Origin of the sequence: Nocardioides sp. cx-173, assembly GCF_021117365.1 — a bacterium.
Classification (GTDB): domain Bacteria; phylum Actinomycetota; class Actinomycetes; order Propionibacteriales; family Nocardioidaceae; genus Nocardioides.
Map to the genome: position 1 here is coordinate 1,798,096 of NZ_CP088262.1, position 111,931 is coordinate 1,910,026.

112 protein-coding genes and 2 pseudogenes (2 of these 114 running past the window's edge) are annotated in these 111,931 nt (G+C 72.3%); 74 read left to right on the forward strand and 40 right to left on the reverse strand.

The features are described 5' to 3' along the window. Positions 1-205: the 5' portion of a sigma-70 family RNA polymerase sigma factor gene (locus LQ940_RS08700; protein ID WP_231245019.1), read on the reverse strand. The gene continues 749 nt to the left of window position 1, outside the view; 205 of the gene's 954 nt are visible here — the first part of the coding sequence; the start codon lies at positions 203-205; its stop codon lies beyond the left edge, outside the window. A gap of 177 nt (positions 206-382) precedes the next feature. Continuing rightward, positions 383-2,521 (reverse strand): S9 family peptidase, encoded by a 2,139-nt coding sequence (locus LQ940_RS08705; protein WP_231245020.1) that lies wholly within the window; start codon positions 2,519-2,521, stop codon positions 383-385. A 41-nt stretch (positions 2,522-2,562) separates the two neighbouring features. Between LQ940_RS08705 and LQ940_RS08710 the strand changes: the two genes are divergently transcribed. The 3 genes from LQ940_RS08710 (at position 2,563) to LQ940_RS08720 (ending at position 5,091) form a co-directional block, all read left to right on the forward strand. Further along, entirely contained in the window at positions 2,563-3,258 is a 696-nt protein-coding gene (locus LQ940_RS08710; protein ID WP_231245021.1) for a 5-oxoprolinase subunit PxpA, read from the forward strand. Positions 3,259-3,664: 406 nt separating this feature from the next. Continuing rightward, a complete protein-coding gene (locus LQ940_RS08715) occupies positions 3,665-4,252 on the forward strand; it encodes a 5-oxoprolinase subunit B family protein (protein WP_231245022.1) in 588 nt (195 codons plus the stop codon). Continuing rightward, the gene (locus LQ940_RS08720) at positions 4,249-5,091 is read left to right on the forward strand and encodes a biotin-dependent carboxyltransferase family protein (RefSeq protein WP_231245023.1); all 843 of its coding nucleotides are present in this window, start codon (positions 4,249-4,251) and stop codon (positions 5,089-5,091) included. Before LQ940_RS08715 ends, LQ940_RS08720 begins: the two co-directional genes overlap by 4 nt. Here LQ940_RS08720 and LQ940_RS08725 read toward each other — a convergent pair. Both LQ940_RS08725 and LQ940_RS08730 read right to left on the reverse strand, forming a co-directional pair. Next, positions 5,078-6,079 carry a GNAT family N-acetyltransferase gene (locus tag LQ940_RS08725; protein WP_231245024.1) on the reverse strand — a complete coding sequence of 334 codons (1,002 nt, stop codon included), beginning with the start codon at positions 6,077-6,079 and terminating at the stop codon, positions 5,078-5,080. The two genes, LQ940_RS08720 and LQ940_RS08725, sit on opposite strands and share 14 nt — an antisense overlap. Positions 6,080-6,089: 10 nt before the next feature. Then, positions 6,090-7,433, reverse strand: a complete 1,344-nt coding sequence (locus LQ940_RS08730; RefSeq protein WP_231245025.1) for a DNA polymerase IV — start codon at positions 7,431-7,433, stop codon at positions 6,090-6,092. A gap of 150 nt (positions 7,434-7,583) precedes the next feature. Here LQ940_RS08730 and LQ940_RS08735 point away from each other — a divergent pair, with 150 nt between their 5' ends. Both LQ940_RS08735 and LQ940_RS08740 read left to right on the forward strand, forming a co-directional pair. Next, positions 7,584-8,576, forward strand: a complete 993-nt coding sequence (locus tag LQ940_RS08735; RefSeq protein WP_231245026.1) for a DUF4192 domain-containing protein — start codon at positions 7,584-7,586, stop codon at positions 8,574-8,576. 57 nt (positions 8,577-8,633) lie between these two features. Further along, complete coding sequence (locus LQ940_RS08740) at positions 8,634-10,094, forward strand: glutamate--cysteine ligase (RefSeq protein ID WP_231245027.1); 1,461 nt, start codon at positions 8,634-8,636, stop codon at positions 10,092-10,094. 1 nt (position 10,095) lies between these two features. Here LQ940_RS08740 and LQ940_RS08745 read toward each other — a convergent pair whose 3' ends face one another. Further along, positions 10,096-10,530 (reverse strand): hypothetical protein, encoded by a 435-nt coding sequence (locus LQ940_RS08745; RefSeq protein WP_231245028.1) that lies wholly within the window; start codon positions 10,528-10,530, stop codon positions 10,096-10,098. Between the two features lie 87 nt (positions 10,531-10,617). Between LQ940_RS08745 and LQ940_RS08750 the strand changes: the two genes are divergently transcribed. Next, complete coding sequence (locus tag LQ940_RS08750; protein ID WP_231245029.1) at positions 10,618-11,019, forward strand: universal stress protein; 402 nt, start codon at positions 10,618-10,620, stop codon at positions 11,017-11,019. 18 nt (positions 11,020-11,037) lie between these two features. On the opposite strand, the gene gdhA is transcribed toward LQ940_RS08750, so the two are convergent. The 3 genes from gdhA to LQ940_RS08765 form a co-directional block, all read right to left on the reverse strand. Continuing rightward, a complete protein-coding gene (gene gdhA, locus LQ940_RS08755) occupies positions 11,038-12,375 on the reverse strand; it encodes an NADP-specific glutamate dehydrogenase (protein WP_231245071.1) in 1,338 nt (445 codons plus the stop codon). A gap of 94 nt (positions 12,376-12,469) precedes the next feature. Beyond that, positions 12,470-13,774, reverse strand: coding sequence for an NAD(P)/FAD-dependent oxidoreductase (locus tag LQ940_RS08760; protein WP_231245030.1), 1,305 nt, complete (start codon positions 13,772-13,774; stop codon positions 12,470-12,472). 64 nt (positions 13,775-13,838) lie between these two features. After that, positions 13,839-14,000 (reverse strand): hypothetical protein, encoded by a 162-nt coding sequence (locus tag LQ940_RS08765; RefSeq protein ID WP_231245031.1) that lies wholly within the window; start codon positions 13,998-14,000, stop codon positions 13,839-13,841. A gap of 79 nt (positions 14,001-14,079) precedes the next feature. On the opposite strand from LQ940_RS08765, the gene LQ940_RS08770 reads away from it, so the two are divergent. The 3 genes from LQ940_RS08770 (at position 14,080) to LQ940_RS08780 (ending at position 16,648) form a co-directional block, all read left to right on the forward strand. Beyond that, on the forward strand, positions 14,080-14,451 hold the full coding sequence (locus LQ940_RS08770) for a DoxX family protein (RefSeq protein ID WP_374107419.1): 372 nt from the start codon (positions 14,080-14,082) through the stop codon (positions 14,449-14,451). A 15-nt stretch (positions 14,452-14,466) separates the two neighbouring features. Further along, positions 14,467-15,054, forward strand: coding sequence for an HhH-GPD-type base excision DNA repair protein (locus LQ940_RS08775; protein ID WP_231245033.1), 588 nt, complete (start codon positions 14,467-14,469; stop codon positions 15,052-15,054). Positions 15,055-15,166: 112 nt separating this feature from the next. Beyond that, positions 15,167-16,648: an RNA polymerase sigma factor gene (locus LQ940_RS08780; RefSeq protein ID WP_231245034.1), complete on the forward strand. Its 1,482-nt coding sequence runs from the start codon at positions 15,167-15,169 to the stop codon at positions 16,646-16,648. 82 nt (positions 16,649-16,730) lie between these two features. Here LQ940_RS08780 and LQ940_RS08785 read toward each other — a convergent pair whose 3' ends face one another. Further along, a complete protein-coding gene (locus LQ940_RS08785) occupies positions 16,731-17,105 on the reverse strand; it encodes a lipopolysaccharide assembly protein LapA domain-containing protein (RefSeq protein ID WP_231245035.1) in 375 nt (124 codons plus the stop codon). A 103-nt stretch (positions 17,106-17,208) separates the two neighbouring features. Between LQ940_RS08785 and LQ940_RS08790 the strand changes: the two genes are divergently transcribed. Then, the gene (locus tag LQ940_RS08790) at positions 17,209-17,379 is read left to right on the forward strand and encodes a hypothetical protein (protein ID WP_231245036.1); all 171 of its coding nucleotides are present in this window, start codon (positions 17,209-17,211) and stop codon (positions 17,377-17,379) included. A 5-nt stretch (positions 17,380-17,384) separates the two neighbouring features. Here the strand turns inward: LQ940_RS08790 and LQ940_RS08795 are convergent, their stop codons facing one another. From LQ940_RS08795 to LQ940_RS08805, 3 genes are all read right to left on the reverse strand, one after another. Continuing rightward, on the reverse strand, positions 17,385-18,215 hold the full coding sequence (locus LQ940_RS08795) for a DMT family transporter (protein WP_231245037.1): 831 nt from the start codon (positions 18,213-18,215) through the stop codon (positions 17,385-17,387). A gap of 1 nt (position 18,216) precedes the next feature. Then, a complete protein-coding gene (locus LQ940_RS08800) occupies positions 18,217-18,693 on the reverse strand; it encodes a DUF456 domain-containing protein (RefSeq protein ID WP_231245038.1) in 477 nt (158 codons plus the stop codon). A 91-nt stretch (positions 18,694-18,784) separates the two neighbouring features. Further along, entirely contained in the window at positions 18,785-19,012 is a 228-nt protein-coding gene (locus LQ940_RS08805; RefSeq protein ID WP_231245039.1) for a DUF7455 domain-containing protein, read from the reverse strand. Positions 19,013-19,409: 397 nt separating this feature from the next. Between LQ940_RS08805 and LQ940_RS08810 the strand changes: the two genes are divergently transcribed. From LQ940_RS08810 to LQ940_RS08825, 4 genes are all read left to right on the forward strand, one after another. Next, positions 19,410-21,473 (forward strand): DNA gyrase/topoisomerase IV subunit B, encoded by a 2,064-nt coding sequence (locus LQ940_RS08810; RefSeq protein WP_269217249.1) that lies wholly within the window; start codon positions 19,410-19,412, stop codon positions 21,471-21,473. 96 nt (positions 21,474-21,569) lie between these two features. Further along, positions 21,570-22,355 (forward strand): hypothetical protein, encoded by a 786-nt coding sequence (locus LQ940_RS08815; protein ID WP_231245040.1) that lies wholly within the window; start codon positions 21,570-21,572, stop codon positions 22,353-22,355. Further along, positions 22,352-22,786, forward strand: a complete 435-nt coding sequence (locus LQ940_RS08820; protein ID WP_231245041.1) for a phage holin family protein — start codon at positions 22,352-22,354, stop codon at positions 22,784-22,786. Before LQ940_RS08815 ends, LQ940_RS08820 begins: the two co-directional genes overlap by 4 nt. Beyond that, complete coding sequence (locus LQ940_RS08825; protein ID WP_231245042.1) at positions 22,762-23,364, forward strand: DUF3618 domain-containing protein; 603 nt, start codon at positions 22,762-22,764, stop codon at positions 23,362-23,364. The genes LQ940_RS08820 and LQ940_RS08825 overlap by 25 nt, the downstream gene beginning before the upstream one ends. A gap of 133 nt (positions 23,365-23,497) precedes the next feature. On the opposite strand, the gene LQ940_RS08830 is transcribed toward LQ940_RS08825, so the two are convergent. The 4 genes from LQ940_RS08830 to LQ940_RS08845 form a co-directional block, all read right to left on the reverse strand. Next, on the reverse strand, positions 23,498-23,992 hold the full coding sequence (locus LQ940_RS08830; RefSeq protein ID WP_231245043.1) for a beta-class carbonic anhydrase: 495 nt from the start codon (positions 23,990-23,992) through the stop codon (positions 23,498-23,500). 68 nt (positions 23,993-24,060) lie between these two features. Continuing rightward, positions 24,061-25,854: an MFS transporter gene (locus LQ940_RS08835; protein WP_231245044.1), complete on the reverse strand. Its 1,794-nt coding sequence runs from the start codon at positions 25,852-25,854 to the stop codon at positions 24,061-24,063. Further along, positions 25,851-26,552, reverse strand: a complete 702-nt coding sequence (locus LQ940_RS08840; protein ID WP_231245045.1) for an LppX_LprAFG lipoprotein — start codon at positions 26,550-26,552, stop codon at positions 25,851-25,853. The genes LQ940_RS08835 and LQ940_RS08840 overlap by 4 nt, the downstream gene beginning before the upstream one ends. A gap of 4 nt (positions 26,553-26,556) precedes the next feature. Further along, on the reverse strand, positions 26,557-29,040 hold the full coding sequence (locus LQ940_RS08845) for a DNA gyrase/topoisomerase IV subunit A (protein WP_231245046.1): 2,484 nt from the start codon (positions 29,038-29,040) through the stop codon (positions 26,557-26,559). A gap of 77 nt (positions 29,041-29,117) precedes the next feature. Here LQ940_RS08845 and LQ940_RS08850 point away from each other — a divergent pair, with 77 nt between their 5' ends. From LQ940_RS08850 to LQ940_RS08860, 3 genes are read left to right on the forward strand one after another with little or no spacing between them, the layout of a single operon-like run. Then, positions 29,118-31,829 (forward strand): bifunctional acetate--CoA ligase family protein/GNAT family N-acetyltransferase, encoded by a 2,712-nt coding sequence (locus LQ940_RS08850; protein WP_231245047.1) that lies wholly within the window; start codon positions 29,118-29,120, stop codon positions 31,827-31,829. A 22-nt stretch (positions 31,830-31,851) separates the two neighbouring features. After that, entirely contained in the window at positions 31,852-32,439 is a 588-nt protein-coding gene (locus LQ940_RS08855) for a DUF5998 family protein (protein ID WP_231245048.1), read from the forward strand. Further along, positions 32,436-33,554 carry an alkaline phosphatase family protein gene (locus tag LQ940_RS08860; RefSeq protein WP_231245049.1) on the forward strand — a complete coding sequence of 373 codons (1,119 nt, stop codon included), beginning with the start codon at positions 32,436-32,438 and terminating at the stop codon, positions 33,552-33,554. The genes LQ940_RS08855 and LQ940_RS08860 overlap by 4 nt, the downstream gene beginning before the upstream one ends. Before the next feature lie 13 nt (positions 33,555-33,567). On the opposite strand, the gene LQ940_RS08865 is transcribed toward LQ940_RS08860, so the two are convergent. Next, positions 33,568-34,458 carry an alpha/beta fold hydrolase gene (locus tag LQ940_RS08865; protein WP_231245050.1) on the reverse strand — a complete coding sequence of 297 codons (891 nt, stop codon included), beginning with the start codon at positions 34,456-34,458 and terminating at the stop codon, positions 33,568-33,570. Positions 34,459-34,547: 89 nt separating this feature from the next. Between LQ940_RS08865 and LQ940_RS08870 the strand changes: the two genes are divergently transcribed. Continuing rightward, a complete protein-coding gene (locus tag LQ940_RS08870) occupies positions 34,548-35,021 on the forward strand; it encodes a MarR family winged helix-turn-helix transcriptional regulator (protein ID WP_231245051.1) in 474 nt (157 codons plus the stop codon). 7 nt (positions 35,022-35,028) lie between these two features. Here the strand turns inward: LQ940_RS08870 and LQ940_RS08875 are convergent, their stop codons facing one another. Both LQ940_RS08875 and LQ940_RS08880 read right to left on the reverse strand, forming a co-directional pair. After that, positions 35,029-35,694: a thymidine kinase gene (locus LQ940_RS08875; protein WP_231245052.1), complete on the reverse strand. Its 666-nt coding sequence runs from the start codon at positions 35,692-35,694 to the stop codon at positions 35,029-35,031. 13 nt (positions 35,695-35,707) lie between these two features. Beyond that, complete coding sequence (locus LQ940_RS08880; protein WP_231245053.1) at positions 35,708-36,109, reverse strand: VOC family protein; 402 nt, start codon at positions 36,107-36,109, stop codon at positions 35,708-35,710. A gap of 54 nt (positions 36,110-36,163) precedes the next feature. Between LQ940_RS08880 and LQ940_RS08885 the strand changes: the two genes are divergently transcribed. Together LQ940_RS08885 and LQ940_RS08890 are read left to right on the forward strand one after the other, a co-directional pair. Then, a complete protein-coding gene (locus tag LQ940_RS08885) occupies positions 36,164-36,997 on the forward strand; it encodes a sulfurtransferase (protein ID WP_231245054.1) in 834 nt (277 codons plus the stop codon). 165 nt (positions 36,998-37,162) lie between these two features. Further along, on the forward strand, positions 37,163-37,447 hold the full coding sequence (locus LQ940_RS08890) for a hypothetical protein (protein WP_231245055.1): 285 nt from the start codon (positions 37,163-37,165) through the stop codon (positions 37,445-37,447). Between the two features lie 221 nt (positions 37,448-37,668). On the opposite strand, the gene sepH is transcribed toward LQ940_RS08890, so the two are convergent. Further along, positions 37,669-38,682 carry a septation protein SepH gene (gene sepH / locus LQ940_RS08895; protein ID WP_308217442.1) on the reverse strand — a complete coding sequence of 338 codons (1,014 nt, stop codon included), beginning with the start codon at positions 38,680-38,682 and terminating at the stop codon, positions 37,669-37,671. Positions 38,683-38,738: 56 nt separating this feature from the next. On the opposite strand from sepH, the gene LQ940_RS08900 reads away from it, so the two are divergent. Continuing rightward, positions 38,739-39,359, forward strand: coding sequence for a trimeric intracellular cation channel family protein (locus LQ940_RS08900; protein ID WP_231245057.1), 621 nt, complete (start codon positions 38,739-38,741; stop codon positions 39,357-39,359). A 22-nt stretch (positions 39,360-39,381) separates the two neighbouring features. Here LQ940_RS08900 and LQ940_RS08905 read toward each other — a convergent pair whose 3' ends face one another. After that, on the reverse strand, positions 39,382-40,686 hold the full coding sequence (locus LQ940_RS08905; RefSeq protein WP_231245058.1) for a D-arabinono-1,4-lactone oxidase: 1,305 nt from the start codon (positions 40,684-40,686) through the stop codon (positions 39,382-39,384). Then, positions 40,679-41,887, reverse strand: a complete 1,209-nt coding sequence (locus LQ940_RS08910; RefSeq protein ID WP_231245059.1) for an MFS transporter — start codon at positions 41,885-41,887, stop codon at positions 40,679-40,681. The genes LQ940_RS08905 and LQ940_RS08910 overlap by 8 nt, the downstream gene beginning before the upstream one ends. 33 nt (positions 41,888-41,920) lie before the next feature. On the opposite strand from LQ940_RS08910, the gene LQ940_RS08915 reads away from it, so the two are divergent. The 3 genes from LQ940_RS08915 to LQ940_RS08925 all read left to right on the forward strand — a co-directional run bounded on the left by LQ940_RS08915 (position 41,921) and on the right by LQ940_RS08925 (position 44,268). After that, the gene (locus LQ940_RS08915; RefSeq protein WP_231245060.1) at positions 41,921-43,018 is read left to right on the forward strand and encodes a ferrochelatase; all 1,098 of its coding nucleotides are present in this window, start codon (positions 41,921-41,923) and stop codon (positions 43,016-43,018) included. Continuing rightward, a complete protein-coding gene (locus LQ940_RS08920) occupies positions 43,015-43,866 on the forward strand; it encodes an inositol monophosphatase family protein (RefSeq protein ID WP_231245061.1) in 852 nt (283 codons plus the stop codon). Before LQ940_RS08915 ends, LQ940_RS08920 begins: the two co-directional genes overlap by 4 nt. A gap of 111 nt (positions 43,867-43,977) precedes the next feature. Then, complete coding sequence (locus LQ940_RS08925; RefSeq protein WP_231245062.1) at positions 43,978-44,268, forward strand: DUF4193 domain-containing protein; 291 nt, start codon at positions 43,978-43,980, stop codon at positions 44,266-44,268. A gap of 40 nt (positions 44,269-44,308) precedes the next feature. Here the strand turns inward: LQ940_RS08925 and LQ940_RS08930 are convergent, their stop codons facing one another. Further along, positions 44,309-44,626 (reverse strand): DUF4235 domain-containing protein, encoded by a 318-nt coding sequence (locus tag LQ940_RS08930; RefSeq protein WP_231245063.1) that lies wholly within the window; start codon positions 44,624-44,626, stop codon positions 44,309-44,311. Between the two features lie 2 nt (positions 44,627-44,628). Further along, on the reverse strand, positions 44,629-45,093 hold the full coding sequence (locus tag LQ940_RS08935) for a DUF3093 domain-containing protein (RefSeq protein WP_231245064.1): 465 nt from the start codon (positions 45,091-45,093) through the stop codon (positions 44,629-44,631). Between the two features lie 51 nt (positions 45,094-45,144). On the opposite strand from LQ940_RS08935, the gene dut reads away from it, so the two are divergent. The 4 genes from dut to LQ940_RS08955 are packed head-to-tail and all read left to right on the forward strand — an operon-like array spanning position 45,145 to position 47,368. Beyond that, the gene (gene dut / locus LQ940_RS08940) at positions 45,145-45,624 is read left to right on the forward strand and encodes a dUTP diphosphatase (protein ID WP_308217443.1); all 480 of its coding nucleotides are present in this window, start codon (positions 45,145-45,147) and stop codon (positions 45,622-45,624) included. 16 nt (positions 45,625-45,640) lie between these two features. Next, positions 45,641-46,279: a DUF3710 domain-containing protein gene (locus LQ940_RS08945; protein ID WP_231245065.1), complete on the forward strand. Its 639-nt coding sequence runs from the start codon at positions 45,641-45,643 to the stop codon at positions 46,277-46,279. Positions 46,280-46,289: 10 nt separating this feature from the next. Further along, a complete protein-coding gene (locus tag LQ940_RS08950; protein WP_231245066.1) occupies positions 46,290-46,643 on the forward strand; it encodes an OB-fold nucleic acid binding domain-containing protein in 354 nt (117 codons plus the stop codon). Then, positions 46,640-47,368 (forward strand): DUF3159 domain-containing protein, encoded by a 729-nt coding sequence (locus tag LQ940_RS08955; RefSeq protein WP_231245067.1) that lies wholly within the window; start codon positions 46,640-46,642, stop codon positions 47,366-47,368. Before LQ940_RS08950 ends, LQ940_RS08955 begins: the two co-directional genes overlap by 4 nt. 165 nt (positions 47,369-47,533) lie before the next feature. Here LQ940_RS08955 and LQ940_RS08960 read toward each other — a convergent pair whose 3' ends face one another. Next, entirely contained in the window at positions 47,534-48,421 is an 888-nt protein-coding gene (locus LQ940_RS08960) for an HNH endonuclease signature motif containing protein (protein ID WP_231245068.1), read from the reverse strand. 47 nt (positions 48,422-48,468) lie between these two features. On the opposite strand from LQ940_RS08960, the gene LQ940_RS08965 reads away from it, so the two are divergent. The 3 genes from LQ940_RS08965 to LQ940_RS08975 all read left to right on the forward strand — a co-directional run bounded on the left by LQ940_RS08965 (position 48,469) and on the right by LQ940_RS08975 (position 50,536). Then, positions 48,469-48,720, forward strand: coding sequence for a hypothetical protein (locus LQ940_RS08965; RefSeq protein WP_231245069.1), 252 nt, complete (start codon positions 48,469-48,471; stop codon positions 48,718-48,720). A gap of 9 nt (positions 48,721-48,729) precedes the next feature. Then, entirely contained in the window at positions 48,730-48,936 is a 207-nt protein-coding gene (locus tag LQ940_RS08970; protein ID WP_231245070.1) for a hypothetical protein, read from the forward strand. A 361-nt stretch (positions 48,937-49,297) separates the two neighbouring features. Further along, the gene (locus LQ940_RS08975) at positions 49,298-50,536 is read left to right on the forward strand and encodes an IS256 family transposase (RefSeq protein WP_231245225.1); all 1,239 of its coding nucleotides are present in this window, start codon (positions 49,298-49,300) and stop codon (positions 50,534-50,536) included. Positions 50,537-51,005: 469 nt separating this feature from the next. Here LQ940_RS08975 and LQ940_RS08980 read toward each other — a convergent pair whose 3' ends face one another. Beyond that, complete coding sequence (locus tag LQ940_RS08980) at positions 51,006-51,674, reverse strand: potassium channel family protein (protein ID WP_231243668.1); 669 nt, start codon at positions 51,672-51,674, stop codon at positions 51,006-51,008. Beyond that, entirely contained in the window at positions 51,674-52,321 is a 648-nt protein-coding gene (locus LQ940_RS08985; protein WP_269214830.1) for a potassium channel family protein, read from the reverse strand. Before LQ940_RS08985 ends, LQ940_RS08980 begins: the two co-directional genes overlap by 1 nt. 61 nt (positions 52,322-52,382) lie before the next feature. Between LQ940_RS08985 and LQ940_RS08990 the strand changes: the two genes are divergently transcribed. The 3 genes and pseudogenes from LQ940_RS08990 to LQ940_RS09000 form a co-directional block, all read left to right on the forward strand. Next, on the forward strand, positions 52,383-54,425 hold the full coding sequence (locus LQ940_RS08990; RefSeq protein WP_231243670.1) for an APC family permease: 2,043 nt from the start codon (positions 52,383-52,385) through the stop codon (positions 54,423-54,425). Continuing rightward, the gene (locus LQ940_RS08995; RefSeq protein ID WP_231243671.1) at positions 54,422-55,537 is read left to right on the forward strand and encodes a class I SAM-dependent RNA methyltransferase; all 1,116 of its coding nucleotides are present in this window, start codon (positions 54,422-54,424) and stop codon (positions 55,535-55,537) included. The genes LQ940_RS08990 and LQ940_RS08995 overlap by 4 nt, the downstream gene beginning before the upstream one ends. Positions 55,538-55,677: 140 nt before the next feature. Continuing rightward, positions 55,678-55,882 (forward strand): annotated as a pseudogene (locus LQ940_RS09000) (IS3 family transposase); the annotation flags it as partial. On the opposite strand, the pseudogene LQ940_RS09005 reads toward LQ940_RS09000, so the two are convergent. From LQ940_RS09005 to LQ940_RS09025, 5 genes and pseudogenes are all read right to left on the reverse strand, one after another. Further along, positions 55,852-56,233, reverse strand: a pseudogene (locus tag LQ940_RS09005) (IS3-like element ISTesp3 family transposase); the annotation flags it as partial. The pseudogenes LQ940_RS09000 and LQ940_RS09005 overlap by 31 nt on opposite strands. Before the next feature lie 89 nt (positions 56,234-56,322). Continuing rightward, positions 56,323-56,781, reverse strand: a complete 459-nt coding sequence (locus LQ940_RS09010) for a DedA family protein (protein WP_231243672.1) — start codon at positions 56,779-56,781, stop codon at positions 56,323-56,325. Beyond that, positions 56,732-56,872: a hypothetical protein gene (locus LQ940_RS09015; RefSeq protein ID WP_231243673.1), complete on the reverse strand. Its 141-nt coding sequence runs from the start codon at positions 56,870-56,872 to the stop codon at positions 56,732-56,734. Before LQ940_RS09015 ends, LQ940_RS09010 begins: the two co-directional genes overlap by 50 nt. Positions 56,873-56,916: 44 nt before the next feature. Continuing rightward, a complete protein-coding gene (locus LQ940_RS09020; RefSeq protein ID WP_231243674.1) occupies positions 56,917-59,532 on the reverse strand; it encodes an ATP-binding protein in 2,616 nt (871 codons plus the stop codon). Between the two features lie 68 nt (positions 59,533-59,600). Beyond that, complete coding sequence (locus LQ940_RS09025; RefSeq protein ID WP_231243675.1) at positions 59,601-60,353, reverse strand: alpha/beta fold hydrolase; 753 nt, start codon at positions 60,351-60,353, stop codon at positions 59,601-59,603. A 180-nt stretch (positions 60,354-60,533) separates the two neighbouring features. Between LQ940_RS09025 and LQ940_RS09030 the strand changes: the two genes are divergently transcribed. The 23 genes from LQ940_RS09030 to LQ940_RS09140 all read left to right on the forward strand — a co-directional run bounded on the left by LQ940_RS09030 (position 60,534) and on the right by LQ940_RS09140 (position 87,904). Continuing rightward, complete coding sequence (locus LQ940_RS09030) at positions 60,534-61,142, forward strand: GntR family transcriptional regulator (protein ID WP_231365088.1); 609 nt, start codon at positions 60,534-60,536, stop codon at positions 61,140-61,142. After that, complete coding sequence (locus tag LQ940_RS09035) at positions 61,126-61,431, forward strand: helicase-related protein (protein ID WP_231243677.1); 306 nt, start codon at positions 61,126-61,128, stop codon at positions 61,429-61,431. Before LQ940_RS09030 ends, LQ940_RS09035 begins: the two co-directional genes overlap by 17 nt. A 384-nt stretch (positions 61,432-61,815) precedes the next feature. Then, positions 61,816-62,472, forward strand: coding sequence for a response regulator transcription factor (locus LQ940_RS09040; RefSeq protein WP_231243678.1), 657 nt, complete (start codon positions 61,816-61,818; stop codon positions 62,470-62,472). Positions 62,473-62,683: 211 nt separating this feature from the next. Further along, a complete protein-coding gene (locus LQ940_RS09045) occupies positions 62,684-63,106 on the forward strand; it encodes a hypothetical protein (protein ID WP_231243679.1) in 423 nt (140 codons plus the stop codon). Then, positions 63,103-63,471 (forward strand): hypothetical protein, encoded by a 369-nt coding sequence (locus LQ940_RS09050; RefSeq protein ID WP_231243680.1) that lies wholly within the window; start codon positions 63,103-63,105, stop codon positions 63,469-63,471. The genes LQ940_RS09045 and LQ940_RS09050 overlap by 4 nt, the downstream gene beginning before the upstream one ends. Before the next feature lie 69 nt (positions 63,472-63,540). Beyond that, the gene (locus LQ940_RS09055; protein WP_231243681.1) at positions 63,541-65,085 is read left to right on the forward strand and encodes a phage tail sheath family protein; all 1,545 of its coding nucleotides are present in this window, start codon (positions 63,541-63,543) and stop codon (positions 65,083-65,085) included. A 28-nt stretch (positions 65,086-65,113) separates the two neighbouring features. Continuing rightward, positions 65,114-65,638, forward strand: a complete 525-nt coding sequence (locus LQ940_RS09060; protein ID WP_231243682.1) for a phage tail protein — start codon at positions 65,114-65,116, stop codon at positions 65,636-65,638. After that, positions 65,638-66,339 carry a hypothetical protein gene (locus LQ940_RS09065; RefSeq protein WP_231243683.1) on the forward strand — a complete coding sequence of 234 codons (702 nt, stop codon included), beginning with the start codon at positions 65,638-65,640 and terminating at the stop codon, positions 66,337-66,339. The genes LQ940_RS09060 and LQ940_RS09065 overlap by 1 nt, the downstream gene beginning before the upstream one ends. A 7-nt stretch (positions 66,340-66,346) precedes the next feature. Further along, a complete protein-coding gene (locus LQ940_RS09070) occupies positions 66,347-67,081 on the forward strand; it encodes a hypothetical protein (RefSeq protein WP_231243684.1) in 735 nt (244 codons plus the stop codon). After that, the gene (locus LQ940_RS09075) at positions 67,078-68,340 is read left to right on the forward strand and encodes a DUF4255 domain-containing protein (RefSeq protein WP_231243685.1); all 1,263 of its coding nucleotides are present in this window, start codon (positions 67,078-67,080) and stop codon (positions 68,338-68,340) included. The genes LQ940_RS09070 and LQ940_RS09075 overlap by 4 nt, the downstream gene beginning before the upstream one ends. Further along, on the forward strand, positions 68,337-70,223 hold the full coding sequence (locus tag LQ940_RS09080) for an ATP-binding protein (RefSeq protein WP_231243686.1): 1,887 nt from the start codon (positions 68,337-68,339) through the stop codon (positions 70,221-70,223). Before LQ940_RS09075 ends, LQ940_RS09080 begins: the two co-directional genes overlap by 4 nt. Then, positions 70,220-74,011 (forward strand): eCIS core domain-containing protein, encoded by a 3,792-nt coding sequence (locus tag LQ940_RS21740; protein ID WP_269214824.1) that lies wholly within the window; start codon positions 70,220-70,222, stop codon positions 74,009-74,011. Before LQ940_RS09080 ends, LQ940_RS21740 begins: the two co-directional genes overlap by 4 nt. Next, the gene (locus LQ940_RS09090; protein WP_231243687.1) at positions 74,008-74,295 is read left to right on the forward strand and encodes a hypothetical protein; all 288 of its coding nucleotides are present in this window, start codon (positions 74,008-74,010) and stop codon (positions 74,293-74,295) included. Before LQ940_RS21740 ends, LQ940_RS09090 begins: the two co-directional genes overlap by 4 nt. Continuing rightward, a complete protein-coding gene (locus LQ940_RS09095) occupies positions 74,292-74,936 on the forward strand; it encodes a hypothetical protein (RefSeq protein ID WP_231243688.1) in 645 nt (214 codons plus the stop codon). The genes LQ940_RS09090 and LQ940_RS09095 overlap by 4 nt, the downstream gene beginning before the upstream one ends. Continuing rightward, a complete protein-coding gene (locus tag LQ940_RS09100) occupies positions 74,933-75,307 on the forward strand; it encodes a hypothetical protein (RefSeq protein ID WP_231243689.1) in 375 nt (124 codons plus the stop codon). Before LQ940_RS09095 ends, LQ940_RS09100 begins: the two co-directional genes overlap by 4 nt. After that, positions 75,304-76,431 carry a hypothetical protein gene (locus tag LQ940_RS09105; RefSeq protein WP_231243690.1) on the forward strand — a complete coding sequence of 376 codons (1,128 nt, stop codon included), beginning with the start codon at positions 75,304-75,306 and terminating at the stop codon, positions 76,429-76,431. The genes LQ940_RS09100 and LQ940_RS09105 overlap by 4 nt, the downstream gene beginning before the upstream one ends. 12 nt (positions 76,432-76,443) lie before the next feature. Further along, a complete protein-coding gene (locus LQ940_RS09110) occupies positions 76,444-76,977 on the forward strand; it encodes a phage baseplate assembly protein V (RefSeq protein ID WP_231243691.1) in 534 nt (177 codons plus the stop codon). A gap of 1 nt (position 76,978) precedes the next feature. Further along, positions 76,979-77,299, forward strand: coding sequence for a hypothetical protein (locus LQ940_RS09115; protein ID WP_231243692.1), 321 nt, complete (start codon positions 76,979-76,981; stop codon positions 77,297-77,299). An 8-nt stretch (positions 77,300-77,307) separates the two neighbouring features. Continuing rightward, the gene (locus LQ940_RS09120) at positions 77,308-77,670 is read left to right on the forward strand and encodes a GPW/gp25 family protein (protein WP_231243693.1); all 363 of its coding nucleotides are present in this window, start codon (positions 77,308-77,310) and stop codon (positions 77,668-77,670) included. After that, positions 77,670-80,225, forward strand: coding sequence for a putative baseplate assembly protein (locus tag LQ940_RS09125; RefSeq protein ID WP_231243694.1), 2,556 nt, complete (start codon positions 77,670-77,672; stop codon positions 80,223-80,225). The genes LQ940_RS09120 and LQ940_RS09125 overlap by 1 nt, the downstream gene beginning before the upstream one ends. A 9-nt stretch (positions 80,226-80,234) precedes the next feature. Then, positions 80,235-82,736 carry a putative baseplate assembly protein gene (locus LQ940_RS09130; RefSeq protein ID WP_231243695.1) on the forward strand — a complete coding sequence of 834 codons (2,502 nt, stop codon included), beginning with the start codon at positions 80,235-80,237 and terminating at the stop codon, positions 82,734-82,736. Continuing rightward, positions 82,733-84,835 carry a hypothetical protein gene (locus LQ940_RS09135; RefSeq protein ID WP_231243696.1) on the forward strand — a complete coding sequence of 701 codons (2,103 nt, stop codon included), beginning with the start codon at positions 82,733-82,735 and terminating at the stop codon, positions 84,833-84,835. Before LQ940_RS09130 ends, LQ940_RS09135 begins: the two co-directional genes overlap by 4 nt. Before the next feature lie 21 nt (positions 84,836-84,856). Continuing rightward, the gene (locus tag LQ940_RS09140; protein WP_231243697.1) at positions 84,857-87,904 is read left to right on the forward strand and encodes a DUF6519 domain-containing protein; all 3,048 of its coding nucleotides are present in this window, start codon (positions 84,857-84,859) and stop codon (positions 87,902-87,904) included. A 48-nt stretch (positions 87,905-87,952) separates the two neighbouring features. On the opposite strand, the gene LQ940_RS09145 is transcribed toward LQ940_RS09140, so the two are convergent. After that, positions 87,953-88,993 (reverse strand): hypothetical protein, encoded by a 1,041-nt coding sequence (locus LQ940_RS09145; RefSeq protein WP_231243698.1) that lies wholly within the window; start codon positions 88,991-88,993, stop codon positions 87,953-87,955. A gap of 83 nt (positions 88,994-89,076) precedes the next feature. On the opposite strand from LQ940_RS09145, the gene LQ940_RS09150 reads away from it, so the two are divergent. After that, positions 89,077-89,700: a TetR/AcrR family transcriptional regulator gene (locus LQ940_RS09150; protein ID WP_231243699.1), complete on the forward strand. Its 624-nt coding sequence runs from the start codon at positions 89,077-89,079 to the stop codon at positions 89,698-89,700. Here the strand turns inward: LQ940_RS09150 and LQ940_RS09155 are convergent. Together LQ940_RS09155 and LQ940_RS09160 are read right to left on the reverse strand one after the other, a co-directional pair. Then, positions 89,669-90,667, reverse strand: a complete 999-nt coding sequence (locus LQ940_RS09155) for a permease prefix domain 1-containing protein (protein ID WP_231243700.1) — start codon at positions 90,665-90,667, stop codon at positions 89,669-89,671. The genes LQ940_RS09150 and LQ940_RS09155 overlap by 32 nt on opposite strands. 5 nt (positions 90,668-90,672) lie before the next feature. Beyond that, positions 90,673-90,996, reverse strand: a complete 324-nt coding sequence (locus LQ940_RS09160) for a PadR family transcriptional regulator (RefSeq protein ID WP_231243701.1) — start codon at positions 90,994-90,996, stop codon at positions 90,673-90,675. A gap of 223 nt (positions 90,997-91,219) precedes the next feature. Here LQ940_RS09160 and LQ940_RS09165 point away from each other — a divergent pair, with 223 nt between their 5' ends. The 3 genes from LQ940_RS09165 to LQ940_RS09175 all read left to right on the forward strand — a co-directional run bounded on the left by LQ940_RS09165 (position 91,220) and on the right by LQ940_RS09175 (position 96,182). Beyond that, entirely contained in the window at positions 91,220-94,099 is a 2,880-nt protein-coding gene (locus LQ940_RS09165; protein WP_231243702.1) for an aconitate hydratase, read from the forward strand. Positions 94,100-94,363: 264 nt separating this feature from the next. Beyond that, a complete protein-coding gene (locus LQ940_RS09170; RefSeq protein ID WP_231243703.1) occupies positions 94,364-95,689 on the forward strand; it encodes a hypothetical protein in 1,326 nt (441 codons plus the stop codon). Beyond that, the gene (locus tag LQ940_RS09175) at positions 95,676-96,182 is read left to right on the forward strand and encodes a SigE family RNA polymerase sigma factor (RefSeq protein WP_231243704.1); all 507 of its coding nucleotides are present in this window, start codon (positions 95,676-95,678) and stop codon (positions 96,180-96,182) included. The genes LQ940_RS09170 and LQ940_RS09175 overlap by 14 nt, the downstream gene beginning before the upstream one ends. Before the next feature lies 1 nt (position 96,183). Here LQ940_RS09175 and LQ940_RS09180 read toward each other — a convergent pair whose 3' ends face one another. After that, a complete protein-coding gene (locus LQ940_RS09180) occupies positions 96,184-97,074 on the reverse strand; it encodes a LysR family transcriptional regulator (protein WP_231243705.1) in 891 nt (296 codons plus the stop codon). Between the two features lie 91 nt (positions 97,075-97,165). Here LQ940_RS09180 and LQ940_RS09185 point away from each other — a divergent pair, with 91 nt between their 5' ends. The 4 genes from LQ940_RS09185 (at position 97,166) to LQ940_RS09200 (ending at position 99,413) form a co-directional block, all read left to right on the forward strand. Next, positions 97,166-97,894 carry an SDR family oxidoreductase gene (locus LQ940_RS09185; protein WP_231243706.1) on the forward strand — a complete coding sequence of 243 codons (729 nt, stop codon included), beginning with the start codon at positions 97,166-97,168 and terminating at the stop codon, positions 97,892-97,894. Positions 97,895-97,939: 45 nt separating this feature from the next. Beyond that, complete coding sequence (locus LQ940_RS09190) at positions 97,940-98,239, forward strand: thiamine-binding protein (protein WP_231243707.1); 300 nt, start codon at positions 97,940-97,942, stop codon at positions 98,237-98,239. A 212-nt stretch (positions 98,240-98,451) separates the two neighbouring features. After that, positions 98,452-99,012, forward strand: coding sequence for a DUF3105 domain-containing protein (locus LQ940_RS09195; RefSeq protein WP_231243708.1), 561 nt, complete (start codon positions 98,452-98,454; stop codon positions 99,010-99,012). After that, positions 99,012-99,413 (forward strand): YjbQ family protein, encoded by a 402-nt coding sequence (locus LQ940_RS09200; RefSeq protein WP_231243709.1) that lies wholly within the window; start codon positions 99,012-99,014, stop codon positions 99,411-99,413. The genes LQ940_RS09195 and LQ940_RS09200 overlap by 1 nt, the downstream gene beginning before the upstream one ends. A gap of 28 nt (positions 99,414-99,441) precedes the next feature. On the opposite strand, the gene LQ940_RS09205 is transcribed toward LQ940_RS09200, so the two are convergent. Beyond that, positions 99,442-100,095: an HAD family hydrolase gene (locus LQ940_RS09205; protein ID WP_231243710.1), complete on the reverse strand. Its 654-nt coding sequence runs from the start codon at positions 100,093-100,095 to the stop codon at positions 99,442-99,444. Positions 100,096-100,190: 95 nt separating this feature from the next. Between LQ940_RS09205 and LQ940_RS09210 the strand changes: the two genes are divergently transcribed. After that, positions 100,191-100,559 carry a hypothetical protein gene (locus tag LQ940_RS09210; RefSeq protein ID WP_231243711.1) on the forward strand — a complete coding sequence of 123 codons (369 nt, stop codon included), beginning with the start codon at positions 100,191-100,193 and terminating at the stop codon, positions 100,557-100,559. Between the two features lie 2 nt (positions 100,560-100,561). On the opposite strand, the gene LQ940_RS09215 is transcribed toward LQ940_RS09210, so the two are convergent. Then, the gene (locus LQ940_RS09215; RefSeq protein WP_231243712.1) at positions 100,562-101,557 is read right to left on the reverse strand and encodes a glycosyl hydrolase family 18 protein; all 996 of its coding nucleotides are present in this window, start codon (positions 101,555-101,557) and stop codon (positions 100,562-100,564) included. Between the two features lie 53 nt (positions 101,558-101,610). On the opposite strand from LQ940_RS09215, the gene LQ940_RS09220 reads away from it, so the two are divergent. The 7 genes from LQ940_RS09220 to LQ940_RS09250 all read left to right on the forward strand — a co-directional run bounded on the left by LQ940_RS09220 (position 101,611) and on the right by LQ940_RS09250 (position 109,060). Beyond that, positions 101,611-102,033, forward strand: a complete 423-nt coding sequence (locus LQ940_RS09220; RefSeq protein WP_231243713.1) for an NUDIX domain-containing protein — start codon at positions 101,611-101,613, stop codon at positions 102,031-102,033. Beyond that, positions 102,030-102,971: an SMP-30/gluconolactonase/LRE family protein gene (locus tag LQ940_RS09225; protein ID WP_231243714.1), complete on the forward strand. Its 942-nt coding sequence runs from the start codon at positions 102,030-102,032 to the stop codon at positions 102,969-102,971. Before LQ940_RS09220 ends, LQ940_RS09225 begins: the two co-directional genes overlap by 4 nt. 30 nt (positions 102,972-103,001) lie before the next feature. Then, complete coding sequence (gene dxs / locus LQ940_RS09230; RefSeq protein WP_231243715.1) at positions 103,002-104,906, forward strand: 1-deoxy-D-xylulose-5-phosphate synthase; 1,905 nt, start codon at positions 103,002-103,004, stop codon at positions 104,904-104,906. After that, on the forward strand, positions 104,887-106,281 hold the full coding sequence (locus LQ940_RS09235; RefSeq protein WP_231243716.1) for a hypothetical protein: 1,395 nt from the start codon (positions 104,887-104,889) through the stop codon (positions 106,279-106,281). The genes dxs and LQ940_RS09235 overlap by 20 nt, the downstream gene beginning before the upstream one ends. 78 nt (positions 106,282-106,359) lie before the next feature. Then, on the forward strand, positions 106,360-107,310 hold the full coding sequence (locus tag LQ940_RS09240; protein WP_231243717.1) for a PAC2 family protein: 951 nt from the start codon (positions 106,360-106,362) through the stop codon (positions 107,308-107,310). Continuing rightward, positions 107,310-108,185, forward strand: a complete 876-nt coding sequence (locus tag LQ940_RS09245) for an acyl-CoA thioesterase (RefSeq protein WP_231243718.1) — start codon at positions 107,310-107,312, stop codon at positions 108,183-108,185. Before LQ940_RS09240 ends, LQ940_RS09245 begins: the two co-directional genes overlap by 1 nt. Beyond that, complete coding sequence (locus tag LQ940_RS09250) at positions 108,182-109,060, forward strand: acyl-CoA thioesterase (protein WP_231243719.1); 879 nt, start codon at positions 108,182-108,184, stop codon at positions 109,058-109,060. Before LQ940_RS09245 ends, LQ940_RS09250 begins: the two co-directional genes overlap by 4 nt. Here the strand turns inward: LQ940_RS09250 and LQ940_RS09255 are convergent, their stop codons facing one another. After that, positions 109,061-109,909, reverse strand: coding sequence for a MaoC family dehydratase (locus tag LQ940_RS09255; RefSeq protein ID WP_231243720.1), 849 nt, complete (start codon positions 109,907-109,909; stop codon positions 109,061-109,063). It lies immediately after the preceding gene. Between the two features lies 1 nt (position 109,910). After that, a complete protein-coding gene (locus LQ940_RS09260) occupies positions 109,911-111,287 on the reverse strand; it encodes a 3-oxoacyl-ACP reductase (protein WP_308217436.1) in 1,377 nt (458 codons plus the stop codon). An 88-nt stretch (positions 111,288-111,375) separates the two neighbouring features. On the opposite strand from LQ940_RS09260, the gene LQ940_RS09265 reads away from it, so the two are divergent. Continuing rightward, positions 111,376-111,931: the beginning of an acetyl-CoA C-acetyltransferase gene (locus tag LQ940_RS09265; protein WP_231243721.1), read on the forward strand. Its footprint extends 728 nt past the window's final position; 556 of the gene's 1,284 nt are visible here — the first part of the coding sequence; it begins with the start codon at positions 111,376-111,378; its stop codon lies beyond the right edge, outside the window.

Below are 111,931 nucleotides of genomic sequence, written 5' to 3' on the forward strand. Positions count from 1 at the left end.
CGTGGCCCGGGGCGCCGCCCTTGCGCCGACCGACCCGGCCCTCCGCGAGGAGGGCCTCGGCCATGAGGCCGGCCTCGATCGTCTTGGAGAGCTCGACCTCGGTCGCCGCGTCGAGGAGGGGAGTGCGCGCGATCTCGTCGAGGTACAGACCAACGCTGTCGCGGCCCTCGATCTCGCGCGTGGCCGTTGCAGTCCGTGCCGCCATGGGGACCCTCCTCACTGCAAGGTGACCCTTCACCCTGCGACTATCCCAACGCTCCCGGTGGACCGAGGATTCCCGGTCCCCTGTAAGAGCCTTCGTCATGAATGACGAAGCGGATTGCCCCAGAGTTGCCATGGTGTCGAACTCTCAGGGACTTCTCAGGGGTACCCAGAGGGTGAGTCAGGCAAGCTTCATCCGGTCGAGGATCCAGGCGAGCGAGAACGCGCGGTCGTGCCAGGCCTTGTAGCGACCCGACACGCCGCCGTGCCCGGCGGCCATCTCGATGCGCAGGAGCACGTCCGGCTCGACCGCCGTGGCCCGCAGTCGGGCCACCCACTTGGCCGGCTCCACGTACAGCACCCGGGTGTCGTTGAACGACGTCTCGGCCAGGATCGGGGGGTAGCGCACCGCCGCCACGTTGTCGTAAGGCGCGTAGCCGGCGATGTAGTCGTAGACCTCCGGGTCGGCCTCCGGGTTGCCCCACTCGTCGTACTCCGTGACGGTCAGCGGCAGCGTGGCGTCCAGCATGGTGGTGAGGTTGTCCACGAACGGGACGCCGGCCACGATGCCCCCGAAGAGCTCGGGCGCCTGGTTGGCCACGGCGCCCATCAGGAGCCCGCCCGCGCTCGCGCCCTCGGCGACGAGGGTCTCCGGCGTGGTCCAGCCGGTGTCGACCAGGTGACGCGCACAGGCGATGAAGTCGGAGAAGGTGTTCTGCTTGTGCATCATCTTGCCGTCGTCGTACCACCGACGGCCGAGCTCGCCGCCGCCGCGCACGTGCGCGATCGCGAAGGCGGCGCCACGATCGAGCAAGGAGAGACGGGCCACGGAGAAGTACGGGTCGATCGACGCCTCGTAGGCGCCGTAGCCGTAGAGCAGCACGGGCACCGGCCCGGTGCCGCCGCCGACGCCCTCGCGGGAGCCGCGGCGGGCCACGATCGAGATCGGGACCTGCTCGCCGTCCTCGGCGCTGGCCCAGAGCCGGTGCTCCTCGTAGTCGGCCGGGTCGTAGCCGCCGAGCACCGGGGTACGCCGCCGCAGCACCAGCTCGCGGGTGCGGACGTCGTAGTCGTAGATCGAGGCCGGGACCGCCATCGTGGTGTAGCCCAGGCGGACCGTCGGCTGGGTGAAGGACGGGTTGCCGCCCGACCCCACGGTGTAGACGGGTGCGTCGAACTCCACGAGGTAGTCGTCGGAGACACCCGCCTCGCCCAGCTCCAGGATCCGCAGCTGGGTCAGGCCCTGGCTGCGCTGGTGGACGACCAGATGGCCGGCGAACGCGTCGACGTCCTCGAGCCGGGTCGCTGGGTCGTGGGCGATGAGCGGCTGCCACTGCGCTGACGGGGTCGGCGCGATCGGGGCGGCGGCCAGCTCGAAGTCGGGGCCGGTGGCGTTGTGCAGGACCAGGAACCGGTCCTGCCCGGCGATCACGGCGTGCTCGAGGGAGTACTCGACCCCCTCCTGGCGCTCGCAGAAGAGACGGAAGCCCGCGTCCGGGTCGTCGGCGTCGAGGAAGCGGTACTCCGAGGTGGTCTTCGACCCCGAGGCGATGACCAGGAACCGGTCGCTGCGGGTGCGGCCGAGGCCGACGAAGAACCGCCCGTCCGTCTCGTGGTGCACCAGCTCGTCGTCGTCCTGGCCGGTGCCGAGCGCGTGGCGCCAGATCTTGTCCGCGCGCCAGCTCTCGTCCACGGTGGAGTAGTAGACGTTCTCGCCTGCCCGGTCCCAGGTGACCCCGCCCAGGACGCCCTCGATGACGTCGGGCAGCAGCTCACGGGTGCCCAGATCCAGGATGCGGACGGTGTAGCGCTCGTCGCCCTTCACATCGGTGGAGTAGGCCAGCAGCGTTTCGTCAGGGCTGATGCTGGAGCCGCCGAGCGAGAAGAAGTCGTGTCCCTCGGCCAGCTGGTTCAGGTCGAGCAGCAGCTCCTCGCCGGGCAGGGCCGGCTCGTCGACCGACGCGTCGTCGGCCGGGACCGGCGGGCTCCAGTCCGCGGGGTCGACCACGGGGACCCGGCAGCTCGCGCCGTACTCGCGGCCCTCGAAGGAGCGGGCGTAGTACCAGTGACCCCGGTTGCGCGTCGGCACCGACAGGTCGGTCTCGCGGGTACGGGCCTTGATCTCGTCGAAGATCGTCTGCCGCAGACCGGCCAGGTGCTCGGTGCGCGCCTCGGTGTAGGCGTTCTCCGCCTCGAGGTGCGCCACCACCTCGGGCGACTCCTTGTCGCGCAGCCACTCGTAGTCGTCGACGCGGGTGCGCCCGTGGTGCTCGGTGGTGACGGGGCGCGCGGGGGCGACGGGAGGGACGGGGTCGGTCATGCCATGAACGCTATCCAGCCGCTGGGTGAGAGGCTCGGCGGGTGGGTGAGCAGACGAGCATCGACCTCAACGCCGACCTGGGCGAGGAGGTGACCGACGACGCGGCGCTGCTGGCGGTGGTCACCAGCGCCAACGTCGCGTGCGGCTACCACGCGGGCTCGCCGGCGGTCATGCGCGCGGTGTGCGCCGAAGCGGCCCGGCGCGGCGTCGTGGTCGGCGCCCAGGTCTCCTACGCCGACCGCGAGGGCTTCGGCCGCCGGCGCACCGACGTCGCCGCCGACGTCCTGCGCGAGCAGGTGGCCGACCAGGTCGGTCTGCTGCGCTCGCTGGCACGCGAGGAGGGCACCGACGTGCGCTACCTCAAGCCGCACGGCGCGCTCTACCACCGGGTGATCGACGACGAGCAGCAGGCGGCCGCGGTGCTGGCCGGCTCCGGCGACCTGCCGGTGCTGGGGATGGCGGGCGCACTGCTGCGCCAGGCGCTCGCGGCCGGCCGCGCGGTGTGGCACGAGGGCTTCCCGGACCGCGCCTACGACGGCGCGGGCCGGCTGGTCTCGCGCGAGCGGCCCGGTGCGGTGCTCGGCGGGGCCGCGGAGATCACCGCGCAGGCGCTCGCCCTGGCGCCGCGGGTGGACTCGCTGTGCCTGCACGGCGACGAGCCCGAGGCAGTCGCGCACGCGAGCGCCGTACGGCGGGCGCTGGAGGCCGGCGGCTGGGCGCTGCGCCCCTTCGCCTGAAGCTCCACAGCCCCGGGCGAAATCTGTGGAAACACCCCGGGATCTGTGGATGGAGCGGGCGCTTCTGTGGAGGAGCCTGTGGGACCGGAAGTTTGTGGGAATTCTTTCCCGCCACCACTTGCGGGCGGTGCTCGCGGACCCGTAGAACTCTCCTACCAGCTCGACGCGGACCGCGAGGAAAGCAGAGACCTGGTGATCGGACAGGAGCGAAGACCCACACCGCGAGGCGACTCGAGGCGTCGGCCCGGTGACGGGGACGGCGGGGTCGGAGCACCAGTCATGATCGGCCGGGCGTCACCGTTTCCGGCCAAGCCGAGGGCCTCCTGATGCTCATACCATCAAGAGGCCCTCACCCATTTCCCCTCCGGCCTGACGCACCCGCGCAGGATCGGGGCAGACTGCCGCCATGCAGCTGCGCGCGTTCGGCCCCCGAGCGGTGCTGGCCGAGCTCGGTGATGCCCACGCCGCGCTCGCCCTGGCGGCCTGGGCGCGCGGCGCCCGGCTGCCGGTGGCCGAGGTGGTGCCGGCGGCCGAGACCGTGCTCTTCGACGGGGTCCGGGATCCGGAGTCGCTGCGGGCGTCCCTGGCCGCGTGGGACGGCTCCGCGCCGACCCTCGATCGGGCACCGGTGGAGGTGCCGGTGACCTACGACGGCGAGGACCTGGCCTTCGTGGCCGAGCTGTGGGGCACCGACGTCGCGGGCGTCGTCGAGAGGCACACGTCGACGGCGTTCGTCTCCGCGTTCTGCGGCTTCGCGCCCGGCTTCGCCTATCTGGCGGGCCTGGGCGGGTCCGTGCCGCGGCTCGACGCGCCCCGCTCGCGGGTGCCCGCCGGCGCGGTCGGCCTCGCCGGCGCGTGGTGCGGCGTGTACCCCACGGCCTCGCCGGGCGGCTGGCGCCTCCTGGGCCGTACCTCGCTCCCGCTGTGGGACCCGGCCCGCGAGGAGCCCGCGCTGCTGGCGCCGGGCACGCCGGTGCGGTTCGTTCGCGCATGAGCCTGCACGTGCTGCGGCCCGGGCCGCTGGCCACCCTCCAGGACCGCGGGCGGCCGGGGCTGGCGCACCTCGGCGTGCCCCGGGCCGGCCCGCTGGACGCTCCGGCGGCGGCGCTCGCCAACCGCCTGGTCGGCAACGACCCGGACGCCGCGCTCGTCGAGGCCACCTTCGGCGGGCTGGAGCTCCGCACCGACGCCGGGGCGTGGGTGGCGGTCACCGGCGCGCCGGTCCCGGTGGCGGTGGACGGCAGCCCGCGCGGCCACGCGTGCGCGCAGTGGCTGCCCGCGGGCGCGACCCTGCGCCTCGGCGTGCCTGCGACCGGCGTGCGCTCCTACGTGGCGGTCGCCGGTGGAGTCGACGTCGCTCCGGTGCTGGGCTCGCGCTCGACCGACACCCTGGCCTGGGTGGGCCCGCCGCGGCTCAAGGCCGGCACGGTGCTGCCGGTCGGCCTCGCGGCGCGGCGCCCGGCGCCGCACGACACGCCCCGCCCGCCCGAGCCGGGACCGCTGCGGGTGCACGCCGGACCGCGGGCCGACTGGTTCGCGGCGGGGGCCCTCGCAGCGCTGTGCCGTGCGCCGTACGTCGTGGGGGAGGCGTCGGACCGGGTGGGGCTGCGTCTGGAGGGGCCGGTGCTCGATCGCGTGCGCGCCGAGGAGCTGCCGAGCGAGGGCATGGTGCTCGGGGCGGTGCAAGTGCCGCCGAGCGGGCAGCCGGTGGTCCTCCTGGCCGACCACCCGCCCACCGGCGGCTACCCGGTCCTCGCCGTCGTGGAGGAGGCGGACCTGTGGCGGTGCGCGCAGCTGAGGCCCGGCGACGAGGTGCGCTTCAGACGCGCCTGACGAACTCCATCGAGGCCTCCACCGGCCGGAAGCCGAGGAGCTCGTTGATCCAGATCATGTGGGCGTTGGTCTCGGCGTTCTGGGTGGTGACGCGCTCGAGGTGGGGGTGGCGCTCCTGGACCGCCCGCAGGTTGGCGGTCTTGACCGCCAGGCCGAGGCGGTGGCCGCGGTGCTCCCGGTGCACGAAGGTTCCCCACTGGTAGGCGTAGCGCGAGCCCTCGACGGGCGCGACCAGCGTCGACTGCGCGGCGACCACCCCGTCGGAGGTGAGCGCGACGCTCTCGTAGAGCTCGCGGCCCATGGCCGTCACCATCTCGTAGCGCTCGGTGAGCCGCTCGGGCGTCATGACCTCCTCCTCGAAGTCGACGTCACCGGTCGGGGCGTCCACGGCGAGTTGGCCGAGCAGGACGCACAGCGACTCGGCGTACTCGTCGGGGAACGGGCCGACGAAGGTCTCGATGCGGTAGCCGTCGGCGCTCTCGCGCTCGAGCGCCGAGCACTGCGCCAGCCGCTCCTGGTCCACCGGGAGGTCGAGGTGGCGCACCACCTCGATGTTGGACTGGGTGTAGCCGCGGTGCTCGGCGAAGGTGCGGTAGGGATGGTCGTCGAGCCGGTCGAGGGGGATCTTGGCGTCGGCGAGGAGCTCGGTGCGGCCGTCGGCGAGCGCCACGTCGGTGATCCGGCCCAGCAGGGCGGTGCCGACGCCGTGGCCTCGGTGCGGGGGGTCCACGCATACGTTGAGCCAGGCCTTGTCGGTGTTGTCGAGCAGGAAGAGGAACCCGATCGCCGCGCCGACCATGGTGTCGCCGTCGTACGCCGCGACGTACTCGGCCCGCTCGCCGCTGTCGGGGGCCCGCACCGCCGCGACGTACTCCTCGCACGTGACGCGGGGCGCGTCGGGACGGTCGACATGGCGGGCGGCGTCGACCACGCGGTGCAGGTCGCGCATGACGGCGTCGTCGTGGATGTCGATCCGCCGCAGGTCCATGCCGTCGAGGCTAGGTCTCCTCGACACCCTCCGCGAGCGAGTTTTCGGCCTCAGCCGGGAGCCACGGCGCGAGGTCGGGGTCGTCGATCGGGAAGGAGCGGACCGGACCGGCGGGCGTCTCGGCGGTCTCGAAGCGCACCGTCACCACGCCCCGCCCGGAGCCCCACACCCACCCCCGGCCGAGGTCGGTGTGGACGACGTCCGCGCCGGGCGCCCAGATGGGGTGCCGGCTGGTCGGCGCCTGGACCGGCTCCGGCTCCTCCTCGACCACCTCGGGGTCGGACTCCCCGAACAGGTCGTCCTGGATCCAGTCGGCCAGGCCCGAGACGCCCACGCCGAGCAGCCGGACGCCGCCGGAGGTGTCGAGGTCGGCGAGCAGGGCGCGCGCCAGCCGGGCGATGGTGGCGGTCGCGTCCGTGGGGGAGGCCAGCGTGGAGGAGCGGCTCAGCGTCGTGAAGTCGTGCAGTCGCACCTTGATGGTGACCGTGCGCCCCGAGAGGCCGTGCTTGCGCAGGCGGGCGGCGACCTCACCGGCCTGGCGAGCCAGCAGGCCCTCCATCAGCTTGCGGTCGGTCAGGTCGGTCTCGTAGGTGCCCTCGACGCTGACCGACTTGGTCTCCCGCTCGGGCAGGACCGGGCGGTCGTCGTCGGCGCGCGCGAGGTGCCACAGGCCGGTGCCGTGGGCCTTGCCCACCAGCGCCACGAGCTCCTCGAGGCCCACGGACTCCAGGTCGGCCACCGTGTGGATGCCGGCGCGCCGCAGCCGCTCGGCCGTGGCCGGCCCGACGCCGGGGATCACGCTCACGTGCATGGGGCGCAGCAGCTCCACCTCGGTGCCCGGCGCGACGACGGTCAGGCCGTCGGGCTTGTCCAGCTCGCTGGCGACCTTGGCGATGAACTTCGACGACCCGAGCCCGACCGAGGCGGTCAGGCCGTCGGTGACCTCGGTGACCCGCGCGCGCAGGTCCTCGGCGAACGCGGTCACGGTGGGCAGCTCCAGGTCGGGCAGGTCGGCGCGCTCGAGGTCGACGAACGCCTCGTCCAGCGAGAGCGGCTCGACGAGGGGGGAGACCGAGCGCAGCAGCCCCATCACCGCGTTGCTGGAGGCGCGGTAGGCGTGGAAGCGGCCGCTGAGGAAGGCCGCGTGGGGGCACCGGGAGCGGGCCTCCCGGGTCGACATCGCCGACCGCACGCCGTACTTGCGGGCCTCGTAGGACGCCGTCGCCACCACGCCGCGCCCACCGACGCCGCCCACGACGACCGGCTTGCCCCGCAGCGACGGCTTGTCGCGCTGCTCGACCGCCGCGAAGAAGGCGTCGAGGTCCAGGTGGAGGACCGAGGCCTGGGCGCGCACGCCCGCAAACTACCCGCGGGCACCGTCGGTGGCCGAACCCCGGGGGAGGGCAGGCCGGTTGCCGTCCACAGGCGGACCCACCGACAACACCCGTCCCCAGCTCCGGCACCGGCCGGCGTGGCTGTCGGCGGGCGCGGGGACGTTGCCAGCATGACCCCCACCGAACCCATGACGATGGTCGCCCGCTGCCCCGAGGACGTCCTCGCGATGGTCTCCGTGACGCTCGGCTTCGACCCCGACGAGTCCGTGGCCATGCTGACCTTCGGCGGCCCGCGCGCCTTCCAGGCCCGGGTCGACCTGCCGCGGTGCCGAGAGGAGCTGCCGGAGACGGTCGAGTCCCTGCTCGGCCCCGCCGCCGCCCACCGTGTGCGCCAGGTCGTCTTCGTCGTCTACACCGACGACGAGGTGCTGGCCGGCCAGGTGTGGCGCGGCCTGCGCGAGCGCTGCCGGCAGGCCGCGATCCCGGTGGTGGAGGCGCTGCGCGCCGACGGCCGCCGGTGGTACCCCCTGCTGCGCGGGGATCGGCTCATCCGGGAGATCGGGGTGGCCTACGACGTCAGCGCGCACCCGTTCCTGGTCGACGCGGTGCTGCGGGGCCGGGTCACCCATGCCTCGCGCGACGCCCTCGACGCCACCCTGGACCCCCATCCGGGGCGGGTGGCCGCGGTGGCGGCCGCGCTGCCGGCCGGGGGGCCGCCGACCGGAGCCGCCGCGCTGCTCGCGGAGGGTGACTGGGTGCGCACGACGGTGCGGGGCCACGTGCGTGCGGAGTCGCGCCCCGGCGACCACGACGCCGCCCGGCTGCTGAGCGCGCTGCGGACCCCGCGCCTGCGCGATGCCGCGTGGGAGCTCGTCGCCGGGGACGCGGCGGTCGCCCACGTCGAGCTCTGGTCAGACCTGGTGCGGCGCTGCCCTCGCGAGCTGCTGGCGGCACCGGCGTTCCTGCTGGGCTGGTCGGCGTGGCGGGCCGGCCACGGCGCCCTCGCGTGGTGTGCGCTGGATCGGGTCGCCGATGCCGACCCGGGTTACCCGCCGGCCGCGGAGCTCGCGCTGCTGCTGACGCACGCGGTGCCGCCGGACGCCTGGGAGCCCGACCTCGACTGGGCCGACGGGCTGCGGCCGCCGCGTGGCAGGCCGGCATGAGGGCCACGCCTGTGCGGGTGAGGGTCTGGGCAGCGCTCGTCGCACTAGGGTGCGGCTATGGGCGAAGAGGTCGACGCACAGGAGTTCACCGGAGCCGACCGCACGCGGCACCGCGAGAAGGTCCGTCGCTGCCTCGACGTGTTCGCCCGGATGCTGCGCGAGGCGCGGTTCGACACCGACGACCCGATGACCGGCCTCGAGGTGGAGCTCAACCTCGTCGACCGGTTCGGCGACCCGGCGCTGAAGAACAGCGAGGCGCTCGAGGCGATCGCCGACCCGGACTTCCAGACCGAGCTCGGCCAGTTCAACATCGAGATCAACGTGCCGCCCGCCAGGCTGCGCGAGTCCGGGTTGACCGTCTTCGAGGACAGCCTGCGGCGCAGCCTCAACGACGCCGAGCGCAAGTCCTCCGAGGTCGGGGCCCACCTGGTCATGATCGGGATCCTGCCCACCCTCGCCGAGGGCCACATGTCGGTGGCCTCGCTGAGCGGCAACCCTCGCTACCGGCTGCTGAGCGAGCAGATCCTGAACGCCCGCGGGGAGGACATCACGATCGCGGTCACCGGATCGGAGCGGCTGCGCACCTCCGCCGACTCGATCGTGCCCGAGGCTGCGTGCACCAGCACCCAGTTCCATGTGCAGACCTCGCCCGACCAGTTCGCCCAGTACTGGAACGCCTCGCAGGCGATCTCGGCGGTCCAGCTCGCGATCGGGGCCAACTCGCCGTACCTCCTGGGCAAGGAGCTGTGGCGCGAGACCCGGATCCCCCTGTTCGAGCAGGCCACCGACACCCGCAGCGAGGAGCTGAAGGCGCAGGGCGTCCGCCCGCGGGTGTGGTTCGGCGAGCGGTGGGTCACCTCGGTGTTCGACCTGTTCGAGGAGAACGTCCGCTACTTCCCGGCGCTGCTGCCGATCACCGACGAGGAGGATCCGCTGGCGGTCCTGCAGGCCGGCGGGACCCCCGTCCTGTCCGAGCTGCGGCTGCACAACGGCACGATCTACCGCTGGAACCGTCCGGTCTACGACATCAACGACGGGGTGCCGCACCTGCGCGTGGAGAACCGGGTGCTCTCCGCCGGCCCCACGGTGGCCGACACCATCGCCAACGCGGCGTTCTACTTCGGCCTCGTGCGCGCGCTCGCCGAGAGCGAGCGGCCGCTGTGGTCCCAGATGTCGTTCAGCGCCGCCGAGGAGAACTTCCACGTCGCCGCCCAGCAGGGCATCGACGCGCAGCTCTACTGGCCGGGCGTCGGGCAGGTGCAGGCGACCGAGCTGGTCCTGCGGCGGCTGCTGCCGATGGCGCAGGAGGGGCTGGAGGCGTGGGGAGCGTCCGGCGCCGAGATCGACCGGCTCCTCGGCATCGTCGAGCAACGCTGCCTGACGGGGCGCAACGGCGCGGAGTGGTTCGTGCGGCAGATGCGCGAGCGCGCCGGTGACGACCGCGCCGACGCGCTGCGCGCGACCCTGCTCGACTACCGCGAGCGCATGCACACCAACGAGCCGGTGCACGCCTGGTAGGTCAGCCGACCGCCGGTGCCCGCAGCCGGTGCCAGGACCTGCTGAGCCCGCTGCGCGGGTCGCGCCAGCCGTGGCGGTTGACGACGACCATGAGCAGCGGCAGGCCGAGCTCGCCGTAGGCCGAGCGCGTCGAGGCCAGCCAGGCCAGGTCGACGTCCTGCGCCTCGAGCGGGTCGCGTCGGGTCAGCCAGACCATGGGCGCCGCACCGGGCTGCCGCACGCGGCGGACCATGGCCGACACGATGTCGGTGCGCAGCGCATGGTCGCTCGGCTCATCGGGGCGCACGGCGAAGACCGTCTCCCGACGGCCCGGGACCCCCACGTGGACCAGCGGCAGGAACGCCTTGCGGTGCTCCGCGGTGGCGTGGTCGAGCACGGCGCGGCGCAGCACCCGGTGCAGCGCGGGCGACAGCGGGTGGTGCAGTCCCTCGGCCATGGGGGCAGCGTGCCCGAAGCGACGCGCCGGCGCCGCCTTCCTCCACAGGGTCCCGCGCGAGCCTCGGGACCCGGTAGCCTGCCCGCCATGGGAAAAGTCGTGGTCGGTTACGTGCCCAAGCCCGAGGGTGAGGCTGCCCTCACGCAGGCGATCTCCGAGGCCAAGCTGAGGGGCGCGAGCCTCGTGGTGGTCAACTCCCATCGCGGTGGCGCGGCCTACGACGAGTCCGCCGCGGCCCAGCTCGACAGCGACATGGCCGCGGTCCGCGCCACGCTCGACGCGGCGGGCGTGACCTACGAGCTGCGCCAGCTGGTGCGCGGCTTCGAGCCGGCCGAGGACCTGATCAGCATCGCCGAGGCCAACTCCGCCGAGCTGATCGTCATCGGCCTGCGCCGGCGCACCCCGGTCGGCAAGCTGATCCTGGGCTCGAACGCCCAGCGGGTCCTGCTCGACGCCCACTGCCCGGTGCTGGCGGTCAAGGCCGACTGAGTCGGCCGACCCCGGTCCTCAGATGACGCCGAGGGCCACCATGGCGTCGGCGACCTGCGTGAAGCCGGCGATGTTGGCGCCGGCGACGTAGTTGCCGGGGCTGCCGTACTCGTCGGCGGTGCTCAGGCAGCGGTCGTGGATCCCGCGCATGATCCCGGCGAGCCGCTCCTCGGTGTGCTCGAAGGTCCAGGAGTCGCGCGAGGCGTTCTGCTGCATCTCCAGCGCGCTCGTCGCGACCCCGCCGGCGTTGGCGGCCTTGCCGGGCGCGAAGGTCACGCCCGCCTCGGCGAACGCCCGCACCGCCTCGGGGGTGCACGGCATGTTGGCGCCCTCGGCGACGACCGAGCAGCCGTGGGCGATCAGGGCGGCGGCGTCGGTGCCGTTGAGCTCGTTCTGCGTGGCGCAGGGCAAGGCGATGTCGCAGGGGACCTGCCACAGCGAGTGGTTCTCGACGTACTGGGCATGGGGGTGGTGCTCGAGGTAGGTCGAGATCCGGGCCCGTCGCTCCTCCTTGATCTCCTGCACGGTGGCCAGGTCGATGCCCCGCTCGTCGACGACGTACCCGCCGGAGTCGGAGCAGGCGACGACCGTGCCGCCGAGCTCCTGGACCTTGGCGATCGCGTACGTCGCCACGTTGCCCGAGCCGGACACGACCACGCGCTTGCCGTCCAGCGACTCCCCGCGGGTCTTGAGGATCTCCTGGACGAAGAAGACGGTGCCGTAGCCGGTCGCCTCCGTGCGCACCCGGGAGCCGCCCCACGCCAGGCCCTTGCCGGTCAGCACGCCGGACTCGTAGCGGTTGGTGATCCGCTTGTACTGGCCGAACAGGTAGCCGATCTCGCGGCCGCCGACCCCGATGTCGCCCGCCGGGACATCGGTGTACTCCCCGATGTGGCGGTACAGCTCGGTCATGAACGCTTGGCAGAAGCGCATGACCTCGCCCTCGCTGCGCCCCTTGGGGTCGAAGTCGGAGCCGCCCTTGCCACCGCCGATCGGCATGCCGCTCAGGGAGTTCTTGAAGATCTGCTCATAGCCCAGGAACTTCACGATGCCCAGGTTGACGCTGGGGTGGAAGCGCAGACCGCCCTTGTACGGACCCAGGGCCGAGTTGAACTCGACGCGGAAGCCGCGGTTGAGCTGGATCCGGCCGGCGTCGTCGACCCAGGGGACGCGGAAGATGATCTGGCGCTCCGGCTCGCACAGCCGCCGGATGACCGCCGCGTCGGCGTAGTGGGGGTGCTTGGCCACCACCGGGCCCAGACTGTCCAGCACCTCGTGCACGGCCTGGTGGAACTCCGTCTCGCCCGGGTTGCGTCGCAGCACCTCGTCGTAGACGTCCACCAGCTTCTCGTCCAGTCCCGGCACCGGTTCTGCTCCTCGTTCTCGTCGCGGCCCCGCAGGTCGAGGCGCCCAGTCATTGTCCCAGTCGTTGTCTCGCCCGGGCCGGCGGCTACCTCAACGGGTCGAAGGGTGCGAGCTGCGCCGGCACCGCCCCGGTCACCATCTGCTCGGCGAGCAGGCGGCCGGTGACCGGTCCCAGTGCGACGCCCCACATCCCGTGGCCGCCGGCGACGAAGACCCGCGGCGAGCGGGTGCCCCCGACCAGGGGAAGCCCGTCGGTGGTGCAGGGCCGGGAGCCGACCCACTCGTCGCGGCGGTCGGCGAGGTCGAGACCGCTGAGCAGGGGACGGGTGGCGTCGACGATCGCCTCCACACGGCGCCGGTCGAGCGGGGCGTCGGGGGAGCGGAACTCCATCATCCCGGCGACTCGCAGCCGGGGCCCGTCTGGCGAGTCCAGAGGCGTGCAGGCGACGCGCTGGGTGGGGAAGTACACCGGCCCCTGGGGCACGCGGGAGCCGGCGACGCTGAAGCTGTAGCCCCGGCCGGCCTGCACGAGCCGCCGTACGCCGAGGCGGTGAGCCAGGCCGCCGAGCCAGGCCCCGGTCGCGAGCACCGCCGCGTGGAAGCGCTCGTGGGTCCCGCCGGCGTAGGCGAGGTCGACCGTGCGGCCGTCGTCGCGCAGGCCCGAGACCTCCACGCCCTCGAGGAGCTTGCCGCCCCGGTCGACGAACGAGCGCGCGAGGTGCTCCAGGAAGACCGGGGGGTCGATGAAGCGCTGGCCCTCGATGCGGACCCCGGCCGTGATCTGCTCGGAGAGGGCAGGCTCGATCGCGCGTGCCTCGTCCCCGGTGAGCAGGCCGAAGTCGAGCGGCTGGCCCAGGCGCTGCAGGAGCTCGAGCTCGGCGAGCAGGTGCGCGCGGTCCTTCGCGGTCCGGAATCCGGCGAGGAACGGTCTCGCCGGGGAGGCGGCCGGCACCTGGCCCTCGGCCGCGAGCTCGTCGAAGGCGTCCAGCGCCAGGGCGTTCAGCGGTGCGTACGCCGCCAGGCCGGCCTCCCAGCGGCGATGCGTGCAGTGCCGGGCGAACCCGGTCAGGAAGCGGAGTAGCCGCAGGTCCGGCTGCAGGGGGACGTAGACCGGCGACGAGGGGCGCAGCGCCGTCCGCAGCCCGTAGCGCAGCACGCCGGGGTCGGGCAGCGGCGCGGTCAGGCCGGGGGTCAGCCAGCCGGCGTTGCCCCACGAGGAGCCGGCGGCGACGTGGTCGCGGTCGACGACCGTGACGTCGGCGCCGCGCTCCTGCAGGTGCCAGGCGGTGGAGAGGCCGACGATGCCGGCGCCGACGACGACCACGCGGTCGGACGGCTCGACGCGCGGCGACGCGGGGGTGGGCAGGGACGACGAGCGGGGGTGGGTCATGTTCCTGAGTCCTTCAGACGTGGGCCTGCCGGAGTGGGCGGCCCTACCAGCTGGTGGGGGAGGGTCAGGAACAGCGGGGCGGGGCGCGGTCGACGCTGCGCCGCAGGACGTCGAGCCCGCGGATCCCGCGGGCCTCCTCGCTCAGCCGGACGGCGAGCAGCTCGGCGCCCGACGGGACGTGCGCGGGCTCGGCGGCCACCGAGCACGTGCCGATCGTCGCGTCCATGGGGCCATGCTAGGCCTAGGGTCGAGGCATGAGCCTCTGGCAAGCGCCGCCCACGTCCCGCCCACGCACCGCTGCCCGGATGCTGCTGGGCGCGATCCTGGTCTTCGCGGGGGTCAGCCACCTGACCTTCGCCCGCGAGGAGTTCGTCGCGCAGGTGCCCGACTGGTTCCCCGTCTCCGACGACCCGGTGGTCCTGGTCTCCGGCGTCATGGAGATCAGCCTCGGCGCCGCCCTCGTCGCCTTCGGTCGCGGCCGGATCGGGGTCGGGCTGCTCGTGGCGGCGTTCTTCGTTGCGATCTTCCCGGGCAACATCGCGCAGTACCTCGAGCACACCGACGCCTTCGGGCTGGACACGGACCGCAAGCGCTTCGTGCGGCTGTTCTTCCAGCCGCTGCTCGTGGCCTGGGCACTGTGGGCCACCGGTGCCTGGCGGGACCGCCCCACCCGCTAGCGGGGCTGGGGCAGGATGGGGCGCATGCCCTCGATCCACATCACCGGCGACGACGCCGCCGACCAGGTCCTCACCGACGACCCGTTCGCCCTGCTGGTGGGGATGATGCTCGACCAGCAGTACCCGATGGAGCACGCCTTCCGCGGTCCGGCCAAGGTGCTGGAGCGCTTCGGCACTCTCGACCCGGAGGCGATCGCGGCGGCCGACCCCGAGGAGTTCGCGGCGCTATGCGCCACGCCCCCGGCGGTGCACCGCTTCCCGGGCTCGATGGCGGCGCGCCTGCAGGAGCTCGCGCGCCTGGTCTCGGAGCGGTACGACGGTCGCGCCGAGAGGCTGTGGACCGAGGCCGCCGACGGCAAGGACCTGCTCAAGCGGGTCATGGAGCTGCCCGGCTTCGGCAAGCAGAAGGCGCGGATCTTCACCGCGCTGCTGGCCAAGCAGCTCGACGTACGACCGGCGGGCTGGGAGGAGGCCGTGGGGGACTACGCCCTGGACGGCTACCGGTCGGTGGCCGACGTCGTCGACGCGGGCTCGCTGCAGAAGGTGCGCGAGCACAAGAAGCAGCAGAAGGCGGCGGCCAAGGCGGCCGTCGCGTCCGAGTGATCTCCACGGGTTCTCGGGTCCATGTGAGGACCTCACCCGGCCCGTGGCAGAATGAATCAGCGGCTCTTGACGACACCGGGTCTTGCCGCGCCCAATGCCAGCTTGACGAGAGGTGTTCGTGTCTTCGAGCGCGCGCAAGATCCCTGCCGACGTCCTGTCCCACCCCGCTGTCGAGGCGCTGATCCAGCAGGCAGCCCCGACCGCCAGCGTGACCCCGGAGCAGGTCAGGCAGGCGAGTGAGGCGGCCGCGGTCGAACCGCGCCACCTCAAGGCCCTGCTCGCGCACCTGAGCTCCGTGGGCATCTCGGTGGCCATGCCGGCCGGCGGCGCCCGCGTCGCGGCCGCCGGGAGCCCCCGCAAGACCACCACGGCGACGGCGCCGGCGAAGAAGGCCCCGGCCAAGAAGAAGGCCGCCGCCGCCGAGCAGCCGGCCGAGACGCCCGCCAAGAAGGCCCCGGCCAAGAAGGCCCCGGCCACCGACGCGGCTCCGGCGGCCCCGGCAGCAGAGCCGATCGTGGTGGTCGACGCCGACGGCAAGAAGATCCTGCCCGACATCCCGGACGAGGAGTTCGAGAAGGACGTCAAGGCCGACCCGAGCATCGTCGAGGACGAGAAGTCGGCCACCTTCGTCGTGTCCGCGGCCGACGACACCGACGAGCCGGAGCAGCAGGTCATGGTCGCGGGCGCAACCGCCGACCCGGTCAAGGACTACCTCAAGCAGATCGGCAAGGTCCCCCTCCTCAACGCCGAGATGGAGGTCGAGCTCGCCAAGCGCATCGAGGCCGGCCTCTTCTCCGAGGAGAAGCTCGCCAAGGGCGGCAAGATCTCGCCCAAGCTCCTCGAGGAGCTCGAATGGATCTCGGAGGACGGCCGCCGCGCCAAGAACCACCTGCTCGAGGCCAACCTGCGTCTCGTGGTCTCGCTGGCCAAGCGCTACACCGGCCGCGGGATGCTGTTCCTGGACCTGATCCAGGAGGGCAACCTCGGTCTGATCCGCGCGGTCGAGAAGTTCGACTACACCAAGGGCTACAAGTTCTCCACCTACGCGACCTGGTGGATCCGTCAGGCGATCACCCGCGCCATGGCCGACCAGGCCCGCACCATCCGCATCCCGGTGCACATGGTCGAGGTCATCAACAAGCTCGCGCGCGTCCAGCGTCAGATGCTCCAGGACCTGGGCCGCGAGCCGACCCCGGAGGAGCTGGCCAAGGAGCTGGACATGACCCCGGAGAAGGTCATCGAGGTTCAGAAGTACGGTCGCGAGCCGATCTCCCTGCACACGCCGCTGGGCGAGGACGGCGACTCCGAGTTCGGTGACCTGATCGAGGACTCCGAGGCCATTGTCCCGGCCGACGCGGTCAGTTTCACCCTCCTGCAGGAGCAGTTGCACGCGGTGCTCGACACGCTCTCGGAGCGCGAGGCCGGCGTCGTCTCGATGCGCTTCGGCCTCACCGACGGTCAGCCCAAGACCCTCGACGAGATCGGCAAGGTCTACGGCGTGACCCGCGAGCGGATCCGGCAGATCGAGTCGAAGACCATGTCCAAGCTGCGCCACCCGAGTCGCTCCCAGGTCCTGCGCGACTACCTGGACTGAGCTGGACTGGGGCGGCACCCGCACCGTCACGCACGAAGGCCCGGCCGCTCAGCGGCCGGGCCTTCGTCGTGCGCAGCGGCGCTCAGCCTCGGGTGCGCCGCACCCGACGGCGCAGCTGCAGGATCCGCATCGTCCCGGCGAGACCCGCCAGGAACAGTCCCGCCACGGCGGCGATGAGGATGGCGACGGCCACCGGGACCTGCCCGTCCCACGCCAGGAACGACACGGTCGTGCTCCGCGTGTTCTGGGCGATGAAGATGATCAGCAGCAGGAGCACCAGGCCGAGCCCGACGACGGCGACCCAGAAGCCGCTGGTCCGGGAGCCGCGCAGCGGGTCGTCGACGTCGCGGCGGGGCGGCTCCTTGCGCGCCGGTTGCTGGGGAGGGGGCACCGCGCGCGGTGGCTCCTCGGGCTGGCCGAGCAGCGGGTCACGTGCCTCGTCCGGGGTCTGGGTCACGCCGCGACGGTACCCAAAGTCCGGCTCCGTCAGTCGCCGGGCGCGCGGTTGGGAGCCGCGCCAGGAGGGTAGGGACCGCGAAGACCCGAGCCGAGGAGACCTCATGAGCCGATCGTCGCTGTCCGTCCTGTCCGTGGCCTTGCTGGTCGTCGCCGTCGGCCTGCTCATCGCGGCGCTGACCTACGACGGCAACGCCATGTGGATCGGCCTGGGGTCCGCCGCGGTGGCCCTCGTCGCCGTCTTCGTCTCGGCGAGCGGACGCAGGTTGCGCTGACCCGCTCACCCCAACGCCACCAGCACCACCGTCACCGCGCACAGGGACAGCCCCACGGCCTGGGCTCGATGCACGCGCTCGCGCAGCACCGACAGCGCGAGCAGCACGGTGAACGCGGGGTAGAGCGAGGTGATGACGGCCGCGACGGTGAGGCCGCCGTCGCGCGAGGACACGAGGAACAGCGCCGTGGCGGCGGCGCCGAGACAGCCGCTGACGGCCCCCAGCAGGGCGGCAGGGCGGCGGGGGACCCAGGGCGCCCGCAGCAGGGTGGCGACCAGGACGATCACGGCGGCGGCGACCAGCTGGTTGAGCGCCAGGGGGACCAGCCCGGCACTTTCGGGGATCTGCGCGAGGGCGGAGAACAGTGTGCCGAAGCCGACACCGGCCAGGACTCCGTCGGTGAGGCCGGTGCCCCCCGTGGCGGAGCCGGTGACGGGCTCCCGGGCGACCAGCCAGATCGCCGGGATCGCGGCCACGATGCCGAGCCAGACCAGCATGGAGGGCCGCTCCCCGGTGACCAGGCCCACGGCGATCGGGAGCAGCGCCGCCCCGACCCCCGACACGGGGGCCACGACGCCCATGCGCCCCGACGACAGCCCGCGATAGAGGAACGCCGTACCGAGGCCGTTGCCGAGGCCCGCGAGGACGCTCCAGCCCAGGACCGCGGGTCCGAACGAGCCGTCGCCGAGCAGCCCGGCCACGAGGAACGGCAGCGAGCCGGCGATCTGACCGACGAGCGCGATCGTCCAGGGCGTCACCCGCTGGGAGGCGACCCCGCCGATGAAGTCCGAGAGGCCGTACGACACCGCGGCGGCCAGCGAGAGCAGCAGCGCCATGTCAGGCCAGGACCGCCCCGACGACCCAGGTGCCGGCCGCCAGGACCCCGGCGGTCAGCTCGATCAGCACGCTCAGCCCGACGGCGCGCAGGGCGTGCGTCGTCGAGGGCCAGGCCCGGGCGGAGCCCACACGTCGGAGCTCGGCCAGGTAGATGCCGAGCACGAAGCCCAGGAAGATGCCGACGACCGGCACCACGAAGAAGCCCACGATGGCCAGCCCGGCTCCCGCCCACTGGGTCGAGGCCGGGACGCCCGCGGTCTTCAGCCGGCGGCCCGGCACGACGTACTTCACGATCCCACCGAGCACGAGCAGCACGGTGACGACCGCGAACACCGTCCACGCCAGGCCGCTGCCGACCTCGACCGCCCAGACGAGGACGGCGCCCAGGATCAGGATCGACCCGGGCAGGACCGGGACCAGGATGCCGGCCAGGCCGACTGCGATCGCCACGGCGACCAGGACATCGAGGAGGCTCACGCGGCACACCCTGTCATGACGGTGGGCCCCGAAATGGCCGATGGCCCCCGACTCGCGTCAGGGGCCATCGAGAAGTCGGCGGTGGGACGGTTCAGTGCTCGTCTCGCGGCGTCGTTGCCGGGGTGGTGAGCTTGTGGGTCTCGTCGATCAGGTTGATGGCGACCTCCTTGAGCTTGTCGCCGTGCTCACGCGCGTGGTGGGCACAGAAGAGGAGCTCGCCGCCGGTCTGGAGCTCGACACGCAGGTAGGCCTGCGCACCGCAACGGTCGCAGCGGTCCTCGGCAGTCAGAGGAGCACTAGGGGCAACAGCAGTTGTCACGTCGGCCTCATTTCTCGGGTGGTGTCTCTTTCAAACCTAGCGAGGGGGGACAACATTCCCTGCGCCGGTCCCTGCGCCAGGTGTCCTGGGACACCTCGATCCAATCACGGCTAGTCCTTCCCCGTTCTCCCGGTTCCCACGCCCTGGAACGGCGACCTGGGGAGAGAGCGGCGTCTGACCCTTCTTCCAAGTGTGACGCCCGAGCGGTGGGAGGTGCTGCCGAACGGTTCTTCCGAGCACCGATCGTGTCCACATCGTGACGTCGGCCCCACGTGCAGGCCGTCCGCCCACCGTAGGGCGGGGCGAGCAGGCGAGCCTTCACCGGGGCGCGGCGTGTCGCGGGTAGATTCGAGGACGAAGAAGACCCGTATGTGCCACGCCTGCCAGGAGCCCCACGATCGCCGACAACACCTACAACGCCGCGCACCTCCTCGTCCTCGAGGGACTGGAGGCGGTGCGCAAACGACCGGGGATGTACATCGGCTCGACCGACACCCGCGGCCTCATGCACTGCCTGTGGGAGATCATCGACAACGGCGTCGACGAGGCCTTGGCCGGCTCCGCGCACCGGGTCGAGGTCACGCTGCACGCCGACGACTCGGTGGAGGTCCACGACGACGGTCGTGGCATCCCCACCGACAAGGAGCCCAAGACCGGGCTCCCCGGCGTCGAGGTCGTGGCCACCAAGCTCCACGCCGGCGGCAAGTTCGGTGGCGGCTCCTACGTCGCCACCGGCGGCCTGCACGGCGTCGGTCTCTCGGTGGTCAACGCGCTGTCGGCCCGCATGGACATCGACGTCGACCGGGCGCCCGCCCAGCAGGGGCTGAGCTTCAGCCGCGGCAACCCCGGCGTCTTCGACGGGGAGGGCCCCACGGCGCCGTTCACGCCCCGCTCGGGGCTGACCCGCAAGGGCAAGAAGGTCGCCAAGGGCAAGAGCGGCACCCGGATCCGGTTCTGGCCGGACCGCCAGATCTTCACCAAGGACGCGACCTTCGAGTTCGAGGGGCTGCTGGGCCGGGCCCGACAGACCTCGTTCATCGTGCCCGGCCTCGAGCTGGTCATCCGCGACCTGCGCGGCGAGGTGCCGGTCGAGGAGAAGTTCCGCCACGACGGAGGCATCGCGGAGTTCGCCGAGTACCTCGCCAGCGACGAGCCGGTGACCGACATCCTGCGGCTGCAGGGCATGGACACCTTCACCGAGACGGTGCCGATGCTCGACGCCCAGGGGCACATGACGCCTCAGGAGGTCGAGCGCGAGCTGACCGTGGACATCGCGGCGCGCTGGGGGACCGGCTACGACACCGAGCTGCGCTCGTTCGTCAACGTCATCGCCACCCCGAAGGGCGGCACGCACGTCAGCGGCTTCGAGGCAGCGCTCACCAAGACCTTCAACGACGCGATGCGGGCCACCAAGGCGCTCAAGGTCAACGACGACGACGTGATCAAGGACGACGTCCTCGAGGGCCTCACCGCGGTGGTGACCGTGCGCCTGGCCGAGCCGCAGTTCGAGGGCCAGACCAAGGAGATCCTCGGCACGCCCGCAGTGCGCTCGGTCGTACGCCGGGTGGTGTCGGCGGAGCTGAAGAAGTTCCTCACCTCCTCCAAGCGGGCCGAGAAGGCGCAGGCCAAGCTCCTCATGGAGAAGGTGGTGGCCGCCTCCAAGACCCGCCTGGCCGCGCGTCAGCACAAGGAGACCCAGCGCCGCAAGAACGCCCTGGAGTCCTCGGCGCTGCCCTCCAAGCTCGCCGACTGCCGCGCCAACGACAACGACCGCACCGAGCTGTTCATCGTCGAGGGCGACTCCGCGCTCGGCACCGCGAAGCTCGCCCGCAACTCGGAGTTCCAGGCCCTGCTGCCGATCCGCGGCAAGATCCTCAACGTCCAGAAGGCGTCCGTGGGCGACATGCTCAAGAACGCCGAGTGCGCCTCGATCATCCAGGTCGTCGGAGCCGGCTCCGGGCGGACCTTCGAGCTCGAGGCGCGCCGCTACGGCCGGATCATCTTCATGGCCGACGCCGACTCCGACGGCGCACACATCCGCTGCCTGCTGGCGACGCTGTTCTTCAAGTACATGCCCGACCTGATCGCCGAGGGCCGCGTCTATTCCGCGGTGCCGCCGCTGCACCGCATTGAGATCTCGGCGCCGAAGAAGGGCCAGGACAAGTACGTCTACACCTACTCCGACGACGAGCTGCAGCGCAAGCTCGCCGAGCTGAAGAAGAAGAACGTGAAGTGGAAGGACCCGGTCCAGCGCTACAAGGGGCTCGGTGAGATGGACGCCGACCAGCTGGCCGAGACCACCATGGACCCCCGCCGCCGTACGCTGCGCCGGATCACCGTCGACGACGCCGACGCCGCCGCCCAGGTCTTCGAGCTGCTCATGGGCTCCGACGTGGCCCCGCGCAAGGAGTTCATCGTGCAGGGCGCCTACGAGGTGGACGTGGAGGCGCTCGACGCCTGACGTGGGGGTCACCCGAACGGGTGGAACCCCACCCCGATCCCGCTAGTTCGCGACCCAGTGGGTACTCGGCTGCTCCAGCAACGATGAGGAGCCGCCATGAGCACCACACCGAGCACGCCATCGACGACCGACGAGTCGTCGTCCTCGGGAGTCGCGGAGAAGGCGCACGACGCCAAGCACGCGGCCAGCCAGACCGCCTCCACCGCCGCCGACGAGGCGTCGCACGTCGCGAGCGTCGCCGGCGAGGAGGCCGCCAAGATCGCGAGCGAGGCCAAGGACCACGCCCGCGGTCTCCTCGACGAGGCACTCGCCCAGGTGGACGAGCAGTCGCGCACGCAGCGCGACCGCCTGGTCGACACCCTGAGCACCTTCAGCGACGACCTGCGCCAGATGGCCGAGCAGTCGACGAACTCCGGCCTCGCCTCCGACGTCGCGCGCCAGGTCGCCGACCGCGCCCGCAGCCTCGGCGATCACCTGGACGGCCGGGAGCCTGGGGACCTGCTCGACGACGTCCGCTCGTTCGCCCGCCGCCGCCCCGGGGTGTTCCTCCTGGGCGCGCTGACCGCGGGCGTCCTGGCCGGACGTCTGGCGCGGGGCGCCAAGGACGCAAAGGATGCTGACTCGGGTGCCAGCTCGAGCAGTTCGGGCACCGGCGTGATGCCGGTGACAACCGCGACGCCCGCCTCCACGACCGTCGTGCCGCCGACGTCGCCCGCGCCCCCGCCTCCCGTAGACGACCCCGTCGCGGGCACCGGCGAGCCCACGGTGGGGCAGCCGCAGTCGACGGCCCCCGTCTCCAGCGACCCGCTGGGCGGCACGCCGCTGTCGGAGCCGGCGGACTCCGGGCCGCTCTCCACGCCGCGGCAGGGGTACACGCCGTGACCTCCACGACCCCGCCGTACGACGGCGGGCCTGCCCCAGATGGAGGTGTCGAGGACCAGCGCAGCCTGGGGCAGATCGTCAGCGACGTCACCCAGGACCTCACGACCCTGATCCGGCAGGAGATGGACCTGGCCAAGACCGAGATGAAGCAGGAGGTGAGCAAGGCGGGCAAGGGTGCCGGCCTGCTCGGCGGCGCGGGGGTGGCCGGCTACTTCGTGCTGCTGTTCCTCTCCCTGGCCGCGTTGTTCGCCCTGGACGAGGCGATGGACGCCTGGCTGGCCGCGCTGATCGTGACCGTGGTCTGGGCCGTGGTGGCCGCCGTACTCGCCCTCGTCGGCAAGAAGTCACTCGACAAGAGCAACCCGCAACTGCCGCAGACGCAGCAGTCCCTCAAGGAGGATGTCCAATGGGCCAAAGCACAGAAGAGCTGAACACCGAGATCGCAGGGACTCGCGAGAGCCTCGCGAGCGACCTGGACGCGCTGCAGGACCGGGTCAGTCCGGCCGCCATCGTGGAGCGCCGCAAGACCGCCGCCCGCAACCGCGTGCTCGGGGTCAGGGACCGGATCATGGGCACCTCCCAGTCCGCTGCCGGATCGGCGCAGTCGTCGATGTCCGGCGCCGCCGACAGCGTCAAGGGCGCCGCCGGCAGCGCCAAGGAGGGCGCCAAGAGCGCCGTCAGCAGCGCGGGCGACTCCGTGGAGGGCAGCCCGCTCGCCGCCGGCCTCGTCGCCTTCGGGGCGGGGCTGGTCATCGCCGGCCTGATCCCCGCCAGCAGGGCCGAGGCGCGCGCCTCGCAGCAGGTGGTGGACGCCGCCAAGGAGCACGGTCAGCCCCTGGTCGAGCAGGCCAAGTCGGTGGGGCAGGAGGTCGGCGACCACCTCAAGGAGTCGGCCACCGACGCAGCCCAGCAGGTCACGCAGACCGCCCAGGAGTCCGCCGGCCGGGTCCAGGAGGAGGGGCGGTCCTCCGCCGAGAACGTGAAGTCCGCGGCGCCAGGCCAGACCTGACCCCGCTGCCGACCCTGCCCGCCGCGCCGGAAGGCGTGCGGCGGGTGGGGCGGGCTGCGGCGCGCGCGCCCCGCTGAACCTGACCAAGCCGACGGCAGCCGGACCTTCGCGGGCGCGTCGAGCGCTGCCCGCCTCAGAGGTGCCGCTCGAGCAGACCGGTGTCGACGTCGTAGACGAACCCGCCGACGACGGTCTCGGCCGGGATGAGCGGGTGGGTGCGGATCTTGGCGATGTCCTCGCGCAGGGCCTGCAGCTGGTCGGTGATGACACCGAAGCTCTGCCAGGAGGCGTCCTGGCCGGAGGAGGCCGAGACCCGCTCGCGGATCTCCTCCTCGGTGTGGCTGGCCATGGCGCAGCGGGTGTGCGGGACCACCAGGATCCGCTCCACCCCGAGGAGGTGGGTGCCCAGCACCAGCGCCTCCAGGGCCTGGGGCGTCACCCGTCCGCCCGGGTTGCGGAAGATCTTGGCGTCGCCGGGCGTGAGCCCGACCATGCCCAGCGGGTCGATGCGCGAGTCCATGCAGGTCACGATCGCGACGCCGGCATGGGCGACGCCGTCGAACCCGCTGAGGGCGAAGTCGGAGGCGAAGTCGCGGTTGGCGGCAAGGAGATCGTCGAAGTCGGCCACGAGCGCGAACCTAGCGGACGCCGCGAGGACAGGTCAGTGGCGGACGAGCATGTGGACGGTGGTGTTGCTCACCCGCCGGCGCGCAGCACGTCTGCGGGGCTGAAGGAGCGGGTCTGCGCGCCCCGGAAGACCACCAGGGCGCAGGCCGCCGCCAGCACGGCGCACACCGCTGCACCGGCGAAGACGGCGTGCTCCTGGGGGATGCCGGCGCCGGCGAGCAGGTCGCTGAACTCCTGGCAGCGGGTCTTGCCGTCGCACACCTCGCGCGCCGGCGGCATCGGATGGTCCTCCAGGTACGTGTAGTACCGGCGCAGCCCGATCGCGGTCAGCGCCGAGATCCCCACGAGCATGCCCACCATCCGGGCCACGACGACCATGGCGCTGGCCACGCCGTGCACGTCGTCGTCGGTGCTGGCCAGGATCGCGGCGTTGACCGGCGCGAGCGCGAGGCCGAACCCGAAGCCGCACAGGACCAGGGTCAGGTCGGAGTGGAACGATTCCAGGCTGGTGATGTCCCAGCGCGCCATCAGCACGAAGCCCACCGCCGCCATGACCATCCCCACCGCGGTGATGAGCCCGGCGCTGAAGCGACGCGTCAGGTAGCCGCCGACGACCGCTCCCACGGGCAGGGCGACGAGGAACCGCACGAGCTCCAGGGCCGCCATCAGCTGGGAGTCGCGATGCACGGTGGTGCGCGCGAAGAGCGGGATGTCGATCAGAGCCGCGATCAGCGCAGCCCCGATGAAGAAGCTGACCAAGATGGCGCCCCACGCCGGAGTACGGCGCAGGGCCCCGCGGGGGACGAGGGGGGACGGCGTACGGCGCAGGTGCACGACGAGGGCGAGCGTGGCGATCGCGGAGCCGGTGAGGTACCAGTAGCCCTGGTCGGCGAAGAGCTGGATCTTGGGATCGGCCGTCGCGAAGGCGAGGATCACCCCGCCGAGGGCCACCGCGAGGAACAGCGCACCACCGAGGTCGGCGTCCCGCATGCTGCGCACCCAGCTCGGTCCGTCGACGAGGGGGCGCCGGGCGGTGAAGCAGCGGACCACGAAGAGCAGGCCGGCCACCATCGCGGTCGCCCCGACCGGGGTCAGCCACCGCCCGTCGCCCGCGAACGGGATGAAGATCTGTCCCCAGGTCAGGTCGCGCTGAAGCTCCGACGGCTGCAGGAACACCAGCGCCCCGGCGGCGAGACAGATCAGGAGGAAGAGGGCGCCGAGGAGGTCGGGGGGTCTCGAGGCTCGCTTCGCTCGCACCTCGACCACCGAGGGATCTCGCTTCGCTCGCACCTCGACCACCGAGGGGTCCCGCAGGGCGTGGATGGCCGCGGCGAGGACCAGGCCGACGAGCAGGTTGATCACGAAGATCATCCGCCAGTCGGCGACGGCGAGGACGGCGGCACCGAACAGCGGCCCGATGACGCTGCCGATCTCCTGGACGGCGGAGACCACGCCGAGGGGTACGCCGCGGCGCTCGCGCGGGTACAGGTCGGCGACCAGCGCCAGGGTGGCGGGGACCAGGCCGCCGCCGCCGAGCCCTTGCAGGAACCGGCCGGCGACCATGCTCGGCATGTCGTAGGCGAGCGTCGTCACCAGCGAGCCCAGCGCGAAGACCACCAGGGCGGCGACCAGCACCGGCACCCGGCCGCGCAGGTCCGCGATCCGCCCGATCAGCGGCAGCATCGCGACGTAGCCCAGCAGGAACCCCGAGATGATCGGGGCGGCCCGCTGCAGCTCCTCGGTGGAGACGCCGACGGCGCCGACCATCTCGGGCAGCGCCAGCACGACGACGTAGGTGTCGGCGGCGGCGAACGCCACGGCTACCGCGGCCAGGCCGAGCAACCACCGCGGGGAGCGAGTCACGGCGCGGCGATGTCCTTCTCGGTGCCGTAGTCGTCGAACGTGAGGGTGTAGGTCATCGAGTCCGCGCCCTGGTAGAAGGCGCCGGTCAGCACGGCCGAGCGCAGCTCACCGGAGTCGGAGACCGTGTAGGTGACGTCGAAGTCGCCGGTGGAGCCCGGGATGATGTTCTTCACGACGGTCCCGGGGACCGTGCCGGAGTACTCGGTCAGGATCTCCTTGTTGCCCTCGCCCCCGCGGATGGACTCGCCCTTCTCGAGCCCCTCGGTCGCGGGCAGCAGCGAGGAGAAGCCCTTGTCGGGGCTCATCAGCTGCGCCGGGTCCGGCGCGCCGTACTCGCCGGGGTCGACCTCCTGCATGCCCGGGCTGAGCGGGATCTCGGCGTAGACCTTGCCGCCGACGGCGATCACCGGCACCTGGAACTGGCCGGCGGAGATCGAGACGTCGATGGTGCCGTCGAAGGCCGGCGCGTGCGTGCCGACGCCCTCGGCGGCGAGGATGCCGGTCACGCCGTCGGGCAGGTCGCTGGTCTCGAGGGTGATCATCACGCCGGCGGTGTCGTCCAGCTCCGCCTTGGCCGAGGCCAGGACCTCCTCCGGGGGACGGTCCTCGGAGCCGCCGCCCTCGTCGCTGTCACCGCCGCAGGCGGTGAGGGCGAGCAGGAGGGCAGGGACGGCCAACGCGGCCAGGCGGGAACGCATGCGGTCAGCCTTCCACATCGCTGTCGGCCGGTACGCCGATCCGCGCGGACAGCGGGCCCGCGCAGGCGGCGATCGGCTGGGAGCCGGGCAGACCGGACCCGTCGCGGCGACCGTTGGCCTCCGGCAGCTCGACCGGCGCACCGCTGGCTGCGGCGGCGCGAGCCGGGGCGACGCCGGCCCACGCGAAGACCAGGGTGTCCTCGCCCTTGAGGAACCGGTGGCAGCGCACCCCGCCGGTGGCGCGGCCCTTGGCGGGGTACTCGGTGAACGGCGTGACCTTCACCAGCCCCGGCTCGGTGCCGGGCAGCGCCGTGGAGGAGCCGGAGGCGGTGACCACGACCGAGTGCTCGGGGTCGTCGACGACGCCGAACCATGCGACCGCCTCGTCCCCGGCCAGCCGGACGCCGGCGATCCCGCCGCCGCCGCGCCCCTGGGGCCGGACGGCGTCGGCACCGAAGTGCAGGAGCTGGGCCGCGGTGGTGATGAAGCACAGCGTTTCGGCTCCGGTGCGCAGCTGCACCGCGCCGACGACCTCGTCGCCGTCCTCGAGGCGGATGACCTCCCACTCGTCCTTGCCCAGGACCTCGGGGTTGACCCGCTTGACGATGCCCTTGCGGGTGCCGAGCGCGAGACCGGGGCCGTCGGCGGTCAGGGTGCACAGCCCCAGCGCGCGCTCGCCCGGGCCGAGGGGCAGCACCTCGCTCAGCGGCAGCCCGCCCTGCAGGTTGGGGTCGTTGGCCGACGCGGGGATGGCGGGCAGGTCGAGCACGCCCAGGCGCAGCACGCGGCCGGCCGAGGTCAGCACGCCGATCTCCCCGCGGGCCGTCGTCGCCACCGCGGAGACCACCACGTCGTGGTTGGTGCGCGCGCCGCCGGAGCCGACCGGCTCGGCGCTCGAGGTGCGGGCGAGCAGGCCGCTGGCCGACATCAGCGCGAAGCACGGGTCGTCGGGCACCTCGAGGGAGACCGAGGCGGCGGTGACGGTCGTCCCGGCCGACTCGAGCAGGACGGTGCGGCGCGGGGTGCCGTAGGTCTTGGCGACCTCGGCCAGCTCGTCGCCGACGACCTTGCGCAGCAGCTTCTCGTCGCCCAGGATCGCGTCGAGCTCCTCGATCTCGCGGCGCAGCTCCTCCTGCTCCTTCTCCAGCTCGATCCGGCTGAAGCGCGTGAGCCGGCGCAGCTGCATCTCCAGGATGTAGTCGGTCTGCGCCACGGTCAGGTCGAAGACCGACATCAGCCGCTCCCGGGCGGTGGCGGTGTCGTCGCTGGTGCGGATGACCTGGATGACCTCGTCGATGTCGAGCAGCGCGACCAGCAGGCCGTCGACGAGGTGCAGGCGGTCGGCGCGCTTGTTGCGGCGGAACTGCGAGCGACGGCGTACGACGTCGTAGCGGTGCTGCAGGAAGACCTCGAGCATCTCCTTGAGCCCCAGCGTGCGGGGCTGTCCGTCGACGAGCGCGACGTTGTTGATGCCGAAGGAGTCCTCCATCGGGGTCTGGCGGTAGAGCTGCTCGAGCAGGGCCTCCGGCACGAAGCCGTTCTTGACCTCGATCACCAGGCGCAGCCCGTGCTCGCGGTCGGTGAGGTCCTTCATGTCGGAGATGCCCTGCAGCTTCTTGCCCTGCACCAGCGTCTTGATCCGCTCGATGACCTTCTCGGTGCCGACGCCGTAGGGCAGCTCGGTCACCACGATGCCCTTGCGGCGCCCGATGGTCTCGACGCGCGCGCTGGCGCGCATCTTGAACGTGCCCCGTCCGGTCTCGTAGGCGTCGCGGATGCCGTCGAGACCGACGATCTTGCCGCCGGTGGGCAGGTCGGGACCGGGGATGAACCGCATCAGGTCGTCGATGGTGGCCTTGGGGTGGGTGATCAGGTGACGCAGCGCCTGGACGACCTCGACCAGGTTGTGCGGGGCGCAGTTGGTGGCCATGCCGACGGCGATGCCGGTGGTGCCGTTGACGACCAGGTGCGGGATCGCGGCCGGCAGGACCGACGGCTCCATCTCGCGGGAGTCGTAGTTGGGCTTGAAGTCGACGGTGTCCTCGTCGATGGAGGCGGTCATCGCGACGGCGGCGGGCGCCATGCGGCACTCGGTGTAGCGCATGGCCGCGGGGGAGTCGTCCGGGGAGCCGAAGTTGCCGTGGCCGTCGACCGTGGGCAGGCGCAGCGAGAACGGCTGGGTCATGCGCACCAGGGCGTCGTAGATGGCGCCGTCGCCGTGGGGGTGCAGGCGACCCATCACCTCGCCGACCACACGGGCGCTCTTGACGTGCCCGCGGTCGGGGCGCAGGCCCATCTCGTTCATCGTGTACAGGATCCGGCGCTGGACCGGCTTGAGACCGTCGCGCGCGTCGGGCAGGGCCCGGGAGTAGATGACGGAGTAGGCGTACTCGAGGAACGAGGAGCGCATCTCGTCCCCGACGTCGATGTCGAGGATGTGCTCCTCGAAGTCGTCGGGGAGCGGGGGCTGGGGACTACGACGTGCCATGCGGGCATTGTCCCCCGCGTCTCGCGGCCACCTGGAGGTGGCACGCCGTACACCCGCGACGGGATAGATTGCGCAGCGTGAGCGCCGAGACGACCGAGGAGACGATCGTGGCGAGCGCGCCTCGTCACTGGGAGGCCGACGTCCTCCTGCGCGACGGGCGGACCGCGCACATCCGGCCCATCCAGCCGGAGGACGCCGACCTGCTGGTCGAGTTCTACGCGCGGGTCTCGGACCAGTCCAAGTACTACCGCTTCTTCAGCCCGATGCCGACGCTCTCGGAGCGCGACGTGAAGCGCTTCACCCGGGTCGACCACCAGAAGCGGGTGGCCCTGGTGCTCATGCTGCAGGGCCAGATGATCGCGGTGGGACGCTTCGACGTCGTCGCTCCCGGGGAGGCGGAGGTGGCCTTCCTGGTCGAGGACCGCCACCACGGCCGCGGGATCGCCCAGCTCCTCCTCGAGCACCTGGCGCAGGCCGGGCGCGAGCGCGGCGTCGAGCGGTTCACGGCCGAGGTGCTGCCCGACAACCACCGGATGATCCAGACCTTCCGCGACGCCGGCTACCGCATCGCCAGCGAGTACGAGGAGGGGGTCCTGATGCTGGAGTTCTCCATCGACCCCACCGAGACCGCCATCGGGGTCATGCGCGGGCGCGAGCACCGCGCGGAGGCCGCGTCGATCGAGCGGTTCTTCAACCCGCGCTCGGTCGCGGTCATCGGCGCCAGCCGCCGCCAGGACACGATCGGCCAGACGCTGGTGCGCAACCTCGTGACCGGCGACTTCACCGGCCGCGTGTACGTCGTCAACCAGAGCGCCTCGGCGGTCTCCGGGATGCCGGCGTACAAGTCGGTGGGGGAGATCCCCGACGACGTGGACGTCGCGATCGTCGCCGTGCCGGCCGACGCCGTCGAGGACGTCGTCCTGGACTGTGCCGCCAAGGGCGTGCACGGGCTGATCGTCGTGTCCTCGGGCTTCGCGGAGACCGGCGACGAGGGCCGCAAGCGCCAGCGCCGCCTCGTCGGTCTGTCCCGCTCCTACGGGCTGCGCCTGATCGGGCCCAACTGCCTGGGCGTCATCAACACCGACCCGGCGGTGTCGGTCAACGCGTCGCTGTCCTCGGTGATGCCGGCGCGCGGGCGCGCGGGGTTCTTCTGCCAGTCCGGTGCGCTCGGCTCGGCGATCCTGGAGAAGGTGAAGAACCGCGGCCTGGGGCTCTCCACGTTCGTCAGCGCCGGCAACCGCGCCGACGTGTCCGGCAACGACCTGCTGCAGTACTGGGAGGAGGACGACTCCACCGAGGTCGTCCTGCTCTACCTCGAGTCGATCGGAAACCCGCGCAAGTTCTCACGGATCGCCCGGCGGGTCTCGCTGCGCAAGCCGATCATCGCGGTGCGCTCCGGGCGCACCACCCAGGGCGTCCCGATGGGTCACTCGGTACGCCGGATCGCGGCGCCGCCCCAGGCGGTGGACGCGATGTTCCGCCAGGCCGGGGTGATCCAGGTGGACACGCTCGAGGAGATGTTCGACGTCGCCCAGCTGCTGGCCCACCAGCCGCTGCCGCGCGGTCGCCGGGTCGCGGTGGTGGGCAACTCCGACGCGCTCGGGCTGCTGGCCGTCGACGCCGCGGTCTCGGTGGGCCTGGTGGTCAACAAGTCGGTCGCCCTGGGCGCCGAGGCCACCGCCGACGACTTCGAGGACGCCCTCGACGCGGCCATCGACGACCCGGACATCGACTCGGTGATCGCGGTCTACATCCCGCCGCTCAACGTCTCCGGCGAGGACGTCGCCAACGTGCTGGCCGCCGTGGGCGAGCAGTCCGACAAGCCGCTGGTGTCCTCGTTCCTGGGCGCCGAGGGCGTGCCGGAGCTGCTGCGGGTGCCCGACGTGGCCGGCTCCACCGCCGGGCGCGGCTCGGTGCCGTCGTACCCAGCGGTCGAGGCGGCGGTGCGCGCCCTCGCCCGGGTCGTCGACTACGCCGTGTGGCTGCGCACCCCCGACGGGTCCGTGCCCGACCCCGCCGAGGTCGACCTGGCCGGCGCCCGTCGCCTGGTCACCGAGGCGCTCGCCGCGCACCCCGAGGGGGTGGCCCTCGAGACGGAGCAGACCGCCGAGCTGCTGGCGGCCTACGGCATCGACCTGTGGGAGTGCCGCCGGGTCGCCACCCTGAGCGAGGCGCAGGCCGCGGGGCACGAGCTCGGCTGGGACGTCGTGCTCAAGGCCACCTCGCACCCGCTGCGCGAGCGCCCCGACCTCGCGCACGTGTGGCGCAACATCGACAACCGTGACGAGATGCTGGATGCCTGGACCACGCTCACCGAGCTGGTCGGGGACCCGGCGTCGGCCGGCTTCGTGGTGCAGAGGAACGCCCCTCCCGGCGTCCCGGTGTCCATCCGCAGCATCGAGGACCCGCTCTTCGGTCCGGTCGTGTCGTTCGGCATCTCGGGCCCGATCATCGAGCTGCTGGCCGACAAGTCGTACCGGATCCCGCCCCTGGGCGTGCGCGATGCCGCCTCGATGGTGCGCGAGATCAAGAGCTCGCCGATGCTCTTCGGCTACCGCGGCGCCGACGTGGTCGATGTCGAGGAGATCGAGCGGCTGATCTCCCGCGTCGCCCAGCTGCAGAACGACCTGCCGCAGGTCAGCGCGTTGGAGCTGGCCCTGGTCCTGGTCGGCACGTCGGGGGCTAGCGTCCTCACCGCCACCGCGCGGGTGGACCCGGTGACCGACCCGCGCTCGGACCTCTTCGTCCGGCGGATGCCCGAGCTGCCCGGCGACACCGTGGCCAGCTGACCCCTCGTGACAGACTGACCGCATGCGCAGCACCCGCACCGAAGACCGCGACCACACCCTGGAGCTCCGCGAGGCCATCGACCGCACGGGCTACTACCCCGAGGTCGTGGCGGACGGCGTCGAGGCGGCGGTCGCGGGGGAGCACGTGGTGTCCTTCTACGTCCACCACGAGCCGACGTTCGAGCGCGACGAGGTACGCCGCCACCAGAGCGTCATCGTGCTGACGCCCTCGCGGCTGATCCTCGCTCACACCGACGAGCACGCCGGCGACGACCTGCTGCCCGAGCCCTACACGTCCACCTCCACCGAGGCGATCGCGCTCTCGGCGGTGAAGTCCGTCGTGGTCACCCGGATGACGGCCAACCCGACCTCGGGCCCGACGCCTCCGGCCGAGGCCGTCATGACCATCGGCTGGGGCGGCGTCAGCCGCATCGACCTGGAGCCGGCCGGCTGCGCGGACCCCGACTGCGACGCCGACCACGGCTACACCGGCGTCCTGGCCTCCGACGACTTCTCGCTGCGCGTCAGCGCCGCCGCCGACGGCGGCGAGGCGGTCGCCGGCCTGCTCTCCTTCGCCGAGTCCCTGTCCGCGCGCACCCACGCCGGGTGAGCGCGTTCCACGAGCCGGCCTACGGCCAGCGCTCGCTGGGCGACGTCGTCCCGGCCGTGGCGGCCGCGCTCGGCGTGCCGCACGCCGCGGAGCCGACCGGGCTGGTGCTGCCCGACGCCGCGTCGTACGTGGTGTTCCTGATCGACGGCCTCGGCGCCCGCCTGCTCGAGCGCTACGCGCACGCCGCGCCGTACCTCTCGAGCCTGCTGGCCGGCCAGGAGCCGGCGACCGCGGGCGTCCCCTCGACGACGGCCACGAGCCTCACCTCGCTCGGCACCGGCCTCGGTCCCGGGGCGCACGGCCTGGTGGGGTTCACCTCGCGCGTGCCGGGCACCGGTCGCCTGCTCAACGCGCTGGCGTGGGACCAGGACGTCGACCCGCGCGAGTGGCAGCCGCACCAGACGGCGTTCGGGCGGCTGCAGGCGGCCGGCGTGCCGGTCACGACCGTCAACAAGCGCGAGTTCCGCGACAGCGGGCTGACCGTCGCCGCCCACCGGGGCTCGGAGTACGTCGGCGCCGACAAGGTGGGGGAGCGGATCGCCGCGGCGGTCGCGGCCTGCGCGGTGCGGCCGTCGCTGACCTACCTCTACGACGGCGACCTCGACTGGACCGGTCACCGCTGGGGCGTGCGGTCGAGCCAGTGGCTGATGCAGCTGTCGATGATCGACGCCGAGGCCGAGCAGCTGCGGGAGGCGCTGCCCGGCCACACCCGGCTGCTGGTCCTCGCCGACCACGGCATGGTGGACTCGCCGACCGAGGACCGCACCGACGTCGACGAGCACCTCGAGCTGCGCGACGGGGTGGCGCTGCTCGGCGGCGAGGCGCGCTTCCGGCACCTGTACTGCCAGCGCGGCGCCGTGGACGACGTGGTCGGCACCTGGCGCGAGCACCTCGGCGACCGCGCGGAGGTGCTGACCCGCGACAGCGCCATCGCCCGCGGCTGGTTCGGGCCGGTCGCCCCGCTGGTGCTGCCCCGCCTCGGCGACGTCGTCGTCGCCAGCCGGGGCGAGCACGCCGTCATGTCGTCGGTCGACTTCGCCTACGAGACCACGCTGGTCGGCCTGCACGGCTCCCTGACCGAGGACGAGATGCTGATCCCGCTCGTCGTCGACTGAGCCGTCGCGCAGCTCAGTCCCGGCTCGCGTCCACCTGTGCGGTGAAGTCGAGCAGGGTGTCGGCGAGCGCCTGGGGTGCCTCCTGGGCGACCAGGTGCCCGACTCCCGGGAGGTGCGCCGTGGAGAGCCCGGCCGCGCGGACCTGCCGGAACGTGGCCTCGGTGAAGGGGCTGCTGACGGCGTCGACGGCCAGGACCGGCACGGTGAGCGGGGCGGCCTCGGCCAGCGCCCTGGTGCGACCGGCGTCGGCGAACAGCGACCGGTAGAGCCCGGCGGTCCCGCGCCAGGCGTTCGGGCGGGTGTAGGTCCGCTCGTACTCCGCGGCGTCGGCCTCGGTCACGACGCCGGGGACGGTCATGACCGACCAGGCCCAGTCGAGGACCTCACGCTCGTGGCCCGGGAGCAGCATCTCGGGGATGCCCGGCGCCCCGAGCATCCCGGCGTGCCAGGATCCCCCGTGGTTGACGTCGGCGAGCGACTCGAGCCCGAAGCCGGCCAGGGTGGTCTCGACCGCCACCAGGCTGGCTACGTCGTCCGGGTGGCGGGCCGCGAGCTGGAAGCCGACCCCACCGCTGATGTCCTGGACCAGGAGGTGGACCGGCCCGACCCCGAGGTGCCGCACGAGCTGGTGCAGGTCCTCGACGAACTCCGCCTCCTCGTAGCTCCCCTCGGCGTTGCCCGAGTCGCCGAACCCGCGCAGGTCGACGGCGCTCACGCGGTGTGCGGGGGCCAGCATCGGGATCAGCCGGTGGAACGTCCACCAGGTCTCCGGCCAGCCGTGCACCAGCAGGATCGGCGATCCGGCGGAGCCGGCGGAGACGTGGTGCAGGCGCGTCCCGTTGAGGTCGGTGAGGTGGTGGGTCACCTCGGGGATGGTCGCGCCGGGAGCGGCGGTGGGGGGCATGGGGACTCCAGCAGGACTAGACAACGTGGTTGTCCTTCACGATAGACAACACGGTTGTCTTATTCAAGGTGGATCGTATGCTCTGCCGCATGTCCCGATCCGGCGCCGACCTCGCGCTGCTCCTGCTGGGCGGCTTCCGGGCGCTGGCCGACCAGGCGACCGAGGAGCTGGCGGCCCGGGGCTATGAGGACGTCCGTCCGGTCCACGACTTCGCCCTCCAGGCGATCCTGTCCGGCGCCGACACCGCCTCCGAGCTCGGCCGGCGGATGTCGGTCACCAAGCAGGCGGCGGCCAAGACGCTCGCGGTCCTGGAGGAGCGGGGGTACGTCGTGCGGGAGCCCGACCCGGCCGACCGGCGGCGCCTGAGCCTGCACGTCACCGAGCGCGGCCTGGCCATGCTGCGCGAGGGCGAGGCGATCTTCGACGAGCTCCGCGCGCGGTGGGAGGCCCAGGTCGGCGCCGGCACGCTCGGCGAGGTCGAGCGCGCGCTGCGTCAGCTGCTGGGCACCCAGACCGTCCGCCTCGACTCGCCCGGCTGGGCCGCGCAGGGGCTCGAGTGGTAGCCGCCGCTCAGCCGAAAGGCAGCGGCTCCGCTGCCAGGCTCACGGCGTGCGCGCGGGCGGCCGTCAGCCGGCGCCGGTGGTGCTGGCGGCACAGGACCTCGTAGGACACCTCGGCCGGCTCCCCGGCGACGGCCTCCTCCGGCTGCTCGACGTCGCCGACGACGATGACGTCGCCCTCGACGACCATGACTCCGTCCTCGGTGCGGGCGTTGTGGGTGGCCCGCTTGCCGCACCAGCACAGGGTCTCGACCTGGAGCACGTTCATTCGGTCGGCCAGCTCGACGAGGCGGGCGCTGCCCTCGAACAACGCGGTGCGGAAGTCGGTGAGGATCCCGAACGCGAAGACGTCGATCTGCAGCTCGTCGACGATCTTGGCGAGCTGGTCGACCTGGGAGCGGGTGTAGAACTGGGCCTCGTCGCAGATCAGGTAGTCGATCCGGCCGCCCTGGGTGAGCGCGTCCACGACATAGCGCCAGAAGTCGAAGTCCCGCGCCACCTCGATGGCCTCGTGGGCCAGGCCCAGGCGGCTCGAGAGCGTGGCCGCGCCGGCGCGGTCCAGGGTGCTGAAGATCCGCCCCTGCCGACCGCGTACCGCGTGGTTGTGGTTGGTCTGGAGCGCCAACGTGCTCTTGCCCGAGTCCATGGTCCCGGTGAAGAAGTGCAGTTCCGCCACGCGGCGCATCCTGTCACGCGGGCGGGGCGGTGATCTCCCACAGGTGCCCATCGGGGTCCGCGAACGTCCCGGTGTAGCCCCAGGGCTGCTGCACGGCGGCGCTCACCACCTCGCCGCCGGCGGCCGCGACGTCCGCGAGGAGGGCGTCGACGGCGGCCTGCGAGTCCACGGCCAGGCTCACGAGGCACTCCACGGTGCCGCGCGGTGCCGTCGTACGGCCTGCCGTGACCCAGCCGAACCCCCCGGTCGGGATGAGCATGACGTGCAGCCCGTCGTTCACGGCCACCTGCAGCGGCTCAGGGACGCCGTCGTCGGCGGGCTCGCCCGGGGTGGCGAACCCGAGGGCGGTGAAGAAGGCGTGTGCCCGCGGACGGTCCTCGGTGGGCACGGACAGGGTGACTCGGTGGGTGCTCATGGAGACCGGACCGTCGGTGGCGCCCCGAATCATCGGACCCGGCACGATGGGCCCATGACCTCCCCGCTGATCTCGACCTTGGAGCTGCAGGCCCGGCTGGGCGACAGGCCGGGGGACCTGACCCTGCTCGACGTCCGCTACCGCCTGGGCGGGCCCTCCGGCCCCGAGGAGTACGCCGCCGGCCACCTGCCCGGCGCCGTCTACGTCGACCTCGACACCGTCCTCGCTTCGCCGGCGGGCAGCGGCGGGCGGCACCCGCTGCCGGACCCGGACGCCTTCGAGGCGGCGATGCGCGGCCTCGGCGTCCGCGACGACCGACCCGTCGTCGTCTACGACGACTGGTCGGCGCACGCCGCGGGACGGGCCTGGTGGCTGCTGAGGTTCCACGGGCACCCGGACGTGCGGGTGCTCGACGGCGGGCTGGCGGCCTGGGTCGCCGACGGGGGAGAGGTGGAGACCGGCCCGGTGTCGCCGGTCCCCGGCGACTTCACCCGCTCGGAGCAGCCCGCGATGGCGGCGGTGGCCGCCGACGCAGTGCTCGGCGTCGACGTCCTGGTCGACGCCCGGGCGGCCGAGCGCTACCGCGGCGAGGTGGAGCCGATCGACCCGGTCGCCGGGCACATCCCCGGGGCCGTCAACGTCCCGACGTCGCGCAACCTCACCCCGGACGGGCGCTTCCGCAGTCCCGAGGAGTTGCGTGCGATCTACGCCGCGGTCGGCGCAGTCCCGGGCGCCGACGTGGCGGCGTACTGCGGCTCCGGCGTCACCGCCACCCACGACCTGATCGCGATGGAGGTCGCCGGCATCCGCGCCGCCCTCTACCCCGGCAGCTGGAGCGGCTGGGTCACCGACCCCACGCGTCCGGTCGAGCGCTCGGCCTCCCGGTAGCCGGGGACGTGAGCGGGCTCACGGGGCGGCCACCTATTTGGGCGAGGTCCCGGCGAGGGTGGCGGGGCACCGGAGAAGCACCACGGCGAGCAGCGCATGGGGGGCCACCGACCCGTCGAAGACGGGCACTGTCAGGCGCTTCGCCGTTCCTTTGAAGGGGAACACATGTCGACCACCACCAGCAACCACGTGCACCAGGCAGAGCGCACCACGGGCACGCGCCGGGTCAGCACCGAGACCAAGGCATCGTTCAAGACGACCGAGCTGATCGCCTACGTCGCGGCCGTCCTCGGAGTCCTCATCGCCTCCGCCGTCGTCGACGTCACCGACTTCGGGGCGCAGGAGGCGTGGTTCTACGTCACCCTGCTCACCATCGGCTACATGGTGAGCCGCGGCCTGGCCAAGTCCGGCAGCCGCGACTTCTACGACGACAACCAGCGCGACCACTGACCGTCGCTGTGCGGCCCCGGCTCCTCGTCCTCGAGGGGCCGGGGCCGTTCGCTGCCTGACCCCCTAGGAGCCCACGATGTTCTTGTTCTTCAACAACCGCCTGGGCTGCGCCGGCTCGCTGCTGGTGTCGCTCGCCCTCAGCGCCGTGCTGTTCCTGGTTCTCGTGCTCATCAACCGCTGACCCGTCCCAAAGTATGTGACGGGTCAGCGGTGGGCCGGGGCTACTGGTCGCTGCCGCCGAACATGATCTCGTCCCAGCTCGGGACCGAGGCGCGGCCGCGCTTCTTGGGCTTGCGGCTAGGCGGCTCGTCGGCGGCGGGGCCCGCCTCCGGCTCGTGGGCGACGGCGGCCTCGGCGGCCTGCTCGCGCAACGCCGGGTCGTCGGATGCGGGGGAGTCGTCGAGGAACGCCTCGACCGGTGTCTCGGAGCCGAGCGCGGCCGGCTCGTCGTCCTTGAGCAGCTCCAGCACGTCGTCGCCGAGCGGCAGCTCGTCGGCGGGTACGGCGCTCAGGCGGCGCGAGCGGGCCTGCCGCAGGTCGTCGCGGGGCTCCGCGGCGGCGGGCGTCTCCGCGACCGCCTCGCCGACGAGCCAGCGCGCGTCCTCGTTGTCCAGGAGCACGTAGCTGCCGGGGACGTCGTAGGTGAGCTCTGCGGTGCCGCTGCGGCGCAGTGTCGTGAAGGTCGCCCGCAGGGCCCAGCGACCGTCCTCGCGGCGCCAGGCGTCCCACTCGACGGTCTCGGGGTCGACGTTGAGCGAGTGCAGGTGGGCCTCGACGGCGTCGCCGAGGATGCGGGCGCCGCCCTCGCCGGACCCGCGGCGCACCGAGGAGCGCTGGGCACGCTGCGCGACGTGCTCCCGCTCGGCGAGCACCGGGCCGGCGTAGACCATAATCCGCTCGACGCTCGTCTGGGCGGACTGCGCGACCGCCTCGGGTGACTCGCCGGCGCGGATCCGGGCCTGGATGTCGCGGGGGCGGAGGGATGAGTCCATCTGAATCTCCAACTGGCCGAGGCGAGAGGCGTCGCCGCGGAGTGCGGCCCGGAGGCTCTGGTCGATGTCGAGCGTGAACTCCGCACCCGCGTCGCTGACCAACAGGAGGCGCTTCCCGTCGTCGCTCACTCCAGCGAGCGTGAGGTGCGCCATGAGATCAGCTTCCTGGGGTCCTGCGGGTGGGTGGGGACGAGCCTTCGGTTGGGCCGAGCCTACGCCAGCGAAGGTGGTCGGCCCGGTCATCCCTCGGCGTGCCCGGACGCAAAAAATGTGAGGGATGCGACCACTAGGCTGCAGGAGTGCCCGGCACCCTCGTGAGCATCGACCTGGTGGGGATCTTCGTCTTCGCGATCTCCGGTGCCCTGGTCGGGGTCCGCAAGGAGCTCGACGTGTTCGGGGTCCTCGTGCTGGCCGGGACGACCGGCCTCGGCGGCGGGTTTCTGCGCGACGTCCTCATCAACGCCGCGCCGCCCGCCGCGCTGGCCGACTGGCGCTATCTGATGGTCCCGGTCGCCGCCGGCCTTCTCACCTTCGCCTACCACCCGCTGATCGGGCGGATGGAGAACATGATCAACGTCTTTGACGCCTTCGGCCTGGCGCTGTTCTGCGTCACCGGCGCGACGAAGGCCCTGGAGTACGGGCTCGGGCCGGTGCCCGCCGCGCTCATGGGGATGCTCACCGGCATCGGCGGCGGGATGATGCGCGATGTTCTCGCGGGTCGGGTGCCGGTCGTCTTCCGGGCGGAGCTCTACGCCACCCCCGCCCTCGCCGGCGCCGCGATCGCCGTGGGCGGCACCTCCGCCGACCTGCCGACGCCGGCCGTGGCCCTCGCCGGCGCCGGGGTGTGCCTGGTCTGGCGGCTGCTCGCCATGTGGCGAGGCTGGCACGCCCCGATGCCCTCGGGGCCTGCCAGCGTGTAGCCCGAGCGGGACGAGAGCCCGGTCAGGGCCCGAGCACGCGCCGCAGGTAGCCGTTGGCGAAAACCCGGTCCGGGTCCAGCCGGTCGCGCATCGCGAGGAACTCCTCGAAGCGCGGGTACAGCGGCGCCAGCCCGTCGGCCTGCCGGGTGTGGACCTTGCCCCAGTGGGGGCGACCGCCGTGGGCGCGCATGACCTGCTCCATCAGCGTGAAGTACGCCGTGTGGTCGGCGCGCCGGTGGGTGTGGAAGGCCAGGTAGAACGAGTCGCGCCCGCTCGCGGTCGACAGCGGGATGTCGTCGGCGGGGGCGACCCGGATCTCCACGGGGAAGCTCACGGTCAGGTCGGAGGCGTCCAGCGCGGCCCGCGCCTCGCGCAGCGCCGACAGGCCGGCCTCGCGCGGCACGGCGTACTCCATCTCCCGGAAGACCACGTCGCGCTGGGCGACGAAGACCCGGTGGGCGACGTCGGAGTAGGTGCGCGCGCCGAGGAGGCGGGCGTTGACGCGGTTCATCGGCGGGATCACCCGCGGGACCAGGTTGGCCGCGGCGGTGAGGGCGCCGAAGGCCTTGTTGGCGAGCAGCTCGTCGTCGAACCAGGCGCGCAAGCGCGGCAGCGGCTGGGCCTCGGAGAGGTCGGCGTCGAGGCGGTCGTTGCGCTTGGTGAGCATCCGGTCGCTGTGCGGGAACCAGTACATGTCCACGTGGTGGCTCTCGGCGGCCATCTGGTCGAAGCCGGCCAGCGCCTCGTCCCAGTGCATCGGCTGCTCGGTCGCCTCCAGCAGGAAGAGCGGCTCGACCCGGAAGGTCACCGTCGTGAGGATCCCGAGGGCGCCGAGCCCGACTCGCGCGACGGCGAGGACATCGGGGTTCTCGCTCTCGGTGGCGCGCAGCACCTCGCCGGTGCCGGTGACCAGCTCCAGGCCGACGACCTGCGAGGCCAGGCCGGCAACGACGCCGCCGGTGCCGTGGGTGCCCGTGGAGATGGCGCCGGCCAGGGTCTGCTCGGCGACGTCGCCCATGTTGTGCAGGCTCAGCCCCAGGGCCTCGAGGCCGGCGTTGAGGTGCTTGAGCTGGGTGCCCGCCAGGGCGGTCACGGTCATGGCGTCCCGGTCGACCGCGACGATCCCGGTGAGGCCCTGGGGGCGCAGCATGGTGTGCTCGGGGGCCGCGACCGCGGTGAAGCTGTGGCCGGTGCCGACCATCTTCACGGTGGTGCCCTCCGCGCGCGCCCGCTCGACGGCGGCGACGACGGACCCCACGTCGGCCGGGGTCGCCTCGCGCTCCGGGCGCGCGGTCACGAGGCCGGACCAGTTCTGCCACTCAGTCATGGGACATCACGGGGCTCACCGTAGTGGGCTCGCTCGTGCGGATGGCCTGGGCGGCGAGGACGGCCAGCGCGCCGCCGACGACGGGCACCAGGTAGGCCGCGGCGGCGCCACGGCTGTCGATGAGCACCCCCGCGAGGGCGGCTCCGGGAGCGACGCCGGCCACCAGGCCGGTCTGCAGCAGGGCCATGCCCTCGGTGATCCGCGCCGCCGGCACCACCTGCTCGCACAGCGACATCGTGGAGATGAGCGTGGGCGCGACGGCGAACCCCGCGACGAACAGCACCGCCCCCATGACGACCAGCGAGTCGATGAAGGTGAGGGGGGCCATCACCAGGGCCATCGCGAGGGTGCCCCACCGCAGCCGGTACGCCGGTCCGCGCCGCCAGGCGACGGCGCCGCTGAGGACGCCCGCGATCAGGCTGCCCGCGGCCCAGAGGGCGAGCAGCGCGCCGGCGTACGCCTTGGCGTCCTGCTCCTCGGCGAAGGCGACCGTGGCGACCTCGGCGGCGCCGAAGAGCACCCCGAGCATCGTGGAGACCACGCCCAGCGGCGCCAGCACCCGCCACGGCATCCGGGGCCGCTCGGATCGATCCGCGGTGGGCAGGTGCGGCGGCGGCTCCGTGCTGCGCTGAGCCGCGAACGCGTAGGTGCCCAGGACCCCGACCACGAGCGCCGTCGTGAGCCCGGCGACGGGGTGGATCGCGGTGGCCAGCACGGTGACCAGGATCGGCCCGACGATGAACACCGCCTCGTCGGCGACGGCCTCCAGCGCGAAGGCGGTCTGCAGCTCCTGGGGGTCGCGGGCGACGTAGGACCACCGGGCCCGCACGCAGCTGCCGACCGACGGCAGCGACGCTCCGGCGAGGACCGCCAAGGCGTAGGTCAGCACCGTCGGCCAGTCCGACTCCACCGACCACATCAGCAGCGCCAGCGCCACGCCCCAGACGCTGACGACCACGGGCAGCACGCGCGACTGCCCCAGGCGGTCCACCAGCTTGCCCTGGAGGACCGCGAAGAGCGCGTTGGCCAGCAGGTGCGCGGCCGAGACCGCCCCGGCGACCCCGTACGAGCCCGACGCGTCCTCGACGAGCAGGACGATGCCGAGCCCGACCATCGAGATCGGCAGCCGCGCGACCAGTCCGGTGGCGCTGAACAGGGCGCTCCCCGGCTTGGTGAGGATCTGGCGGTAGGTGTTGAGCATGGCCCGTGAACGATAGATCCATACGATGGGGGAGTGCCCAATCCAGATGCCTCCCCGTACGACGCCCTGCTCCTCGTCTCGTTCGGCGGCCCCGAGGCGCCGGACGAGGTCGTGCCGTTCCTGGAGAACGTGACCCGGGGACGCGGGATCCCGCGCCAGCGGCTGGAGGCCGTGGGGGAGCACTACTTCCTGCTGGGCGGCCGCTCGCCGATCAACGACCTCAACCGTGACTTGATGGCCGCCATCGAGGCCGACCTCCGGGCTGCCGGCATCGACCTGCCGGTCTACTGGGGCAACCGCAACTGGGACCCCTACCTGCGCGACACGCTGGCGCAGATGGCGGCCGACGGGGTGACCCGTGCCGCCTGCTTCGTGACCAGCACCTACTCGTCGTGGTCCAGCTGCCGGCAGTACCGCGAGAACCTCTACGACGCCGTCGACGGCCTCGAGGGCGCTCCGGCGCTGGACAAGCTGCGTCACTACTTCAATCACCCGGGGTTCCTGGAGCCCATGGTCGACGCCACGCTCGCGGCGCTCGCGGACCTGCCCGAGGACGTCCGTGCCGGCGCCCACCTCGCGTTCGTCACCCACTCGATCCCGGAGACCATGAGCGAGACCAGCGGCCCCGACGGGGGCGCGTACGTCGACCAGCACCTCAGCGCCGCGGAGGAGGTCGCGCGGCAGGTGGCCGAGACCACCGGCATCGCGCACCCGTGGCGGCTCGTCTACTGCTCGCGCTCCGGCTCGCCCGAGACGCCCTGGCTGGAGCCGGACGTCAACGACCACCTGCGCTCGCTGCACGAGGACGGCGCACCGGCGGTGGTGCTCGTGCCCAGCGGCTTCGTCTCCGACCACATGGAGGTCGTCTACGACCTCGACACCGAGGCGCTGGCGACGGCGCGCGACCTGGGCCTGCCGGCCCGCCGGGCCGCGACGGCGGGCACCGACCCGCGCTTCGTGGCCATGGTCCGCGACCTGCTCCTCGAGCGCGCCGCCGCCGAGCGGGGCGAGGCCGTGGTCCGCAACGCCGTGGGCCGCCTGGGCGCCAGCTGGGACCGCTGCCCGGTGGGCTGCTGCGCGAACCCCCGCGCGGATCGCCCGGCACTCTGTGGCGAGAGGGGCGACGCGTGACGACCCGTCCCGAGCCGGCCGCGCTGGCAGACCTGGCCGACCTGGCCGACCTGGCGCTGGAGACCGCCCGCCTCGCCGCCGAGCTGGTCCGGGGGCGCCAGGCGGCGGGCGTCAGCGTGGCCGCCACCAAGTCCAGCAACATCGACATCGTCACCGAGGCCGACCACGCCTCCGAGGCCCTGATCCGCGACACCATCCGTGCCCGGCGCCCGGCCGACGCGTTCCTGGGCGAGGAGGGCGAGGCCGAGGCCGGCACCACCGGGGTGCGGTGGATCATCGACCCGATCGACGGCACCGTGAACTTCCTCTACGGCCTGCCCCAGTACGCCGTGTCGATCGCGGCCGAGCTGGACGGCGAGGTGGTCGCCGGGGTGGTCCTCAACGCGGCCACCGGCCTCGAGTACGTCGCCCGCTGGGACGACGGACGCCTCGTCGCCACCCGCGACGGGCAACCGATCGCCGTACGCGGGGAGGCGCCGCTGTCGCACCGGCTGATCGGCACCGGCTTCTCCTACGACCGCGAGGTGCGCGTCGTCCAGGCGCAGGCCGTCACCCGTCTGCTGCCCCACATCCGCGACGTACGACGGCTCGGATCGGCGGCCCTCGACATGTGCGCCGTCGCCGACGGCCAGCTCGACGGCTACATCGAGGAGGGGGTCCACCTGTGGGACCACGCGGCCGCCGGGCTGATCGCGCGCGCGGCCGGCGCGCGCACCGAGCTGACCCGGGGCGCCGGCGGCCTGACCTTGATGCTGTGTGCTCCGGCTCACGGATTCGAGGAGTTCCGAGAGGCCACCCGTCAGGCCGGTTTCATGGCACCTGTCACCATCGCGGGCAACAGGGAATAGCCGAGCCCTGGGTCTGCGTTCACCGACCGGTCGCCGAGCCGGTGTTTGCCAGACCGAGGCGATAGTGCACAATCTGGCCCGCCACATACAGCCGAAGGGAGTGAGCGACGCATGGCTACTGACTACGACGCACCGCGTAAGAACGAGGAAGACCAGTCCGAGGAGAGCATCGAAGAGCTCAAGGCGCGTCGCCACGACAAGAACTCCGGCAAGGTCGACGAGGACGAGGCGGAGGCCGCAGAGGCGTTCGAGCTTCCCGGCGCCGATCTTTCCCACGAGGAGCTCGCCGTCGAGGTGAAGCCCAAGCAGGAGGACGAGTTCACCTGCATGAGCTGTTTCCTGGTCCACCACCGCAGCCAGCTGGCCGACAGCAAGAAGATGATCTGCCGCGACTGCGTCTGAGGACGTCCGTCACACCATCCGCCCCGGGGTCGGGACCTGCTCAGGTCACCGGCGTCGGGGCGGAGGCGTCCTGGTCGTCCTGGTGCAGCCCCGGGGGCAGGTGACCCGTGGACTTCGCGTAGTAGTCGGCCGCCTTGCGCGCCGCCAGCATCCGGGCCAGGGCGATGAACGTGCCGCTGACGGCCGCCCACGCCACCGCCTCCCAGACGTCCACGTCGGGGTCGGCCGGGTTGGCGGGCGGGTTCTTGCCGGTCGCCGCCTTCCACGAGGTGTTGAGCACCTTCTTGGTGATCGCGGCGGCGCCGATCGCAGCGCCGAGCGAGAAGACGGTCCAGATCTTGGAGCTGTCGGAGGCCATGGTCAGAGACTAGTCGCGGCGCGCAGCGCCTCGACCAGGCGCTCGGGATGGCGCGTGCTCACCAGCCAGTACGGCGTGGGGTCGGCCGGGTCGTTGACCGTGATCTTGACGGCGCGCTTGAGGTAGGGCCGCAGCACCAGGAACGCGCGCGCGTCCGCGTCCACGCCGGCGGCGCGGCGGGTCTGGTCGGCGTCGAGCGCGACGGCCGCCCCGAGATGGGCGACCTCGATGTGCGCCGGCCCGGCGCGCAGCTCGCCGCCGCGTACCTCGACGCGGGCCGAGCCGTAGGTGAGCAGCGCCGCGGCCAGCAGCCCCAGCGCGAGGGCCGTGGTCACCCAGGCGACCGGGCCCGGCACGGCCACGACGAGGGCCAGCCAGAGCGTCGCCACGAGCATGGTGCCCTGGACCCACCAGCGCAGGGGGACCGTCAGCCGCTCGGCGTACACGGTCTCGGCGGTGCTGGTCACGGGCTAAGCCTCGCATCCCTGCCGTCGTACTCGGTGCACTAGGGTCCGTCCGTGCCCACGCCCGACCCCGCCCCAGCCACGAGCGCGGTGACCATCGAGGTGGTCCGCCTGGACCCCGACCTGCCGCTGCCGTCGTACGCCCATCCCGGCGACGCGGGCGCCGACCTGGTGACGACCGTCGACGTGACGCTGGCGCCGGGGGAGCGGGCCCTGGTGCCCACCGGCGTCGCGATCGCACTGCCGGAGGGCTACGTCGCCCTCGTGCACCCGCGCTCGGGGCTGGCCGCGCGCCACGGCCTCTCCATCGTCAACACCCCGGGCACCATCGACGCGGGGTACCGCGGCGAGATCAAGGTGCTGCTCATCAACCACGACCGCACCGCACCGATCGAGCTGCGCCGCGGCGACCGGGTCGCACAGCTGGTCGTCCAGCGGTTCGAGCGGGCGCACTTCGCCGAGGTGGGGCAACTGCCCGACAGCGTCCGTGGCGTCGGGGGCTACGGTTCTACCGGGGGCTTCGGCCCATCCTGACCGCGAGGAGTAGTACGTGAAGTTCCGCCGCAAGTCCGACGTCGACGCCGCCCCCGAGGCGGTGGACGAGAGCGGCTCGCCGGACACCGAGAGCGGACCCACCGGCCCCTACGACGTGGACGACCTGCCCGACGACGGCGTCGAGCGCGTCGACCTGGGCTCGCTGGTGATCGCGCCCGAGGCCGACCGCGAGCTGCGGCTGCAGGTCGACGAGAAGTCCGGCAACGTCCAGGCCGTGGTGCTGGCCGGCCCCGACGGGGCCCTCGAGCTGCGCGCGTTCGCCGCGCCGCGGGGTGGCGACCTCTGGGCCGAGGTGCGGCCCCAGATCGCGGCCGACATGTCACGCCGCGGCGGCACGGCCACCGAGCGCGAGGGCGAGTTCGGTCCCGAGCTGGTCTGCCAGCTCACGGTGAAGCGTCCCGACGGCACCACCGGGACCCAGCCCTCGCGGATCATCGGCGTCAACGGGCCGCGCTGGCTGCTGCGCGCCACCCTGCTCGGGCGCCCGGCCCTGGAGCCCGAGGCAGCCGGGACCTGGATCGAGGCCCTTCGCCGGGTCGCCGTACGCCGCGGCGCGCACGCGCTGCCCGTCGGGGAGGCGCTCCCGCTCGTCATGCCGGAGAACGCCCGCCGCGTCGACCCGCCCACCCCGTGATGAGCCGGCCATGAGCAAGCTGCGACGCACGATCAGCCGGTGGGCCAACAGCTCCGACCAGCACGCCCGCGACCTGCGGCGCACCTACGCCGACTCCGGCGTCGCTACGATCGCCGACGCCCCCGACCGCGAGCTGGTCCGCCTGCGGGGGACGCTGCGTACCGTCACCCTGCGCCCGCGTGGCGGCGTACCCGCCCTCGAGGCCGAGCTGTTCGACGGCTCCGGGGTGCTCACCGTCGTGTGGCTCGGCCGCCGGCGGATCGCCGGCATCTCCCCGGGCCGCTCGATCGAGGTGCAGGGCCGCATCGGTGCCCACGACGGCATCCGAATCATCTACAACCCGCGCTACGAGCTGATGCCGTGAGCGAGTCCGCCTCCCACCACCCGCCCCCGCCGAGCGTCGCCACCGTCGAGGAGGTCGTGCGGGCGCAGCTGTCGAAGGCGCTGGGCGGCCGGCGCGGCATGCTCGAGGCCGCCGTGCCCACGGTGCTCTTCACGATCCTGTGGCTCACCACCCGCGAGCTGCCCATCGCGCTCGGCGTCAGCATCGGTGCCGCCGGGCTGACCCTGCTGGTCCGCCTGGTGCAGCGCTCGTCCCCGCAGTTCGCGCTCAACGCGATCTTCGGGATCGGCATCGGCTGGCTCTTCGTGCGCCTGGCCGCGAGCCGGGGTGGCAGCGAGGACGAGCAGGCGCTCGCGTACTTCCTGCCCGGCCTGATCTACAACAGCGGCTACTCCGTGGCGCTCGCCTTCTCCTGCCTGATCGGCTGGCCGCTCGTCGGCTTCATGGTCGGCAGCGTCACCGGCGACCCCACCGCCTGGCACGCCAGCCGCCAGATCGTGCGCCTGTCCACGCTGCTCACCTGGCTGCTCGCCGTCCCGTGCATCGTCCGGGTCGTCGCCCAGGCCCCCGTCTGGTTCGCCGGCAACTCCGGCGGCCTCGACGCCGACACCGCCGTCGCCGTCCTCGGCGTCCTCAAGATCGCCCTCGGCTGGCCCCTCCAGCTCGCCGCCCTCGGCTCCATGGTCTGGGTCCTCTCCCGCAACGCCACCCCCGTCGACCCCGCCGACCCCGTCGATCTCGCCTGACCCCGCGCCCTCGGTGGTCGAGGGGGCGAGGAGCGCCAGCGCTTGTCCTGAGGTGCGAGCGCAGCGAGCCTCGAAGGGACGAGCCTCGAGACCCCGCCACCAGTCGGTGTGGCAACAGCCTTCCGGACATGCCGGTCACCCCGCCGGTGGCGGGGTGTGGGGCGGTCAGGGTCTCCGGCGCTGGACCGGTTCGGTGCCGGTGTGGTCTCGCTTGTAGGCGTGGCCGTGGGGTGAGTGCCACAGGTAGGTGCCACGGTCCAGGACGTCGTAGGACCAGCGGCCGTGCGTTTTCAAGCGATGGTGCCCGCGACACAGCGGCGCTGAGTTGCACGAACAGGTCGGTCCACCCTTGTTGTACGAGATCACGTGGTCGTGGTCGCACCGTTCGGCGGGCCGGGTGCACCAGGGGAACACGCAGTGGTGGTCGACGAGGTCGTCCTGCTCGATGAGGCGGTCGGGGTGCTCGTAGGCCGCGACGTGAATGTGCTCGGCGAGGTCCCGCACGGGCTTGAGGTTGATGACGGTGTCGGGTGCGCCGCACCACTCGCGGATGGTCTCGACGAGCACGGGTCTGCGGCCGCATCTGCCGACGGTGACGTTCGGGTCCCCGAAGACGCCGGCCTGGTGGATGTGCAGGTCGATGAGCCGGGTGATCTTGATGCTCTTCTCGGTGGTTGAGGAAGGACGAAGTCCTGTCTCGAAACCACCGCCGCGGTCCTGGTCACCGAAGGGCAGCGTGTCCTGGCCGCGGGCGAGGTCGCCGGCGGCCTGGGCGCGTCGTACGTCCAGCGACTCGGTCGAGCCGGCGGCCTTGCGGTCGGCGGCGAGGCGGCTGATCGCGGTGTCGAGGTCGAGGGCGTCCTGGGCGTCCAGGGTGCCGTTGATCTCGATGGTGCCTTCGAGGGACATGGCCTCGGTGTGGATGTCGAGCGTGCGTCCGTCGGCGGCTTGGCGGCGGAGCTTCTCGGCCTGCTCGGGGTCGAACCTGGCGATCGCGGTGGTGATCTGGCGTTCGACCTCGGCGTAGGAGACCTTGTGCGCGCAGTAGCCCACACCCGGGCGTCGACGAACGCCGCGCCGGCCAGGGGTAGGCACATGGTGTGCTCGGCGATCCACCGGGCTTTCCAGAACCCGAGCTGACCGGCTTCGACGCGGGCCCAGATCCGTGGGAGGCGGTACTTGATCTCGAGGGCGGCGCCGATGTACCGCTTGGCGGAGTCGGTGGACATGCCCAGGGCGGCGCCGAGCTCCATGACCGCGAACTCGCTGACCATCGGTGCCCCGGGGCCGGCCAGGGGGATGCCGTGGTCGCCGAACGCGGCGTCGGCATCGTCGTGGGTCTCGTGCAGTGAGCACCAGTCGTGGACGAGATGGAGTCGGCCGAGCTCGACCTCGATCGCGGCCTGTGTGTGCGCGCGGACACCGTCGAGCAGCTGCCTGCTCTGGTCGGGTCCGGGGGTGCTCATGGGTCTACTCAAGCACCCGCCACCGACAGTCAAGAGGTCGAGAATGCCCTTTGTCCACAGGGTTCTGAGCACTTTCTGAACCTCTCGGTGGTCGAGGTGTGAAGGCGTGCAACGCGCCTCTTCGGTGGTCGAGGTGCGAAGGCGTGCAACGCCTGAGCCTCGAGACCCCCGCGGCCCGTCCGCCGTACCCCCGGGCTGCTTGTCGCCTCACTGGGTCTCGAGGCTCGTCGCTGACGCTCCTCGCACCTCGATCACCGAGATGGCGCGGGCCCCGGCGACCGTCCGCCGTACCCCCGGGCTGCTTGTCGGCTCACTGGGTCTCGAGGCTCGTCGCTGACGCTCCAGGAGAGTCCCGGGGAGTGGTGGGGTTTGAGGGCTGGCGGCGAGGCGTGAAGACGTAGACGGCCATCGGCGGGATCTTCGGTGTGTATCGACCAAGAGACACATTGAAGGAGAGCCACCGATGGCCTTGCCACAGTCTGCCCTGTCCGAACTCCTCGAGGCGTTCCGTGCCGGTGATGGCGCCGATCTGGTCCGCGACTCGGTCCGGGTCGCGCTTCAGGAGTTGATTGAGCTCGAAGCCGCCGAACGGATCGGTGCCGCACCGTATGAGCGCACCGATGGCCGCGTCACTGAGCGCAACGGCCACCGGCCGCGGATGCTGACCACCAAGGCCGGCGACGTCGAGCTGCGGATCCCGAAGCTGCGCAAGGGGTCGTTCTTCCCGATCATCCTCGAGCCCCGCCGCCGCATCGACCAAGCGTTGTACGCGGTGGTGATGGAGGCCTACGTCCACGGCATCAGCACCCGCAGCGTCGACGACCTGGTCGAAGCGATGGGCGGGGCCGGGATCAGCAAGTCCGAGGTCTCGCGGATCTGCGCCGGCCTGGACGAGACCGTCGGCGCGTTCCGCACCCGGACTCTGGATCACGTCGAGTTCCCCTACATCTACCTGGATGCGACCTACCTCCACGTCCGCAACGCCCCGGGCAAGGGCGGCCAGGTCGTGTCGATGGCCGTCATCGTCGCCACTGGCGTCACCGCGACCGGCGAGCGAGAGATCCTCGGCCTGGACGTCGGTGACAGCGAGGACGAGATCTTCTGGCGCAGCTTCCTGCTCAGCCTCAAGCAACGCGGCCTGGCCGGGGTGCGGCTGGTGATCAGCGACCAGCACTCCGGCCTGGTCAAGGCGTTGAAGCGGGCCTTCCAGGGTGTCGCGCACCAGAGGTGTCGGGTCCACTTCGCCCGCAACCTGCTCGCGCACGTGCCCAAGGGCCAGGCCGAGCTGGTGGCGACTGCGTTCCGGATGATCTTTGCCCAACCCACCGCCGAGGACGTCCACGCGGCGTGGGACAAGACCCGCGACGAGCTCGCCGCCCGGTTTCCCAAGCTCGGGCCCCTGATGGACGACGCGAAGGCCGAGGTGCTCGCGTTCACTGCGTTCCCGCGCGAGCACTGGCGCAAGATCTGGTCCACCAACCCCCTCGAGCGGGTCAACAAGGAGATCAAGCGCCGCTCCCGGGTCGTGGGCATCTTCCCCAACGCCGCCGCGGTCATCCGCCTTGTCGGGGCGGTGCTGATCGACATGCACGACGAGTGGATCGCCGGCGACCGCCGCTACCTGTCCGAGGGGTCTATGGCCAAGCTCTACGACACCAGCGATACTGACTCCGTCGCCGCCATCGAGAGCAGCGACGTGTAGGCACTGAGGATCACCTCAAAGCCCACCACCCCGCGGGGCTCTGTCGACGCTCCTCGCACCTCGACCACCGGAAGGCTTCGGTGGTCGAGGTGCGAAGGCGTGCAACGCCTGAGCCTCGAGACCCCCGCCACCCGACGCCGTATCCCAGGCTGCTTCCCGCCTCAGCGGGTCTCGAGGCTCGTCCCTTCGAGGCTCGCTGCGCTCGCACCTCAGGACAAGCGCTGGCGCTCCTCGCACCTCGACCACAGAGAGGACCGCGCCCCGTTCGGTGGTCGAGGTGTGAAGGCGCCCTGGCGCCTGAGCCTCGAGACCCCCGCACCCGATCGTCGTACCCCACGCTGCTTCCCGCCTCACCGGGTCTCGAGGCTCGTCCCTTCGAGGCTCGCTGCGCTCGCACCTCAGGACAAGCGCTGGCGCTCCTCGCACCTCGACCACCGAGGGGGCGCGGGACTGCGGCCGACCGGGCCGCTCAGCTGTGGGCGCGGGGGGCGAGGAGGTGCTCGAGCTCGTCCTCGCCGGTGTCCGGGATGACGAAGAGCAGTTCGTCGCCGGCCTCGACCGGCTGCTCGCCGTCGGGGACGTAGACCTGGCCGTCGCGCAGGATGGTGACGAGGGCGCAGTTCTCCGGGAGGGGGATCAGGCCGGAGGGCTTGCCGACGTACGGCGAGTCGGCGGGCAGCACCATCTCGACCAGGTTGGCGTTGCCCTTGCGGAAGGTGAACAGCCGCACCAGGTCGCCGACGGTGACGGCCTCCTCGACGAGGGCCGACATGATCCGCGGGGTGGAGACGTTGACGTCGACGCCCCAGGCCTCGGTGAACAGCCACTCGTTGTTGGGGTGGTTGACCCGCCCGACCGTGCGGGGCACCCCGAACTCGGTCTTGGCCAGCAGCGAGGTGACCAGGTTGGCCTTGTCGTCGCCGGTGGCGGCGATGACGACGTCGCACTTGTCCAGGCGCGCCTCCTCGAGGGAGGAGAGCTCGCAGGAGTCCGCGAGCAGCCACTCGGCGTCCGGCACCCGCTCGGGGTGGATGGAGCCGGGGTTCTTGTCGATGAGCAGGACCTCGTGGCCGTTCTGGATCAGCTCGCGGGCGATCGAGCGCCCGACGGCGCCGGCTCCGGCAATGGCGACTCGCATCAGCTCTCCTCGGGTCCGCGCTCGATCACCTGGTAGGCCTGTGCCGCGTTCTCCTCGCGCATCACCAGGTGGAGCAGGTCGCCCTCCTGGATCACGGAGTCACGGGCGGGCAGCATGCCCTCGCCCAGCCGGTCGATCCAGGCGATCCGGCTGCGCGACTGCTCCTGGAAGGCCACCGTGCGGTGACCGATCCAGGGCTCGCCGACGGGCACCTGGTCGAGGCGGATGGTGCCCGACGGGTCGCGGAAGTCCGGCTCGGCACCGGCCGGCAGGATCCGGCGCAGCACCTGGTCGGCGGTCCACTTCACCGTCGCCACCGTGGTGATGCCGAGGCGCTGGTAGACCTCGGCGCGGCCGGGGTCGTAGATGCGGGCGACGACCTGCTGGATCCCGAACGTCTCGCGGGCGACCCGCGCGGCGATGATGTTGGAGTTGTCGCCGCTGGAGACCGCGGCGAAGGCATCGGCACGGCGGATGCCGGCCTTCTCGAGGACCTGCTGGTCGAAGCCGTAGCCGGTCACCTTGTCGCCGTTGAAGCCGGGCCCGAGGCGCCGGAAGGCGTCAGGCTCGCTGTCGATGACGGCGACGGTGTGGTTGCGGTCCTCGAGGCTGCGCGCAAGGGTCGAGCCGACCCGGCCACAGCCCATGATCACTACGTGCACGCGGCCACCGTACTGCCCCGGCCGGGGTGCCGTACCCTTGCCGGCTGTGGGTGTCGGCGACGTCTCCAAACGAATCCTGCTGGGGCGCAAGCTGAGAAGCTCCCAGCTGGGGGAGACACTGCTCCCTAAACGCATCGCGCTGCCCGTCTTCGCCAGCGACGCTCTATCCTCCGTGGCCTACGCGCCCGACGAGGTGTTCATCATGCTGTCGCTGGCCGGTGCCAGCGCCTACGTCTGGTCCTGGAAGATCGCGATCGCGGTCGCCCTGGTCATGGCGGCGGTCATCGCATCGTACCGCCAGACCGTCCACGCCTACCCCAGCGGCGGCGGCGACTACGAGGTCGCCACGGTCAACCTCGGGCGCCGGGCGGGCGCGACCGTGGCGAGCGCGCTGATCGTCGACTACGTGCTCACCGTGGCGGTCTCGATCTCCTCGGGCTCGCAGTACGCCGCCGCGGCCATCCCCGCGCTCCAGCACCACGAGGCGACCGTCGGCGCCCTCATGGTGGTCCTGCTGACCGCGCTCAACCTGCGTGGGATCCGGGAGTCCGGCACGCTCTTCGCCATCCCGACGTACGCCTTCATGGTCGCCATCCTCGGGATGTGCGCCTACGGCTTCCTCCAGATGGCCACGGGCAACCTCCCGCAGGTGGAGTCCGCAGACCTCTCGATCACGCCGGAGCCGTCCTACGAGGGGGCGCTCACGACGATGGGGCTGCTGTTCCTGCTGGCGCGCGCGTTCTCCTCCGGCTGTGCGGCGCTGACCGGGGTGGAGGCGATCTCCAACGGGGTGCCCGCCTTCCGGCGGCCCAAGAGCCAGAACGCCGCCACGACGCTGCTGCTGCTCGGCCTGATCGCGGTGAGCATGATGGTCAGCGTCATCGTCCTGGCCAAGCAGATGGGGCTACGCTTCGTCGACCCGCATGACCTGGACCGGCTCACGCGTGACGGCGAGCCGCTGCCGGCCGACTACGACCAGCACGCGGTCATCGCCCAGATCGCGCGGGCGGTGTTCCACGACTTCGGACCCGGCTTCTACCTGGTCGTGACCGTCACCGGGGTGATCCTGGTGCTCGCCGCCAACACCGCCTTCAACGGTTTCCCGGTGCTCGGCTCGATCCTGGCCCGTGACGGCTACGCGCCCCGGGCCCTGGACTCCCGTGGCGACCGGCTGGCCTACAGCAACGGCATCCTCTTCCTCGCCGCGCTCGCCATCGTGCTGATCATCGCCTTCGACGCCGAGACCACTCGGCTGATCCAGCTCTACATCGTCGGCGTCTTCGTGTCCTTCAACCTCAGCCAGCTCGGGATGATCCGCCACTGGACCCGCCACCTGGCCACGGAGCGCGACCCGGCTGAGCGCCGCCGAATGATCCGCTCGCGCGCCATCAACACGATCGGCCTGGTCTTCACCGCGGTGGTCCTGGTCGTCGTGCTGATCACGAAGTTCCTCGAGGGCGCCTGGATCACGATCCTCGCGATGGTCTTCTTCTACGTGATCATGAACGCGATCAAGAGCCACTACGACAACGTCAACCTCGAGCTCGCGGCCGACGAGGAGGACAAGGTCCTGCCGACGCGGGTGCACGCGATCGTGCTGGTCTCCAAGCTGCACAAGCCGACGCTGCGCGCCCTGGCGTTCGCCAAGGCGTCTCGGCCCAACGTGCTCGAAGGCGTCTACGTCGCCACCGACGACGCCGCCACCAACAAGCTCCTGGAGGAGTGGGACGAGCGCCGGATGGACGTGCCGCTGAAGGTGCTGCACTCGCCCTATCGAGAGCTGGTGCGTCCGATCGTCCAGTACGCCTCCGAGATCCGGAAGGCCAACCCGCGGGGCGTCGTGGCCGTCTACATCCCCGAGTACGTCGTCGGGCGCTGGTGGGAGCAGCTGCTGCACAACCAGACCGCGCTGCGGCTCAAGGGCCGGCTGCTCTTCACCCCCGGCGTCATGGTCACCTCGGTGCCCTACCAGCTGCGCTCCTCCCAGATCGCCCGCGAGCGCGAGGAGCGTGACGACGCCCGGGTGCGCCCCGGCGACCTGCGCCGCGGCCGCGTCGCGGAGCGCGACGACCGGCAGATCCCGCGATGAAGCGCCATCCCCGCCAGAGGGCACCCCGCGGGAGGTCCCGGGTCGGCGAGCGGTTCGAGGCCGAGGTCGGCCGGGTCGCCCACGGCGGCCACTGCATCGTCCGCCTGCCCGAGCCCGAGTCCCGCGTGGTCTTCGTGCGACACACGCTGCCCGGCGAGCGGGTCGTCCTGGAGATCACCGAGGGCACGGAGGGCGACCGGTTCTGGCGCGGGGACGCGGTCGAGGTGCTCGAGCCCTCGGCGGACCGGGTCGTCCCGCCCTGTCGCTTCGCCGGTCCGGGCCTCTGCGGCGGCTGCGACTTCCAGCACGTCGCGCTCGAGCGGCAGCGCGCGCTCAAGGCCGACGTCGTCCGTGAGCAGCTGGCCCGTCTCGCCAAGCTCGACGTGGACGTGACCGTCGAGGCGGTGCCCGGCGACGACCACGGCCTGCACTGGCGCACCCGCCAGCGCTACGTCCCACTGCCGGGCGGCGCCCGCGGGATGCGCAAGCACCGCTCCCACGAGGTCGTCGAGATCGACGAGTGCCTGATCGAGGCACCGACCCGTCCGTCGTACGTCGTGGGGCCGCACGCCTTTGAGGTGGCCGACGACGGGTTCTGGCAGGTCCACCCGGGCGCCCCATCGGTGCTCGTCGACACGGTGCTGGATGCGTTGCGCCCACAGCCGGGGGAGCACGCCCTCGATCTCTACGCCGGCGTCGGTCTCTTCGCCCGCTTCCTGCTCGACGCGGTGGGGGACTCGGGCCGGGTCGTGGCGATCGAGGGCGACGAGCTGGCCTCGGAGCTGTCGATGACCAACTGCCCCGGCATCGAGGCCACCGCCGGCCGCGTCGACCACGTCCTGTCCGAGGCCTACCCCGAGCACTTCGACGTGGTCGTGCTCGACCCGCCGCGCGAGGGCGCCAAGCGGGCGGTCGTCGAAGCCGTGGTGGCCCGCTCGCCCCGGGCCGTCGCCTACGTCGCCTGCGACCCCGCCGCGCTCGCCCGCGACGTGGCCATCTTCGCCGAGCACGGCTACGAGCTCACCCGCCTGCGCGCGTTCGACCTATTCCCGATGACGCACCACGTCGAATGCGTTGCTTTGCTGACGAGAAGCGGCTCTGACCTGCGCTGATGCGATCTGGGCTCTCGGGGTTGCGTCCCGAGAAGAGGCCTTAAGGTCACTTTGGGCTCACTTTGAGTTCTCGGGCTCGGTTTCGGACGCCTCGCTCGCTCCCTTCGGAGAGTCCGTCGTGACGGCCTGAGGGCGCGCAGAACGGCCCATCCAAAGCCGAGTGCGTCCGCACCACGATCTTCCACTCGTCCCCTACCGAACCATCGCCGACGTCGAGTACGCCACCGCCGGCTGGGTCGACTGGTACAACAACCCAGGCTCCACGGCACCATGGGGATGATGAGCCCAGTGGAGTACGAGCAAGCCCACTATCCAGCCCTCAACCGAGAACTGCACCCCGTATAGGAACGGCAGAAATCCTGGGGCGCTTCAGCCTGCCAGGCGTAGAACGATAAGCGCGTCACCTCGACGAGCTCGCACAGCGACTCACCAGCGCGTCTTTCCGGCGAAGTACTTGGCCGCCCGCTGGAGGACCTGCCGCTCAGTAGTCAGCTTCGTCGTCTCGTCCCCGAGCGGCTCCGCCGAGGAGGTCGTCGTGGTCGTCTTGGACTGCAGGGGGCTGGAGGTCAGCGTCCCGTCGGCAGCGGCCTTCTTGCCCGTTCCGTACGCCTCGAGCCAGTGGCGCAGCGTGCCCCGCACGATGCCCAGGTCCTCAGTGATGCCGCGAACCGTGACCCCCAGCGTGGACTCGTACAAGTCGACGGCCTGACGACCGAACTCCTCGGAGTAGCTCTTCTGGCCACGGTTCTCGGACTATCTCGCTTCCCCAGCAGCAGATGGTGGAATCAGCGTGTCCAAGAACCGGGGTCACCCGTCCGCTCCTGACCCTGCTGGACGGTCTCAGCGTGGGCGTGAGCCGATCGCCGCCGGGTCGCAGCGATCGCCGCAAGCAGTCCGATCAGGACGAGTGCGGACAGAAGCGTGGTCGCCGGGTGGTGGTGCAGCGCTCCAGCCGCGAGCGTGCCGGCAAGCACCCAAAGCGGGTTCCACAAGGTGGAACCGATCGCCGATGCGACCAAGAACGTGCGGTACGGCAGCCCGACCGCGCCTGCCGCGGCAAGCATGAGGGTGCGAATCGTGGGGATGACCTGGCTGACCACCAGGGCCCCTCGGCCGTGCCGGCGCAGCAGTTCCTCACCTCGGTGCCACTGGCGAAGCCCGACTCGTCGGATCAGCCAGGACTCCTTCAGGCGGTCACGTACCTGCGTCCCAGGCGTAGTTGAGGTGGTCGCCGCACAGGGCACCCACGGTGGTGAGTCCGAGGAGCAGGACGAGGTCGCCGCGGGAGGTCACGGCCGCCAAGGACGTGATCGCGGCCTCGCCGGGGAGGATCATGCCGACCCACAACCCGAACCCACAGTCGTGGGTTCACGTGCTTGTCAGTTCGGGGTTCTTGGCTGCAGTAGGTCGCGGACAAGCTCGAGTGATTCCTCACGGCTCAGCTGGCTGCCAGTGTCGAGCAGATCATCGAAACACGCCGACCCTGCCGCATCCCGTACGGCGCCCGCGAGCTCCTCGTCGCCCCGCATCCACGCCCACACTCGCAGGCCCGCGCGACGGCGCAGGCCCTGGGTGGCACCTACCAGCAGTCCTGCCTTCTCCGTGTCGGCGAGGGCTAGGGCGAGCGCTGCCGAGCCTGCCAGGACTAGGCAGAAGCAGTGCGTGCTTGCCCCGGTGACGGCGAGGTCGAGTGCCCTCTCGAGCTGGTCGCGGGCCTCGTCAACGTCGTCACGAAGAGCCGCGAGACTGCCCAACACGACGTGCGAGACGGTGGCGAGCCAAGGGTAGTCGAACCGCTCGGCGAGTTGATGCGCCTCAGCCGCCAGACGCAGGCTGTCGCCGTGCTGCTCCAAGGCAGAGGCAACGGATGCGGACGTCAGCAGGGCCAGGGCTGTCCACATCGGCTCGTCCAGCCGGCGAAGCCGGTCGAGCGCGTCTCTCAATCCCGCTTGGGCGGCATTCAGATCGCGGGCGAGCATCGAAGTCCATGACATGAGTAGCCGCGACACGGCATCGAGGTAGGGATCGTCGACGGCTTCGAGAAGCACCGCCAAGCGCTCGCCTGTTGCTTGCGCAGCCACCGCGTCCCCCGCCTCGAGCGCTGTCACGAGCGTGGCACCCAGCAGGTCGGCACGATCGGCCGGCGGCAGCCCATCGGTGCGGAGCATCAGCTCGGCCACCCATGACCTGGAGTCGCCGATGATGGCGTCTCCCAAGCCGAGGAACGGCCACAGCACCCGGAACGCGGACAGCGATCGGAACAGGGGTGGGAGATGCGTGGAGTCATTGCTGAGGTGCCAGCGCACCGCCAGGGTGAGGTTCTCGTTCTCCCTGTGGAGGACGTCGGCGCATTCGCGCTGGCGGAAGCCACGCAACGACCTGTCGGCGCTCTCGGCCAGCGCCCGGTAATACTCCGCATGACGACGTCGCACCTCTTCGGTGTCAGGTCGAGCCGCCAGCCGCTCGGCGACGAACGCACGGACGGTGTGCAGCATCCGAGGCCGAGGGCCGGACCCGGTCCCCTCGAGATAGAGAAGGCTGTGCCGTGCCAGGCCCTCGGTCAGCTCCAGTGTTCGATCCTCGTCGAGGGCAGCGACATGGGCGGCCGCCCCGACGGTCCACCCGTCCGCGAACACCGTCAGCACCTCCAGCAGCGACCGCTCGGCCGGTCCGAGCATGCCGATGCTCCACTCCACCGTTGCCCGGAGGGTGCGTTGGCGTTCGGGGAGGTCCACCATGCCTGAGCCCAGCGTGTCGAACGACCGGGACAGTCTGCGCAGTATTGCCGGTGGGTTGAGGAGACGCACCCGGGCTGCGGCCAGCTCGATGGCCAGCGGGTGCCCTTCGAGCCGACGGCAGATCTCCGCCACAGCACGCGCGTCGTCCGTTGTCGGAGTGAAGCCGGGGCGTACCGCATGGGCCCGGTCCAGGAACAGGCTTACCGCTGGGTTCTCCGTGAGGCCCGCGAGCCCTGCCGGCTGCTGGGCGTCCGGGACAGGGAGGGGATCGACCGGGTAGGCGTGCTCGGCCCGCAGCCCCAGGACGGTCGTGCTGGTTGCGAGAACGGCGACGCCAGGGCTGCGAGCCACGAGCTCCGCCACGTGGCGGCCGGAGCTGACGAGCCGGTCGAGGTTGTCGAGGACCAACAGCCACCGGTCTTGACCGAGGAGAGCGGTCAGGGAGTCGAGCGGCGACGGCGCTGTAGCGACATCGCCTCCCAGCGCCCAGCCGATGCGGGGTATGACGGCCTCGGGGTCCTCCACGTCCGCGAGAGGGACGAACACGGTGCCAGCGCCGAACCGGTCGCGGAGACGATCGGCGACTGCTACCGCCAGCCGAGTCTTGCCGATGCCACTCGGCCCGGTCAGGGTGATCAGCCGGCGGTCGGAGCGAGAGATCAGCCCCGCCACCTCGTCGATCGCCGCGTCCCGGCCGAAGAGCGAAGTCGTGCTCGCCGACATCGCGGCAGGGACTGATACCGGTCGCGGGGGAGAGGGTTCCGGCTGGCTGGGACGACCCGGCTTCTCGCCGGTCGCGGCGAACCGCTCGCTCAGCAACTGTGCGAGGTCGTCGCGGACCAGGCGGCCCAGCTCGGTTGTGGTACGGAAGTGACGGTATGACGCTTCCTGCCGGATCCGCCGAATCATATCTGTCAACCTCGGCTCTCGGTCGGGCGCCGGAGTCTTCAGGTAGAACAACCGAGGCATTCCCTTGGACAGCTCGAGCTCCTCCTCCAGACCCGAGATGGCGAGCTCGGGGACGAGCTCGCCGTACCGCTGCCAGTACAGCCCGATGAAGACATCGCTCTGGGCCAGGTATGCCCGGTAGAGATCAGCGGGAAGATGCGGGCGAGCGCCCGCCTCGAACATCACCGGGGTCAGCCGCAGCGCCGAGACGGCGCGGGCGACCGCCCCACGCTCGGCCGCCAGCTCCCCCAACGTGGAGCTGACGAAGACCCGCAGACGCTGGTCAGGCGTCCGGATGCCCGACATCATGCGGGCCTCTCGCGCGCAGGTGTGTCCCTGTCATGGCGGTCTCCTCGTCCATTTCCGATGGGCGGGCCTCAGTCAAGAGTCGCGACGGCTGCCTCGTTGATCAGCTCGGCGACAACGTCGGGCTTCGATACTGTGACGGCGTGCGAGGCGTCGACCTCGACGACCGTGGATCCGGCCCGTTCGGACATAAATCGCTGGGCCTCAGCTGGAACAGCCAGATCCTGGGTGGTGATCAACGCCCACGACGGAATGGTCCTCCAGGCAACCTTGGTGGCGACGTCCTCCAGAGCGGTCGCCTCGATCGGCCGCTGGGCGGCGGCCATCAAGCGGGCGACATCCGCGGGCACGTCGGCGGCGAAGACCTCCTGGAACTTCTCCGGCTGGATGTACAGGTCCCTGCCCGTACCGGCGGCGTCAGGGGTGCCATAGACGACGGACTTGAGCGCGAGACCGAGCTCGCCTCCGGGGAACTTGGCTGCCAGCCCCCCGGTGCTCTCGCCGGCCTCGAGTTGGAAGCTGGCGACGTAGATGAGGGCCTTGACGTCAGGGTGACCGTCGGCTGCCTCGCTCATCACTGATCCGCCGTAGGAGTGGCCGGCCAGCACGATCGACCCGCCGATGCTGTCGAGCAAGGAGCGCAAGTACGCCGCATCCTCGTCCAGCCCGCGCAGGGGATTGGCGACGGCGATGGTCGGATAGCCCAAGCGGTCGAGATCGGCGATCACGCCGTTCCAGCTCGCCGATTCGGCGAACGCGCCGTGGACCAGAACGACGGTCGGCTTTCCGACGGCTATGGGCTGGGGCGCTTCGTCATTGCTCATTAGTAACTCCTTCAGAGGCGGTGAGGGTCCAATTCTGCATGCAATATATTGCGTATGGCCGGTGTGGGCAAGGCCGCAGAGAGGAGCGGACTTGCTTGGGCGGGCGGTGGGCAGGCAATATATTGCGTGCCCATTCCCCCAAGCGCGCCCAGCATCGATCGCCACCTCTTGCGTGACGAGGTGTTCCGACGGCTCAGGGACGCGATCGTCGATGGCACTTTCGCGCCCGGCGAGCAGCTGCGGGACGCCGAGGTGGCCGCCTGGCTCAGCGTCAGTCGGACGCCGGTCCGCGAAGCAATGCTGAGGCTCGCCGAAGCGGGACTTGTGGTGGCCCTGCCGGGTCGGTCCACCATGGTCAGCCCGCTTCACGTCCGTGATCTGCGAGACGCTCGCGACGTGGTAGCAGCGCTGCACGGCGTAGCGGTCAGAGAGGCGATGAGCAGGTTCACCAGGCCCGATATCGATGCGATGCGGGAGGCGAACGAACGATTCCGCGCTGCACTTGACGAAGGCGATGTCGACGCCGCTTTGCGCGCCGACGACGTCCTGCACGCCATCCCGGTGGCGGTGGCCGCGAACCGTGCACTGGCGGCCGTCCTGGACCAGTACACGCCGGTCCTGCGACGCGCCGAGCGGATGCGCTTCTCGACCACGGCAGGCCGAGCCTCCATTGCCCGGCACGAGCAGCTCATCGAATCCTGTCGCACGGGGGACAGCGAAGGGGCGGCAGCCGTGAACTACGACATCTTCCACAGCCTCTCCGGGACGGAGATTGACCAGAACCGGTGAGCGCCGAGGAACTTGCGTTCCTCTCCGCGAACGAGACGTCCAGACCTACGTCTCCCACTCTTCGCTGTCGGTAGACGAACGGCGACGCTCAGAACCGGCCTTCGCCGAAGCCCAGGACACCGTCATTGTCGCCACCTCAACGCTTGAGCTCGGCATCGATATCGGTGACCTCGACCGGATGATCCAGATCGATGCACCGCGGACCGTGTCGTCTTTTCTCCAGCGGCTCGGACGCACCGGCTCGTCGCGCCACCCGTCGACGGGAGAGCTCGGACTGGGCTCACGTTGATTCGCAAGCGACCGCAACAGCGTGCCGACGCGCGCGCGTGCGAAACGGCATCGCCGCAGGTCACGGGTTCGTTCTGCCTCATAGGTACAGGTGATCGCAAAGGATCGCGCTTACGCTCACGTTCATGTACGTCTTTCCGATGATCCACCACCACGTGGACTGCGTCGCGCTGCTGGAGAGGACGCCCGCCGCTACCGCGGGGGCCGACGGCCAGGCTCTGCGGTAAATGGCCCTTTGTAGTCATGCGAGGGCCGGGCGACTGGGTTAGGTTGCCGAATTGGACAACCAAGGAAAGCGGGGCTGGAGCACGGGACGGCCGCCTCCTTGCGCGGTGCAGGAGCCGGATCTCTGGGCCTGGTGGGATGGCGCCCAACGGGAGGCCGCATGAGGCTGCTGGTCGTGACCGATATCCGCCTCTACCGCGACGCCCTGGCCGCGGAGCTGCAGGCGCTGCCCGACGTCGAGCACCTCGAGGTGGCCGCGAGCGGGTCGGCGGCCGTCGTCGCAGCCCGGCGCGGCGAGTGTGACGTCGTGCTGCTCGACATGGCGCTGGAGGGAAGCACGCAGGCCGCGGTGGCGCTCGCCACCGCCCGGCCCGGCATCCGCCTGGCCGCCCTCGGCGTGAAGGAGGACGGGCCGGACGTGGTCGCCTGCGCGGAGGCCGGGGTCGCCGGGTACGTCGCGCGCGACGCCGGCCTCGACGACCTGGTGGACGCGCTCCGGGCGGTCCACCGCGGCGAGGTGCGCTGCTCGGGCACCGTGGCCGCCGGACTCGTCCGCCACCTCTCGCACCAGGCGCGGCTGCGACACGCCCTGCCCGTCCCGGCGCAGCTGACCAGGCGGGAGCGCGAGGTGCTGCGGCTGCTGGAGGCTGACATGTCCAACAAGGAGATCGCCCGCGCCCTGGAGCTCCAGCTGAGCACGGTGAAGAACCACGTCCACAACGTCCTGGCCAAGCTGGGCGCCTCCGGGAGGGCCCAGATCCCCGGGATCGTGGCGGGCCTGAACCTGGATCCGGTCTCCAGCCGGCCGTTCGGCTGACCGCGCCCGCGTCGTCGCGCCCCTGAGCGGCAGAGCGGCGCAGCGCCGCAGCACGTCAGGATCCAGGACCGCCTCGGCCTCGAGGCACAGACGACCCAGGACCCCTAGGCGGGGATCCGCTCCCAGGGACCGAAGAGCCACCCACGGACCGATTGCCCCCGATCGACTCGCGGCGCCTACTGGCAGGGCCGCATCGATCGAGGAGGCACGCGTGGAAGCTCGAGACGCCGACCCGCCGGCCCGACGCGTGCGCGTCGCCCTGATCGGGTGCACCGGGATCCTCGGCGAGCTCATCGGCAGGACGGTGCGCGACGACCCCGCTCTGGACGTCGCCGCCTCACTCCAGCGAGACGCCCTGAGCGTCCCGGAGGGCCAGTCACCCGAGCTGGACGCCGACATCGTCGTCTGGCACGAGGCCGACGAGCTCGAGGTCGCGCACTGGCTGAGCCGGGCCCACCCCGCCCCCCGGGTCCTGGCCACCCTGCACGACGGCCGGGACGCATCGCTGTGGCAGCTCGCTCCCCGGCGTACGCGGCTGGGAGAGGTCTCGCCGGCCGCCATCCTCGAGACCATCCGCGCGGGATCCGCGCGTCCCGAGCCGGACCCCGGCTCAGAGCCTGAGGAGACCAGATGACTGAGCGCCTGATCTGGGACGTCACCGTCCGCGCCGACGGCGGGCCGCAGGTCAGCGCCTCCGGCGAGATCGAGGTCGACGCCTACGACAAGCTGTCGGTCGTCGTGCCCGCCGGGGCCGACGTGGCCGTCGACCTCGGGCCGTCCGCGGCGGGCCGGATCACCGCCCTGGTCATCCTCCCGGCGATGCCCAGCAACGAGCTCTCCTACGACGTCGACGGCACCGACATCGGGCTCACCCACGCGCAGTTCCTCTTCGGCGGGGCGGTCGACCTGACCGGCAACCCCGCGGGGCTGACGCTCTCCAACGCCGGGAGCGAGGACGCGCCGGTGGAGATCTTCGTCGGGCGCGACGCGACGCCATGACCGACCTGGCTCGATCCGACGCCACCCGACCGACCGACCCGACCCGACCCGACCCGACGGGAGCCTGCGATGACCATCAACCTCACCCACCCCGGTGTCTACGTCCGTGAGATCCCGAGCGGCGTGCGCACCATCACCGGCGTCGCGACCTCGGTGACCGCCTTCGTCGGCCGGGCGCTGCGCGGTCCCACCGACCGGCCGGTCCTGGTCCAGAGCTTCGCCGAGTTCACCCGGGCGTACGGCGGCCTGTGGGCCGAGAGCCCGCTCAGCTACGCGGTCTCGCAGTACTTCCTCAACGGCGGCCGGGACGCCCTGGTCTGCCGGGTCCACAACGGCGGCGCGAAGGCGACCGCCACGCTGGCGACCGGCTTCGGCCTCGAGGCGGCCAGCGAGGGCGCCTGGGGGAGCCGGCTCCGGGTCCGGGTCGAGCACGTCGCCGACGAGCCGGGCGACGCAGCCAACACCCGGTTCAACCTGCTCGTCAAGGACACCGCCACCGGCCAGGTCGAGAGCTTCCTCAACCTCTCGACCACCCCCACGCACCGGCGGTTCGTGACCCAGGTGCTCGCCGGCTCCGAGCTGGTCCGCATCCGAGGGGCCGTGCCTGCGACCCGGCCGAGCGCCAGCGGGTCGGCACCGCCCGGAGCGGACGCGCTCGAGCACGCGTCGAGCTCGACCGCCTTCGGCAGCGACGGGTCCGACGGCAGCGCGATCACCGACAACCAGATCTCCGACGCCTCGCTGGAGGCGCCCAAGCGGGGGCTGTGGCTGCTCGAGCTCGCCGACATGGTGAACCTCATCTGCATCCCGCCGCTGACCCGCGCCGCCGACGTCGGCAAGGCGACCTGGGACGCGGCGCAGTCCTACGCCGGACGCCGCCGCGCGATCGTCATCGTGGACCCGCCGAGCGGCTGGACGAACCCGGATGCGGCCATCAGCGGCCTGTCGGCGCACGCCACCCGCACCAGCAACGGGGCGATCTACTACCCCCGGGTCAAGGGCCCCGACCCGCTGCGCGAGAACCGACCCGACACCTTCGCGCCGTGCGGCGCCGTCGCGGGGGTGATCGCCCGCACCGATGCGACCCGCGGCATCTGGAAGGCGCCCGCCGGGCTGGAGGCGGTTCTGGTCGGCGTCGACGAGCTCGACTACACCCTCACCGACGGGCAGAACGGCCGGCTCAACCCCCTCGGCATCAACTGCCTGCGTCAGTTCCCCGTCGCCGGTCGGGTCGTCTGGGGCGCCCGGACCCTCGTCGGCGCGGACCAGCTGGCGTCGGAGTGGAAGTACCTCCCCGTGCGCCGTACGGCGCTCTACATCGAGGAGAGCCTCTTCCGGGGCACCCAATGGGTCGTCTTCGAACCCAACGACGAGCCGCTGTGGGCCCAGATCCGGCTCAACGTCGGGTCCTTCATGAACGACCTGTTCCGGCAGGGCGCATTCCAGGGGACGACCCCCCGCCAGGCGTACTTCGTCAAGTGCGATCGCGAGACCACCACCCAGAGCGACATCGACCGCGGCGTGGTCAACGTCGCCGTCGGGTTCGCCCCGCTGAAGCCGGCCGAGTTCGTCGTCGTGTCCATCCAGCAGCTGGCCGGCCAGCTCGCGGTCTAGCAGCCACCAACCCAGAAGGGACAGCTCCATGGCGACGTTCGCGGTCAACACGCACCGGTTCGACCCCTACAAGAACTTCAAGTTCCGCGTGAGGTGGGACGGCCACTATGTCGCGGGCGTCTCCAAGGTGAGCTCCCTCAAGCGCACCACGGAGGTCGTCGAGCACCGCGAGGGCGGTGACCCCTCCTCGGCGCGCAAGTCCCCGGGGCGCACGAAGTTCGAGGCGATCACCCTCGAGCGCGGCGTGACCCACGACCCGGACTTCGAGCAGTGGGCCAACAAGGTCTGGAACTACGGCTCCGGTCTCGGTGCGGAGGTCTCGCTCAGGGACTTCCGCAAGGACCTCATCATCGAGATGTACAACGAGGCCGGCCAGGTCGCGATCGCCTACAAGGTCTATCGCTGCTGGGTCTCGGAGTTCCAGGCTCAGCCGGACCTCGACGCCAACGCCAACTCGGTGGCGATCCAGACGATCAAGCTGGAGAACGAGGGCTGGGAGCGCGACTACGACGTGGTCGAGCCGGCCGAGCCGACGTTCTCGGAGCCGGTCTGATGCCGCTGACCCCTCGAGACCGGATGAGGCTCTGGGACGCGGTGACGGGGATGCACCCGGTGGACGCCGCGGTCCGGTGCCTCGCGGTCGCCCGCCCCGAGCTCGACGACGCCGCCGCCCTGGCGCTCGGCGACCGCGACGCGGCGCTGCTGGCGCTGCGCCGCGAGGTCGTCGGCGACCGGCTGACGGCGCGCGCCGCCTGTCCGTCGTGCGGCGAGGAGGCGAGCCTCGAGCTCCGCGTCTCGGAGCTCCTGGAGGAGATGGCGGGGGAGCGGCAGTGGGTCCTCGAGCACGACGGCCGGACCCTGTCGGTGCGCGCGCTCACCAGTCGTGACCTGGCCGCAGCGCTCCGAGAGGGCTCTGCGGAGGCGGCCAGGCGAGAGCTGGTCCGGGCGGCGCTGGGGGTCGCGGCGGACGCGCCCGACCCCGACGACGGTACGTCGGCCCGCGTGGCCGCGAGTCTCGTGGAGCACGACCGGGGTGCCGAGGTGCTGCTGGGCTGCAGCTGCGCGGCATGCGGCACCCGGTGGCACGACGTCCTCGACGTCGCCCGGTTCGTCACCGCGGAGCTCGCCCATCAGGGCGTGCGGCTGATGAGCGAGGTGGTCGAGCTGGCGCGGGCGTTCGGCTGGCCCGAGGACGCGGTCCTGGACCTGCCCGATGCCCGGCGCCGGGCCTACCTCGCGCTGGCCGCGGGGTGAACGACCCGTGGACTTCCTGGACCGGCTCGTGGAGCGGCAGCGCAGCCCGCGCCTGGGGGTGCGCCCGGAGCTTCCGTCGCGCTACGAGCCGGTCTCGGAGGCCCTGCGGGAGGTCGAGGACCTCGCGATCGCGACGCGAGACCCCAGCGAGCCGGCGCAGGATCCGTCGCGGTCCGTGATCTCGCAGCGGGCGGTGGAGTCGCCGGTCGTGCGCGCGCCGCAGCCGGACCCGGTCCTTCCGCCGCGACCCGCGGCGGAGACGCCTCGCCCTCGGCCGCTCCCACCGGTCCGCGATCCCGGCGTGCGCGTCATGGGGGACCGCGAGCGGCGCCCGGACGCCGAGTCACCGCCGATCGAGCGGGCTCGAGCCCCGGTGGCCCGACGCGAGCCGCGCGCCGCGCCACCGCTGGTCGAGGTCCGGCCGACGGTCACCGACGAGGCACCGGGTCCGGCACCGAGTCAGGCGGCGCTGCCGACGCCGATGCTGCCCGCGCCGGCGCCGGCGCCGGCCCAGCCGGCTCCCGGGGAGGCGACGCACCGCAGCGAGGGCCCGGAGCCGAGGCCGAGCCGGTCGACGACGGTCTCGATCAGCATCGGGCGGATCGAGATCCGCCCGCCCGACCCGGCCCGGACCGAGACCCGCCCGCGGCCGGACGCACCGGTGGCGCCGCCGCGTCCGGCGTACCGGCCGCGGCTCAGCCTCGAGGGCTACCTCGAGCGGCCCAACCGGGGCCGGTCATGAGCACCGCGCTTGCTGTCGCGGCCGCCACCGAGGCCATCCGCCGCCTGCTCGAGGAGTGGCTCGCCGGCGCGGACATCGACGCCGCGGTCGGCGGGGGACACGCGACGGTCTCGGCGGTGCCTCCGGACCAGCTGACGCTCAGCGGCACCGGCGCCAAGCTCGGTCTCAACGTCTTCCTCCACCGTCTCTCCCTCAACCAGGGGTGGCGCAACGTCGAGCTTCCCTCGTACGACGCGAACGGCACCAAGACCGCCAACCCGCCGCTCGCGGTGGACCTGCACTTCATGCTCTCGGCCTACGGCGCCGGCCAGCTCCACCCCGAGAAGCTGCTGGGCCACGGCATGGAGGCACTCCACCAGCACCCGGTCCTCACCCGCGAGCAGCTCGCGGCCCTGCTCCCGACCGACCTCGCGGCCGCGGGTCTGGCGACCCAGGTCGAGCTGCTGCGGATCGCACCGGAGTCGATCACCGGCGAGGAGGCCTCCCGGCTGTGGTCGGCACTGCAGGCGAAGTACCGCCCCAGCTTCTACTACAGCGCCTCGGTCGTGCTGATCGAGACCCCGGCGCCCGTGCGATCGGCGCTGCCCGTCCTGGTGCGCGGGGGGAGGCTTCCGGGCGGCGCGGAGGCGGGCGTGGCCGTGGCCGCCGACCTGCGACCGCGCTTCCCCACGCTGGTGGCGCTCCAGCCGGCGGCCGGCCAGCAGGTGGTCGAGGCCGGAGGCACGGTCACCGTCACCGGAGAGCTGCTCGCGGGGACCAGTCGGATCGTCCACCTCGTCGACCAGCGCCGCGCCGTGGTCGTCGAGGTCGACGTCGGGGCCGGTGCGAACGCGCAGGTGCTCAGCTTCGGGGTGCCGGCGACCCTGCCGGTCGGGACCTACGACGTCACCGTCGAGGTCCGGCCCGACCCGACCTCCCCTGCCTCGACCACCAACCGGCTGCCGCTCGTCGTCGCGCCGCACATCGTCACTGCGTTCCCGATCGCCGTGACGCGGGACGCAGGCGGGGACGTCACGCTGAGCATCGCCTGCAGCCCCGGCGTCTTCCCCGACCAGCAGGTCTCCCTGATCCTCGGCACCCGGGAGGTCCCGGCGCGACCGCATCCCGCACCCGCCACCACCAGCCTGCAGTTCGTCGTGCGCGACGCGCCCGCGGGGTCACACCTGACCCGGCTCCGCGTCGACGGCATCGACTCGGCCGTCGTCGACCGCGCGGTGAGCCCCCCGGTCTTCCTGGACCGCAGGGTGGTGATCTCGTGAGCGTGACCGACTGGCCCGACGTCGCCGAGCTCGAGGCCAACCAGCGCGGCCTGCACGAGGAGTTCGAGCGCCTCGCCGCGAGCCTGGCGGGCGGCGCCCGGATGAGCGAGCGGGAGCGACCCTCGGCGCCGACCTCGCTGGACCGGGTGGGCGAGGCGTTCGGGCTGACCCCCTTCGAGCGCGGACTGTTGGGGCTCTGCGCCGGGGTGGAGCTGCACACCGGTCTCGCGCAGGCGGTGGCGGCGAGCACGGGCGAGGTGTCGTGGTCGCTGGCGCACGAGCTGCTGCCCGACCCGCACTGGTCGGCGATCACCCCGGCGGCGACCCTGCGCCGCTGGCAGCTCCTGCAGGTGGGACCCGGGCCGGTGGCCCACGCTCCGCTGCGGATCTGCGAGCGGGTCCTGCACTACCTCGTCGGGGTCGACGACGTGGACGTCCTGCTGGCGCCCGTCGTGACCAGGCTCCGAGCACCCGAGCTGCTGCCGGCACCGCACGCGGACCTGGCGGTCCAGATCGCGAGATCCTGGGCCGACCCCTCGTCGCCCTGGGGCGCCGCGGCGCTGCACGGAGACGACCGGGACGGGCGCCTGGACGTCTCCTGGGCAGCCTGTGCCGCCCTGGGCCTGGAGCCGTTCCTGGTGCGCGCGCACGACCTGCCGGTGCTGCCTGGCGAGCGCGACCTCCTCGCCACCGTCTGGACCCGCGACTCCCTGCTCTCGGGGCTGGCGCTGGTGATCGACGTCGAGGAGGGGGGCCCGGAGGCTCCGCTCGCGGGCTGGCTCGAGCGGGTCGACGGGCCGGTGGTCGTCTGCTCGCGGGCCCCGGTGGGACTGCCGGGCGTGGTCCGTCTCGAGGTCAGCCGACCGGACGCTCCGGAGCAGCGCCGGCTCTGGCGCACGGCCCTGGCCGAGCACCACGAGGGGCGTGAGTGGGAGGACGCCGCCGACCTGATGTCGTCCACCCACCGGCTCAGCGCTCGGGAGATCGTGGAGTGCTCCCGGCTGACCGCCGACGCGACGGACCCCGCGGACCTCGGGCGGGCCGTCCGCGGCCAGCTGCAGCACGCCGAGCTGGGCGGACTGGTGCGCCCGATCCGGCCACGCGCCCGGTGGTCGGACCTCGTCCTGCCCGGGGACCGGCTCGAGCTGCTGCACGCACTGGCCGACCAGGTGCTGGCCAAGCGGATCGTGCACGACGACTGGGGCTTCGCAGACACCAGCGCCCGCGGCCTCGCCGTCACCGCGCTCTTCGCCGGCGAGTCCGGCACCGGCAAGACCATGGCTGCCGAGGTGATCGCCCACGAGCTCGGTCTCGACCTGCTCCACGTGGACCTCTCCGCGGTGGTCAGCAAGTACATCGGCGAGACCGAGAAGAACCTGCGCCTGGTCTTCGACGGCGCGGACGCGACCGGCGCGATCCTGCTCTTCGACGAGGCGGACGCCCTCTTCGGCAAGCGCAGCGAGGTGCGCGACAGCCACGATCGCTACGCCAACATCGAGGTCAGCTATCTCCTCCAGCGCATGGAGACCTATCGCGGCCTGGCCGTCCTGACGACCAACGCCCGGGCCAACCTCGACCCGGCCTTCGTCCGGCGCCTCGGCTTCATCGTGCAGTTCCCCTTCCCCGACGCCGAGCACCGGGCCCGGATCTGGCAGGGCGCCTTCCCCGACAAGACCCCGACCCAGGGCCTCGACCCGCGGGCGCTGTCGCGGCTCGCGATCAGCGGCGGTGCCATCCGCAACATCGCCGTGGCCGCCGCGTTCCGCGCCGCGGCGGCGGACCGGCCGGTGGGCATGGCCGAGGTGGCCTGGGCCGCGCGGGCCGAGCTCGCCAAGGCCGAGCGCACGGTCTCGCCGAGCGACCTCGCGGGGTGGGACGCATGAGCACCGGGCGCGAGTGCAGCCACGACCGTGCGGACTCCGGTGGAGCGGTGGTGCGCCCCGCGGGCGACGCCTACGAGGCGCTCGCCGACCGGACCGCGGACACCGTCATGTCGGCGCAGCCGAGCTCGTCGTACGCCCCCGGCCGGACCGGGACGTACGCCGGGTCCGGCGGCGGCGCCGGCCGGCCGCTGACGCGCGAGGAGTCGTCGTTCTTCGGGCCGCGCTTCGGGTTCGACTTCTCCCAGGTGCGCATCCACGCCGACACCGCGGCCGCTGCTCACGCGGACGCGCTGGGGGCGCACGCCTACACCCGGGGGAGCTCGATCACGTTCTCGCGGCCGCCGGAGCTGGCCAGCACCGGTGGCCGGCGGCTGATGGCGCACGAGCTGGCTCACGTCGTCCAACAGTCCACGACGCCGTCCCTGGCCGGGACGGTGCAGCGCCAGGCCAAGACCGCGCCGGGCATCAAGCGCGTGGTGATCTACCGCAAGACCAAGCAGATCAACGTCACGCTCGCCGACGACACGACCATGCGCCTGACGATGAATCCCAAGACCAACCTGGACGCCGGGACCTACACGGGCAAGCACGTCAAGGACTCCACCGACAATGACAAGGTCGTGACCGGCAAGGGCGACCCCGTCGCGAAGACCGATGGCTGGTTCTTCGACTACCCGTCGACGCCGCCCTACAAGTGGCAGGAGCTCGCGACGTCGGACTACGAGCTGATCGTCTATGACAAGCGCCGTCCGGGAACCCGTGCGGAGGAGCTGCCCTCGCCCCAGAAGGGCGGCAAGGACGGCGAGGGCAGCGGGGCCACGGGCTCCTCCACCGACACCGGCTCGGGGGCCGGCGCCGGGGACAAGAAGGGGGCCGGCGACCAGGGCGGGGGCGACAAGGCCGGGGACAAGAAGGGGGCCGGCGACAAGGCCGGGGGCGACAAGGCCGGGGACAAGACCGGGGGCGAGGAGCGGCTACCGCCGGAGACCGACGCGGAGAAACAGGCGAAGGTCGACCGCCTGCTGAAGGACCTCAAGTCGCTGCCCGACGTCGGCGGCAAGCCGATGAGCAAGGAGCAGCTCGCCAAGCTCGCCGAGATGAGCGCCTCCGAGCTCGCCGACGTCCTGAAGTACCTCAAGGAGGCCGCCGCGACCTCCGAGGACCCGATCGACGCCTCGGACGAGCTCGACAAGTACCTCGCGATGAGCCCCTCGGACCGCGAGCTGCTCCGGATCAACCAACACCTGCTGACCGACGCCAAGTCGGGCCCGCTGCCCGACCAGGTCAAGATCGCGCTCGACACCTCCGCCAGCAGCACCCAGAAGCTGGGCGACGCCACCGGCGAGGTCAACCAGCAGCTGGCGAACCTGAAGAAGATCCACGCCAAGGTCACCCACGACACGCTGCTCGACGAGCAGAACGCCGACCTGGACCCGATCGAGCTGGAGAAGCTCCCGGTCTTCCGCGAGATGATGATGCTCGAGGGGCTCCTCGCGGGCGCCAGCACCAAGTCGGCGAAGATCGAGGAGTCCGCGAAGGACCTGACCAAGAGCATCGCCGGGATCCGGGACTACGTCCTGGAGGAGATCCTCTGGCTGGCCGCCGAGCTCGGTGCCAGCTACATCATCGGCGCGCTGACCGGGCCGATCGGCACCGGCCTCGCCGCCGCCCGCGGGGTGATGCTCATCCAGCGGCTCAACAAGCTGCGCAAGTTCCTCCAGAAGGTCGAGCAGGTCTACTCGACCTACCAGCGGATCACGAGCATCGTCGCCAAGGTCAGCGCGGCCTACGCGACCTACAAGTCCTTCGAGACGAACTTCGCCGAGGGTCTCGCTCAGCTGGGCACGCTGCGCGAGCAGGTCGAGGACCCCAACCTCGACGAGCAGGCGGTCGAGCTGGCCCAGCAGAAGCTCGAAGAGCTGGAGAACCAGCTCGTGGACAAGATGCTGCTGCAGCTGGAGAGCAACACCGGCGTCGGGACGCTGCTGGAGTACTTCGACATCCCCGAGGACGCCGTCCACGACGAGGAGCAGCTCCGGCAGATCCTGTTCAACATCCCCCAGGGGCTGCAGGAGCTCGACGCGCTGATGGCCAGGTACCGCGCCAGCGGCCGCGACCTGGAGTCGGTGAAGCTGCTCACCTACAAGGCGGTCCTCGTCGGCGTCCTGCTCTACCCCTTCGTCGGCTTCCTCGCCCGCGAGACCGGCTCCAAGATCCACGAGCTGACGGCCGAGAAGGACCTCAGCGACCGGCTGCTCAGCATCATCGACCGGGCGAGCTCGGGCAAGAAGGGCTACAAGGCGCCCGGAGCTGCCAAGACCCGCACCCAGCTCTCCGCGGCCAAGCGCAAGCCCAAGGCGAAGACCCCGGACCCGAAGAAGAAGGACCCGGGCAAGCCCGCCACGCCGCACGATGCCAAGAAGAAGAAGGGCGACGCCGACCCCGCGAAGGACCCGGCCAAGCCGCAGGAGCCGGGCAAGAAGCCGCCCTCCCACGAGGACACCGGCAAACCCAAGTCGCCGGCCAAGCCGGGGGACACCCAGGACCCGACGAAGAAGCCGGACACCGACGACTCACCGCAGGCCAAGAAGAAGCTCGGGGAGCCGGACCCGGACCCGGCCAAGAAGAAGCCAGGGGAGCCGGACTTGGACCCGGCCAAGAAGAAGCCAGGGGAGCCGGACGCGGCCAACAAGGACCCGAAGGACCCCAAGGACCCGAAGGACCCCAAGCAGACGCCGGGCGGGCCGGACGAGTCCGAGTGGCTGCAGGTCGTGGCGAAGGTGAAGGCACTGCCCGGGCGCAACCTCCCCGAGGGGGCGACCAAGAGCTCGCTGCGCACGCAGGGCAACAAGATCAAGAAGAAGCACACCAAGGTGTGCCGAAGCGTGCGCGTCGAGCGGGTCGCCGGCAAGGGGGAGTGGCGGCTGGTCATCACCCGCAAGGGCGCACCCGGCCAGACCGACGCGACGGTGATGATGGGCTACCGCGAGCGCTGGGAGGAGGGTCGCGAGGCCGTCACCGCCGCGGTCGCGAAGCTGGACGCGGCGAGCAGGACCAAGACGAACATCACCGCCACGATCGCGCCGTTCCAGACCGCCTACACCTACGCCGCCCTCGACGTGGTCGACCACACCACCGCCGACCGGTCGGGGTTCACCGTCGTCGGCCGGATGGGCAACGCGGCCCGGCGCGACATCGTGGACGTCGACGACCTGACCGGGCTGCACACCGGCGAGAAGAGCGACCCGATCCCGATCTACTGGTACAAGCACGAGTCCTGGTACCCGGGCTACGCCAAGCCGCTGAAGCTCACCATCGACGGCAACCCGGTGGACTTCAAGATGACCGACCCGCCGCAGGACGTGACGCTGAAGTCCGGCGAGAAGATCCCCATCGGCGTCGACAGCTCGAACATCGTCAAGAAGGACTCCGTGCTCCTGCGCAAGAGCACTGAGCGCGAGGCCAAGCCCGTCGACAACCTCCGGGCCGCGCTGAAGCGGGCCGGCTACAGCCAGTGGGAGGACAAGGACATCGACCACCTCACCGACCTGGCGTTCCAGGGGAGCAACAAGTACTCCAACCTGTGGCCGCTCAACCGGGAGAAGAACCGGCACGCGTTCAACGGCACGTGGTACCGCAACTACGGCATTCAGTACCTCGACAAGAAGAACCCGCTGACGCTCAAGACCGGGACGCTCTACACGCTCGTGGGCAAGTACTTCAAGATCGAGGGGATCGAGCCGCGGGTGCGCGGCTACGGCGGTCGCACCAAGGGAGCGAAGCCGTGACCGCGCGAGGCAGCCGCCCCACGGCGCGACTCCTCCACGTCGAGCTCACGGTCGACGACCTGGTGGTGCCCGCCGGCGTCGGCGACGAGGCGGCTCTGCGGGAGGCCGTGGAGACCGCGTTGCGCGAGGCCCTCGAGGGCCGGCTGTCCGACGGTGCCGCGGGCATGGCCGAGACGCAGATGCACCCCGACGTGCGGGTCCGGCTCGACGAGCCCCTCGGCACCGAGGCGGCGGGGCTGGGTCGGCAGGTGGCCGCCGAGGTGACGAGAGTGGTGCTTCCATGATCGGCCCGCGCCTGGTCAAGGGCGGCCTGGTGCAGGTCGACGCCGGGAGCGGTGCCGTACGCCGGGTGGTGAGCCTGCAGTACAACCCCGACAGCCTGGTTCGCAACCTCAAGCTCCAGCAGCCTGCGGAGGGCGCCGACGTCACCGAGGCGCTGCGGGTGACCGGACCTCCGGTTGAGACGCTCAAGATCGAGGCGGAGGTCGACGCCACCGATGCGATGGAGAAGCCCGACCGACACGCCGCGACCGTCAGGCTCGGCGTGCATCCGCAGCTGGCCGCGCTGGAGAGCCTGGTCCACCCGAGCGTCGCGGACCTGGTCCGCCGTGACGCGCGCGCCTCGTCGGGGGCGATCGAGATCCTCCCGGCGCAGGGGCCGCTGACCCTGTTCGTGTGGAGCGCGAAGCGGATCCTGCCGGTCCAGGTCACCGAGTTCGCGGTCACGGAGGAGGCCTTCGACGCGCTGCTGAACCCGATCCGCGCGAAGGTCTCCCTCGGGATGCGGGTGCTGACCGCGGGCGACCTCGGCTACGACCGCCGCGGGGGCGGCATCTACCTGTCCTATCTGCGGGCCAAGGAGTCCCTCTCCAGGACGGTGTCCACGGCGCCGCTCAGCACGCTCGGCATCGGAGGTGTCCCGTGAGCGACGACCTGGCCCGTCGGCAGCTTGCCGGCCTGCTGTCCCAGAGCGCGGCGAGCGTCTCGCCCTTCCCTCCGCACAGCCGCTACCACGCGACACCGGTGGCCACGCTGCTCGACGCCCAGGGCAACCCGCTGCGCTACCTGCGACGACGGCTCCTGCCCGACCCGGCCGCGCTCGTCCACGTCGGCGAGCACGTCGTGGCCCCGGAGGACCGCCTGGACCTCATCGCCGCCGTGGCGCTGCAGGATCCCGAGCTGTTCTGGCGGATCTGCGACGCCAACCCCTCGCTGCACCCCGACGAGCTCACCGCGCGGGTCGGCCGGCGACTGCGGATCACCCTGTCCGAGGGCATCCCGGGAGGAGCGCCATGATCGAGTCCGCGGACCTCACCCTCCTCATCGGCCCCGGTGTGCCGGTGCCCGCGCCGCGCAGCGTCATGGAGGCGGTCAGCTCGGTGCGGGTCACGACCGGCCCGCAGCAGTCGGGCTTCCAGGTCGTGTTCGAGGCCGGCCGGGCCTCCGACCTGCTGCGGACGCTGCTGCCGGTGGGGTACTTCGACCCGATCGTGTCCCGGGTGATCGTCATGGTCACGATCCGCGGCCTGCCGCACGTGCTCATCGACGGCGTGGTGACCCACCACGAGCTCACCCCGTCCAACACGCCCGGCGCGTCCACGCTGACGATCACCGGCGAGGACCTCAGCGTGCTGATGGACCTGGTGGAGATGCCGTTCATGCGCTACCCGGCGATGCCGGAGGTCACCCAGCTCTACGCGATCCTGGCCAAGTACGCCGTCTTCGGGATCGCCCCGATCGTCGTGCCGCCGATCGTCAGCGCGGTGCGCAACCCGCTGGAGGGGATCGACACCCACACCGGCACCGACCTGGACTACATCCAGCAGCACGCTGCGCGCTGCGGCTACGTCTTCCATCTCGACCCCGGGCCGCTGCCCGGCTCGAGCATCGCCTACTTCGGGCCGGACGTCCGGGTCCCGGTGCCGCAGCCGGCGCTCAGTGTCAACCTCGACGAGGCCACCAACGTCGACGCGCTGTCGTTCAGCCTCGACGGCAAGGCGAAGAAGATCACCGTCTACACGATCTTCGACCCGGTGACCCACAAGGTCCCGATCCCGATCCCGGTGCCGAACCTCAACCCGTTCAAGCCGCCGCTGGGGCTGCGGCCGACACCGCCGGCGCGGGTCGAGTTCGCCGAGGACGGTGGACCGCTGGAGCCGGCGGAGGCGGCCAAGCGGATCATCGGCGACCTGATGAAGGCCTCCGACGCCATCACGGGGGAGGGCAGCCTCGACGTGCTGGCCTACGGGCGCCCGCTCCGGGCTCGTCAGCTCGTCGGGGTGCGCGGCGCCGGGACGGCCTACGACGGCCTCTACTACGTCAACCGGGTCACCCACGACCTCAAGCCGCACTCCTACAAGCAGTCGTTCTCGCTCTCGCGTGACGGCCTGATCTCGCCGACCCCCGTGGTCCCCGTCTAGAGAGGCTCCCCGATGACCATGACCGCGACCGCGACCCGGCACTTCGGCAAGTACCGAGGCACCGTGATCAACAACATCGACCCGATGATGCGCGGGCGGCTGCTGGTCGAGGCGCCCGATGCCCTCGGCCTGACCCCGTCGAGCTGGGCCGAGGCGTGCGTGCCGCTCGCCGGCCCGACCGGCCCCCCGATGGGCACCTGGTTCGTGCCACCGATCGGCGCGGGGGTGTGGGTGGAGTTCGAGCGCGGCGACCCCTCGCGGCCGATCTGGTCGGGGTGCCGGTGGGGGACGCCCGCCGACCCGCCGACCCTCGCCCTCAACGGGCTGCCGGCCTCGCCGAGCATCGTGTTGCAGACCGCCGGACAGAACGCGATCGCGATCTCGGACCTGCCCGGCCCGACCGGCGGGATCATGCTCAAGAGCACCACCGGCGCGACCCTGATCGTCAACGACACCGGGATCTTCATCCAGAACGGCAAGGGTGCCTCGATCGTGATGACCGGCCCGACCGTGACCGTCAACGCCGGCGCCCTGACGGTGATCTGAGATGCCCGGGCCCATCCTGCACGCCGGAGCCGTGGTCACCTGCGCCCACGGCGGCATGGCGACCCCCTCGGCGCCGATGCCGCGGGTGCTGGTGAGCGCGATGCCGGTCGCGACCCTGCCGGCGCCCTACCTCGTCGCCGGCTGCGCCTTCGTGCCGCCCGCGGGCAACGGTCCCTGCGTCAGCGCCCAGTGGACGATCGGGTCGGTCCGCGTCCTGGTCTCCGGACAGCCCGTGGTCCTCGCGACCGGGCTGGCCACCTGTGTCCCGACCGCCACGCCACTCCTGCCCGTCTCGGGCCAGACCCGCGTCCTCGCGACCTAGGAACGGCCATGCACCTCGAGCACCCCTTCCACTTCGACGGCCGCGGCCGCACGGCCGACGCCACCCACTCGGGGTGGCTGCGCGGGCTGGTGGAGCAGGTGCTCATGACCCAGCCCGGTGAGCGGGTCAACCGGCCGACGTTCGGGTCGGGGCTGCGACAGCTGCCCTTCGAGGGACTCGGCGACGAGCTCGGGTCGGCGACGGAGTTCCTCGTCCAGGCCGCGCTCCAGCAGTGGCTGGGGGACCTGATCGCCGTCGACCGGGTCGACGTCCACGCCAGCGACTCGACGCTGCGGGTCACGGTCGCGTTCACCGAGGTGCGCACCGGCGAAGGCCACGTCGAGACCTACGAGCGGGAAGGGGTGGGCTGATGGACCCGCTCGTCTTCCGGTGCCTCGACGCCGAGGTACGCCGCGCGGCCATCGCCGCCACGCCCGCGCTCAACGCGATCGACTGGCTCGAGGTGGCCGACCTCGTGCCCACCGAGCTGCCGCCGGCCCAGCAGGCGGCGTACTCCTCGCTCCCGCCCGGACCTCAGCGCGAGCAGCTGCTGTGGCAGCGCAAGCTCACCGTGCGCTTCGTCAACGACCTGACCGCCACCCACCAGGCCGGTCTGAGCGCGAGCGGGATCCTCCTCCTCGGCGGGGAGCGGATCCCCGCGCCGTCGGTCGCGGTCCTGGCCACCGGCACGGACGGCGTCACCCTGCGGACCAGCGTCGCCGGCGACACCTCGCGCTACCGCCTCGAGATCGTGCGCTCCGCGATCGACCGGCGCCCGCCGGAGGGCTTCGACCCGCTGCTGAACGGGGTCGACTTCACCTTCAAGGTCGACTGCCCCAGCGACCTGGACTGCCGCCAGGGCCACGTCTGCCTGGGGGACAGCCCGACGCAGCCGCGGCTGGACTACCTGGCCAAGGACTACGCGTCGTTCCGGCGACTGATGCTCGACCGGATCTCCCTGCTGAGCCCGACCTGGTCCGACCGGTCGCCGGCCGACCTCGGCGTCGCGCTCGTCGAGCTGTTCGCCTATGTCGGCGATCGGCTCAGCTATGCCCAGGACGCAGTGGCGACCGAGGCCTACCTCGGCACCGCCCGCTTCCGCCGCTCCGTACGCCGGCACGCGCGGCTGGTCGACTACGCGATGCACGACGGCTGCAACGCCCGCACCTGGGTCCAGGTGCGGGTCAGCGCCGACGTCGACCTCGTGGCCGGGGACCTGAGGTTCCTCACCCGGCTGCCCGAACTGCCGGCGCGGGTCGCGCCGGGCTCCCGGGACGAGACGCGCGCGCTCGCGAGCCGGGCGCAGTGGTTCGAGCCGGTCGTGGCCGAGCTCGACCGGTCCGCGGCCCCGGTGCTGCACCTGCGGGCCGCGCACGACGCGATGGCGGTCTACGACTGGGCCTTCCCCGACTTCGCGCTGCCGCCGGGCACGACGGAGGCGACCCTCGCGGGCCACTTCCCGGACCTGGCGGAGGGTGACGTGCTGGTCCTGGCCCAGACCAAGAGCCCGGTGACCGGGCAGGCCGCCGACGCCGATCCGACGCAGCGGCACGCCGTACGGCTCACCTCGGCCACCGCCTTCGACGGGCCCGCCCCCCTGACCGACCCGCTGACCGCGGCCCGGATCACCCAGGTGACCTGGGCGCCCGCCGATGCGCTGCCCTTCGGGCTGTGCGTGACCGCGTCGGGGGACATCGCGGCAGGCCGGTCGCCGGTGACCCAGGGCGCGCAGGCGTGGGGCAACGTCGTCCTGGCCGACCACGGCCGTACCGTGACGGGGGAGGTCCTCGGGACCGCGAGCGGTGCCCGGTTCCGGCCCACGCTGGCCGAGGCGCCGCTGACCCAGGCCTCGACCGTCCGGGTCCGGGGCCCGCACGGCGCGTCGGTCCGGCGGCGGTTCGACCCGGCCGCGCCCGCGGCGTACGCACTGGTCGGCGACCCGGCTGCCGCGCGGCCCGCGCTGTGGCCCCGCAGCGTCCTCGACGGGGACGCCACCGACTGGACCGCGGTCCCCGACCTGCTCGACGCGGGCGCCGAGAGCCCCGAGGTCGTCGCCGAGCTCGAGGCCGACGGCGTCTGCCGGCTCCGCTTCGGCAGCCACGGCCACGGCCGGACGCCACGCAGCGCGGAGGCCTTCACCGCGGCCTACCGGCACGGCAACGGCGCCGCGGGCAACGTCGGCGCGGACTCGCTGGGCCACGTCGTCACCGCGGACGGGCGGGTCACCGGGGTGCGCAACCCGGTGCCGGCCGTCGGCGGCACCGAGCCCGAGACCATCGAGCAGGCACGGCGCCGCGCGCCCGAGGCGTTCCGGACCCAGCGCCGCGCGGTCACCCCGGCCGACTACGAGCGGGTGTCGATGCAGTCACCCACCGTGCAGCGCGCCGCCGCCACGCTGCGGTGGACCGGCAGCTGGCACACGGTGTTCCTCACCGTCGACCCCGCCGGGGAGACCGGCACCGACACCCTCGTCGACGCCGACTTCGAGCAGGCCCTCCTCGAGCATCTCGAGCCGTTCCGGCTGGCCGGGTACGACCTGGAGATCGACGGCCCGCGGTTCGTCGCACTCGAGCTCGAGCTGGAGGTCTGCGTGGCCGCCGACCACTTCCGCTCCGAGGTCCGTCAGCGCCTCGCTGCGGCGCTGTCGGCGCGCGACAACGGCGACGGGACCCGCGGCCACTTCCACCCCGACACCTTCACCTTCGGCCAGGCCGTCCACGTCTCGCCGATCCTGGCGCGCGCCCGAGCCGTGACGGGCGTGGACTCGGCCCGGGCCGTGGTCTTCCAACGGCTCGGCTCGGCGTCGCCGGTGCCGCTCGCGGAGGGCCGGCTCACGCTGGGCCGGCTCGAGGTCGCGCGACTGGAGAACGACCCCGACTTCCCCGAGCACGGCGTGCTCCGGATCGTCCTGCACGGCGGGAAGTGAGGTGAACCGATGAGCGAGCCCGGGACCTGCGCCGACGGCTGCGGCTGCGGCTGCGACCCGGTCGTCCCGCAGACCCCGGAGCCGGTCGACAACGCCCCGGGGCAGTCCTCGATCGGCTACCGGGTCGCGCGGCACAGCTCGGTGAAGGGCGCGATCCTGCGCGGGCTCTCCGAGCACGACCTGCCCGCCCTCGGCGGGCTCGGCGCCCGCGACGACGTGGACCCGACCATCGCGCTCGCCGACGGGTTCGCCGCGATGGCCGACGTGCTGACCTTCTACACCGAGCGCCTCGCGCACGAGTCGTTCCTGCGCACCGCCACCGAGCGCTTCTCGGTCGTCGAGCTGTCCCGGCTGATCGGCTACCGCCCCGACCCCGGCGTGGCGGCGGACGCCTGGCTGGCCTTCACCGTCGAGGAGGCGCGCACCCTCCCGCGCCGGCCGGCCGAGCCGGTCGCGGTGCACGTCGGCACCCAGGTCCAGAGCGTTCCTGGCCAGGACGAGGCCCCGGTGACCTTCGAGACTGTCGCCCCGATCGTGGCTCGGGCCGAGTGGAACGCCGTGCCGCCCGCCCGCGATGCGTGGCCGACCACGCTCCAGGGCCGCACCTCCCTCACCCTGGCCGGCACCGGGCACCGGCTGGCCCGCGGCGACCGGATGCTCCTGCTCGGCGCGACCCGCGCGGTCCAGCCCAGCGGCACCGACTGGGCGGTGCGGGTCCTGGTCGACGTCGCAGAGGACGCCAGGCGCGACACCACGGTGGTGACCTGGCAGGGCGCGATCGGTCCGGCGATCACCGTCGCGGGGGCGACGGTGCACGTCTTCCGGCTGCGGGCGCCGATGTTCGGCCACAACGCCCCCGACCCCCGCCTGATGTCGACCTCCGGCACCTCGCTGGCCGAGCTGGCCGATGTGGGCGCGGGGACCTGGAACGACTTCGACCTGCCCACCGACGAGGTCGACCTCGACCAGGCCTACTCCGAGGTGGTGACCGGCGGCTGGCTCTACGTGCAGCAGGCGGGCGCGAGCGCCCACCTGGCGAAGGCGACGGCGGTCTCCCACCCCTCACGCAGCGACTTCGGGCTGGCCGCCAAGGTCACCCGGGTCAGCCTCGATCTGGCCTTCGCGGACCCTCCCGCCTTCGCCCGGCGCGAGTGCACCGTCCGTGCGGCCAGCGAGGAGCTCTCGCTCGCTCCCGACGAGCTCACCGGCGCCGTCGAGGGGCGGGAGGTGGTGCTCGACGCCGAGGTGTCCCTCGCCGCCGGGCAGCCGCTCGCCGTCCACGGGCCTCCGTACGGCTCCGGAGCCGGGGCCCCGGTCGTCTCGGAGGTCGTCCTCGTCGCCGAGGGGGCCGACGCGGTCACGGTCGCCGACGGCCGTACGACGGTGCGGCTCGCGACCCCGCTCTCGCGGTCCTACGACCGGGCCACCTCGAGCTTCAACGCCAACGTCGCGTCGGCCACCGAGGGCGTGAGCGTCGGGGAGATCCTGGGCAGCGGCGACGCCACCGCGGCCGGCCAGGCCTTCGTCCTCAAGCAGCGGCCGCTCACCTGGACCGCGGACGCCACCGGCCGCGCGTCCGCACTCGACATCCGCGTCGACGGCGTCCTCTGGAGGCGGCGCCCGACCCTGTTCGAGGCCGGGCCGGACGAGCGCGTGTACGTCCTGGAGACCCGCGACGACAGCACCACGCTGGTCCGCTTCGGCGACGGCGTCGAGGGCGCCCGGCTGCCCACCGGCCAGGCGAACGTGCGCGCCGACTACCGCACCGGGCTCGGGGAGGACGGCAACGTGCGCGCCGGCCAGGTCACCACGCTGCTGTCGCGGCCGCTGGGGGTGACCGGCGTGACCAACCCGGCTGCGGCGACCGGCGGCGAGGACCCCGAGCCCCTCGACCTGGCGCGGCGCAACGCCCCGGTCACCGTCCGCACGCTGGACCGGGTGGTGTCGCTGCTCGACGTCGAGGACTTCGCCCGCGCCCACCCCGGCATCACCAAGGCCGGCGCCGTCTGGGTCCCGACCGGGCCCGCGCGCGGGGTCGTCGCCACGGTGACCGGACCCGGCGGCGCGGTGGTCGAGGCCTCGGCGCCCACCCTGCTGCGGCTGCGCTCCGCGCTGCGCGACGCGGGTGACCCCAGGCTCCCGTTGGCGCTGATGCGCCACCGTCCGGTGCCGCTCACCCTCGCGCTGCGCGTGCTGCCCGACCCCGACCACGTCGCCGAGACGGTCGTCGCGGGGGTGCGCGCGGGACTGCTGGCGGCGTACGGCTGGGAGAGCCGGGACCTCGGCCAGCGCACGAGCATCGACGAGGTCGTCACGATCGCGCACGGCGCCCCCGGCGTCGTCGCCGTCGACGTCGACCGGCTGCGCCGCCCGGACGCGCCGGCGGGGGTCGAGGTCCAGGAGCGGGTGCCGGTCCACCCCGGCGGTCTTGACGCCGCCACGGGCGAGCCGGTCGGTGCCGAGCTCCTCGAGCTCCGCGAGGAGAACCTGAGCGTGGAGGTGATGACGTGACCACCACGGGCGCCGACCTGCTGGCCCTGCTGCCGGCGATCTACCGGCTGCGCGACGAGGAGCTCGCCGGGCGGCTGCCGGCCCAGCTGAGCGCGGGTGCGCAGGCCGAGCTGCTCGCGCTGGAGGCGCTGGGAGGCGCGGCGGACGCCCAGGACTCCGCGCGCCGCGAGGAGCTGCGCGCCGCGCTGGCCCGCGGACCGCTCGGTGCCCTGCTCGAGCTGGTCGCGCGGCAGGTGGCGGTCCTGGAGGACAGCGTCGACCAGCTCTACGACGACCTGTTCGTGGAGACCGCCGCACCCTGGGTGCTGCCCTATCTCGGCGACCTGATCGGCTACCGGCTGCTCCACGGGAGCACGCCGGGTGTCGGGTCGGGCACCGGGTCGGCCCGGGGCCGGCGGGCCGAGATCGGCCACACGATCGCGCTGCGCCGGCGCAAGGGCACGGCCTCCATGCTCGAGCAGCTGGCGCGCGACGTGACCGGCTTCCCGGGGGCCGCGGTGGCCGAGCTCTTCACGCGCCTCGCGACCACCCAGTCGATGAACCATGTCCGCCGCCACCACCGGGTCGCGCCGTCGATGCGCGAGGGCGCCGCGACGGACCGGGTCGGCTCGGCGTTCGACGCGTTCGCCCGGGCCCTCGACGTGCGCGCGATCGAGCAGGGCGCCTCGCGGCCCAACGTGGGCAACATCGCCTGCTTCGTCTGGCGCCTCGACGCGCTGCGCCTGGAGGGCTCGCCGGGGGTCCGAGAGGACGCGAAGCGCTACCGCTTCCACCCGCTCGGCATCGACTGCCAGCTGGTCCAGCGCCCCGAGCGCGAGGAGGAGATCAGCCACCTCGCCGAGCCCTTCAACGTCCCGGGACCCATCACCAGGCGGCGCCTGCTCGACGACCTGCCGAGGCTGTACGGGCCCGAGTCGAGCCTGGCGATCTGGCTGGACGACGCGCTGGTGCCCGTCGCCGACGTGGTCGCGGCCAATCTTGCCGACGCCCCGGGCGGCTGGATGCGCACCCCCGCAGCCGGGAAGGTGCTGGTCGACCCGGTGCTCGGCCGGCTCGCCGTCTCGGGCACTCCCACCCGGGTCGAGGTCATGTTCCACCGGGCCGGGGTGAACGGCGCCTTCGGTGGGGAGTACCCGCGGGCGCACACCTTCGGCGGCCTCGCGGGCGCGGTGGTCCGGGTGCCTCAGGACCATCCCACCGTGCAGGCGGGCCTCGACGCGCTGGCCGGCTCGGGCACCGTCGAGATCACCGACTCGGGCACCTACGCCGAGAGCCTCACGATCACCGTGCTGCCCGGCGCGATGATCCAGCTCCGCGCTGCCGACGGGCGCCGACCGACCCTGGCACTGACGGGCGAGCTCACGGTGCAGGGCGGGTCCGGCTCGGAGGTGGAGCTCAACGGGCTGCAGCTGACCAACCGCCCGGTGGTGGTGCCGGCCGGCAGCCAGCTGGACCGGCTGGCCGTGCGGCACTGCACGCTGGTGCCCGGGGCGCGGCTGCAGCCGGACGGGAGCCCGGTGACCGCGGGCGCGCTGGGGGTCGACGTCCGACGCGACCGCACCGAGCTCACCGTCGAGCACAGCGTGGTGGGCGCGCTCAAGGGTGCGGCCCGGACCCGGATGACGGTCATCCACAGCATCGTCGATGCCACGGACGCCGGCCTCGAGGCGATCGGCGCCGGCGGGTCCGCCGTCGGCGCGCTCACCCTCGAGTCCGCCACGGTGATCGGCAGGATCCGCGCTCAGCAGCTGTCGATGTCGGACTCGATCGCGCTCGGGCTGGTCGAGGTCGTGAACCGGCAGGCCGGGTGCGCGCGGTTCAGCTACCTGCCCCTGGGGTCGCTCGCCCCCCGGCGCCATCGCTGCGCGCCGCAGCAGCCCGTCGACGTACCTCACTTCGCCTCGCTGCGGTTCTCCGCGCCGGCCTACGCGCGCCTGGCGACCCGCACGCCGGAGGCGATCCGGCGCGGCGCGGAGGACGAGTCGGAGATGGGGGCCCACCACCGGCTCCAGGAGCCGCAGCGGATCGCAGACCTGATCACCCGCCTCGACGAGTACCTCCGGCTGGGGCTCCGTGCGGGAGTCGTCCATGAGTCCTGAACAACCACCGAGGAGCATCCGATGAACGGTGACTACAGCCGCTCGACCCATGACCCGCGCGACGGGGAGTCCGCGGTGCTGCTGCAGCAGGGGCGGATCCTCACCGACGCCGACTGGAACGAGCAGGCCGCCCACATCCGGCGGCGCGTCCAGGCCGAGGCGCTCGACACCATCGGCCGCGCCGGAGTCCCCTCCGAGACGCTCGACGGGTTCAAGATCTCGCTCAGCGGGGGAGCCGCCTTGATCGGCATCGGCCGGATGTACGTCGACGGCGTGCTCGCCGAGAACCACGGCCGCCCCGCCGACGCCTGGCGCGCGACCCTGGCCGAGCTCGTCGGCACCACCACCGTGTCCTACAACGCGCAGCCGCACCTGCCGACGCCGCCCCCGCTGCCGAGCACCGGCAAGGTGCTGGTCTACCTCAAGGTGTGGCGCCGCGAGGTCACCGCGGTCGACGACCCCGACCTGGTGGAGCCCGCGCTGGGAGTGGACACCACGACGCGGATGCGGACGATCTGGCAGGTCAAGGCGGTGCCGGTGCCGGCAGGTTTCGTGCCCGGCGCGGCGCTCGCGACGGTCCCCGGGTTCCTCGGCGCCGAGCCGCCTGCGACCGCGCGGCTCAGCGTCGGCACGGCTACCGTCGACATCGACCCGAGCCCGTGCCAGATCTCGCCGACCGGCGGCTACACCGGTGTGGAGAACCAGCTCTACAGGGTCGAGGTCCACACCCCCGGCCCGGCCGGGGCGGCGACCTTCAAGTGGTCGCGCGACAACGCGACCGTCGCCGCGCGGGTCACCTCCATCCCGGCCACTCGGGACCGGCTGGTCGTGGACAGGCTCGGGCCCGACGACGTGCTCTCGCTGCACGACGGGGAGTGGATCGAGCTGCTCGACGAGGCCCGCGAGCTCGCCGGACAGCCCGGCGTCCTACGCCGGATCCGGTCGGGCGGCGGGATCGACGAGGCGACCCGCACGGTGCTGCTCACCCAACCGCTGGGCGCCACCGACTTCGTCCTCGACGCCCAGGGCCGACCGGTGGCCGGCAGCAACCTGCGGATCCGGCGCTGGGACCAGGGCGGCACGCTCTTCGACGAGGGCGGCACCGCCGTCACGGACGCGGCCCTGGCTGGTGGGACGATCACGATCCCGGCTCCCGGCGTACGTCTCCTGCTCGAGCACAACCTGACCGTCGGCTTCTCCTCCGCGCCCGCGGGCGGCCGGTTCCGCACCGGCGACCACTGGCTGGTGCCGGCGCGGACGGCCGCCCCGACCGGCCACGAGGGGGCCGATCTTCCGGCCGCGGGCATCCACGCCCACTACGCCGCGCTCGCGCTGATCGAGGGCGCCACCGTGACCGACCTGCGGCCGGTCTTCCCGCCGCTGAGTGGCCTGGACTCGCTGTTCTACGTCGCCGGCGACGGTCAGGAGGTCACGCCCAGCACACTCTCGCCGGCGCCGGTCCAGCTGCCGATCCGACCGACCGTCGGCGTCTCCCGCGGCCCGATCCCGGTGGCGGATCGCTCGGTGCGGTTCACCCTCACCGCCGGGGGCGGCTCGATCAACGGCGGCGCCGGACCGGTGACGGTCCCGACCGCCGCCGACGGCACCGCGAGCGTGGGCTGGTCGGTGGCGCCCGGCTCGGACCAGTCGACGCTGGAGGCCCGGCTGCTCGACGGCGCGGGCCAGCCGGTGGGGCTTCCGGTGCGGTTCAGTGCCCGGACGCGCCGGGCGGCGACGGTGTCCTACCAGCCCGGGGCCTGCGCCGACCTCGCCGGTGTCGCCACGGTGCAGGAGGCCCTGGACAAGCTCTGCGCGCGTCCGGCGGGGGAGGGCGGCGCGGCCAGCTGCTGCGCGAGCGTGGGGGAGGGCGGCGACTACGGGCGGATCGAGGAGGCGATCCGCGACCTCGCCGACAAGCACCAGGGCCTGGTCTGCCTCTGCCTGCTCCCCGGGGACCACGAGTTCGAGCACGAGGCCATCGACTTCGTCCGGCGGCTCGACATCCACGGCTGCGGCGCCCGGTTGCGGCTGCTCTCGCCGTTCGAGGTCGTGAAGGCCGAGTCCGTGTCGCTGGCGGGGATCGACATCGTGGGCCAGGGAGGGCTGGAGGACCACCTGCTGCTGTGTGTCTCGGTCGACGAGGTGCGGCTGCGCGACCTGGCAGTGCGCACCGAGGGCCGGAGCCTGGGCACTCTGATCTACCTCAGCGACTGCGGCACCACCCGCGTGGACGACTGCCGCCTGGCGGCCGTCCCTCAGGAGCGCGACGGCGGGCGGGACCGGTTCAGCGGCGTCGCGCTCAACCTGCTCACCGCCGCCCGCGACGAGGACCTCCCGGCGCTCGCGATCGTCGCGGAGAACAACCGCAGCACCAGCTTCGCCCGCCGCCGGGTCCCCGCGGCCCAGCTCGAGGGCTTCGCCACCTCACCGCTCGGCATCGCGGACCCCCGACTGGCCCGGGCGGCGGTGACCGCGGCCGAACTGATCCGCAGCGGCGCAGCGTTCGAGCGGTTCGAGCACCTGCAGCCGGAGCTGGCGAGGCTCGGCGAGCACCTCGAGGATCGCTGGGGTGGCTACCCACGAGCGGCGCTGTCGGTCGAGGACCCGCGCGGCCACGTCTTCGTCCGAGGCAACCTCGTCGCGGGCGGGCTGAGCCTCTACGGTGTGGTGACCCCGGACCGGATCGACGAGCTGGAGTCCCGCCTCGAGGAGATCGTGGCCCAGGCGAGCGAGCCGTTCGAGCTCAACGCGGGCGTGAACCGCCTGGTCGTCCAGGGCAACACCCTCGCGTGGACCCTCCTGGCACAGGACCCCGGGAAGGTCCTCGCCTTCGGCAGCGCCGCCTTCAGCGACAACCACCTCATCGGGGGCCCTGTCGAGCTCGCCGCCGGCGCCACCACCTTCCACGGCAACGACCTCGAACGCGGCGATGGCCGGCTCGCGGGACTGCTCTATGCCAACCGGGTCACCGCGACCACGAACGTCGGGCGCGGCAAGGAGTCGTTCCTCATCCTCTCCTCCGCGGTCCGCACGGAGGCCGCCAACGCCGATCTCAGCCTGGCGCCCTAGGCGGATCCACCGCGCGGGCGGGTTCGCGAGGTGGTGGGCAACGCCCGGTCATCGCAGGCGAAAGACGTCGACGATGTGGGGGGTATCGACGAGCGTGTGCGGCGCGAAGGCGTGGTAGGCCCAGACGTGCACCCAGGCATTGCCGGTGCGCAGCGTCAGGAAGCTCTTGATCATGCCGGGGCCGAGGTAGGTGAAGGCCAGGAAGGCGATCGACAGAGCAGCGGGTCCGGGTGAGGTGAACACGGTCCAGGCGTCCCAGAGGTGCAAGCCTGCGTAGGTCAGGCCGCCGCAGAGGACGGTCGCCGTGGGGGATCCGGTGAGTCTCAGGAAGCGGGGGATCAGGATGGCGTACACGAAGGCCATCGCCGGCAGCACGGTGCCGAACAGGTAGAGGACGAACGTCAGGGCGGCACCTCGGACGAGCAGCCCCGCGGGCAGGTCCAGGCTCGTGGGTTGCAGCGCGAAGATCTGGAACCAGGTCTCCAGCGCGAGCACGACGCCGATCACCAGCAGGTCGTTCTTCCGCGCCGTGGATCTCAGGCCCAGCGCGGTGGGGGAGTACTTCCGTCGGAAGTAGAGCAGCGGGACCACGGCATAGATCACGAAGTTGTATGCCGCCCAGGTCACCACCTCGGCCCGATCCACCTGAGCGTGCGTCCCGAACAGGGTGCCGGCCAGATGCAGGCCGAACGGGTGCCAACCGAAGGCGCGCGCCAGGAAGAACCCACCCAGCAGGCCGAGAACGCCGTAGGCGAGCAGTCCGACGGTCTCGCGCAGTGCCAGGCTGCGTCCCGGTGCACGCTCCACGATCCGCAGGTCCGAGCGGCGACGGGTGAGCCAAGAGACCACCCCCATCAGGAGCAGGACCTCGAGCATGGCGAGGTTGGTCTCGGCGAGAACCTCCCACGTCGCCAGCTCGGTGCGCGCCGGCCAGTCGAAGGGCAGGGCGGTCGGTGACGTGAGCGCAACGGCGATGTTGGCCGCTGCCCACGCCGCGGCTGCCGCCCAGAGGCTCCAGTGCCCAGGAAGGCGGGAACGTCGAGCGGGCGCTCCGGAGGGGGGTGCGGTGCTGCTGTCGACGAAGCTCATCGGTTCCACCCTCGAGGCGAGAATTAGCACACGTGTGCTAGATCGATTGCCCCGACAGTAACACGAGTGTGCTAAAAAGAGTGATGCCCAAGATGGTGGACAGAGATCAGCGGCGCCAGGAGCTGGCGCACGCGGTGTGGAGGGTGATCCGCCGCGACGGGGTGGAGCACGCCTCGGTGCGGGCCGTCGCCCGGGAAGCCGGGTTGTCCCCGGGGTCGCTGCGGCACTACTTCGGCAGCCAGTCCGACCTGCTGGTGTTCGCCATGCGCATGGTGATGGAGCGGGTCGAGAGTCGGGTCGCGGCACTGCCGCGTCCCGAGGATCCGCTGCCGGCGGCGAAGCTGGTGCTCGCCGAGCTGCTGCCCCTGGACGACGAGCGCCGCGCCGAGAACGAGGTCTGGGTGGCGTTCACGGCGCGGGCCCTGGTGGACTCAGAGCTCCGTGTCCTGCGCGACGAGGCCTACGACCGGCTGCGAGAGGCGTCAGATCGGTGGGTCATGCGCCTGCTCCCCGAGGCCGGACCGGACCTACGGTGGGTCGAGACGGAGCGACTGTTCGCACTGATCGACGGCCTGGCGATCCATGCGGCCACGCGTCCGGAGATGGTGACCCCCGAGCGACTCACCGCGGTGCTGGAGGCCCATCTCGACCGGGTCGGGCTCGAGGCCGCCGGTCTCACGCCGCCGCACTCGCCGCGCGGGTCTTGAGCCACCCGTCGACGCCGTCCCAGACCCAGATCGCCAGCGTGACGACGATGATGGCGGCGTTGAGGGTCTCGGGGTCGAAGCCGGACCATTCCGCCTGGACCTCGGCCACGGCGGCCGGGTTGAGCAGCCGGTCCTCGGCCGCCAGGTAGACGAGGGGGGCCGCGAAGAGGGCGCCCAACCCGACGTTCACGGTGGCCAGGGTGGGCGACCACCCCGCGGCGCGGTACTTGACGACCTCGAAGGCCGCCTCGACCAGGATCAGGGCGAGGATCAGCGGCAGCCAGAAGCTCCACAGGTCCGGGTCGAGCACGGGCTCGTGGTCGCCGAGAGGGGAGCGGAACTGCTGCCAGACGACGGCGCCGGCCAGGAGGCCGAGCCAGACCAGCGTCGAGACCATCTCCAGCAACGAGCCGGACCGCTCCCGCGGCAGGTCGGGCAGCTGGTCCGGCGCCCACTGGACGCCCAGGGACCCGCGGACGTCTCCGGCGGCGACCCCTCGCTCGGTCAGGGCGAAGGCCAGGGTGATCCAGAAGCACACGTGGAGGGCGACGGTCGCGGCGATCCACAGGGTCTCGCCGAGGATGCTGCCGGCGGAACCCCCGTCAAGGGCCGCGATGATCGCGATGACCACGGCGACCGTGGGGACCGCGGCCAGGAGCACGCTCCTCAGCACCCGGACGTAGGCCGGGTAGAGCTCGGGCCCGATCAGCTGCAGCGCCCGGCCGGAGTAGCCGGCCGCCAGGCGCGCGGGGTCGCCGAGCTCCTCCAGGGCGACGTACTCGGCGCGCTCGGCGTCGAGGCCCTCGGCGTGCTGCAAGGCCTCGGCCCGGTCTCCGATGCTGGCGCGCAGCTCGTCGGCCACGTCGTCGCGCTGGCTGTCGGGGAGCCCGCGTGTGGCGGCGTGGACGTAGCGGTCGGTCAGCGATGCCGCGCTCCGGCCGGTGGTGGTGGTCTGGTGGGTCGCCATGGTGGTCACCTGAGTCCTTCGATGGAGGCGTGCAGGGTGCGCCACTCGTCCAGCAGCGCGCGGAGGAGGGTCTCGCCGTCGGGGCTGACCCGGTAGAACTTGCGGGGTCGTGACTCCTCGGTGTTCCACTCCGAGGTCAGCAGGCCCTGCTTCTCCAGCCGCCGCAGCAGCGGGTAGAGCGTGTTGGCGTCGACCGCGAAGCCGGCCTCGGCCAACGTCTCGAGGAGGGCGTAGCCGTAGGTCGGCCGGGACAGCGTCGCCAGCGCGGCCATCACCACGGTGCCGCGCCGCAGCTCCTGGAGGTGTCCGGTGAGGATGTCGTCGTTCATAAGCGAGAGAATAGTGTGCGACGCACAGCATTGTCTAGCGGATAGCAATGTGTGTCGCCGTGCTCGCGTGGCGCGCCCCGCTTCTTCGGAACTGGCTCGATGTCATGTATCTTGATGTCAAGACATACGAGGCTCACGGTAAGGCTCGCCTTACTACCCCGGTCCGCCACCACGGCGGCAAGATGGGTGGAGCACACACGCGACTCGACGAGGAGACGGCTTGATGGCCAGCCAGGACAGCTTCGGAGCCAAGAGCACGCTGGACGTGGACGGGAAGGCCTACGAGATCTTCCGCCTCGACGCGGTGACCGGGGAGGGGCTGGACGTCAAGAGCCTGCCGTTCTCCCTCAAGGTCCTGCTCGAGAACCTTCTGCGCACGGAGGACGGCGCGGACATCACCGCCGACGACATCAAGGCGATCGCCGGCTGGGACGCGGACGCGGACCCGAGCAAGGAGATCCAGTTCACGCCGGCGCGCGTGATCATGCAGGACTTCACCGGCGTGCCCTGCGTGGTCGACCTCGCCACCATGCGCGAGGCCATGGCCGACCTGGGCGGCGACCCGACCAAGATCAACCCGCTCGCGCCCGCCGAGATGGTCATCGACCACTCCGTCATCGCCGACGTCTTCGGCACGCCCGAGGCGTTCGAGCGCAACGTCGAGATCGAGTACGAGCGCAACCGCGAGCGCTACCAGTTCCTGCGGTGGGGCCAGGGCGCGTTCGACGACTTCAAGGTCGTGCCCCCGGGCACCGGCATCGTGCACCAGGTCAACATCGAGCACCTCGCCCGCACGGTGTTCACCCGTGAGGTCGGCGGGGAGCTGCAGGCCTACCCCGACACCTGCGTCGGCACCGACTCCCACACCACGATGGTCAACGGCATCGGCGTGGTCGGCTGGGGCGTCGGCGGCATCGAGGCCGAGGCGGCCATGCTCGGCCAGCCGGTCTCCATGCTGATCCCGCGCGTCGTGGGCTTCAAGCTCAACGGCGACCTGCCCGAGGGCGCGACCGCCACCGACCTGGTCCTGACGATCACCGAGATGCTGCGCAAGCACGGCGTCGTCGGCAAGTTCGTCGAGTTCTACGGCCCCGGCGTCTCCGCGCTGCCGCTGGCCAACCGCGCCACCATCGGCAACATGAGCCCGGAGTTCGGCTCCACGATCGCGGTCTTCCCGATCGACGAGGAGACCACCAAGTACCTCAAGCTCACCGGCCGCTCCGACGAGCAGCTGGCGCTGGTCGAGGCCTACGCCAAGGAGCAGGGCCTCTGGCACGACCCGGACGCCGAGCCGCGCTTCTCCGAGAGGCTCGAGCTCGACCTCGCCACCGTGGTCCCGTCGCTGGCCGGGCCCAAGCGCCCCCAGGACCGGGTCTCGCTGTCCGAGGCCAAGGAGGCCTTCCGCACGGCTCTGGCCGACTACGTCACCGAGGGCGAGACCGGCGGCGAGGACCGCAAGCCGGGCGTCCCGCAGCAGGAGCAGCCGCACGGCGTCACGTCCAAGGTCGACGAGGCCTCGGCGGAGTCGTTCCCCTCGAGCGACTCCCCGGCCTCCAACGGCGGCGGTGGCGGCGGCAACGGCAACGGCGCCCCCGACGACTGGCACGCCCACGCGGCCTCCACGAAGGAGCGGCCGAGCAACAAGGCGACCGTCACCCTCGAGGACGGCACCGAGTTCGAGATCGACCACGGGGCGGTGACGATCGCGGCGATCACGTCGTGCACCAACACCTCCAACCCGTCGGTCATGATCGGCGCGGCGCTGCTGGCCAAGAAGGCGGTCGAGAAGGGCCTGCAGCGCAAGCCGTGGGTCAAGACCACGCTGGCGCCCGGCTCCAAGGTGGTCTCCGACTACTACGAGAAGTCCGGCCTGACGCCGTACCTCGACAAGCTCGGCTTCAACCTCGTGGGCTACGGCTGCACGACCTGCATCGGCAACTCGGGTCCGCTCATCCCCGAGGTCAGCCAGGCCGTCAACGACCACGACCTCGCGGTCGTCTCCGTTCTCTCGGGCAACCGCAACTTCGAGGGCCGGATCAACCCGGACATCAAGATGAACTACCTCGCGTCCCCGCCACTGGTCGTCGCGTACGCGCTCGCCGGCTCCATGGACGTGGACCTGTTCAACGACCCGCTGGGGCAGGACCAGGACGGCAACGACGTCTTCATGAAGGACATCTGGCCGAGCTCGAAGGAGGTCGAGGACGTCATCGCCCAGGCGATCACCTCCGAGATGTTCGACGACGGCTACGCCGACGTCTTCGCCGGCGACGAGACCTGGCGCTCGCTGCCCACTCCCGAGGGCAAGACCTTCGAGTGGGACCCCGAGTCGACCTACGTCCGGCGGCCTCCGTACTTCGACGGCATGCCCGAGAAGCCGGCCCCGGTCGAGGACATCGAGGGCGCGCGGGTGCTGCTCAAGCTGGGCGACTCGGTCACGACCGACCACATCAGCCCGGCCGGCGCGATCAAGAAGGACTCGCCCGCGGGCCGCTACCTCGCCGAGCACGGCGTCGAGCAGCGTGACTTCAACTCCTACGGCTCGCGCCGAGGCAACCACGAGGTCATGATCCGAGGCACCTTCGCCAACATCCGCCTGCGCAACCAGCTCGCGCCGGGCACCGAGGGTGGCGTCACGCGCGACTTCACCAACAACGGCGAGGTGACCTCGGTCTTCGAGGCCTCGGAGAACTACGTCGAGGCCGGCATCCCGCTGGTCGTGCTGTCGGGCAAGGAGTACGGCTCCGGCTCCTCGCGCGACTGGGCGGCCAAGGGCACCTCGCTGCTGGGCGTCAAGGCCGTCATCGCCGAGTCCTACGAGCGGATCCACCGCTCCAACCTGATCGGCATGGGCGTCATCCCGCTGCAGTACCCCGAGGGTCAGAGCGCCGAGTCGCTCGGCCTCACCGGCGAGGAGGAGTTCTCCATCACCGGGATCACCGAGCTCAACGAGGGCCGCACGCCCAAGACGGTCAAGGTGAAGGCAGGCGACGTGGAGTTCGACGCGGTCGTCCGCATCGACACCCCCGGCGAGGCCAACTACTACCGCAACGGCGGGATCATGCAGTACGTCCTGCGCAACCTGCGGGCTCAGACCGCCTGACCCGACGCGAGTGCGACGCAAGCGGGAGTTTCACCGGGTGCCCGGTGAAACTCCCGCTTTCTGTATGAACCTTCGGGCGGAATGCGGGAGCTCCCTCACGCCTGTGTGACGGATGTGTCTCCTGGGATGGGCCTCAGCCCTTCCGCCTCGGACGCGCTGCGGCCTCGACGCTCCTGAGCGAGCCTCATCGCCGGCTCGCCCCTCCTTCCGGACGCCTGGCGGCGTGTGGTCTGGTGACGGAGTACCGCGGACCCCGGAGGGCGCATGATCTCGCTGCACGACCGCCTGGCCGACCTGGCCGAGGACGGGCCCGACGGACCGCCGACCTCCGACGTGTGGGAGCGGGGCCGCCGGTACGGTCGGCGGCGTCGCGTGGAGGCCGCCGCGCTCGTGCTCGTCCTGCTTGCCGCCGGCGGGTCGCTGCTCGGCGCCCTGCTGCCCGCCATGTCGTACGACGTCGGGCCGGCCGACGCGGACGCCGCGCTGCGGCTCCCGGACCGGCTGTACGCCCCGAGCCCGTGGCTGCGGGGCACCGACGATGTGGGGCAGATCGGGCCGCTGGTGGCGGTCGTGGAGGCGGAGCGGAAGAGCTGGACCGGCTCCAGGACGGCGCTCGCGGGGGTGTCCTCGGGCGGCGAGTACGCATTCCTCGACCTGCCCGGGCTGCCGGGCACGCGAGGACAGGACGTGGGGACCGAGATCGCGCTCTCCGACGACGGCCGGCTGCTGGCCTACCCGCTCACTGGGACGCCCGAGGGCGAGCCCAACCTGATGGACGGCGCCGCGCTCGTCGGGGTCGCCGTCTACGACACCGTCTCAGGTGAGGTCACGCGGCACCGCGTGCGCACCGAGCACGGGATCGGCGTCGCCGGCCTTGCGTGGGTGGAGGGCACGCTGTGGATGAACTACGGGCAGTGGGACCAAGGGGCCGACGAGAGCACGGACTCCGGGTCGGGCTCCGACTACCGGGTCTACGCCTGGGAGCCGGGCCGGGAGCCCCGCCGGATAGCCGGCCCGCTGGCGAACCGGATGCCGGAGGTCAGCGGTCCGGGCCTGGTGACGGTGTCCGCGCGGCGCATGAGCGTGTTCGACCACGGCGGGAGCCGGCTCCGCGACCTGCGGCTCAACCTGGCCTCGGAGACCTCGCCGGTGCTCAACGCGTCGGGCACCCGAGTGGCGCTGCTGGAGGACCCGGACGGGGACCCGTCGGTCCGTACCGACGACGCGTCGTCTCTGCGCTCCGGCGTCGTGCCCGCCGGGACCGACATCGAGGTCATGACCGAACGCGTCGGGGACGTGACGGCGGACGAGCTCTGGGGATGGCGCGACGACTGGCATGTGCTCGTGCGCGACTACGGACGCAACGCGCTTCTGTCCGTGGACGTCAATACCGGGGCCGAGGAGCGGTTGGTGCTGATGAGCGAGGGCGCGTCGCCGGTCCTCGCCCGCGACGCGCTGGCCGCCCCGGTCTTCGACGCGCCGGAGCCGCCGTACGTCATGGACCTGCGGCTGCGCGCGTCGCTCGTCGTCCTCGCCGCGCTGCTGGGTCTGGGCGGGCTCGTGCTCTGGAGGCGCCGTGGGCGAGCCTGAGGACCGCGCCGGCTTCGAGGAGTTCGTGGCGGCGCGGCGCCCGGCCCTGCTGCGCACGGCGTACCTGATGACCGGGAGCCGTGAGGACGCCGAGGACCTGGTGCAGGTGGCGCTGGTGAAGGCGGTGCCGCACTGGCGCCGGATCCGGGACCGGCCGGAGCCGTACGTGCGGCGGATCCTGGCGCGCGAGAGCGTGTCGCGATGGCGACGTCGCCGCTGGCGTGAGGTCGCGACCGAGGCACCGCCCGAGACCGGCCGCACGGACGGCGACGCGGACCAGCGCGAGGACCTGCGGCAGGCCCTGCTCTCGCTGGCGCCGCGGCAGCGGGCGGTGGTGGTGCTGCGCTACTACGAGGACCTGACCGAGGCCCAGACCGCCGAGGCGCTGGGGGTCACGGTCGGCACCGTGAAGTCGCAGGCCCGCGACGCGCTGGCGCGCCTGCGCACCCTGGTCCCGGATCTGGACGACACCGAGGTCGGCGCGGGGCGCTGAGCTACGCCGTCCGGGCAGCGGTCGGGTGGCCGATCAGCCGGTCGGCGACCTCGCCGGCCGCGGCGAGCAGGCTGTCGAGGCCGGCCGGCCGGCTCGACGCCCGCCACGCCAGCTTCGTGGTGACGAGGGGCGCATCGAGGACGGGCACGGCGACGTGGTCGGGCCACTGCCAGGCGCGGCTGGACTCGGGGATGACCAGCAGCGTGCGCCCGAGCGAGACCAGCTGGGCCAGCTCGGACTGCGTGCGGACCTCCGGGCCGGGGCCGGGCGGGTAGCTCCCGTCGTGGCGCGGCCAGCGGGCGATCGGCAGACCCGCCACGTCGGACACGTCCGCGAGGGCCACCTGCGGCCGCAGGGCGAGGGGGTGGGCCTCGGGCACGATCGCGACCTGTCCCTCGGTGACGAGGTCGCGGGTCTCGAACCCGCCGATCACGTCGTACGGGCTGTGCACGATCGCGACGTCCGCGCGGCCACGGCGGAGCACCTGTCGCTGCTCGCCGACCTCGCACAGCACCACCTCGACCGGCAGGGCGTCCGGGCGGGCGGCGTAGGTGTCGAGCAGGGCGCGCAGCAGCTCGTGGGAGGCGCCGGCCTTGGTGACCAGCACCAGCCGCTCCGCCGGGTCGACGGTCCTTCGGGTCCGCTCCACGGCGGCCGCGGCCGCGTCGAGGACCTGGCCGGCCTCCTCGAGCAGGACGGCGCCGGCCGGTGTCAGCCGCACGCCGCGGCGGTCGCGGTGGAAGAGATCGACGCCCAGGCGCTGCTCGAGCAGCTGGATCGCCCGTGACAGGGGCGGCTGGCTCATGTGCAGCCGCTGCGCCGCGCGCCCGAAGTGCAGCTCCTCGGCGACCGCGGCGAAGTAGCGCAGCTCGCGGATCTCGATGTCGTCCACTCCATGAACCTACCCAGCGATACCCACACGGCATCACAGGCGACCGGACCGGTCTTGGACGCCGGCGCTCGCGGCCGCCGAGCATGGACGCATGACGAACCAGGACAGGACGGCGCTCGTGACGGGCGCGAACAAGGGCATCGGCCTCCAGATCGCGGCGGGCCTCGCGGCCGAGGGCTACCGGGTCGCCGTGGGCGCCCGCGACGACGAGCGGCGGGAGAAGGCGCTCGCCGAGCTGCGCGCCGACGGGGCCGACGTGGTGGGGGTCCGCCTCGACGTGAGCTCGGACGACAGCGTCGCGGACGCGATCGCCGAGCTCGAGGAGCGGTTCGGGCACCTGGACGCGGTGGTCAACAACGCGGGCATCTCGGGCCCCGCCGACGCGGGCGGACTCCAGGACCCGCTGACCCTCGACCTCGACGTCCTCGGCACGGTGCTGGAGACCAACGTGTACGGCGCCGTCCGGGTGACCAACGCGGCGCTGCCGCTGCTGCGACGCTCGTCCGCTCCCCGCATCGTCAACGTCTCCAGCAACATGGGCTCGCTGGCGCTGCGCACCGGACCGGTCATGGCGGCGTACGCGCCCTCGAAGACCCTGCTCAACGCGATGACGGTGCAGTACGCGCGCCGCCTGGCCGAGACCGACCCCGGCCTGCTGGTCAACGCCGTGTGCCCGGGCTACGTCGCCACCGACTTCACCGGCTTCGCCGGATGGCGTACGCCGACCGAGGGTGCAGCGGTCGCGGTGCGCTTCGCAACGCTGCCGCTCGGCGGGCCCTCCGGCGGGTTCTTCGACGACGCGGGGGAGGTCTCCTGGTGACCCGCACCCTCAGGGCGGACGGGGCTCCGCCAGTACGGTGAGCACATGATCGTGGCATTCAGCATCAGTCCCTCCGCCGGTGACGAGACCGGTGGCGTCTCCGAGGCGGTGGCCGCCGCCGTCCGCGTCGTCCGCGAGTCCGGCCTTCCGCACGAGACCAACGCGATGTTCACCAACATCGAGGGGGAGTGGGACGAGGTGATGGCGGTGGTCAAGCGCGCCGTCGACGTCGTCGCCGAGGTGTCCCCGCGCGTGGGCCTGGTGCTCAAAGCCGACATCCGACCGGGCTGGACCGGGCAGCTCACCGCGAAGGTGGAGCGCATCGAGAAGGCGCTCGAGGGCTGATGTCGGTACCCACGCCGCCAGGCCCGCCGCCGTACGAGCCGCCGTTCGCGCCACCCCCGTCTGCACCGCAGCCGTCTGCACCGCAGCCGTCTGCACCGCCGCCGTACGTCCCGACCGCGGGGGCGCCCGCCGGGCCGCCCCCTCCGCCGCCCTGGTCGCCCCAGGCGGCCCCGCCGCCGCCGTCGGGCCGCCGTTCTCGGACGCTGCCGCTCGTGCTGGCGGGCGTCGGTGCGGTGCTGGTCGTCGGCCTCGCGGTGCTGGTGCCGGTCCTGCTCTCGCAGGACGACGACAGCACGTCCTCGCAGGGCAGGGACGGCGGCGGTGACACCACGCTGGACGCCGTGGAGGAGTACTCGGACCTGGAGACCTCGCACACCGAGGACCCGGTGGACTACGAGCAGTCGCCGCCGGTCGGCGGCCCGCACGCCCCGGTGTGGCTGGACTGCGGCGTCTACGACGAGCCGGTGAGCGAGGAGCACGTCGTGCACGACCTCGAGCACGGCACGGTGTGGATCACCTACGAGCCCGGCCTCGACGAGGAGTCGGTGGCGGCCCTGGAGGCGGTGCTCCCGGACAACGGCATCCTCTCGCCGTACGACGGTCTCGAGGCGCCGGTGGTGGTGACGGTGTGGGAGCGCCAGCTCGAGCTGACCGGCGCCGACGACCCGCGGCTGGAGCAGTTCATCGACGAGTTCGGGGCCGGGGAGACCGCTCCCGAGCCGTTCGCCTCCTGCGCCGGCGGGCTCGCGGACCCGAGCGGATCGCCCGTGTGATGGACAGCGAGACCAGGAGCTACCGCACCGGGAGCCAGGAGGTCGTCCTGGACCTCACCGAGGACTGCGCTGAGTTCGTGAGCGGGCGTGGCGACGGGCTGCTCAACATCTTCGTGCCGCACGCGACCGCGGGCATCGCGATCCTCGAGACCGGTGCCGGCAGCGACGACGACCTGCTCGCGGCCCTCGGCGACCTGCTGCCGGCCGATGACCGCTGGCGCCACCGCCACGGCTCGCCGGGGCACGGCCGCTCGCACGTGATGCCGGCGATCGTGCCGCCGTCAGCGACGGTGCCGGTCCTCGGCGGCCGGCTGGCCCTGGGCACCTGGCAGAGCGTGTGCCTGGTCGACCTCAACGTCGACAACCCCGAGCGCGAGGTGCGGTTCAGCTTCCTCGGCTGACCGTGCCGCTCGGTCCGCCCGTCCGTCGTCAGCGGGCGGGCGGGTGCGCGTCGACGCCGTGCTCGGCCAGTAGGTCCACGAGGACCGCAGGTCCCTGCGTGTGCTCCCAGTGCACCGCCTCGAGGCCGGCAGCGCGGGCACCCTCGACGTTGGCGAGGCCGTCGTCGACGAAGAGGATGGCGGAGGGGTTTGCTCCGATCCGGCGGGCGGCCTCGATGAAGAAGGCCGGGTCGGGCTTGGTGAGCCCCAGGTCGTAGGAGTAGCAGCTGACGTCGAAGAGCTCGTCGTAGCCCAGCGCGGTGCGCATGTGCTCTGCGCGGCGCCGCTCCTGGTTGGTCCCGAGGTGGACGCCGTAGCCGTTGCGACGCAGCGCGTGGATGAGCGCGAAGGTCTCCTCGATCCGTTCGATGCGCTGCCAGACGGCGCGGTGGACGACCTCGGCCGGCTCGGCGACGCCGTGCTCGGCCAGGGCGGCTGCCAGCAGGGGCAGGAAGTCGCCCTGGCCGGAGAGCGTGGGCCGCTCGTCACGCCACGCCGCGTGCAGGAACTCCCGCGCCCGGTCGCCGAGGAACGGCTCCACGGCGGCGTACCAGCCGCCGGGCAGCACCTGGATGACGCCGTCGGCGTCGAAGAGCACGTGCCGGACCGCGTGGACGGGGACGACGGGGGTGCTGGACGGCATGAGGAAATCCTGGACGAGGCGCGGCGCCCTTGTCCGATCGATGGTGCTCCGACACCTCTTGTTCGGTCGAACAGGTGTTCGACTACCCTGGGAGCATGGCACTTGTCGCACCACCCGGATGGCCGCGCGGGGTCCGCCCGCCGGACGCCCCCGACTGGGAGCGCACGGCCGCCGACTGGCTGCTCGACCAGTGCCCGCCGGACTACCGCCGCTACGCCGGGCTGCGCCGACACGTGGTGGTGCTGGCGCGCTTCGCGGTCCTGCACGTCGAGGCCAGCCAGGCCGCCTGCCGGCGCGGGATGAGCGAGGCGCGGGCCGATCTGCGCGAAGTGGCCACCGACGCGGTCGTCGAGGCCGCGGTCCAGACCTTCCAGCTCGAGGACGCCCGGCTGCTCCGGCTGCGCCGCGAGGTCGGGCTGGTCGAGGAGGCGCTGCGCGGGCGGCGCTACGTCGCGCGGCTGTAGCCCTACGGCAGCGGGTCGGCCGAGCCGAGGCGCCAGAGCGCCAACCCATGCAGGTCGAGGTCGTCGGCGAGTCGGGCCCGCAGCCGCCAGGAGCGGCGGTCGGACCACCACAGCACGGTGCCGTCAGACAGCCGGGCCGACCACTCGCCGTAGGCCGGGTGCCAGACCGCGCGGGCGCCGTCCTTCCGGACCAGTCGTCGCGCTCCGGCGACGGTGACCGTGCGGCCGGTGCCGCGGCGCGGCCACGTGTAGCCGTAGCCGGCGACGCCGAGGTCCAGCTGCCCCGCGGGCACGGCCTGGCGCGCGGCGCGGATTGCCTGGCGCTGCCAGCGCAGTGGGCCGATCGGACCCGGCCCGGACCAGGTCGGGCCGTGGTAGTCGTAGGCCATCAGCACGATCACGTCGGCCGCGTCGGCGAGGGCCGCGAGTCGGTAGCCGTGCGCCCGGTACGCCGCCAGGCTGGTCGACGCGCTCACGTCGATCGAGACGCTCTTCTCCTCGGGCATCAGCGCCTGGAGCCGCCGCACCAGCCGGACCAGCCCGCCGGCGCGGTGGCGCGGCACCAGCTCCAGGTCGACGTTGACGCCGTCCCAGCCCTGCGCGGCCACGAAGCCGGCCAGTCGCCGCGCCACCCGCTCGATGTTGGCGCGGCTGCCGAGCAGCCGGCTCGCAGCGCGGCGGTCGAAGGCGCCGAGCCGGTTGCTGTAGTTGCTGACGATCAGCTCGCCGCGCAGCCCGCGGCGCTCGGCGGTGCCCGCGAGACGGCGGGTGCCGGCGTCCGGGCGCAGCACGCGCCGTCCGTCGGCGGTGATGCTGACCCCGGCCACCGTCAGGGTGGTGAGCGCGTGCGCCTCGCGGCCGACGAGCCGGTCGCTGGCGCTGCCCAGCGCGAAGCCGGTGACGGCGGGCTCGTCGGCTGCGGAGGCCGTGGGCAGCGCGGTGGTGAGCAGTGCGGCTGTGAGCGCTGCGGCCAACGGAAGCGAGCGATGCCGAGTCATGGGTCCACCTTGTCATCCCGGTGGCAGGGTGATCCGGCACTACGGTGGGCGCCGTGCACCGCTTCTCGAGCATCGTCCTGGTAGACCGTCGCGGTCGAGTCCTGCTGCAGGAGCGCGACTCCCGTCCCCGATACGACCCCGACCGCTGGGGCTATCCCGGCGGCGCGGTGGAGCCGGGGGAGGACTACGAGCAGGCGGCGTACCGCGAGCTGGAGGAGGAGACCGGCGTGCGCCTGGCACCGGGCACGCTGGAGCTGGTGGGGGAGTTCCATTTCTGGAGCGAGCCCTGCGGGGAGACCGACGAGTTCTGCCTCTACGCCGCCGGGACCGACCTCACCGAGGTGGCGTGCCACGAGGGCCGGCAGATGGTCTTCGTCGACCCGGCGGTCGCGCTCGACCTGGACCTGACGGCGTCGGCGCGCCACACGCTGAGTGACTTCCTCGCCTCCGCCATGTACGAGAGGGTGGCGCCATGACCTCGACCTTCACCGTCATCCCCGTCCCCGGCCACGGAGCGGAGGACGTCGTGGTCGCCACGAGCGGCCCCGACGAGGGGGCGGTGTTCACCGGCACCGAGGACGGCGCGATCCTCCGGGTCAGCCCCGACGGGCAGCAGGTCGAACGCGTCGCCCACACCGGCGGCCGCCCGCTCGGCATCGAGCTCGACCTCGACGGCCGGCTCGTGGTCTGCGACGCCCGCCGTGGCCTGCTGCGGGTCGATCCGGCCAGCGGGGCGGTCGAGACGGTCACCGACAGCGTGGGTGGCGCCCCGATGAGGTTCTGCAACAACGCCGCGGTGGCCTCGGACGGCACGGTGTGGTTCAGCGACTCCTCGACGCGCTACGGCATCGAGCGCTGGAAGGACGACTTCCTCCAGAACACCCGCACGGGGCGGCTGCTGAGGCTCACCACCGACGGCACCGTCGAGGTGGTGCTCGACGGGCTGGCCTTCGCCAACGGCGTGGCGCTGTCGGCCGCGGAGGACTTCGTCTGCGTCGCCGAGTCCGGGGCGCGCACCGTCGTACGCCGCTGGCTCACCGGCAACCGCGCCGGCATGCGCGACCTGCTCTGCTCGGGGCTGCCGGGCTACCCCGACAACATCGCCCGGGGCAGCGACGGGCTGATCTGGGTGACGATCGGAAGCCCGGTCGACCCGCTCGTCGAGCGCCTCCAGAGCGGACCCATGGCCTTGCGCAAGCTGGCGACCAGGATCCCGGAGCGGCTGCAGCCCAAGCCGAAGCAGACCGTGCGCGTGCAGGCCTACGACGACGCAGGCAAGCTGGTGCACGACCTCGACGTGACGCCGGGCGAGCACGGGGCGTCGTACCACATGGTCACGGGCGTGCGAGAGCACGACGGCCGGGTCTGGATGGGCAGTCTGCACGAGCCGGCCATCGCCGTGCTGGATCGTTGATCGCGGACCGTGACCCGTAAACTCGCGGCCATGGGTGTCCTGGATTCGATCGCCGGACCGCGCGACCTGCGGGGTCTCTCCGACGACGAGCTGACGGCGCTGGCCGCGGAGATCCGGGACCGGCTCGTGCAGGCCTGCTCGCGGGTGGGCGGGCACCTCGGTCCCAACCTCGGTGTCGTCGAGCTGACGCTGGCGATCCACCGGGTCTTCGAGTCCCCGCGTGACCGGGTGGTCTTCGACACCGGCCACCAGTCCTACGTGCACAAGATGCTTACCGGGCGCGCCGACGCGTTCACCGGGCTGCGCACGGAAGGCGGGCTCAGCGGCTATCCCAGCCAGGCCGAGTCCGAGCACGACATCGTCGAGAACTCCCACGCCTCCACGGCGCTCAGCTACGCCGACGGCATCGCCAAGGCCTACGCGATCCGCGGCGAGGACCGGCACACGGTGGCCGTGATCGGCGACGGCGCGCTGACCGGCGGCATGGCCTGGGAGGCGCTCAACAACATCGCGATCGCCAAGGACTCGCGCCTGGTGATCGTGGTCAACGACAACGGCCGGTCCTACACGCCCACGATCGGCGGTCTCGCCACGGCGCTCACCGCGCTGCGCACGAACCCCCGCTACGAGCACGTCCTCGACGTGGTCAAGCGGCGGCTCAACGCCGTCAAGGGCGTCGGCCCGGCGACGTACGACGCGCTGCACGCGGTCAAGAAGGGCCTCAAGGACGCGCTCGCCCCGCAGGGCCTGTTCGAGGACCTGGGCCTGAAGTACGTCGGTCCCGTCGACGGACACGACCTGGCCGCGATGGAGCAGGCACTGGCGCAGGCCAAGCGGTTCAACGGCCCGGTGATCGTGCACGCGATCACCCGCAAGGGCTTCGGCTACGACGCTGCGGAGCGCCACGAGGCCGACCAGTTCCACTCGCCGCAGCCCTTCGACATCGAGACCGGCGAGGAGAAGGTGCGCGGCCGGATCTGGACCGACGTCTTCGCCGACGAGATCGTGCGGATCGGCGAGCGCCGCCCGGACGTCGTCGCGATGACCGCGGCGATGATGCACCCGGTGGGGCTCGACGACTTCCAGCGGCGCTTCCCCGAGCGCACCATCGACGTCGGCATCGCCGAGCAGCACGCCGCGACCTCGGCCGCCGGGCTCGCGATCGGCGGGCTGCACCCCGTCGTCGCGATCTACGCCACGTTCCTCAACCGCGCCTTCGACCAGGTGCTCATGGACATCGCGCTGCACCGCTGCGGGGTGACCTTCGTGCTCGACCGGGCCGGGGTCACCGGCGACGACGGGGCCAGCCACAACGGCATGTGGGACATGTCGTTCCTCCAGGTCGTGCCCGGCCTGCGCCTGGCCGCGCCGCGCGACGCGACCCGGCTGCGCGAGCTGCTCAACGAGGCCGTCGAGGTCGACGATGCCCCGACCGTGGTGCGCTTCCCGAAGGGCCCGCCGCCGGCCGACATCCCCACGCACAGCAAGGCGGGCGGCGCCGACGTACTCGTGCGCACCGGCCCGCTCGACGTCCTGGTCGTGGGCGTGGGCTCGATGGCGTCGGTCGCCGTCGAGGTCGCCGAGCGCCTCGACGCCCAGGGCATCGGCGTGACCGTCGTCGACCCGCGCTGGGTCAAGCCCGTCGACCCCGCGGTCGTCGAGCTCGCCCGCCAGCACCGGCTCGTGGTCAGCGTCGAGGACAACGGCCGCGTCGGCGGCTGCGGTGCGACGCTGCTGCAGACGCTCAACGACGCCGGGGTGACCACGCCGTTCCGGCTGCACGGCGTCCCGCAGGAGTTCCTGGGCCACGCCAAGCGCGCCGCGATCCTGGAGCGGATCGGCCTCACCCCCCAGGCGATCGCCCTCGGCATCGTCGAGGACATGACGGCCCTCGCCGAGGGTCGAGTGGTCGTCGATGCCGACCACGTCGGCTGACCGACCGGGGCAGTCCCGCTCCCCGAGCCGGGCCGTCCTGGTGGCGGCCTGCTGCCTGGCGCTCGCCGGTTGTACGTCGCCGAGGGTCGACGACGCGCCTCCGCCGCCGTCGCCGACCGAGGCCGCCGGGTCGGCGCTGCCACCCACGGCGCCCGTGCCGCCGGACCTGCTCGCGGCGTTCCGCCGGGTGCTGGACCGGCGGGCCTCGGCGCTGCTGGCCCACGACCTTGACGCGTTCCGGTCCGGGGTGGCCGCGCGGGGGGCCTTCCGCGGCGAGCAGGAGACCTACTTCGCCAACCTGGCGCAGCTCCCGCTGGCGACCGTGTCCTACGAGATCGACCCCGGCAGCCTGCTGCGGCGCGGCGACCACTACTGGGTCGCGGTGGACGTGTCGCTCCAGCTGGCCGGGTACGACGCCGTGCCGGTGGCCTCCGTCGACCGCTACCGCTTCTCGCCGTCGCCGCGCCGCCCCTCCCGCTTCGTCCTCAGCTCCGTCAGCGACACCGCGTGGGAGGAGCGCCAGGAGGTCCGGCCGCAGCCGTGGGACCTCGGCCCGGTCCTGGTCCGGCAGGGGAGCGGGGTGCTGGGCGTGTTCGACGAGGGCACCGTGGAGGCGGCCGGCCCCCTGATCCGCTCGGTGGAGCGCGGGGTCGCCGACGTGGGCGCGCGGGTGCCCGAGGCCTGGGACGGGTCCGTGGTCGTCTACGCGCTTTCGGATCGCACCTTTTTGTCGACCCTCGACGACGTGCCCGGTGGGGACCCGGAGGTGCTGGACGCGCTGGCCTTCCCGGTCGCCGCGGGCCGCGACGACCCGACGGTGGCCTCGACCCGGTTCGTGCTCAGCCCGGAGATGGTGGCGCGCGCGGGCCGGCAGCGCGACCGGCTCGTGCGCCACGAGCTCACCCACGTGGCGCTCGGGGAGCGCGACGACGACGCGCCGCTCTGGCTCAGCGAGGGGATCGCCGAGTACGTCTCGGTGCAGTCGCTCGCGCCCGAGGACCGGCGCCTCGAGCGCGCGGCGCTGGAGGCGGCCGAGGCCGGTGTCGACGCCCTGCCCGCGGACGACACCTTCAACGACGACGACTCCGCGGCCCACTACGGGCTGTCGTGGTGGGCGTGCGAGTACGTCGCCCGCACCTACGGCGAGCCGATGCTGTGGTCGCTGCTGGACCAGATCCCTTCGGGCGGCGAGCAGCAGGAGCGCCTCGAGATGGTTCTCGGGCTTCGACCCCGACAGCTCGCCCGCCGCAGCGCGCTGCTGATGATCCGCACGTTCGACCCCGCGTTCCTGCAGCCGGAGCCGAGCCCGACCGCGTCGCCGAGCGGCACGCCCTCCGCGGCGCCCACGACCGACCCGAGCGCCTCGGGCGGCTGACCGGGCGGCGGTGTGCTACGGATCACCCCGACGCCGGACCGACGTACGACGTGAGGCGGGTGGGCATATCGTTCCCCCGTGACCTCCGAACCCCGGCTCGTGCACATCGTCGACGACGTCCCCGAGCTCGAGGACGCCTCGGCGCTGACGATGGTCGTGGTGCTGGACGGCTTCCTCGACGCGGGCAGCTCGGCGGCGATCGCCAGCCGGTTCCTCGTGCAGCTCACCGAGGGCCGCGACGGGCGCGACGCCGGTCCCGTGGTCGCCACCTTCGACGTGGACCAGTTCCACGACTACCGCGCCCGGCGCCCGGCGATGTCGTTCATCCGCGACCACTACGAGGCCTACGACGCGCCGCGGCTGGTCGTGCGGCTCCTGCACGACTCCGGGGACACCCCCTATCTCCTGCTCCAGGGTCCCGAGCCGGACAACCGCTGGGAGGCGTTCTCGCGCGCCGTGCGCGAGGTCGTGGAGCGCTTCGGCGTGACCCGGGTCGTGAGCCTCGGCTCGGTGCCCATGGCGGTGCCGCACACCCGGCCGGTCGCGATCACCCACCACGGCAACAACCCCGACCTGCTGACCGGGGAGAGCCCGTGGCGTGGCGAGCTGCGGATCCCCAGCAGCGCTCAGTCGCTGCTCGAGGTGCGCCTGGGGGAGTGGGGGCACGACGCTCTCGGCTACGTCGCGCACATCCCGCACTACCTGGCGCAGCTGGACTACCCGCGCGCGTCCCTGGCCCTGCTCGAGCACCTCGAGCTCGGCGGGCGGCTCACGCTGGACCTGACCGACGTGCGCGCCGAGGCGGAGGCGCGCGAGGAGGAGATCGCCCACTACCTGTCCGCGAACGAGGAGGTCGCGGACGTGGTGGAGGCCCTGGAGCGTCAGTACGACGCGTTCGAGCGGGCCGAGGAGTCGGGGAGCAGCCTGCTGGCCGAGAACCAGCCGCTGCCGACCGGAGACGAGATCGGCCAGCAGTTCGAGCAGTTCCTGGCGGGGCTCGAGCGCCCGGACGACGAGCAGGGCAGCTAGTGCCGCGCAACGCCGAGGAGCTCGTGCGGCTCCTCGATCTCGAGCGCCTCGACGACAACCTGTTCCGGGGCCGGCAGATGCCCTCGACACTGCCGCGGGTGTTCGGGGGGCAGGCCGCCGCCCAGGCGGTGGTCGCCGCCACCCGCACCGTCGACCCGGCGTACGCCGTGCACTCGCTGCACTCCTACTTCCTGCAGCCGGGTGACACGCAGGCGCCCACGATCTTCGACGTGGAGAACCTGCGCGACGGCCGGTCCTTCGCCACGCGGCGGGTGCTCGCCCGCCAGCACGGGCGGCCCATCTACGCGCTGACGGCGAACTTCCAGATCCCCGAGGACGGTTACGACCACGCCGAGCCGATGCCCACGGTGGTGCCGCCCGAGGAGGCCACCGACGTGCGCGCGGCGCAACGCGAGCTGGACCCGGGCCGGGACACCTCGCACGACAGCGAGTGGGACGTCGCGGACTTCCGGTACGTCGGCAGCTCCGCCGACGCGCTGGCGGCGGACGGCGAGCAGACGGCCCGCCAGCAGCTCTGGCTCCGCGTCTCCTCCGCGCTGCCCGAGGACCCGTTCTGGCACGTCGCCGCGTTCACCTACCTCTCCGACATGACCCTGATGGGCGCCGCGCTGGCGCCGCACGGCGTGCGGATGGGGGACCCGGACCTGCTGATCGCGTCGCTGGACCACTCGGTGTGGTTCCACCGCCCGTTCCGCGCCGACGAGTGGTGGCTCTACGACCAGGCCTCGCCCTCGGCGGCCGGTGGTCGCGGGCTCGTGCTCGCCAAGGTCTACGCGCACGACGGCACCCTCGCGGCGAGCGTGGCCCAGGAGGCGCTGCTGCGCCGCCGTGCCCGCGCCGGAGCGCGGTCATGACGACGACGGACGCCGCCGGCCAGGCCGCCACCGACGAGCTCGTCGGCCTGCTCGACCTGGAGCAGCTCGACGTGGACCTGTTCCGCGGTGCCCAGCCGGACTCCGAGCGCGCCCGCGTCTACGGCGGCCAGGTCGCGGCGCAGGCGATGATCGCGGGCACGCGCACCGTGGACTCGGCGTACCAGCCGCACTCGCTGCACTCGTACTTCCTGCTCCCGGGCGACTACCAGGTGCCGATCATCTACGACGTGGAGCGGATCCGGGACGGCCGGGCCTTCGCCACCCGGCGCGTCGTGGCGCGCCAGCACGGGCGCCCGATCTACTACCAGACTCTCAACTTCCAGCGCAGCGAGGACGGCTTCGACCACCAGGACGCGATGCCGTCGGTGGCCGCCCCGGAGGACGGGCTCGACCTGGTCGAGCTGATGCGCGACCGCGGTGGCAAGGATGCCGACGCACTGGGCAAGGAGTGGTCCGCGCTCGAGGTGCGCTACCTCGGGCACACCGGCATGGGGCTGTCGGAGGACCCGCGCCACCCGGCGCAGGCGCGCATGTGGGTCCGGGTCAGGGGCACGCTGGGGGACGACCCGCTGGAGCACCTGGCCGTGTTCACCTACGCCAGCGACGTCAGCCTGCTGGGGGCCGCCCTGGCCGCCCACGAGGTCGATCCCGCCAAGACGATGATGGCCTCGCTGGATCACACGCTGTGGTTCCACCGGCCGTTTCGCGCCGACGGGTGGTGGCTCTACGACCAGTGGTCACCCTCGGCGAGCGGTGGACGCGGCCTGTCGTTCGGTCGGGTGTTCACCCAGGACGGCGTCCTGGCGGCCACCGCGGCGCAAGAAGGACTGATCCGGCCGCGACGCCCCCGCTGATCAGAGGGCGGCGGTCGTCGTCCCGGCGAGGTGCGGTGCGCCGGATCGGGGGTCGCTGAGCGCGAACGCGTAGCCGGCGTCGGTGGGGCGCGAGCCGAACGCGACGGAGCCCGGCAGCAGGATCGGCTTCTTGAAGGCGACGTCGACGCGGACCGCATCGGGCAGCCGGTTCTCCAGTGCGCCGACGCAGCGGGCCATGCTCCACATGCCGTGCGCGATCTGCCGGGGGAAGCCCAGCGCCTTGGCGGTCAACGTGTAGAGGTGGATCGGGTTGTGGTCGCCGGAGACGCCGGCGTACCGGCGGCCGAGGTCGCCCTCGAGCCGCCAGACGGTGCCCGTCGGTGCGACCTCGGGGAACGTCGTGCCGCCGGGTGCCTCGGCGTCGCCCCGGCCGCGGCGCAGGAAGGTCGACGTCTCCTCCCACACCAGCTCTCCACGGGAGTGGACCTTGGTGACCATGTCGAACACGCGGCCCTTGGCGTGGGCGCGCAACTGCTCGGCGTGGGCGGTCACCTGCAGCTCCTCGGTGACGCCGATCGGTCGGTGCTGGGTGATCGAGTTCTCCAGGTGAACCGTCCCGATCGCGGGGAACGGGAACGAGGCGTCGGTCATGATCTGCATGTGCAGGCCGAAGGCCAGCAGGTGCGGGTAGGGCAGGGGGACGACGTCCTTGCGGGGGAACCCGCACAGCGCCGCGTAGGCCGCGGCGTGGTCGACGTCGATCGGCACGTCGTGCCGGGTCAGCGTCAGGTCGGGCAACTCCCCGCCGCTCTTGCGGATGCCGGGGAGCAGGTTGACCCCGGGCAGGGCGGGCAGCGCCGCCTTGACCAGCACGGGCAGGCCGGCCACGTCAGGCCCCCAGCATCATCTGGCCGCACACGCGGACGACGTTGCCGCTGACCGCGGTGGAGGCCGGGTTGGCGTACCAGGCGACGGTCTCGGCGACGTCGACGGGCAGACCGCCCTGCGACATCGCGTTGAGTCGCTGGCCGACCTCCCTGGTCGCGAACGGCACTGCGGCGGTCATCTGGGTGATGATGAAGCCGGGGGCGACGGCGTTGATCGTGATCCCGTCGGTGAGCTCGTCGGCCAGGGAGTCGACGAGGCCGATGACGCCGGCCTTGGAGGCGGCGTAGTTGGTCTGACCGACGTTGCCGGCGATGCCGGCGATGCTCGCGACGCCGATGATGGAGCCACCTTCGTTCACGACCCCCTGCTCGAGGAGCTCGCGGGTGATCAGCTCCGGGGCGGTCAAGTTGACCGCGATCACCGAGTCCCAGCGGGCGTCGTCCATGTTGGCCAGCTTCTTGTCGCGGGTGATCCCGGCGTTGTGCACGACGACGTCGACCCCACCGTGCTTCTCCTTGAGGTGGTGCGCGATCCGCTGCGGGGCGTCCTTGCCGGTGATGTCGAGGGTCAGCCAGTCGCCGTCCAGCTCCTTCATGAGCGACTGCAGCTCGCTGGCGGCCTGGGGGACGTCGACGCCGACCACGGTGGCGCCGTCACGGTGCAGCACCCGGGCGATCTGCTCGCCGATGCCACGGCTGGCACCCGTGACCAGCGCGACCTTGCCGACCAGGGGCTTGGTCCAGTCCTCCACCGTGGGGGCGACGGTCGTCCCGTGGGCGCCGATGCGGACGACCTGACCGGAGACGTAGGCGGACTTGGGGGAGAGCAGGAAGGCCAAGGTGCTGGTCATCGCGCTCTCGGCGCCGTCGGCGACGTAGACGAGCTGCACCGTGCCGCCGCGGCCGATCTCCTTGCCGAGGCTGCGGGTGAAGCCCTCGAGCGCGCGCTGGGCGACGCGCTCGGCGCCGGCGACCGACTCCGGCGGCGTACCGATCACGACGACGCGCGGGCAGGTGTCGAGGCTGCGCAGGACGGGGGAGAAGAACTCACGCAGCGCGTGCAGGTCGGCGCTGGAGGTGAGGCCGGTGGCGTCGAAGACCAGGCCCTTGAACCGGGCGCCGTCCTCGGCGGTCTCGGTCGAGCTGATCTCGAGCGTGTCCAGCAGTCCGGGCAGCGACTCCGCGAGGCGGCCGCGACCGCCGACCAGCACCGTGCCGTCCACGAGCGGCGCGCCCTCGGTGTAGCGCTCCAGCGGGGTGGGCGAGGGCAGGCCGAGGTTCTTGACCAGCAGCTTGCCGAGCGGGGACTGGGTGAAGCCCTGGTAGCGGTCGCTCATGGTGTGCGAGGTCCTCCGTGCGTCGTGGATGTGCAGGTTCATGTAACTCCAGGTGTAACTCGGAGTCCACCTTTCGTGACCTCCCCCTCATTGCCTTCTCCGTGGGCGCCGCGCGCGCGAGGATGGGTCCATGATCGAACGTACCCGTCGCGTCGCCGTGCTCGGCGGCAACCGGATCCCCTTCGCCCGCTCCAACACCGTCTACGCGGGGGTGTCGAACCAGGACATGCTCACCGCCGCCATCGACGGGCTGGTGGCGCGCTACGGCCTCGAGGGTGAGCGCCTGGGCGAGGTCGTGGCCGGTGCCGTGCTCAAGCACGCCCGCGACTTCAACCTGACGCGCGAGTCGGTGCTGGGCTCCAAGCTGTCTCCTGCGACCCCCGCGACCGACATCCAGCAGGCGTGCGGCACCGGCCTGCAGGCAGCGATCCAGGTCGCCAACAAGATCGCCCTTGGCCAGATCGAGGTCGGCATCGCCGGCGGCACCGACACCACCTCGGATGCGCCTGTCGCGATCAGCGACCGGCTGCGCAAGAAGCTGATGAGGGTCAACGCGGCGCGTGACACCAAGTCGCGTCTCGCCGCGCTGGCGGCGATCCGCCCGGGCGACATCGGTCTCGAGATCCCCCAGAACGGCGAGCCGCGCACCGGGTTGTCGATGGGCGAGCACGCCGCGCTGACCGCGC

Bases quoted from the DNA above. Each gene is read 5' to 3' on its own strand.
- LQ940_RS08705 (WP_231245020.1), bottom strand. From the start codon at position 2,521: ATGACCGACCCCGTCCCTCCCGTCGCCCCCGCGCGCCCCGTCACCACC.
- LQ940_RS08715 (WP_231245022.1), top strand. From the start codon at position 3,665: ATGCAGCTGCGCGCGTTCGGCCCCCGAGCGGTGCTGGCCGAGCTCGGT.
- LQ940_RS08720 (WP_231245023.1), top strand. From the start codon at position 4,249: ATGAGCCTGCACGTGCTGCGGCCCGGGCCGCTGGCCACCCTCCAGGAC.
- LQ940_RS08725 (WP_231245024.1), bottom strand. From the start codon at position 6,079: ATGGACCTGCGGCGGATCGACATCCACGACGACGCCGTCATGCGCGAC.
- LQ940_RS08735 (WP_231245026.1), top strand. From the start codon at position 7,584: ATGACCCCCACCGAACCCATGACGATGGTCGCCCGCTGCCCCGAGGAC.
- LQ940_RS08740 (WP_231245027.1), top strand. From the start codon at position 8,634: ATGGGCGAAGAGGTCGACGCACAGGAGTTCACCGGAGCCGACCGCACG.
- LQ940_RS08745 (WP_231245028.1), bottom strand. From the start codon at position 10,530: ATGGCCGAGGGACTGCACCACCCGCTGTCGCCCGCGCTGCACCGGGTG.
- LQ940_RS08750 (WP_231245029.1), top strand. From the start codon at position 10,618: ATGGGAAAAGTCGTGGTCGGTTACGTGCCCAAGCCCGAGGGTGAGGCT.
- LQ940_RS08760 (WP_231245030.1), bottom strand. From the start codon at position 13,774: ATGACCCACCCCCGCTCGTCGTCCCTGCCCACCCCCGCGTCGCCGCGC.
- LQ940_RS08765 (WP_231245031.1), bottom strand. From the start codon at position 14,000: ATGGACGCGACGATCGGCACGTGCTCGGTGGCCGCCGAGCCCGCGCAC.
- LQ940_RS08770 (WP_374107419.1), top strand. From the start codon at position 14,080: ATGCTGCTGGGCGCGATCCTGGTCTTCGCGGGGGTCAGCCACCTGACC.
- LQ940_RS08775 (WP_231245033.1), top strand. From the start codon at position 14,467: ATGGGGCGCATGCCCTCGATCCACATCACCGGCGACGACGCCGCCGAC.
- LQ940_RS08790 (WP_231245036.1), top strand. From the start codon at position 17,209: ATGAGCCGATCGTCGCTGTCCGTCCTGTCCGTGGCCTTGCTGGTCGTC.
- LQ940_RS08795 (WP_231245037.1), bottom strand. From the start codon at position 18,215: ATGGCGCTGCTGCTCTCGCTGGCCGCCGCGGTGTCGTACGGCCTCTCG.
- LQ940_RS08815 (WP_231245040.1), top strand. From the start codon at position 21,570: ATGAGCACCACACCGAGCACGCCATCGACGACCGACGAGTCGTCGTCC.
- LQ940_RS08825 (WP_231245042.1), top strand. From the start codon at position 22,762: ATGGGCCAAAGCACAGAAGAGCTGAACACCGAGATCGCAGGGACTCGC.
- LQ940_RS08840 (WP_231245045.1), bottom strand. From the start codon at position 26,552: ATGCGTTCCCGCCTGGCCGCGTTGGCCGTCCCTGCCCTCCTGCTCGCC.
- LQ940_RS08845 (WP_231245046.1), bottom strand. From the start codon at position 29,040: ATGGCACGTCGTAGTCCCCAGCCCCCGCTCCCCGACGACTTCGAGGAG.
- LQ940_RS08855 (WP_231245048.1), top strand. From the start codon at position 31,852: ATGCGCAGCACCCGCACCGAAGACCGCGACCACACCCTGGAGCTCCGC.
- LQ940_RS08865 (WP_231245050.1), bottom strand. From the start codon at position 34,458: ATGCCCCCCACCGCCGCTCCCGGCGCGACCATCCCCGAGGTGACCCAC.
- LQ940_RS08870 (WP_231245051.1), top strand. From the start codon at position 34,548: ATGTCCCGATCCGGCGCCGACCTCGCGCTGCTCCTGCTGGGCGGCTTC.
- LQ940_RS08880 (WP_231245053.1), bottom strand. From the start codon at position 36,109: ATGAGCACCCACCGAGTCACCCTGTCCGTGCCCACCGAGGACCGTCCG.
- LQ940_RS08885 (WP_231245054.1), top strand. From the start codon at position 36,164: ATGACCTCCCCGCTGATCTCGACCTTGGAGCTGCAGGCCCGGCTGGGC.
- LQ940_RS08890 (WP_231245055.1), top strand. From the start codon at position 37,163: ATGTCGACCACCACCAGCAACCACGTGCACCAGGCAGAGCGCACCACG.
- sepH (WP_308217442.1), bottom strand. From the start codon at position 38,682: ATGACCGGGCCGACCACCTTCGCTGGCGTAGGCTCGGCCCAACCGAAG.
- LQ940_RS08905 (WP_231245058.1), bottom strand. From the start codon at position 40,686: ATGACTGAGTGGCAGAACTGGTCCGGCCTCGTGACCGCGCGCCCGGAG.
- LQ940_RS08910 (WP_231245059.1), bottom strand. From the start codon at position 41,887: ATGCTCAACACCTACCGCCAGATCCTCACCAAGCCGGGGAGCGCCCTG.
- LQ940_RS08925 (WP_231245062.1), top strand. From the start codon at position 43,978: ATGGCTACTGACTACGACGCACCGCGTAAGAACGAGGAAGACCAGTCC.
- LQ940_RS08930 (WP_231245063.1), bottom strand. From the start codon at position 44,626: ATGGCCTCCGACAGCTCCAAGATCTGGACCGTCTTCTCGCTCGGCGCT.
- LQ940_RS08950 (WP_231245066.1), top strand. From the start codon at position 46,290: ATGAGCAAGCTGCGACGCACGATCAGCCGGTGGGCCAACAGCTCCGAC.
- LQ940_RS08975 (WP_231245225.1), top strand. From the start codon at position 49,298: ATGGCCTTGCCACAGTCTGCCCTGTCCGAACTCCTCGAGGCGTTCCGT.
- LQ940_RS08980 (WP_231243668.1), bottom strand. From the start codon at position 51,674: ATGCGAGTCGCCATTGCCGGAGCCGGCGCCGTCGGGCGCTCGATCGCC.
- LQ940_RS08985 (WP_269214830.1), bottom strand. From the start codon at position 52,321: ATGGGCTGTGGCCGGGTCGGCTCGACCCTTGCGCGCAGCCTCGAGGAC.
- LQ940_RS08995 (WP_231243671.1), top strand. From the start codon at position 54,422: ATGAAGCGCCATCCCCGCCAGAGGGCACCCCGCGGGAGGTCCCGGGTC.
- LQ940_RS09015 (WP_231243673.1), bottom strand. From the start codon at position 56,872: ATGATCCTCCCCGGCGAGGCCGCGATCACGTCCTTGGCGGCCGTGACC.
- LQ940_RS09020 (WP_231243674.1), bottom strand. From the start codon at position 59,532: ATGATGTCGGGCATCCGGACGCCTGACCAGCGTCTGCGGGTCTTCGTC.
- LQ940_RS09025 (WP_231243675.1), bottom strand. From the start codon at position 60,353: ATGAGCAATGACGAAGCGCCCCAGCCCATAGCCGTCGGAAAGCCGACC.
- LQ940_RS09040 (WP_231243678.1), top strand. From the start codon at position 61,816: ATGAGGCTGCTGGTCGTGACCGATATCCGCCTCTACCGCGACGCCCTG.
- LQ940_RS09050 (WP_231243680.1), top strand. From the start codon at position 63,103: ATGACTGAGCGCCTGATCTGGGACGTCACCGTCCGCGCCGACGGCGGG.
- LQ940_RS09055 (WP_231243681.1), top strand. From the start codon at position 63,541: ATGACCATCAACCTCACCCACCCCGGTGTCTACGTCCGTGAGATCCCG.
- LQ940_RS09060 (WP_231243682.1), top strand. From the start codon at position 65,114: ATGGCGACGTTCGCGGTCAACACGCACCGGTTCGACCCCTACAAGAAC.
- LQ940_RS09065 (WP_231243683.1), top strand. From the start codon at position 65,638: ATGCCGCTGACCCCTCGAGACCGGATGAGGCTCTGGGACGCGGTGACG.
- LQ940_RS09075 (WP_231243685.1), top strand. From the start codon at position 67,078: ATGAGCACCGCGCTTGCTGTCGCGGCCGCCACCGAGGCCATCCGCCGC.
- LQ940_RS21740 (WP_269214824.1), top strand. From the start codon at position 70,220: ATGAGCACCGGGCGCGAGTGCAGCCACGACCGTGCGGACTCCGGTGGA.
- LQ940_RS09095 (WP_231243688.1), top strand. From the start codon at position 74,292: ATGATCGGCCCGCGCCTGGTCAAGGGCGGCCTGGTGCAGGTCGACGCC.
- LQ940_RS09105 (WP_231243690.1), top strand. From the start codon at position 75,304: ATGATCGAGTCCGCGGACCTCACCCTCCTCATCGGCCCCGGTGTGCCG.
- LQ940_RS09110 (WP_231243691.1), top strand. From the start codon at position 76,444: ATGACCATGACCGCGACCGCGACCCGGCACTTCGGCAAGTACCGAGGC.
- LQ940_RS09115 (WP_231243692.1), top strand. From the start codon at position 76,979: ATGCCCGGGCCCATCCTGCACGCCGGAGCCGTGGTCACCTGCGCCCAC.
- LQ940_RS09120 (WP_231243693.1), top strand. From the start codon at position 77,308: ATGCACCTCGAGCACCCCTTCCACTTCGACGGCCGCGGCCGCACGGCC.
- LQ940_RS09125 (WP_231243694.1), top strand. From the start codon at position 77,670: ATGGACCCGCTCGTCTTCCGGTGCCTCGACGCCGAGGTACGCCGCGCG.
- LQ940_RS09130 (WP_231243695.1), top strand. From the start codon at position 80,235: ATGAGCGAGCCCGGGACCTGCGCCGACGGCTGCGGCTGCGGCTGCGAC.
- LQ940_RS09140 (WP_231243697.1), top strand. From the start codon at position 84,857: ATGAACGGTGACTACAGCCGCTCGACCCATGACCCGCGCGACGGGGAG.
- LQ940_RS09145 (WP_231243698.1), bottom strand. From the start codon at position 88,993: ATGAGCTTCGTCGACAGCAGCACCGCACCCCCCTCCGGAGCGCCCGCT.
- LQ940_RS09150 (WP_231243699.1), top strand. From the start codon at position 89,077: ATGCCCAAGATGGTGGACAGAGATCAGCGGCGCCAGGAGCTGGCGCAC.
- LQ940_RS09155 (WP_231243700.1), bottom strand. From the start codon at position 90,667: ATGGCGACCCACCAGACCACCACCACCGGCCGGAGCGCGGCATCGCTG.
- LQ940_RS09160 (WP_231243701.1), bottom strand. From the start codon at position 90,996: ATGAACGACGACATCCTCACCGGACACCTCCAGGAGCTGCGGCGCGGC.
- LQ940_RS09165 (WP_231243702.1), top strand. From the start codon at position 91,220: ATGGCCAGCCAGGACAGCTTCGGAGCCAAGAGCACGCTGGACGTGGAC.
- LQ940_RS09170 (WP_231243703.1), top strand. From the start codon at position 94,364: ATGATCTCGCTGCACGACCGCCTGGCCGACCTGGCCGAGGACGGGCCC.
- LQ940_RS09185 (WP_231243706.1), top strand. From the start codon at position 97,166: ATGACGAACCAGGACAGGACGGCGCTCGTGACGGGCGCGAACAAGGGC.
- LQ940_RS09190 (WP_231243707.1), top strand. From the start codon at position 97,940: ATGATCGTGGCATTCAGCATCAGTCCCTCCGCCGGTGACGAGACCGGT.
- LQ940_RS09200 (WP_231243709.1), top strand. From the start codon at position 99,012: ATGGACAGCGAGACCAGGAGCTACCGCACCGGGAGCCAGGAGGTCGTC.
- LQ940_RS09205 (WP_231243710.1), bottom strand. From the start codon at position 100,095: ATGCCGTCCAGCACCCCCGTCGTCCCCGTCCACGCGGTCCGGCACGTG.
- LQ940_RS09210 (WP_231243711.1), top strand. From the start codon at position 100,191: ATGGCACTTGTCGCACCACCCGGATGGCCGCGCGGGGTCCGCCCGCCG.
- LQ940_RS09215 (WP_231243712.1), bottom strand. From the start codon at position 101,557: ATGACTCGGCATCGCTCGCTTCCGTTGGCCGCAGCGCTCACAGCCGCA.
- LQ940_RS09225 (WP_231243714.1), top strand. From the start codon at position 102,030: ATGACCTCGACCTTCACCGTCATCCCCGTCCCCGGCCACGGAGCGGAG.
- dxs (WP_231243715.1), top strand. From the start codon at position 103,002: ATGGGTGTCCTGGATTCGATCGCCGGACCGCGCGACCTGCGGGGTCTC.
- LQ940_RS09235 (WP_231243716.1), top strand. From the start codon at position 104,887: ATGCCGACCACGTCGGCTGACCGACCGGGGCAGTCCCGCTCCCCGAGC.
- LQ940_RS09250 (WP_231243719.1), top strand. From the start codon at position 108,182: ATGACGACGACGGACGCCGCCGGCCAGGCCGCCACCGACGAGCTCGTC.
- LQ940_RS09260 (WP_308217436.1), bottom strand. From the start codon at position 111,287: ATGAACCTGCACATCCACGACGCACGGAGGACCTCGCACACCATGAGC.